The sequence below is a fragment of the Roseateles sp. P5_E8 genome, from assembly GCF_054177665.1.
In genome coordinates this window covers 57,672-172,376 of sequence record NZ_JBGCUM010000006.1, presented here as the reverse complement: position 1 = coordinate 172,376, position 114,705 = coordinate 57,672, and the positions used below count along the sequence as shown (strand labels likewise).

Sequence of the window (114,705 nt, the reverse complement as noted above, 5' to 3'; positions counted from 1 at the left end):
ACAGCAGCTGGGGCCAGATGTTCCCCGCCCTTTTCAAGCCGACCGTGGCCGTGGCCAACCATGCGCAGTCGGGGGAGACCTTCCGCGATTCGCTGGGGCGCCGCCGCATCGACAAGATCCTGTCGCAGCTGCAGCCCGGCGACACCGTGCTGCTGCAGTTCGGCCACAACGACCAGAAACAGCAGAAGGACGGCAGCGGCAACGCCGAGACCTACAAGGCCGAGCTGCGCACGCATGCCGAGCGCATCCTGGCGCGCGGCGGCGTGCCGGTGGTGCTGTCGTCGATGGAGCGGCGCAACTTCGACGAGCAGGGCCGCCTCAAGCCCAGCCTGCTGGAGTACGCCGAAGCCGCACGCGCCGTGGCCAGGGACATGAAGCTGGCCTTCATCGACCTCAACGCGATGAGCCAGCAGTTCTACGCGGCCCTGGGTGTCGAGCGCTCCAAGGCGGCGCACCCGCTGAACGCGGGCAAGATCGACAACACCCATCACAACAACTACGGCGCCGATCAGTTGGCGCGTTTGGTGGCACTGGGCCTGCGGGAAGCCCGCGTGCCCGTGGCCGCCCAGCTGCGCGATGATCTCGGCCCAATCGACCCGAGCAAGCCGCAGCCGCCCGAGCAGTACCGCGTGGCCGCCAGCCCGGGCTTCACGCAGCAACGACCGCTGGGAGATTAGGGGCCCTCGCCCAGTCTCTCCGCGCTGAACGCGGGCGAGCCTGGTCGGTCCCCCGAGGGGACGGCGATGCTTGCGGCATTGAGCCGCAAGCACATCGCCAGCCGGCCTACTTGGGGCGGCCCGGCGCTCGGCCGGCTGTTCAATGCAGGACGCGCGCGGACCACGGATTGAGTAACTGAGATCACTGCGACATGAAATCCACCGTTCTTGCTTTGGCGCTGGCCTGCGCCGCGCTGACTCACGCCCCACTCAGCTTCGCGGCGCCTCCCAAGGCCGAGACGATCACCGCGCAGGGCTTCTCGCCCGAGCGCCTCAAGCGCCTGGACGCGGCCATTGAGGAGCAGATTGGCAAGCAGCAGCTCGCCGGCGGCGTGATGGCCGTGCTGCGCGACGGCAAGCCGGTTGTCTTCAAGGCCTATGGCCAGCGCGACATAGAGAACGCCAAGGCGATGCGCACGGACACGATTTTCCGCATCGCCTCCATGAGCAAGGCGCTCACCACCGTGGCGGCCATGATCCTCTACGAGGAAGGCCGCTTTCTGCTGAAGGACCCGGTGGCGCGCTACCTGCCGGCCTTTGCCAACCAGCAGGTCGCCTTGGCCCAAGGCGGCACCGAGAAGGCACGCCGCCCACTCACCATCCACGACCTGCTGACGCACACCGCCGGCATGAGCTATGGCGGCGGCCCGGCCAAGGCAGCCTACGACGCGGCCGGCATGAAGGACTGGTATCTCGTCGGCAATGACGAGACGCTGGCGCAGTGGACCGACCGCTTCGCCGCGCTGCCGCTGCAAAGCCAGCCGGGTGAGCAGTTCATCTACGGCTATGCGACCGATGTGCTGGGCCGCCTCGTCGAGGTGGTGTCCGGCCAGCCGCTGGACCGCTTCATCAAGGAGCGCATCACCGACCCGCTGCGCATGGCGGACACCGGCTTCGCCGTGCCACCCGAAAAGGTCGAGCGCCTGGCCAATGTCTACGGCCTGGAGGGCGGCCAGCTCAAGCTGATGGAGACGTCGGCAAAGAGTGACTTCGTCAACGGTCCGCACAAGCTGATGTCCGGCGGCGCCGGCATGCTGAGCACGGCGGGCGACTACACGCGCTTCCTGCAGATGCTCTTGAACAAGGGCGAACTCGACGGCGTGCGCATCCTTTCGCCGCACACGGTGGCGCTGATGACGGCCGACCACCTTGGCCCCAAGTCCAGCGGCGACGCGGACGGCTTCGGCCTGGGCTTTTGGGTCAACGTCAGGCGCGGTGGCTTCAAGGAGCTCGGCAGCGAAGGCGCCTTCGGCTGGGGCAGTGCCTACTTCCCGCAGTACACGGTGGACCCGAAGGAGCGCCTCGTCATCCTCTTCATGACGCAGCTCAGGCCGGCAGGCAATTCGACGCTGCATCTGCGCGTGCGCGGGCTGACATATCAGGCGCTGATCAAGTGATCTGACGCTGCGAACCCGCGCGCTATGTCGCATTCGGTATCGCAAATGCATTGTCAGCGCTGTCTATACAAGGGCACAGAGGCCGCGAGTACGGCCTTGTTCAAACGCTCATCTGGTTGAGTACACGCGGAGGCAGGCGCTGCCTACATTCCGCTCCGGCTGCGGGCAAGCCCGCAAACCGTGAACTACGACACAAGACCAGGAGACTTCATGAACACGACAAGCTCGCGCCCGCATTGGGCGCGTTGGCTGGCCGCAGGCCTGCTCGCCGCAGCGGCCCCGGCCGCGATGGCCGCCTTCAGCATCACAACCGTCTGGGACAGTAACAGTTCCGCCAAGCCCAATTACGTCATCGACACCGACGCGGGCCTCGTGTTCAAGGTGCGGGGCTATGACAACGGCGTCAGCACGCAGTCGGCCGGCGACATCTCCAGCATGGTCTACAACGGCGTGGAGTACCAGGACCTGAGCCGCGGCACGCAGCTGAACTCTGGTGCCGACTTCCTCTACACCAACGTCAGCGCCGTCGGCGTGAAGGCCGAACTCGTCAATGCCGCAGGCGTCTCGACGCCCGCCGCGACGACCAACGGCGGCGTCGTCACCGGCACCGACTACATCAAGATCACGCTAACCAGCACCAGCACCAAGGGCGGCGTGCTGACGCACTACTACCTCGTCAAGAAGGGCGAGCCCAACATCCACATGGGCACGCACTTCACCGAGGAGCCCGACACGCTGGGCCTGGTGCGCTTCATCGCTCGCATCCCGGTCGCCAAGCTGCCCAACGGCGGCCCGGCCAATGCGGCCGGCGGCCTCGTCACCTACGGCGGCCAGAGCTTCTGGGCCGAGGACCTGCGTGGCACCGGCGCCGCCATCGAGGCCAGCGACGTGTTCGGCTTCCCGACCACCGACGCCCGCTACGGCCAGACGCGCTCCAAGCACTACGCCAACCGCCGGCTGAAGGACTGGGAGTTCGTCGGTGGCAGCGGCCCTGGCGTGGGCATCTGGTTCTGGCGCGACAACAACGAAGGCGGATCCGGCGGCCCGTTCTACCGCAGCCTGCTTCAACAGATCACCAGCACGACCAACGAGCTGACCTACATCGTCAACTACGGTGAGGCGCAGACGGAAGCTTTCCGCATGGGCGTGCTGAACACGTACACCATGATCTTCAACAACGGCACGCCGCCGACGGCCCGGCCCGACACCAGCTGGTACGGCCAAGTGAGCCTGATCGGCTACGTGCCGCCGGTGGGCCGTGGTTCGGTCACCGGCGCCGGCCTGACGGGCCGCATCGCCGGCCTGCCTTACACCGTCGGCTTCGCCAACGCACAGGCTCAATACTGGGCCGATGCCGACCCCGTGGACGGCCACTTCACGGCCACCGGCATGCTGCCGGGCGTCTACACCATGACCGTCTACAAGGGCGAACTCGCCGTGCAGACCGGCACCGTGACCGTCACCGCCAACGCCAGCTACGCGCTGAACCCCGTGGCCATCACGGCCGACCCGGAAACCACGCCGTCCATCTGGCGCATCGGCCACTGGGACGGCACGCCGCAGGAGTACATCAACGGCGACCGGCTGACCTTCATGCACCCGTCCGACGTGCGCATGGCCTCGTGGCTGGCCGGCCCCTACACGGTGGGCGCCTCCACACCCGCCAACTGGCCTGCCTACCAGTGGAAGGACGTTAACAACGGCCTGCAAATCCGCTTCACGCTCAAGCGCGGCCAGAACACCGCGCCGCTGCGCCTGCGTCTGGGCACCACGGCCGACAACGGCGGCGCCCGGCCGCAGGTCACGGTCAACAGCTGGACGTCGGCCATCCCCGCCGCGCCAGCCAAGGTGTCGCGCAACCTGACCGTGGGCACCTACCGCGGCGTCAACCGCACCTACACCTACGACATCCCCGCCGCGCAACTCGTCGTCGGCACCAACGTGCTGACCATCAACACCGTCAGCGGCACCGCCGGCACCAGCTTCCTGAGCCCGTCGCTGTCGTTCGACGCCATCGACCTGGTCGCCGTGCCCTGAGAACCACAAGCATCATGAAAACCAAACTGATCCCTCTCATCGCCGCCCTGCTCGCCGCCCCGGCCATCGCCGCTGTCGTGCAGACCACCGGCGCGGGCAGCGCCACGCCGGGTGCGACGCACCTGACCTACGCGGCCGACTTCGAGGCCAACACCAACCTCGACAGCCCCTGGGCCGAGGGCGGCCTGCTGTTCACGCACACCGGCTTTGCCAACGACAACGGCGGCTGCGGCTATGCCGGTGAGTTCTGCGTGGACGTGCCGGCCGGCCAGACCTACAGCGAGTCCTTCTCGGGCAACTACTTCGCGACGGCGGGCACAAACGCCTATCTGTCCATCAAGGGCAGCGGCGCCAGGCTCCAAGGCATCGAGTTCGCGGTGGACTCCGGCTATCTCAACATCTACGTGATGTGGCAGACGCTGCTGGACGGCGTGCTGACCGGCAGCGGCAAGGTGTCGCTCGGTGCTGCCGGCATCGGCGGCGTGCTGGGCCTGAGCGACGCAGTCGGCTTCAGCGAAGTGCGCGTTTACGCCTTTGACAGCGCCAGCGACAACAGCGGCTACAGCGTGCCCGCCATCGACAGCGTGAGGGCGTTCACGGTGTCGGAGCCGGGGTCGTTGATGTTGGCTTCGCTGGCCGGGCTCGGCGTTGCGGGTGTTCGCCGTCGACGCAAGGCTTGACACGGCGCTAGTTGTAATTGAGGCAAGGCCCATGCCGGGATTTCGCCCCGGCGGGCGACCTACTTTCTGGGCCGCCAGAAAGTAGGCAAAGAGCTCCCCCCGACCGCCCCGCCCTACGCTGCGCTTCGGGTGCCCTGCGGTACTCAAGCCTYGAGGCCCCGCCCGGAACTCGCGCCGCTACGCTCTGCTCAAACAACCGTGCGGAGTCAGYTCTTGAAGTGCGCTKCGCGCACGGCCTCRAGRCTTTCCGTTCCTCGGCGGGGCTAAAGGGGGCAYACGAAATACMTCCACCGCCCGGACTCCGGGTTTGGCTGTTGGCTGTTKCGGGGCCTCCCCKTCTAAACCGCCGAGAAGCGCAGAAGYCCRGGGCGCGCGCGCAGCGCGCWTCAASAACTGACTTCGCGACGCTTTGTTTGAACGGAGCGTAGCGAAGTGAGTTCGGCGCGGCCCTGGGCTTCGAGCATCGCAGGGGACCCGGCCATGCCGGGCGGTTTTGCAGGGGAGAGCTTTTTGCCTACTTTTTGGCGGCGCAAAAAGTAGGTCGGCCGCCGGGACGAAATCCCGGCTGGGCCTCACGCATCAAGCCGCTTCCGCCGCAGCCCGCCACGCGTCGCGGTAATCCCGCCACCCAACTGGCGCCCACGCCACAACCGGAACGGCCACCGACTCAGCCTCGCGCCCCCAGGCATCCAGCAACCACGCCCCGCAAGTCGTGCCACTGCTGTCATCCGACACCGTCACGTCCCGACGCTCCGCCAGCCCGGCCAGCAAGGGCCCGAACCACGGGTTCGCCGTGAAGGCGCCTTCGACGACGACACGCCCGCTCGCACCCAGGGCCGACAGGCAGTAGTCCGTCATCAGCACCACATACAAGGTCGCCAGCGCCGCGCGTTCCGCATCGGTCCCCGGCATAGCGCCATCGACCCGCCCGAGCTGGCCGGCAAACGGCCCGCCCGTCTCGGCAAAACAAGGCAGAGCCATCGTCTGCCGCGCGATCAAGCGCTCCACGTCCGCGGCATCAAACGCAGCCGGCTGCGTCCCGGCAATCGAGCCGAACTCCCGCCCGCCCATGAAACGCATGCAGGGCACCGCGTCGCCAAAGACATCGCAGTTGGCCAGCATGTCCTGCGCCTCGACCAGCGGCTTGGTCGCCGAGCCCAGCGCCGCCGCGATGACCCAGGTGCCGGTGGACAGCACCGTGCAGGGCCCGCTCTGTTGCAGCGTCAGCAAATGGCGCAGCAGCGAGGCATTGCTGTCGTGGATGCCGCAGACGATCTCGCAATCTGCGGCCAGGCCTGTGTCCGCTACCAGCTCCGGCCGCAGCGTGCCGAGCCGCGCCCAGGCATCGCGGCGCGGCGGGAAGAGGTGCTGCCAACCCTGGCTCTCGACCAGGGACGACCACGCGCCCTCGCCTGGCTGCCACAGGTCGGTGTGGCAGCCCAGTGAGGTGACCTCGCTGGCCGCCACGCCGCACAGGCGCCAGGCCCAGTACTGCGGGTACATCAGCACTTGCGTGGCACGCGCAAATTCCGCCGGGAAGCTCGCCTGGAGCCACTCGATCTGGCGGCCGAGATTGAGCCCGGCGGGCAGCCGGGGCGAGCCGCTTTCGTCGAACGCCGGCCGCAGCGCGTCATAACGAGCTACATCGGCGGCGTCGCCCGGCACATGTTCGTAGTCCAGCACCAGCAGCACCAGGCCGGCGTCGTCGATCAGCGCCGCCGTCGCGCCATGCGTCACGGGCACGATGGCGCGAATGTCGGCCAGCGCCGACATCTCGCCCAGCTGGCCCAGCATCCAGCTCCACAGCCGCTCCGTGTCATGGTGCGGGTAGGGCGCAATGCGGCGGACGGTGTTGGGCGTGCGCGCCTCGGCAAGCGTCTTCCCAGCCGCGTCGATCAGCGTGAGCTTGGCGTTGGTCTTGCCGATGTCGAGGACGACGGTGCCGGGCTGCCGGTCGCTGATGGCAAGGCTCAAGAGTTCAGCACCGTGCGGCGTCCGTAGGCCCCCGACTCCAGCACGGCGGCGTAGTCATGCGAACTCAGGGCCGAAGCTTCCACCACCCGGGGGTCCACAGCTTCGGGCTCGACGGTGATGACACGCACGCCGTAGTGCTCCAGCAGCTGCACGGCGCTGTCGGAGGCACCGGTGTCGGTGATGACGGTGGACACGCGGTTCAGGCCGCACAGCACCAGACCGGCCTTGCGCGCAAACTTGGAGCTGTCCACCAGCACAACCAGCTCCTCGGCCTGGCCGATGAGGCGCTTTTCAGCCTGGATCAGCAGCGGGTCGGCCTCCATCAGGCCCAGGATGCTCAGGCCGTAGACGCCCATGAACATCTTGGCGGCGTAGTGGTGCTGGGCGACGTCGTTCTCGAAGGGGCTGAGGATGACGTTCTGCTCGCGGTAGACCTTGCCGCCGGGCAGGATGATCTCGTTGTCGCTGGTGACAAGCAGGCGCTCGGCCATCAGGAAGGAGTTCGTGAGAATCTTCAGCTGTTTCTCGACGAGAAACTCCGCCATCATGAACGTGGTGGTGCCACCATTGATGATGATGGTTTCGCCGTTATTGCACATCGAGGTGGCATAACGGGCAATGGCACGTTTGGCGGCAGTATTCTGCTGCGCGTTGTTTTGAAAAGTCTCGCTCGACAGCGTGTATGATTTTTTACGCTGCTCCAGCCTTTGCGCACCGCCGCGGGTGCGCGTCAGCTGGTTTTTCGTGGCCAGCCAGGAAATATCCCGCCGCACCGTCGCGGCCGAAGCCGATAACCATTCCATCAATTGCTGGACGCTGGCGTGCTCGCGCTCGTCAAGGAGTTTGAGCAGACGCTTGTGACGCTTGTGATTGATCATGGGGAACACCTTTATCGGGCGACCTGCCTGAAGGGCGGCGACCGTTGTCTCGTCGTTATGTCGCCCAACCCTCTATGTGCAGTCCCGGGGCGGGCGTCGCTTGCGTTCGGCAGCCTGGCTTAAGGCCGGTCGCCTGATCACGGCCGATGTGCGTAGGCACCAGCCACCGGTGCCATCTCCACTCACGCTCACAACCGCTCAGAGCCTGGGTGAAACACCGTTTCAACTACAGATTACGTCAGCCGTCTGCCAAGGTCAATCAGCAAACGCTCACGGCCGTGAGCGTTTCGTGAGCGAAGACCCGGGGGTGCGCGCTTTCGCTCATCCTTTTGATTTCCTGCGCCGGCCCCGAGCATGGGCCGGCGTTTCGCTTCACACTGCGCTCCGCTTACCCGCTAACGACGGGTGCCGGGCCGCACGCCGCGGCCACGGTGATGAATACGGACTGATTACAGGCAAGCTGATGACTGCAAATTCCCAAACCCCTGCGCAAACTCCCATCGTCTCCAAGTGGGACGACGCCGTGGCGGCCAAATTGAGCGAACCCGAGCTGCTGCTCTATCGCTCCAATCTGCTGGGTTCCGACTTGCGCGTGACGAATTTCGGCGGCGGCAATACCTCGGCCAAGGTCAAGATGCGCGACCATCTGACCGGTGAAGACGTCGAGGTGCTGTGGGTCAAGGGTTCCGGCGGTGATCTGGGCAGCATCAAGCTGGATGGTTTCTCCACGCTCTACATGGACAAGCTGAATGCGCTGAAGAAGCGTTATCGCGGCCTGGAGCATGAAGACGAGATGGTGGATTACCTGCCGCACTGCACATTCAATCTGAATCCGCGTGCCGCAAGTATCGATACCCCCCTGCACGCCTATATTCCTAAGGCGCATGTCGACCACATGCACCCGGACGCGATCATCGCCATCGCCGCCTGCGCCGACAGCCGCCGCCTGACCGAAGTCATCTTCGGCGGCCAACTGGGCTGGCTGCCCTGGCAGCGCCCCGGCTACGACCTGGGCCTGAAGCTCGAAGCCCTGGCCACGTCGCAGCCCAACCTCAAGGGCATCATCCTGGAAGGCCACGGCCTGTTCACCTGGGGTGACACCGCCAAGAGCTGCTACGAGATCACGCTGGACATGATCCGCCTGGCCGAGCAGTGGCTGAACGAGAACATCAAGCAGCCCGTGTTCGGCGGCGTGAAGACCATCAACCTGGCCGCCGACCAGCGCGCCGCGATTGCCGCCAAGCTGATGCCCGCGCTGCGCGGCCGCATCAGCGCCGATGAGCGCAAGCTGGGCGACTTCAACGACAGCGACGTGGTGCTGGAGTTCGTCGGCAGCAACGACCTGGCCAAGCTGGCCGCACTGGGCACGTCCTGCCCCGACCACTTCCTGCGCACCAAGATCCGCCCGCTGGTGCTGGACTTCGACCCGGCCAACCCCGATGTCGACGCCGTGCTGGCCGGCTTGGACGCCGCGCTGGAAGCCTACCGCGCCGACTACCGCGCCTATCACGAGCGCTGCAAGCGCCCGACCAGCCCGGCCGTGCGTGATGCCAACCCCATCATCTACCTGATCCCTGGCGTGGGCATGCTGTCCTTTGCCAAGGACAAGGCGACCGCCCGCATCGCCGGCGAGTTCTACATCAACGCCATCAACGTGATGCGCGGCGCCAATGGCGTGGACACCTATGTCGGCCTGCCCGAGCAGGAAGCCTTCGACATCGAGTACTGGCTGCTTGAAGAAGCCAAGCTGCAGCGCATGCCCAAGCCCAAGAGCCTGGCCGGCCGCGTGGCCCTGGTCACCGGCGGCGCCGGTGGCATCGGCCAGGCCGTCGCCCGCCAGCTGCTGCAGGAAGGCGCCTGCGTCATGCTGACCGACATCGACGGCGAGGCGCTGGAAGAAGCCAGCAAGGCGCTGATCAAGGTCGGCGGCAAGGACGCCGTGGCCACCGTGCGCGGCGACATCACGTCCGAAGCCGAGGTGGAAAGCCTGATCGCAGCCACTGCCCTGCGTTTCGGCGGCCTGGACATCCTCGTGTCCAACGCCGGCATCGCCTCCGCCGCGCCGCTGGAAGACACCTCGCTGGAGATCTGGAACCGCAACCAGAACATCCTCGTCACCGGCTACTTCCTGGTCAGCCGCGCCGCCTTCCGCCTGCTCAAGGCACAGAAGATCGGCGGCAGCATGGTGTTCGTGGCCAGCAAGAACGGCCTGGTCGCCTCTGCCGGCGCCTCGGCCTACTGCACGGCCAAGGCGGCCGAGATCCACCTGGCCCGTTGCATCGCGCTGGAAGGCGCGCCCATCGGCGTGCGCGTCAACGTCGTCAACCCCGACGCCGTCATCCGCGGCTCGCGCATCTGGGACGGCAAGTGGAAGGAAGAGCGCGCCGCGTCGAACAAGATCGACAGCGACAACATCGAAGAGTTCTACCGTCAGCGCAGCATGCTCAAGCTCAGCGTGCTGCCCGAGGACATCGCCGAAGCGGTGTACTTCCTGGCCAGCGACAAGGCCGGCAAGAGCACCGGCAACATCCTCAACGTCGACGCTGGCAATGCCGCTGCGTTCACCCGCTAAGCGCACACTGGCACAGCAGTACAGGAGACATCCATGACGACGAACATCATCGACGCCGGCCAGGTCGAACAACACAACGCCAGCCAGCGCGCCACGCTGCAGGCCGACTACGACGCGCTGGGCGGCATGCTGTCCCGCCGCGGCGTGGACATCGAGGCGCTGACCGCCACCGCCCAGACCTTCGCCGTGGCCTTGCCCAGCTGGGGCGTGGGCACCGGCGGCACGCGCTTCGCGCGCTTCCCCGGCAAGGGCGAGCCGCGTGACGTGACCGAGAAGCTGGAAGATTGCGCCGTCATCAACCAGCTGACGCGCGTCACGCCTGCCGTGTCCCTGCACTTCCCGTGGGACAAGCCGAGCGACCCCAAGGCCCTGCGCCAGCAGGCCGACAGCCTGGGCTTGAGCTTTGACGCGGTGAACTCCAACACCTTCCAGGACCAGGCCGGCCAGGCCCACACCTACAAGTACGGCAGCCTGACCGCGCAAAGCCAGGCCGCCCGCGAGCAGGCCGTGGCGCACAACATCGACTGCATCGAGCTGGGCAAGACGCTGGGCTCCAAGGGCCTGACCGTGTGGGTGGGCGACGGCGCCAACTTCCCCGGCCAGAACAATCTGCGCGGCGCGCTGGAGCGCTACATCGACTCTGCCAAGGGCATCTACGCCGCGCTGCCGGACGACTGGCTGATGTACATCGAGCACAAGCTGTTCGAGCCGGCGTTCTACTGCACCGTCATCGCCGACTGGGGCACCAGCTTCGCCACCGCGCAGACGCTGGGCGAAAAGGCCAAGTGCCTGGTGGACCTGGGCCACCACGCGCCCAACACCAACATCGAGATGATCGTGGCGCGCCTGGCGCAGTTCGGCAAGCTCGGCGGCTTCCACTTCAACGACAGCAAGTACGGCGACGACGACCTGGACTCGGGCTCCATCGACCCCTTCCAGCTCTTCCTCGTCTTCAACGAGCTGGCCGATGCGGCGGACCGTGATGGCGCGGCCTTCAAGCCCTCCTACATGCTGGACCAGTCGCACAACGTGACCGACCCCATCGAGAGCCTGATGCAAAGCGCCATCGAAGTGCAGCGTGCCTTCGTGCAAGCCGCGCTGGTGGACCGCAAGGCGCTGGCCGGCTTCCAAGAAGCCAACGATGCGCTGCAATCGGCACAGGCTTTGAAGAAGGCCTTCCGCACCGACGTGAGCCCCATCCTGGCCATGGCCCGCCTGCGCAGCGGCGCCGCCATCGACCCGGTCGCGGCCTACCGTGCCAGTGGCTATCGCGAGAAGGCCGCCGTGAAGCGTCCTGCGAAGGCAGGCGCGTCGGGCAGCGGCATCGTCTGATGACGCGGGCTTGCGTGGAAGCGCAGGCCTTCGGCGCCCGCGGTGACGGGTGCACGCTCAACACCCGCGCCCTGCAGGCCGCCATCGACACGGCGGCCCTTCAGGGCGCGGAGTTGCGTGTGGGCTCCGGCGTCTACCTGACCGGCGCCCTCTTCCTGAAGAGCGGCATGACGCTGCGGCTGGACCGCGGTGCCACGCTGCTCGGTTCACGTGACCTGGCCGACTACCCACTGCTGCCCACGCGCGTGGCCGGCATCGAGATGCGCTGGCCGGCGGCCCTGGTCAACATCTACGGCGAGCATGACGTCAGCCTGGTCGGCGAAGGCTGCATCGACGGCGACGGCCAGGTCTTCTGGGATAGCTACTGGGCCCTGCGCGCCATTTACGAGCCGCGCGGCCTGCGCTGGGCGTCGGACTATGACGCGCAACGGCCGCGCCTCGTGCAAGTCTTCGAATCGGCGCGCGTGCACATCGGCGAAGGCCTGCTGCTGCGCCGCTCCGGCTTCTGGACGCTGCACCTCTGCTATTCGGAAGACGTGACGGTCGACACCGTGACGGTCCGCAACAACGACGAGGCGCGCGGCCCGTCCACCGACGGCATCGACATCGACTCCTCGCGCCGCGTGACCATCCGCAATGCCGACATCGCCGTCAACGACGATGCCCTCTGCCTGAAAGCCGGCCGCGACGCCGACGGCCTGCGCGTCGCGAGGCCGTGCGAAGACATCAGCATCAGCGACTGCATCGTCCGCGAGGGCGCTGCGGGCCTGACCTTCGGCAGCGAAACCTCGGGTGGCTTCCGTCGCATCGTGGCCCAGCGCATCGACGTCCACGCGCCGGTGCCGGTGGGCCTGCTGTTCAAGAGCGCGCCTACACGCGGCGGCTTCATCGAGGACGTGTCCATCAGCGACCTCACGCTGCACGACGTGCCGGTCGCCATGCGCGCGACGATGAACTGGAACCCCGCCTACAGCCAGGCGCAGATCCCCGACGCTGAAAGAGCCAATGCCCCGCCGCACTGGCTGGCCATGGCCCAGCCCGTGTCGAGCGAGCAGGGCCGCACGCGGGTCGAGGGCGTGCGCATCCAGCGTCTCACCGCGCGCGGTGCCGAGGTCGCCTTCGAGGTCGACGCCACGGCCGAGGTGCCGCTGCGCCGCTTCGATTTCCGCGCCGTCGACATCGAGGCGCGCCGCGGCGGCCATGTGCAGGACGCCCTGGCCTGGCACTTCGACGAGAGCTGCCGCCTGCAGCTCGGCTCGCCCATCGCTGTTGGCGAGAGCTGCCAGATCGACGGCTTGGCCCCGGCGCATTTGCGCGTGGACGCCGAGCTGCGCCGCCGCGACGTGTCGGCCCTGCCCATGGCCGAGCAAGACGTCCAATAAAGACAAGGAGACAAACGCAATGAGCGACGAGATTCGCGCCTTCAAGATGCAGCTCAAACCCGGCGTGGTGCCTGAGTACAAGAAGCGCCACGACGAGCTGTGGCCCGACCTGGCCGAGGCGCTGCGCGGTGCCGGCATCCACGACTACTCCATCTTCCTGGACGAGAGCACGCTGAGCCTGTTCGCCGTGCTGAAGCTCAAGCCCGGCTACCCCATTGACGATCTGCCGACGCTGCCCGTCATGCGCCGCTGGTGGGACTACATGGCCCCGCTGATGGAAGTCGAAGCCGACAACAAGCCGCGCCAATGGGACCTGCCTTCCGTCTTCCACTTTGCGGGTTGATCCTTGCACTGCCGCTGACCGCAGCGGCATGGTGCGAGCCACCCAAGAAGCTGGAGCAAGTCGCCACTGACGACTTCCGCGCCGGCCTCGCCCGCTGGCGGCTGGAGGCCGAGGACGAACGCGCCACCGTCACCGCCCAGGGCGGCGTGCTGGACATCGCCACGCCCGCCGGCCTGTCCCTGTGGTGGCGCCAGCCCTTGAGCGGCGACTACGCCATCCGCTTCACCGCACTCGCCCTGCCCGCACCCGCCAGCGCCGGGCCGCATGCCGGGCGCCTGTCGGACCTGAACATGTTCTGGAACGCGCTCGAAGCCGACGGCAGCGAGCCCTACCCACGCAGCGGCAAGTTCGCCGGCTACGACGGACTGCCGACCTATTACGCGGGCTTTGGCGCCAACGCCAACACGACGACACGGCTGCGGCTGTACGACGGCAGCCAGCGCCGCTTGCTAACTGGTTTTGCCGACGGTGCCATCGCCGAGGCGGGCGAGGCGCCGATGACGCCGCAAACCCGTCTGCATGCCGGCCAAGCGCTCAGCATCGAGATTGTTTCGCGTCAACCGACGGCTGCCGATCCCGTTCACCTTCGCTGGCGCGCCGGCAGCAACGAACTCTTTACGCGCGCCGATCCCAATCCACGCCTGCACGGCTACTTCGCACTGCGCACCACCGCCAGCCGCCTGCAGATCCGCGACTTCCAGATCCTCCAATGCCGATGAAACACCTGCTGCTCTCCATCAGCCTTGCGGCCTCCCTGGCCCACGCGACCGAGCCCGTGAAGATCGACATCCAGGCCGACAAGCCCGGCCCCGTCATCGCTAGGCAGATCTACGGCCAGTTCGCCGAGCATCTGGGCGCCGGCATCTACGAAGGCCTGTGGGTCGGCACGGACAGCAAGATCCCCAACGTGCGCGGCTGGCGCAGCGACGTCGTCAACGCGCTCAAGGCCATCAAGGTGCCCGTGCTGCGCTGGCCCGGCGGCTGCTTTGCCGACGAATACCACTGGCGCGACGGCATCGGCCCGCAGGCGCAGCGGCCACCGCGCGTCAACACCAGCTGGGGCGGCGTCATCGAGCCCAACGCGGTCGGCACGCACGAGTTCCTGGACCTGGCGGAGCAGCTCGGCAGCGAGGTCTACATCAACGCCAACCTCGGCTCCGGCACCGTGCAGGAGATGGCCCAGTGGCTGGAGTACCTGACCGCCGAGGGCGACACGGCCCTGGCCCGCGAGCGCCGCGCCAACGGCCGCGACAAGCCCTGGCGCATCCAGTACTGGGGCATAGGCAACGAGAGCTGGGGCTGCGGCGGCAACATGAGGCCCAGCTACTACGCGGACCAATACAAGCACTGGGCCACCTTCGCCAAGGCACCGCGCGGCAACCGGCCCAAGCTCGTCGCCAGCGGCGGCCAGGAGCTGGAGCTGCACTGGACCGAGACGCTCAGCGCCGAGATCAAGCAGATGAGCGCCATCACCCACCACCAGTACTCGCTGCCCACGCGCGACTGGAAGAAAAAGGGTGCCGCCATAGCCTTCCCCGAGGCCGAGTGGATCTCCACACTGGCCGTGCCGCAGACCATCGACGGCTACCTCGCCAAGCACCGCGAGATCCTGGACCGCAACGACCCGGCGAAGAAGTTCGCCATCTACTTCGACGAGTGGGGCAGCTGGTACGACCCCGAGCCCGGCACCGACCCCGGCTTCCTCGTGCAGCGCAACACCATGCGCGACGCAGTGCTGGCCGCCCTGCACTTCCATGTCTTCCACCGCCACGCCGAGCGCGTGAAGATGGCCAACATCGCGCAGATGGTCAACGTATTGCAGGCCGTGGTCATCACCGACAAAGAGCGCATGGTGCTGACACCCACGTACCACGCGTTCGCGATGCATCTGCCCTTCATGGATGCGACCTCGCTGCCGGTGCAACTGAGCGGTGTGCCGACCTACGCTTTAGGCAAGTACAGCATCCCGGCCGTCAGCGCGAGCGCGGCCAAGGGCGCGGACGGCAAGCTGCTGCTGAGCCTCACCAACACCAATCCCAACCAGGACCTGCCGCTGCAACTCGCCGTGGGCGGCAAGGGCGTGCGCGCCGTGACCGGCCAGTTGCTGACCGCCGCGACCATGGACGCCGAGAACCGTTTCGAGACGCCCGACCGCGTCAAACCCCAGCCGTTCAGGGCGCAAGCCAAGGACGGCACGCTGGCGCTGACGCTGCCGGCCAAATCCGTGTTGGTGATTGAGGTGCAACCATGATCCGTCGTCTCTTCTGCCTGCTGGCCTTCATCGCCGCGCCGGCCCTCGCCGCCGACGCGCTGCGCCCGCCGCTGCTGCTGACGGGCGCCCGCGCCAACGTGCAGGACCTGTCCGGCCGCTGGACCTATTCCAAGGACCTGTACCGCACCGGCTTCACCGACATCAACGGCTGGGTCGCCAAGTCGCGCATGCAGCGCCACCGCGACGTGGACGTGGCCGCCGAGGAGGGCAAGCCCGGCCCCGCCTTCTTCGAGTTCGACCTGGACCGCGGCCCGGCCATGGATATCCCCGGCGCCTGGAACTCGGCGACGCCCGAGCTGCGCTACTTCGACGGGCTGATCTGGTTCCAGCGCCGCTTTGATGCGCCGGTGAAGACCGGCCAGCGCACATTCCTGCGCTTCGAGGCCGTCAACTACCGCGCCTATGTCTACCTGAACGGCAAGGAAGTCGGCCGGCACGAGGGCGGCTTCACGCCCTTCGTCGTCGAGGTGACCGAGGCGCTGCGCGCGCAAGGCAATCGCCTCGTCGTCGGCGTGGACTCCAAGCACGACGCCAACAGCGTGCCCGGCGAGATCACCGACTGGGACCTCTACGGTGGCATCACGCGGCCGGTCAAGCTCATCCAGACACCGGCCACCTTCATCGACGACGCGACGCTGCGCCTGAACGACGCCGGCCGGTTGGTGGGCAGCCTGCAGCTCAACGGCCCGCAGGCCGCCAACCGCACGGTGAACCTGCGCATCGCCGGCCTGAACCTCGCGCTGCCCGCCCGGACCGACGCCAACGGCGAAGCCCGCTTCGACGTCGCCGCACCGGCCAGCCTCAAGCGCTGGTCGCCCGACGCGCCGACGCTGTACGACGTGGACTTCGACGCCGGTGACGACAAGGTCCGCGACCGCATCGGCTTCCGCACGATCGCCGTGCGCGGCAGCGAGATCCTGCTCAACGGCCAGCCCATCTTCCTGAAGGGCATCTGCATCCACGAGGAAGAGATCGCCGCCAACCCCGCGCGCCGCATCGACGAGGCCGCCGCGCGCCGGCTGCTCGGCGAGGTGAAGAACGGCTTGCACGGCAACTACGTGCGCCTGTCTCACTACCCGCACAACGAGACCATGCTGCGCGTGGCCGACGAGATCGGCCTGCTGGTGTGGAGCGAGATCCCCGTCTACTGGACGGTGAACTGGGACAACCCCGCCACGCTGGACCTCGCCCGCCGCATGCAGGCCGAGACCATCTACCGCGACCGCAACCGCGCCGCCGTCGTGCTGTGGAGCATCGGCAACGAGACGCCCGTGGCCGACAACCGCACGCGCTTCCACACCGCGCTGGCCGAGACCGTGCGCGCGCTGGACCCGAGCCGCCTCATCAGCGCCGCGCTGCTGGTGGAGCGCAAGGGCGACGTCATCCACATCGCCGACCCGCTGCTGAACCAGCTCGACGTCATCGCCGTGAACACCTACGCCGGCTGGTACGGCGACGACACGCTGGAGGCGGTGGGCAAGCTGCGCTGGGACGTGCCGGCGGACAAGCCGCTGCTGTTCTCCGAGTTCGGCGCCGACGCACAGGCGGGCTTCCAGGACGCCAAGCTGCGCCGCAAGTTCAGCGAGGACTTCCAGGTCGACTACTACCGCGCCACGCTCGCCATGGCTGCCAAGGTGCCGACGCTGCGCGGCCTGTCGCCCTGGGTGCTGAAGGACTTCCGCTCGCCGCGCCGCGAGCACCCGGTCTTCCAGAAGGGCTGGAACCGCAAGGGCCTGATCTCCGAGACCGGCCAGCGCAAGGCGGCCTTCGAGTTCCTGGCCGACTACTACCGCAGCCTGCCGCGCTGACTGCCCGCAACCGCTGTTCAACCGACAAGGTTTCCATGAAGTTGTCTCCCTTCTCCCGCCGCGGCTTCCTGCAGTCCACGGCCGTGGCCTCGCTGGCCTCATCCCTCCCCGCCGCGCAAGCGGCCACGGCCAACCTGCCCACCACAACGGCGCCCGTCAGCGACACCGTGCTGCGCTGGCTGGACGGCGTCCCGCCGTCGCGCTTTGAAGGCGCCACCTTCGGCGTGCCGTGGCCGCGTGGCCAGGTGCGGTCTGGCGCCAAGTCGCTGGACTTCAAGCTGGGCAACCACGCCATGCAGTCCTGGCCACTGGCCTACTGGCCCGATGGCTCGCTGAAGTGGACGGCGCACGCCATCGCCGGCGGCTCGCCGCAAGGCCCGCTGAAGCTGGAAGGCGGCACGCCCGCAGCGGGCGGCCTGACCGTCAAGCAGACCGCCACGCAGATCGTCATCAGCGCCGGCGACCTCGCCTGGACCGTGCCCACGCGCGGCGAAGCGCTGATCGCCGAAGCCTCACGCGCCGGCCGCGTCACGCTGAAGAACCTCCGCCTCATCGCGCTTCGCCAGGACGGCGCCGAGCCGGAACTGGACGGCAAGACCGCCCGCCAGTCCTTCAGCAGCAAGGTCACCACCGTGACGGTCGAGCAGCAAGGCCCCGTGCGCGCCGTGCTGAAACTCGATGGCACCCACACTGGCAATGGCCGAGACTGGCTGCGGTTCTCCGTGCGGCTGTACTTCTATGCCGGCGCGGAGAGCGTGCGCATCGTCCACACCTTCGTCTGGGACGGCGAGCCAGCCAAGGACTTCATCGCCGGCCTGGGCGTGACGGCGCAGGTGCCGATGAGCAACGCCACGCATGACCGCCATGTGCGCTTCTCGGGCGAAGGCATCGGCGTGTGGGGCGAGGCCGTGCGGCCCGTCACCGGCCTGCGCCGCGACCCCGGCAAGCCCTACAAGGACGCCCAGGTCGCCGGCCTGGCGCTGCCCGCGCTGTCGGGAATGGCCAAGGCCGTGCAGGACGGCCTGAAGTGGATTCCCGAGTGGAACGACTTCTCGCTGTCTCAGGCGAACGCGGACGGCTTCACGCTGCGCAAACGCACGCAGGGCGGCCAGGCCTGGATCGACTCCAACGGCGGCAGCCGCAGCAAGGGCCTGGTCTACGCCGGTGGCGCGTCCGGCGGCGTCGCGCTGGGGCTGAAGGACTTCTGGCAGCGCGCGCCCGTGCGGCTGGACGTGCGCGGCGCGGCCACGGACCTGGCCGACGTGACGGCGTGGCTCTACTCGCCCTCGGCGCCGGCGATGGACATGCGCTCCTACCGCGCGGTCGGCGACATGAACACGCACGAGAAGGAGATCGAAGGGCTGAACATCACCTACGAGGACTACGAAGCGGGCTGGGACAACTCCGTCGGCGTCGCGCGCACGTCGGAGCTGCAACTGTGGGTGCTGGGCGCCACGCCGTCGCACCAGGTGTTCTCGGACATGGCCGAGCAGGTCGCCAACCCGGCGCGGCCCGTGCTCACGCCGCAGCGCATCCACGCCGCCGGCGTGTTCGGCGACTGGGACCCGGTCGAGGCCGGCACGCCGGCGCGCAAGCTCATCGAGGACCGGCTCGCGCTGCAACTCAACCAGTACCTGAAGGAAGTCGAGCAGCACCGCTGGTACGGCTTCTGGAACTACGGCGACGTGATGCACACCTACGACGTCGACCGCCACATGTGGCGCTACGACATCGGCGGCTATGCCTGGGACAACTCGGAGCTGTCCACCGACCTGTGGCTGTGGATGAGCTACCTGCGCACCGGTCGCGCCGACATCTTCCGGCTGGCCGAAGCGATGACGCGCCACACCGGCGAGGTCGACGTCTACCACCTCGGAGAGTTCAAGGGCTTCGGCACGCGCCACGGCGTGCAGCATTGGTCGGACTCGTCCAAGCAGCCGCGCGTGTCCAACGCGGCCTACCGCCGCATCTACTTCTACCTGACTGCCGACGAGCGCTGCGGCGACCTGATCCGCGAGCTGCTGGACTCCGACGCCGACATCGCCAAGGTGGACATCTCGCGCAAGCTGAATCGCGCCGCCGCGCCAGCGGAAACCGCCGACCTGCCCGGCGTCGGCTTCGGCACGACATGGGGCTCGTGGATCGCGGCCTGGCTGACCGAGTGGGAGCGCACCGGCGACGCGCGCTGGCGCACGAAGCTCGTCAACGGCATGCAGACCATCGGCGACATGAAGCGCCGCTGGTTCGCCGGCGGTGCGCCCTACGACGCGAAGACGGGCAAGTTCATGGGGCCCGGCGAGAACGTCTCCATCTCGCATTTGAACGGCGTTTTCGGCGTCATCGAGATCAGCTCCGAGCTGCTGACGCTGGTCGACGTGCCCGCCTACCGCAAGGCCTGGCTGGAGTACTGCCGCTACTACAACGCGCCCAAGAATGAGATTGCCGCGCTGCTCGGCAAGGACCCCGGCGGCCGCAGCCTGACCGACACCTGCTCGCGCATGACGGCCTATGCCGCCTTCCAGGAGAAGGACCGCGCGCTTGCACTGCGCGCCTGGCGCGAGTTCTTCGCGTCGCGCGCGCTCAAGGGTGGTGGCGGGGTGAAGCGCATCGGCGGCGTGGACGTCATCCGGCCGCTGGACGAGATGAGCAGCATCAGCACCAACGATTCCGCCCAATGGGGCCTGGCGGGCATCCAGAACCTCGCGCTGATCGGCGACTCGCTGGACGAGGCCGCCAAGGCCGCCGGGCTGGTGCAGTGACGCTGACCCGGCGGGTCGTGTTGGCTGCCAGCGCCGGCCTGGCCGGCTGCGCGACTGCGGGCGCGGCGTTCCCGACGCAGACGCTGGCCGTCGAGGGCGCGCCCTTCACCATGCCGCCGCTGCGCCTGCCGGTGTTCGATGGCCAGCCGCGTTTTGCCATCACCGACTTCGGTGCGAGCGTCGACAGCCAGGCGCTGACCTCGACCGCCATCGCCAAGGCCATCACTGCGGCACATGAGTCCGGCGGCGGCATCGTCGTCGTGCCGCCCGGCAACTGGTCCACCGGCCCGGTGCACTTCAAAAGCCGCGTCAACCTGCACCTGGAAGCCGGCGCCACGCTGCGCTTCTCGCCCGACCCGGCCGACTACCTGCCCGCCGTGCTGGCGAGCTGGGAAGGGCTGGAATGCATGATCCATTCGCCGCTGGTCTACGCCCACGACTGCGAGGACATCGCCGTCACCGGCGCGGGCACGCTGGAGGCGCGCATGGACGTCTGGCAGCAGTGGTTCGCGCGGCCCAAGGCGCACATGGATGCGCTGGTGGCGCTCTACAAACTGTCGGTCGATGGTGTGCCGGCACGCGAGCGGCGAATGACCGAAGGCGAGGCCCATCTACGCCCACCCTTCCTCCACTTCAACCGCTGCCGGCGCATTCGCATCGAAGGCGTGCGCATCGTCAACAGCCCGTTCTGGACGGTGCATCCCTTCCTCTGCGTAGACGTGCTCATCCGCGGYGTCAACATCCGCGCCCACGGCCACAACAACGACGGGGTCGACCCCGAGATGAGCCAGCGCGTGCTCATCGAGGACTGCGTCTTCGACCAGGGCGACGACGCGATCTCCGTCAAGTCCGGCCGCGAGCGCGACGGCTGGCGCCTGGCCACGCCGTCGCGCCACATCGTCATGCGCCGCTGCAAGGTGCTCAACGGACACCAGTTGATGGCCATAGGCAGCGAGCTGGCGGGCGGCATCTCGGAGGTGCTGGTGGAAGACTGCGAGGTCGACAACAGCGCCAGCACGCACAAGGTGCCGCTCACCAACCTGCTGTTCGTGAAGACCAACGAGCGCCGCGGCGGCTTCGTGCGCAACATCCACCTGCGCCGCGTGAAGGCCCACAAGCTGGCCGGCAGCGTGTTGGACGTGGACACCGACGTGCTCTACCAGTGGCGCACGCTGATGCCGACGCTGGAGAAGCGGTTGACACCCGTCGACGGGCTGTTCGTGTCCGACATCGAGGCGGGTGAGGCAAAGCACGTCAGCCGGCTGCGCGGCGAGGAGGCGCTGCCGGTGCGGGGCGTCAGCGTCAAGCGCGTCAGGGTCGACAAGCTGCTCGGCGAGGCCCACGACCACCGCAACGCCATCGAGGTGTCGGTGTGAAGGCCTGGCTGGGCGCGCTGCTGCTGGCTATTGCATCGGGCGCGCAGGCGTTCGACGTGGCCATCACCGTTGACGACATCCCCGTGCACGGCAAGCTGCCGCCGGGGGTGACGCGGCTGGAGGTGGCCGAAGCGCATCTGCGCGCGTTCAAGGCGTTTGGCGTGGGCGAGGCCTGGGGCTTCGTCAACGCGCGTGGGGCCGAGACCGATGGCGACGCGGTGCTGGTGGCCTGGCGCAAGGCGGGGCATCCGCTCGGCAATCACACGTTCAGCCACATGAACCTGGGGCGGGCGGCGTCGCTGGATGCGTGGACCGCCGATGTGGTGGCGGGCGAGCCGCTGGTTGAGAAGCACATGGCCGGCGCTGATTGGCGCTGGTTTCGGTATCCCAACCTGTCGGTGGGTGATGGCGAACGGCGGGATGCGGCCTTGGCGTTTCTGCGCGGGCGGGGCTATCAGGTGGCGGACGTGAGCCTGGCGTTTTCGGACTGGGACTACACGGATGCTTATGCGCGGTGCAAGGCGGTGGGCGATGGCGCTTCTGTGGCTGCGATGACGGCGCACTATCTGCGTGGCGTCGATGCAGGCATTGCGCAGGCGTTGGCGGAGTCGAAGGTTGTGTACGGGCGGACGATTCCGCTGGTGTTGCTGACGCACATGGGGGCGTTCAGTGCGGTCACGTTGCCGGAGGTGTTGACTCGGCTGAAGGCGGCGGGCGCGAGGTTTGTGCCATTGGCGCAGGTGCAGGCGGATCCGGCGTATGGGCGGTTTGGCGGCGGCAACCTGATTGCGCGGGAGGCGCGGGCGCAGAACATCAAGTTGCCTGCTCGGGCTGCGGTTGAGCCGCTTGATCTCAAGGCGTTTTGCGCGGCGGCGCGGTGACTGGCTGCTTTGCCTTTGTGCCGAGGCCCAGCCGGGATTTCGTCCCGGCGGCCGACCTACTTTTTGCGCCGCCAAAAAGTAGGCAAAAAGCTCTCCCCTGCGAAACCGCCCGGCATAGCCGGGTGCCCTGCGATGCTCGAAACCCGGGGCCGCACCCAACTCACTTCGCTACGCTCCGTTCAAACAAAGGGGTGCGAAGTCAGAGCTTGAACCTCGCTTCGCTCGCGCCCCGGGCTTCTGCGCTTCTCGGCGGTTTAGAAGGGGAGGTTCCCGAACAGCCCCAACAGCCAACAGCCAAGCCCGAAAACCGGACGGTGGATGTATTTCTGCATGCCCCCTTTAGCCCCGCCGAGCAGCGGAAGGCCTTGAGGGCGTGCGCGAAGCGCACTTCAAGCTCTGACTCCGTGCGGTTGTCTGACCGGAGCGTAGCGAAGGGAGTTCCGCACGGGCCCTCAAGGACTGAGCAGCGCAGGGAACCCGAAGCGCAGCGTAGGGCGGGGCGGTCGGGGGGAGCTCTTTGCCTACTTTCTGGCGGCCCAGAAAGTAGGTCGCCCGCCGGGGCGAATTCCCGGCACGGCACTCGCCAACAACCAACCGGTTATCAAGCATGACGCTGCACCGCATCGCCCTTCTGTTGGCGAGCCTCGCCCTTTCGCTATCGGCCCACGCCGCCCGCGAGGTCTACAACTTCAACCCGAGTTGGCGCCTCCACGTCGGCGACGCCCCCGGCGCCGAAGCCCCCTCCTTCGACGACAAGGCCTGGAAGCCCGTCACCCTCCCCCGCGCCTGGAACGAAGACGATGCCTTCGCCAAGGACATCGTCGACCACTCCACCGGCATCGCCTGGTACCGCAAGCGCTTCGTTCTCCCAACAGACATCGCCAACCGCAAAGTCTTCATCGAATTCGAAGGCGCACGACAAGCGGCAGAAGTCTGGGTCAACGGCCAGCGCATCGGCCTGCACGAAAACGGCGTCACCGCCTTCGGCTTTGACCTCAGCAAGGCCGTCAAGCCCGGCGACAACCTCATCGCCGTGCGCACCGACAACCGCTGGGACTACCGCGAGCAGGCGACCAACCAGCGCTACCAGTGGGCCGACCGCAACTTCAACGCCAACTACGGCGGCCTGCCCAAGAACCTGCGGCTGCACGTCACCGACAAGCTCTACCAGACGCTGCCGCTGTTCTCCAACCTCGGCACGACGGGCGTCTACGTGCATGCGGGAGACTTCGACCAGAAGGCAAAGCGCGCCACCATCACCGCCGAAGCGCAGGTGCGCAACGAGCACGACAAGCCGCGCCGCTTCGGCTACGACGTGACGCTACGTGACACCAACGGCCGCGTTGTCGCCACGTTCAAGGCGCCGGCGCAGACCGTTGCCGCGGGCGCCACGACCACCGTCGCTGCCAGCGCACCGGTGACGGGCCTGCAGTTCTGGAGCTGGGGCCACGGCGCGCTCTACGACGTCGAAACGACGCTCACCGTCGACGGCAAACCCATCGACAAGGTGGTCACGCGCACCGGCTTCCGCCAGACGGCGTTCGCCAACGGCATGGTCACGCTCAACGGCCGCGTCATCCAGCTCAAGGGCTATGCACAGCGCACGTCCAACGAGTGGCCGGCCATCGGCCTGTCCGTGCCGGCCTGGCTCAGCGACTACAGCAACGGCCAGATGCTGGCCAGCAATGCCAACTTCGTGCGCTGGATGCACACGGCGCCGTGGGCGCAGGACGTCCAGTCGCTGGACCGCCTCGGACTCATGCAGGCCATGCCCACGGGCGACTCCGAGGCCGACGTGACCGGGCGGCGTTGGGAGCAGCGCATGGAGGCCATGCGCGACGCCATCATTTACTTCCGCAACAGCCCCAGCATCCTGATGTACGAGACGGGCAACCGCGGCGTCAGCGTCGAGCACATGGCGGAGGCGAAGGCCATCCGCGACCGCTACGACCCGCACGGCGGCCGTGCGTCCGGCAGCCGCGAGATGCTGTCGAAGGCGCTGCAGGACGTGGCCGAATACGGCGGCGAGATGCTCTACGTCAACAAGAGCGCGCGCCGGCCCATGTGGGCCACGGAGTACTCGCGCGACGAGGGCGCCCGCAAGTTCTGGGACGAACTGAGCCCGCCCTTCCACCGCGATGGTGACGGCCCTGAGCACAAGGGCCAGAGCGCCGCCGGCTACAACCGCAACCAGGACTCCCACGCGCTGGAAGACGTGCGCCGCTGGGTGGACTTCTGGCGCGAGCGGCCGGGCACCGGCACGCGCGTGTCGTCGGGCGGCGTCAACATCATCTTCAGCGACAGCAACACCCACCACCGCGGCGCCGAGAACTACCGCCGCAGCGGCGAGGTGGACGCGATGCGCATTGCCAAGGACGGCTTCTTCGCCCACCAGGTGGTGTGGGACGGCTGGGTGGACATCGAGCGTCCACGCGCCCATCTGCTGGGCCACTGGAACTACGCGGCCGGCACGGTGAAGACGGTCACCGTCATCTCCAGCGCACAGCGCGTGCTGCTGACACTGAACGGCAAGCCGCTGGGCGGGGCGGAGGCCAGCGAACCCTTCGTCTTCAACTTCCCCGGCGTGAAGTTCGAGCCGGGCGAATTGCGCGCCGTCGGCCTGGACAAGGACGGCAACAAGGTCTGCGAGGACGCGCGCGTCACGGCCGGTGCACCCGATGCGCTGAAGCTGACCGTGCAGACGCATCCGCAAGGCCTGCAGGCCGATGGCGCAGACCTGGCGCTGGTGCAGGTCGACGTGGTGGACGCCGCCGGCCGCCGCAATCCCATCGCGCTGGACAGCGTGAAGTTCACGCTCGACGGCCCCGCCGAATGGCGCGGCGGCATCGCGCAGGGGCCAGCGAACTTCGTGCTGGCGCGCGAGCTGCCGGCGGAGGGCGGCGTCAATCGCGTGCTGGTGCGCAGCACGACCGAGGCAGGCGTCATCAGGTTGCGCGCCGAGGCGCAAGGGCTGGAGGCGGCCACGCTGGAGCTGCGCTCGCAGCCGGTCGTCGTCAGCGGCGGCTTGAGCAAGCGTTTCCCGGCCGATGGCGTCAGCACGCAATCCACGCGCGGCCCCACGCCCACGACACCGTCGTTCACTGTCAGCCGCCTCGCCGTGGCAGTCGCATCGGTCGAGGCCGACAGCGGCACGCCTGCCAATGCCACCGACGACGATGAATCAACCTCGTGGACCAGCGAGTCCGGCAAGGGCGCCATCCGCTTCCGGCTCGCCGAGGCCACGACGCTGAGCGAGATCACGCTGAAGCTCGGCGGCTGGCGGGAACGCCAATACCCGCTGGTCATCCGCGTGGACGGCGCCGAGGTCTGGCGCGGCCTGACCGAGTGCAGCCTCGGCTACGTGACACTGCCACTCAAAGCCCAGCGCGGCCAGCTCGTCAGCGTCGAACTGACCGGCGAGGCCAAGGGCGGCAACGCCACGGCCAACACCGAGGTCGCCAACCAGAAGATCGTCGACACCGGTGCCGCCAGTCTCGGACGCGGCGTCTTGTCCATCGTCGAAGCCGAGTTCTACAAACTGCCATGACCACCTCACGCCGCAGCTGGCTGCAACAACAACTCGCGCAGGCCAGCCTGCTGCAAGCCGGCCTGCCGCTGCTGGCCCTTCCCGCCGCCCAAGCGCAGACGCCCGCGCCCAAGCCGCTGCGCCTCTGGTACCGCCGCCCCGCCGACGAGTGGACGGCGGCGCTGCCGCTGGGCAACGGGCGCCTCGGCGCCATGGTGTTCGGCGGCACGCACACAGAGCGCATCCAGCTCAACGAGAACAGCTTCTTCTCGGGCGGGCCCTACGACACGACCAACCCCAAGGCCCGCGAGGGACTGCCCAAGGTGCGCGAGCTGGTCTTCGCCGGCCGCTACGCCGAGGCCGAGAAGCTGGCCAACGAGACGCTGCTGGGCGTGCCCAACCGGCAGATGACCTACCAGCCGCTGGCCGAGCTGCTGCTCGTCTTCCCCGGCCTGGACGGCGTGCGCGGCTACGAGCGCAGCCTGGACCTGGACGAGGCCGTCGCGCAGACGCGCTTTCGCGCTGGCAGCGCGACGCTGACGCGGGAGGTCTACGCGTCCGCAGCCGACCAGCTCATCGTCGTGCGCCTGGCGGCCGACAAGCCCAAGTGGATCAGCGCCGACATCACGCTGACCGCGCCGCACCAGCAGCGCAGCGGCGGTGAAGGCGGCCACACGCTGTGGGTGGCCGGCACCAGCCCCACGGTGGCAGGCGTGGAAGGCCGGCTGCCGTTCGAGTGCCGGCTGAAGGTCGTTACGCGCGGCGGCAAGCTCGTCGCCCGCGACGGCGGGCTGCAGGTGCAGGGCGCGGACGAGGTCTTCATCCTCATCGCCGGCGCCACCGGCTACAAGCGCTTCGACGACGTCTCCGGCGACCCGGTGGCCGCCAACAAGGTGACGCTCGCCACCGCCGTCACGCGCGGCCCCGAGGCCTTGCGCGCCGCCCACCGCGAAGACCACCAACGCCTGTTCCGCCGCGTCGCGCTGGACCTTGGCGCCGGCCCCAACGGCGCCCTGCCCACCGACGAGCGCATCGCCCGTTTCGCCGAAGGCCAGGACCCCGGTCTCGCCTCGCTCTACCTGCAATACGGCCGCTACCTGCTGCTGGCCAGCTCGCGGCCGGGCTCTCGCTTCCCGGCCAACCTGCAGGGGCTGTGGAACGAGAAGACCAATCCGTCCTGGGGGTCCAAATGGACCATCAACATCAACACGGAGATGAACTACTGGCCCGCCGAGGTCTGCAACATCGGCGAGACCATAGCGCCGCTGATCGCGATGGTGGAGGACCTGTCCGTCACCGGCGCCAGGCTGGCGCGTTCCATGTACGACGCACCGGGCTGGGTCGCCTTCCACAACACCGACGGCTGGCGCGTGACCGCGCCGACCGATGGCGCCAAGTGGGGCCTGTGGCCCATGGGCGGCGTGTGGCTGGTGAACACGCTGTGGCAGAGCTGGCTGTTCCGGCGCGACGCAGCGCTGCTCAAGCGCCTGTACCCGCTGATGAAGGGCGCCGCCGAGTTCCAGCTCGCCACGCTGGTGAAAGACCCGAAGAGCGGCTTCATGGTCACCAACCCCAGCGTGTCGCCGGAGAACAGCCATCCGCACGGCTCTTCGGTCTGCGCCGGCCCGGCGATGGACAACCAGCTGCTGCGCGACCTGTTTGCCCACTGCGCCGAGGCCGCGCGCGAGCTGCGCATTGACCGCCCGTTTGAGCGCGCCTGCACGGCCATGCGCGACCGCCTGCCGCCCGACCGCATCGGCGCGGCCGGCCAGCTGCAGGAGTGGCAGGAAGACTGGGACCTGCAGGCCCCCGAGCTGCAGCACCGCCACGTGTCGCACCTGTACGCCCTCTACCCGTCGGACCAGATCACGCCCGAGGACACGCCGGCCCTGGCCGCCGCCGCGCGCAATGTGCTGGAGCGCCGCGGCGACGACACCACCGGCTGGGGCATAGGCTGGCGCATCAACCTGTTCACGCGGCTCAAAGACGGCGAGCACGCCTACTCGGTGCTGCAGCGCCTGCTGCACCCCAGCCGCAGCTACGCCAACCTGTTCGACGCCCACCCGCCCTTCCAGATCGACGGCAACTTCGGCGGCGCGGCCGGCATCGCCGAGATGCTGCTGCAAAGCCATCGCGGCCGCATCGAGCTGCTGCCGGCGCTGCCCTCGGCGTGGCCCGCCGGCAGCGTCTCGGGGTTGTGCGCGCGCGGCGGCTTTGAGCTGGCGATGAGCTGGCAAGGCAGCGAGGTGCAGGCGCTGACAATCGCCAGCACCGTCGGCGGCAGCACCGAACTGCGCTGGCGCGGTGGCAAGCTGCCGCTGCGCCTGGCTGCGGGCCAGACCGCCCGCTTCGAGCGCCGCGACGGCAAGCTACAACGCATGGAGACCTCCGCTTGACTCACCCGATCTCGCGCCGCGTGGCGCTGGCCGCCACGCTGCTGACGGCCGCCCTCCCCGCCCTTGCGCAAGCCCCCGCCGCACCGGTGCCGGCGCCCCTGCCCTGGCCCAACCCGCTGGTGGCCCAGCGCGCCGACCCACAGATCACGCGCCACGGCGAGTGGGTCTACCTGATGGCCACCGCGCCGGCCTACGACGTCATCGAACTGCGCCGCGCGCGCTCGATCGCCGGCCTGGCCACGGCCGAGCCCAAGGTCGTCTGGCGCAAGCACGACAGCGGCCCCATGAGCCGCAACATCTGGGCGCCCGAACTGCACGTCATCGACGGCCGCTGGTTCATCTACTTCAGTGCCGGCGAGGCCAAGCAGCCGTGGAACATCCGCCTGTGGACGCTGGAGAACGCCTCCGCCGACCCCATGCAGGGCGAGTGGACCGAGCGCGGCCAGATCAAGACGCAGTGGGAGACCTTCACGCTGGACGCCACCGTCTTCGAGCACCGCGGCAAGCGCTACATGGCCTGGGCGCAGACCGACCCGGGCAAGAAGAACCACAGTACCGACATCTTCATCTCGCGCATGAAGAGCCCGACCGAGCTGGAAGGCCCGCAGGTGCGGCTGAGCCAGCCCGACTACGCCTGGGAAAAGGTGCGCCACATCGTCAACGAGGCGCCGGCCGTGCTCATCCACGGCGGCCGCGTCTTCATGAGCTACTCGGCCGCCGGCACCGGCGCCGAGTACTGCCTGGGCCTGCTCTGGGCCGACGAGAACGCCGATCTGATGGACGCGAAGAGCTGGCGCAAGTCGCCCGGCCCGGTCTTCAGCACCAGCCCCGAGAACAGCCAGTTCGGCCCAGGGCACAACAGCTTCCTCGTTGAGCCGGACGGCACGGTGCTCAACGTCTTCCACGCCCGCAACTACCGCGACATCGTTGGCGACCCGCTGAAGGACACCGGCCGCGCCACCCGCGTGCAGCCGCTGCGCTTCACCGCCGACGGCATGCCGGACTTCGGCCTGCCGCTGAAAGAGACCGCCAAGCCATGACCGTGATTGCTCTCTCGGCGGGTGAGTCGAATGTCTTCGACGGCGACGCGCCCGACCGCATCTGCCGCCGCCCCACGCGCACCGAACTGCACGCCTATCTGTCACCCACGCCCGCGCGCGGCCGCGCCCTTGTCTATGCCGGCGGCGGCTATCTGCAGCTGATGCACGACAAGGAAGGCGTCGAGATCGCACAGTGGCTGAACACGCTGGGGCTGGACGCCTATGTGCTCGTGCACCGCCTGCCCGGCCAGGACGGCCACGCCTTCGACATCGCGCTGCAGGACGGCCTGCTGGCGCTGGACCACCTCGCCACGCTGCCGGCGCTGCCGCTGCTGCATGTGGGCCTGTCCTCCGGCGGCCACCTGGCCGGCGTGATGGCCTGCCAACGCGAATCGGCGGGTGCCGTCATCGCCTACGCCCCCCTCAACGCCAACCACCGCGACCACAAGTTCCCAGCCGGCAAACCCGACTTCCCGCCGCCCGAGAAGCAGGCCTTCTACGACGCCTGGCCCATAGGCATCGCCAGCGAGCCCCACGGCCTGCCGCGCTGCCCGGTGTTCCTCGCCTATGCGCTGCACGACCCCATCGTGCCCGTGCAGCATGCGCTGAATCTGATCACGGCGGCGCAGCAGCACAAGCTGGACGTCGAGGCGCATGTCTTCCCGCAGGCCGAACACGGGTTTGCGCTGCGCGGGCTGGCGGGAACGCAGGACCAGTGGCCGGCATTGGCTGCGAGATGGATGACCGAGAAGCTGCGCCGCTGAGACTTCGCTACTCTCCGCAGTTCATCGGGCTACGAATCAAGCATGCTGGAAGCAATCAACACCTGGGGCGACTACAAGGCCAAGGTCCGCGAATTCGACGCCGTGCTGGAGCATGGCCGGGCGATGTCTGGGGCGCTSGCCGGCTTTGTCGCACCGTCCGCGCAGGCGGCCTACGGCGGGCTGATCTTCGTCAAGCTGGTGGCTCACTGCGCCGCGCTGCGCAGCCTGGCGGCGGAGCCAGGCCAGAGGACGTCCAAGGACTTGCAGGACGTGCCATCCATGAGCGCCCTGGCCCGCTGCGCGGTGGAGGCCCACGATGCGTTCGAATACGTCGCCGGGCACGCCGTGACGGACTCGGAGCGCAGCTTTCGCATCCGGCTTTGGGAATTGCACGACGCGACCCGCCGCCTGAAGATGTTCGGCGACATGGGCTCGGCGGACCCGCGCGTCGACGTCATCCGCGCGGACGTCGTGCGGCGCCAGGCCGAGCTTGAGGGCCACGCCTTCTTCGCTTCGCTGCACGCTGCACTGCGAGCCGCGCTGAGCGAGCGCATGGCCAAGGGCGACCCGCCGGCATTCCATCTCGGCCAACGCCAGCGCTGCGCCCTGAGCGGCGTGAATGCCGACTGGCACAACGCCGTCACGCTGCAGCTCTCTCAGCAGGTGCACACGCTGCCGTCCTCCGCGCAGTTGCCCTTGGAGGTGCAGCCGGGAACGACCGAGGCGCTGCGCCTGATGGTGCTGCCGCTGCTCTTCGCGCTGCCCTTCCTGGCCCGCGTCACGCAGGCCACGGCTCTGCTCATTCCCGAGCGGGCACCGGAGCCGCCTAGCCGCACGGCTCGCACGATGGCGTGGTGGCGAGCGCTGGCCGAGCAGGGAATCCAGGGCGTCGAATGACACCAAGCGGCCGGAGTTCGTGCTGGGCCGCTGGAAGCCGGTGGTGGAGTGAACATGATGAGACTGTGGCGAACGCTGGCACTGCTGCTGCTGGCCCTGTGCAGTGCGGCTGCTCATGCCGTTGAGCAATGGGGCATCGAGGAGATCGAGCTCGCCGGCCCAAAGGAGGGCAACCCCTTCGTCGACGTGCGGCTCACGGCCCGCTTCAGCGACGGCGCGCAGACCATAGCGGTCGATGGCTTCTACGACGGCGACGGCGTCTACCGCGTGCGCTTCATGCCGCCGCGCGCCGGTCGCTGGACCTGGGTGACGCACAGCAACCGCTGGCCGCTGACCAACAAGCAGGGCGAGTTCACCGCCACGGCGCCCAAGCCCGGCAACCACGGTCCGGTGGGCGTGCGCCACGGCCACCACTTCGGCTACGCGGACGGCGCGCCCTTCAAACCCGTCGGCACGACGATGTACAGCTGGGCCCACCGAGGCAACGCGCTGGAGGAGCAGACCTTGAAGACGCTGGCGACAGCGCCCTTCAACAAGGTGCGCATGCTGGTGTTTCCTCAGACTGCGGGCATCGAAAAGCATCCGCCCGAGTTCTGGCCCTTCGCCGGAACACCGCCGGCCCAGTGGGATTTCGCGCGCTTCAACCCCGCCTTCTTCCGGCACCTGGAGCAGCGCGTGGGCCAGCTGCGCGAGCTGGGCATCGAGGCCGACCTGATCCTGCACCACCCCTACGACGACAAGCGCGAATGGGGCTTCAACACCATGACCCGCGAGCAGGACGACCGCTACGCCCGCTACGTCGTCGCACGGCTGGCGGCCTATCGCAACGTCTGGTGGTCACTCGCCAACGAGTTCGATTTCATCCGCACCAAGACTGACGAAGACTGGGCCCACCTGGGCCGGCTGCTGCAGCGCTGGGACCCCTATGGCCACCTGCGCTCCATCCACAACGGCAAGCGCATCTACAACCAGGCCGAGGACTGGATCACCCACGTCAGCATGCAGCACGGCATGGCGGCGGCCGAGGCCAGCCGGGCAGTGTTGTTCCGCGAGGCCTGGCGCAAGCCGGTCGTCTTCGACGAGCTGAAATACGAAGGCCGCCACGACCGCCGCTGGGCGCAGCTGACGGGCCAGCAGATGGTGCACGCCTTCTGGTCGACGACCATCGCCGGCACCTATGGCGGCCACAGCGAGTTCATCCCGGACCCGGCCGACGGCACGATCTGGCTGGCGCAAGGCAAGCAGCTGCGCGGCGAGAGCCCCGCGCGGCTGGCCTTTCTGAAGACCATCCTCGACGCCGCGCCGCTTGAGGGCATCGACCCCATCGACGCCTTCGACGACCTATTCATCGCCGGCCAGCCCGGCCGCTACTACCTCGTCTACTTCGGCCAGCAGGCGCCCGCCGAATGGGCTCCGAAGCTCTACCTGACCGGTCTGCGCGACGGCCAGCGCTTCAAGGCCGAGATCATCGACACCTGGGCGATGACGGTGACGCCGGTCAAGGAGCCGTTGCAGTTCAAGCCGCAGGGCCGCTACGACTTCGTGGCGCCCAGCGCCATCAAGCTGCCGGGCAAGCCCGGCATCGCGCTGCGCCTGACCGCACTGGACACGCCCGCCGGCCCCGGTGCCCGCTCCGCACTCGACGACTGACGCCATGCGAGCCACCACTGCCCTTGCCTCCGCCTTGCTGCTCGCCGCCTGCGCGTCGCCCACGGCGGCGCCGGTTTCACCGCCCGCTTGAGCGTCGATTCAGGTGATAGGTCAGAGCCGCCGCGATGCAAAAGCCCAGCGCATCCACCGGCACCTCTTGCTCCAGGTCCAGCACCAGCGCCCGATTGCCCTCAAAGCGGAAGTCATTCGGGAACAGCAACCGGAACGACTCGACCAGATTGGTCTGGCAGTTGAAGTACATGGCGTAATGCTCAGGCGCCTTGGGCTTCCATTCGATGCGCACCGTGCTGCCCGCCTTGTTGACGGTGACGTATGCCGGCTCGCCCCACTTCAAGGTTTCGTCAATGGCGCCGACACCGGGCGTTTGCTCGGCGGTCTTGAGCACCAGCTCTCTGAGCGCCAGCATGCGACGCTGCACGCCGGCCGGGTAGGCGTCGAACCTGGCCTGGACCTCGCGGCTGCTGAATGGCGTCATCGCGCTCAGCCGGCATCGCCCGGCGGCGCGTACTGAGCTATGACCTGCTGCTCCGTCAGCATGGGCGTCTGGTTAGCAAAGTCGTAGTAGCCAGGCTTCTTGTCGACATAGATCTGGCTGGCCAGCGTGAAGTCGCCCGACTCGAAGGCGCCGGCCGGCACGAAGTATTCACCGGTCGCGAGCAGCTTGTAGAAGAGACGCGTGCCGCAGTGCTTGCAGAAGGCGCGCTCGGCCCATTCCGACGATGCGTAGACACCGATGTGCTCCTGGCCATCGAACTGGACGTCAGTGCCGCAATGCACGGCCAGCAGCGGGCCGCCGCCCCAGCGCCGGCAGAAGCCGCAGTGGCAGGCGCCAATCTCCCGAGCGTCGGGCGACGTGAAGCGGACGGCGCCGCACAGGCAATGACCTTGCATGAAGGGTCTCCAGGAAGCCAGGACAGGTGCGTGGATTCTTGCGCCGCCGCTGCCCGTATCTGGCAGCATTACTCAGTGAGCATCCAGCCGCGCGGCCGGCCAGTCAGGCTCCGGCCGCGCCACCGGCGCTGCTGCCGAAGCGCGCCACAGCCACCATTCCAGCCACAGCGCCTGCGGCAGCCAGGAGGTCCAGGCCAGCGCCGTGTAGAAGGCCTCCACCGGCACGCCAAAGGCCGAGCCCGCGAGGATCTGCAGGCGCAGCGTGATGCCAGCGGCCGTCAGCACGAAGCTGCGCAGCATCCAGTGCCGGTGCGCCGCCACGCGGCGCGCGCGGATGTGGACGAGGGCCATGGCGGTGCTCGCCAGCCACAGCAGGCCCAGCAGCGCAAAGCCCACCTGAGCCAGCGGCCCGCCGTTGGCCTGCAGGGCCAGCGGCAGCGCCGTCAGGCCGCCGACGAGCAGGCAGCTCGCATAGCCCCAGCCAATGGCGCGGTGCAGGCGCGGGCGCCGCTCGCGCAGCCGCGTGACGAACTGCCAGGGGCCCAGCATCAAGGCCAGGCCGGCGCTCACGGCGTGCAGCACCAGCATCTGGCGCTGCGTCGCCAGGTTGGTCAGCGGCGGCGCCCACGGCTGGCCCGGCAAGGCGTAGCGCAGCGCCATGAAACCGGTGAGCGAGGCGATCACCAGCAGCAGCGCAAGGCCGAGCCGGCGGGCGAATGGGAAGGGGTGTGCGGTGTTCATGCCGCTCAATCTAGGTGGCATGAATGAGTTGGGACTTAGCCTGGGACCGGCAGGTGAACTCGTGCGACGAGACCACTGAGCCCGTCCTCCCGGCCGCGCAACTCGATGCTCAGCCCATGCCGCAAGCCAGCCTGTCGCGCGATGGCCAGGCCCAGGCCGCTGCCGCCGGCGGGCGCGTCGGGCATGCGGAAGAAGCGGTCGAAGACGCGCTCGCGCATGGACGCCGGCAGGCCCGGGCCGCGGTCCAGCACATCCACCCAACGCGCGCCGCCTTCGCCCGCGGCCAGCCTCAGCTCGACCTCGCTGCCCGGCGGCGCATGGCGCAGGGCGTTGTCGATGAGGTTGTCGAAGAGGCTGCGCAGGTCGCCCTCGACGGCGCTCAGCAGCAGCGGGCCTTCAACATGGTCGACAAAGCCGACCTCGACGCCGCGCCGGTCGGCCAGGGCCATGGCCTGACCGATGCTGGCCCGCAGCAGCGCGCGCAGGTCGAGCAACGCGCTAGCGCTGGCCGTGCGGGCCGCCTCCTGGCGCGACAGGCTCAGCATCTGCTCGACGAGGTGCTCGGCGCGGTGCATGCCCTGCTGCAACTGCTCGAACTCGGCCTGGGCGCCGGCCATGTGGGGGCGCAGGTTCTCCAGCTGCAGGTTGAGAGCCGTCAGCGGCGTGCGCAGCTCGTGGGCGGCGTCCTGCACGAAGCGGCGCTGGGCCAGCAGCCCCTCACGCAGCCGCCCGAGCAGCGCCTCGAAAGCCCCCACCAGCGGCGTGATTTCGCAAGGCACGTCCAGCGCGCCATCGCTGGTGCTGTGCTCGTCTCGCTTGGCCAGTTGCAGCGCCACGCCGCGCAGCCGCCGCGAGGTGCGGCCAATCACCTTGCCCAGCACGAGCAGCGACACCGGCAACAGCAGCAGGCCCGACAGGCTGGCCAGCACTGCGCGCCCGCCCACCTCCTGGTGCCGAAAAGCCTGGCTCTGCAGCACCTGAGCACGCAGCTCGCCCGCGTCGCTCGCTGGTGCGGTGTAGGCATACCAATCCTCGCCGCCCGCGCTGAGCGTGTGCCAGCCGGGCTCGGCCTGCAGCGGCACGTCCAACGCCGGCCAGGAGCTGGCGCGGCGCGCCGGGTCGCGGGCGCACCAGAGCTGCACGATGAAACCACCGGCCTCATAGACCTCGGGGCCCGTCGGCTGCAGCGGAACGCTCAGACCCTCGCAGGAACGCACCGCGTGCGAGTGCGCCAGCGCCTTCATCTGGCCGTCCATGAAGCCGTAGACGATGCGGCCATAGCTCCAGTAGAAGGCGCCGCCGATGGCGGCTGTCGTCAGCAGGTGCAGCGGCAGCAGCCACAACACCAGCTGCAGATGCAGCGAGATCGGCCTGCGCGCACGCGTCATGCGGATTCCACAAGCGCCACGCGCCAACCCAGCCCGCGCACGTTGCGGATGGCGTCGGCGCCGAACTTGCGGCGCATGCCGTGGATGAGCACGTCGATCATGTTGCTGCCCACCTCCTCGCCCCAGCCGTAGATGCGCTGCTCCAGCTGCTCGCGCGACAGGATGGCGCCGGGGCGCTCCAGCAGCGCGCGCAGCAGCGCGAACTCGCGCGCCGTCAGCGCCTCGCGCTGGCCGCCGCGCAAGGCCTCGCGGGTGTTGAGGTCCAGCTGCAGCGCTGCGCCCGTGCCCAGCAGCGACTGGGCCGCGCCGCTGGCCCGGCGCAGCAGCGCCCGCATGCGCGCCTGCAGCTCGCCAAACTCGAAGGGCTTGACGAGGTAATCGTCGGCGCCCAGGTCCAGGCCCTGTATGCGGTCTTCAACGCCGTCGCGCGCCGTCAGCACCAGCACCGGCGTCAGCTCGCCCTTGGCGCGCAGCTGACGCAGCAGGCTCAGGCCATCCAGCCGGGGCAGGCCCAGGTCCAGCAGCACGCAGGCATAGCCGCCGTCGGCCAGCGCTGCGCGGGCGGGCTCGCCGTCGCGCACCCAGTCCACCGACCAGCCGGCGCGGGCCAGCGCCTGGGTCAGGCTCTTGCCAATCATCTCGTCGTCTTCCACCAGCAGTGCGCGCATGCGCGGCAGCTTAAACGTGCTGACTTAAGCCATCGTGAGGATGGACGACCGGCCAGGGTCACGCGCCCTAAGCCGGCGCCAATTCGCGGCTTCTAGTCTGCGCGGCGTTTCGTTCCCACACCCGAAGGAAGTAGTCCATGCAAGCCCACGCCCTCCGCCTTGTCGCCGCGCTGCTGATCGCCACGCCGGCCCTGGCTCAGAACAGCCCGCCCGACGGCGGGCAACCCAGCTCGCTGACCATCGCGGGCATCGGCGCCGGCGCCGTGCGCGAGCCCTACCGCGGTGTGGACGCCAAGGCCCGTGTGCTGCCGCTGCTGATCTACGAGAGCAAGTGGGTGTCGGTCGCGCTGCCCACCATCGACGTGAAGCTGGGCAGTACCGGCCCGGTCAGCTGGCGGCTGCGCACGCGCTTCGGCTTCGACGGCTACAAGGCCAAGGACTCCGACTTTCTGCGCGGCATGGACCGCCGCAAGGAGGGCCTGTGGCTGGGCGGCGCAGCCATCTGGGACACCGGCATGGGCGAGCTGTCGCTGGAGGTGTTGGGCGACGCGACCAGCAACAGCAAGGGCCGCGTCTTCTCGCTGGAGTACGAGAAGCGCTTCGACTTCGGCGACCTGGCCATCACGCCCCGCATCGGCCTGCGCGGCGTGGACAAGAAGTTCGTGGACTACTACTTCGGCGTGAAGCCCAACGAGGCCATCGCCGGCCGGCCCGTCTACCTGGGCAAGTCGGCCACGCAGACCGAAGGTGGGCTGCGTTTCACCTATGCGACGGGCAGCAATGAAATGCTGTTCCTGGACGTGTCGGGCCGCCTGATCGGCAAGGAGATCGAGAAGAGCCCGCTGGTGGAGCGCCGCTACCAGGCGAGCTTGTTCGCGGGATGGCTGTATCGGTTCTGAGCGGTCAGGTCAGCGCTCAGGCGTGCAGCGGCCCTGGATATCGGCCGCCAGCCGCGCGACTTCGGCGGGGTCGGCACCGGGCGGCGGTTCGAAGCTGGCCAGCAAGCTCTCCAACGCAGCTATGTGGGCGGAGTGGCTGTCGGGCCGGCGCCGCGCCTGCTCGGTCGCCTTGCTGATCGCGGCGCGCTTCTCCTCACGCAGCGCGCCGATCTCGTTGGGTGTCAGCAGCCGCGGGTGCTGTGCAGCCAGCATGCTGAGCCAGTGCTGCGACACGCGGTCGCAGGCCCAGGCGTCGCGGCGCAACGCGGCCACGACCGTGGGCTCTGAGGCCACGTCAAAACCCTTGCCCAGCGCCAACACCAGCGCGGCCGCCGCACCTTGATCGCCTTCGGCGAGGCTGCGGCGCAGCAGCGGCACCAGTTGCGCGCGTGACGCGGCATCCACGGCCTGGCAGGACGCCAGGTCCTGCTGCATGCCGGCCAGCAGCGCGCAGCCGTCAGCCTCGCACTTGCGGTGCCATCCAGCGTCGACCTCCGCACGGAGTCTCTCGACGTTTTCGCAGGCCCTGATGTGCCACGCCGCCTCGCCGGCCTTGCCGCGCTGGTCGCTGCTGACGGCTATTTGAATCTCGCGCTGCATGCGCGAAACGTCCAGCGGGGGGCGGGGAATGGCGACCGCCGATGCCGGTGCCGCCGGCTGCCAGACGGCCTCGGCGGACGGTGCAATGGCGGATGGCGAGGCCGGCAACGCTTGTGCCACTGGCGGGGCCGACAGCGGCGGCGGTTCAGGCGGCACAGCGTCGCGCCGCCATTTCAAAGCAATCGCCAGAACGCACCAGCCGGCCAGCATGAAGAGAAGCCGCGTCGGTGTCATTGCGTTCAGCTCCGGCAACGCGCCTGCACATCCGCCAACAGCCGATTGGCCTCGGCAGGGCCGGCATCGGGCAACAGCACGGGGAGGCATGGCACAGGCTTCATCGGGAAACGCGGCTGGCAGTCATGAACGACTGCGGACTATGCCGAACCAACCTGCCGGCAAGCGAGGTAGTTTTCACGCAGGGCCGGCTGCGACGGCCGGCGCGCACGCCGCCTCACCGTCAGGAGCTCAGCACCTGCGCAAGTCGCTCGGCGAGCTGCGCGCGCTGGTCCTGCGATGAGGCATTCGCCAGCGAACGCTCGCCCGCGGCGCGAGCGTCTGCGACGCGGCCAGCGGCGAACAGCGCCTCGGCCTGGGTGAGATTCAGCAGCCAGTCGTCGGGCAAGGCCGCCAGAGACGGCGCCAGCACGTCCAGTGCGCGCTGGGGCTGGCCGTGGCGTACCAGCCGGTCCGCCAGGAAGTGACAGGCGATCTTCACGGCGGGCTCGGCATCGCTTGCCCCGGCGTGCGCCTGCTCCGCCGCCAGCGCCAGTTCCGACTGGGCAACGGCTTCGGCCAGCTGGCCCCGCGTGTCCAGCACGCCGGCGAGTTGGGCGTGCAGGTCCGCAACGGCGGGAAAGCCGCCGTCACGAACCAGCATGATGGCCGCGGTGAAGCCCGCTGAGGCCTCGGCCAGCCGCCCGGCGCCCCAGTGGGCGAAGGCCTGGCGGGCCAGCGCGTTGATCTGCGCGTAGGGATTCTGGGCTTGGCTCTCTAGCTGCCAACGCCACGAGGCCCGCCACCGGGAAGGGCGGCTTGCGCGGCCTCGCAGCGGGTCTGGATCTCGGCCGAGATCCGCGCCACTTCCGCAGGGTTGGCCTCGGGCGGCGGCTTGAAGGTGGCCAGCATGCCTTCGAAGGCGGCCTGACGCTTCGGGTCACCGTCAGCCTTGCGCAGCGCTGCCTCCAGACCCTTGCTGAGCTGGATGCGTTCCTGATCGCGCAAGGCCCCGATCTCATTGGGGGTCAACAGTTGAGGATCCCGGCGGACCAGCCTGCTCAGCACACTTTGTGAACTGCGGTCGCAGTCCCAGGCGTCACGGCGCAGCGCCGGGATGACGCCGGGCTCATCTGCCAGATTGAAGTTCTTTTCCAAGGCCTGCACCAGGCCCGCAGCCGCGCCCTTGTCGCCCTCGTCAAGGCTGCGCCGAAGCAGCGGCACCAGCTGCGCGCGAGAAGCTGCGTCCACGGCCTGGCACGAGGCGACCAACTCCTGGTGGCTGGCTCTCATGACGCTGTGCGCGGTTTCGGGCAAGCGGCGCAGCAAGTCCTCCATCCGCTGGCGCACCCGCTCTGGGTCGCGCTCTAACGCCAGGCACCTCTGGATGTGCCGCGCTGCTTCCCCAGCCTTGCCACGCTGATCGCTGCTGATGGCGAGCTGGATGTCGGGCTGCATGCGCGAGACGTTCACAGGCGGGCGGCGCAAGACGGCCGATGCAGGGATCGCAGCCGCCGGCGTCGGTGCAGGCGCTGAGGCGGGACCAGCTTCGGCAGTGCGAGCCGGCTCGGCCAGGCCGCCACCACCCGCAGCCAGCATGGAAGGCGCAGGCAAGGCAGCTTGCTGCGGCGCCGCGGCGTCATCACCACGCCAGCCGCCCAGCGCATAGACAAGGGCACCGGCACCGGCAATACCGGCGAGCCAGGCAAGACGTCTAACAACGGGCTTCATCGTGACGAGTCCTTTGCGCTCATGAAGGATGCGGGCGATGCCCGCGCATTGCGCGGGCTACTTTGTCACGCCCGGCGTGGTGCCAGGTGTTGCCCGACGGGGAAAATCACCCACGCCTTCTTGTGTCCGCTCGACCTTGCGGATCGTGCCGTCGTCGTTGAAGTGCAAGTACTCGGCCGTCACGTGGCGCTGCTTCTTGTTGCAGGCCGCGCCAGGCGTATCCAGCCAGCGGTGATAGAACAGGATCCACTGGCCCTTGAACTGCACGATGGAGTGGTGGTTGTTGGCGTTGCTCTCCTGCTCCATGATGACGCCGTGGTACTTCCAGGGCCCCTTGGGCGAGGTCGCCGTGTAGTAGGTCAGGACGCGGTTGTGCTCGGGCATCGTGAAGTAGTACAGGCCGCCCCGCTTGAACACCCACGGGCCTTCCATCGGCGGCTCGTAGCCGCCCATGTCCATCTTCTGCAGCTCGCCCTTGAGGCTGCGCATGTCGTCGGCCATCTCGGCCACCAGATAGTTGACGCCCGACGTGCGGCTGTAGAGGTAGGCGCGGCCGTCGTCGTCGACGAACAGCACCGGGTCGTTGGCGTAAGGCTTGCGCCACAGCGGCGCGCCGATCATGTCCTTGAAGGGGCCGGCGGGCGAGTCGCTCTCGGCGATGCCTATGCCCATCCACTTGGTGCTGTTCTTGGAGTTCTGGCGGTCCTTGACACCGGTGCCGGCGGGGAACACCAGGTAGTACTTGCCGTTCTTGTAGGCCGCATCGGGTGCCCAGGCGTAGTCGGTGGCCCACTTGAGGTCCTTCACCGACAGCACGGCGCCGTGGTTGGTCCAGTTGACGAGGTCGGTGGACGAGAAGGCGTACCAGTCCTTCATGTGGAAGTCGGCCTGGCATTCCTCATCGTGCGAGGTGTAGAGCCACATCTTGCCGTCCTTCCAGACGTGTCCGGAGGGGTCGGCGGTGCGCAGGTCCTTGCCGAGGTTGAGCGGGTTCTGGGCCTGGGCCAGCGGCGCGGCGAGCAGGGCGGCAGCGAGGATGAGGGATGCGAGCTTCATGGGTTGCCTTTGCAAGCGCCGGGCACAAGCTCGGCACCGTCGAACATCAGATCACGTTGAACGGCCTTGAGCTTCAGCAGCAGCGGGGGCGCCGCGCGTTCGGCCAAGGTCAGCATGGCGGGCAGGCGGTTGGCCAGCACGCCCTGCGCCCAGCCGGCGTCCTGCGTGCCACGGGCCCAGCGCAGCGGGTGCGTCTGGCCGTCGACGAACACCTCAGCCTGCCACGGCTCACCGGTGGTCAGCGGATAGGTGGGTAGCACGTGTATGCGCAGGCAACTGGCGCCGGCGGGTGCTTGGGCTTGCAGCTCCAAAGTTGAACCGGGCTGCTGCGCGCGGAGCACGCCGTCGCCACGGCCGAGGCCGGGGATGAGGCGCCAGCCTTGCGACGCCGTCACGCGCAGCGCAGGCTTTGCTTCGGCGGCAGCGGTCACGGGGGCGAGGTCGGCAGCGGCTTTCGCGAGGTCTCTCAGCGCCTCGGTCCCACTGCCACCGAGGCCGGCGGCCGGCAGCAACGGCGCCTGCTGGCGGTAGCTCGTCCACAAGCCATCGGCTGGCTCCTCGGCCAGCATGCCGGCCCAACGGCCGCCGTTGTAGCGCGCGGTCAAGGCCTTGAGGCGCTGGTCGGCGCGCACGGCCTGGGCAGCGAAGCGGCGGGCACCAGGCGGGTCGCGCTCCATCGTCACCGCGTAGCGCTCCAGCGCGAAGAAGCGCTCGTTGGCCAGGGCGGAGGCGCGCACCGGGTATTCGACCAGCTGGAAGAAGCCGTCGCGCTGCGCGGCTGCGACGTGCGGGCGCACGGCGTCCAGGCTGGCAAGGAGTCCAGTGAAGCGACCCAAGCGCTCGTCGATGGCGGCCGGCGCCAGGCCGCTTCGGCGCGCGCGCTCACCGGGCAGGTGGTATTGCAGATGCTCGGGGCGGCGCTCGAAGTTGAGACGGTAGTAGCCGTCCCAGATATCCGCGATCTCGGACAGCCCGAACAGCCGCTGCGCCAAATCACGCAGGTAAGCCTGCTGGCCCTGCGCCCGCACCGCAGCCGGGTTCCAGGCCAGGTCGAACCAGTGGCTGAGGTTGACCTCGTGCGGCTTGATGTCGCCCGCATTGGCGACCCACAGCCGCTGCACGCCGGCATCGAAGGCGCGACCCATCTCCTCAGCGACGAGGGCGGGCGGCGTCGTGCTCAGCCACAGATAGGACAGCGGCGCGCCGAGATAGCTCAGGTGGTAGTACACGCCCGAACCGCCCGAACGCTTGGCTTGAGCGGCATCCGGGAACTGGCGGATGTAGCCAAAGTTGTCGTCGGGCCAGACCAGCGTCACGTCGTCCGGAAGGGCCAGGCCAGGCAGCAGCGGCAGCACTTCCTTGTAGGGCACGAAGACCTGGGCCAGCGTGGCCGGGTCGCCGACATACTTCGCCAGCAATTCACGCTGGTCCGCCAGCAGGCCGTTCAGCAGCGCCTGCTTCTCAGCCACCGTGCCGCCGCCCTGCATGCCGGAGTCGTGGATGCCGCGCATGCCCAGTGTGAACAGGCTCTCGTAGCGGCCATTCGTCTTCAGGCGCTCGGCCCAGTAATCGCGCACCTGTTCGGCATGCGTCGCGTAGTTGTATTGCTCGGCCGGCGCCTTCCATTCGGCGACGTTGTTGCGCAGCATGGGCTCGGCGTGGGACGAGCCCATGACGATGCCGTAGCGCTGCGCCAGCTCGGCATTGCGCGGGTTGGCATTGAAGGCGCCCGACACCTGGTGCATGGCCGGCCACAACGTGTTGGCCTTCAGGCGCAGCAGCAAGCGGAAAACCTGCTCGTAGGTGCGCGGTCCGATGGTGCCGGCCTCGGGTTCGAAGGTGTTGGCGGCCCAGGGGAAGAGGCCCCAGTCCTCGTCGTTGATGAAGAGGCCGCGGTACTTGACGGCGGGGCCGTCGTGCAGCGGTTCGCTCAGGGAGACGTGCAGCGGCCCGCGCTTGAGCGGTGCCACGTCGGCCCACCAGTGCCAGGGCGACACGCCCAGCGCCTGGCTCAGCGTGTAGACGCCATAGGCCGTGCCGCGGCGGTCGGCGCCAGCGATGACGAGGGCTGCCTTCACGCCGGGCGCGGGGTTGCGTAGCAGCGCGATCTGGAAGCACTCCCAGCAGCCCTTGAGCTTGCTGAGGTCGAGGCCGGCGGCGTCGATCTGCGCATGCCGGCCGGCGGTGCCGACCCAGATCTGCACGGCGCCTTTGATGCCTGTGCGCAGGCCCAGGCGCTTGAAGTCATCGGCCAGGTCCTTCGCGACGAAGGCTTCTAGCGGATCGGCGTTGGGCGCGGTGACGATGACGGCGCCGTCGAGTGGCACGCTGCCCGGCGAGGCCGAGGTCGTCACGCTCAAGCCTGCTTGCGCTGCCCCGGCCACGCTCAACAAGAAGGCCAGCAGCAGCGCGCGCATCAACGGGCTCCGAAGGCCGCGCGCAGGTCCGGCGGCGGCGCGTTGCGGTCCACCGTCAGCCAGCCGCCCACCAGCTTCAGCTCGGCCACCTGGATGACGGTGCGCTGGTGCCAGCGGTCATCCGTCTTGGCCTCGGGCTCGCCGCTCTGGTGCGTGAAGTAAAAGAGGTAGGCGCGGCCGTCGACGACGGTGACGCCCGGGTGCTGGCCCTTGGCGCGGTCGGTGAGGTGCTGGCCGATGTCGGCAAGCATTCGCGTCGGCTGCTCTTCCCAACGCTCGGCGTCGTCGGAGCGCATGACGAGCAAGCCCTTCCACAGGTCAGCCACCAGCCACCATTTGCCGGCGAACTGGAAGACCGTGGGGCCTTCGCCGGGCAGTTGGCTGATGGGGCCGCGCACGGTCCAGGTCTTCATGTCGGGGCTGTCGGCCACCTTGAGCTTGCTGCCGCCCTGCTCATCCTTGAACCACATGCGCCAGCCGCCCTGCGGCGCACGGATGACGGACGCGTCGATGACCTTGGGCGAGCCCAGGTCCACGCGGCCAGCGCATTGCCAAGTGCGCAGGTCGGTGCTGGTCAGGTGCTCGATGCGGCGCTCGCCGGTCCAGCTCTTGTGCACGCCGGGCACGATGGTCAGCCACAGGTGGTAGGTGCCGTCAAAGTCCTGGATCTCGGGCGCCCACAACGTGACGCCCGTGCACTCGGCCGGGAACTTGGCCTCGCCCGATGCGCGCCAGTGGTTGCCGTCGTCCGTCGTCGCGATGCCGATGGGCGTGGCGTGCACCCAGCTCACGTCCTTGGGGTCGTCCAGCCGCAGTGTGGCGCGGCGGTTGGTGTAGAACATTTCCCAGCGCTTCAGGCCGCGGTTGAAGACCAGCGACACGTCGGCCGCGCCGTCCAGCACCGGATCGCGGAAGAGCGGGCGCGGTGCCGGTTCGGGCGTGGCGCAGCCGGCCAGCGCGGCCAACAACAGAAGCAGGGCAGCGAGTTTCATGGCGTCTGGATAGGCAGGTAGCGCGGCGCTTTCATGCCGTGCCCGAGGTGGAAGCTGGTGTGCGGCGGCTGGTTGTAGCCGGCGTTCTGCGCGGCCACCTGCACGCGGTACTGCGGGTCGTGCATCAGCGTCACCAACCGGTGCTCGGTCGGCAGCGGTGTCGAGAAGACCAGCAGCGCGGTGCTGTCCTCGTTGCGCCAGACGACTTCCTCGCGCCAGTCGCCGAACAGGTCGGCCGACAGCACCGGGTTGCCCTTGGTGCCATTGTTCGAGGCCGCACCAAACTTCTTGCCGTTCAGCACGTTCTCGAACTTGAACGCGCCCGGGTTCCACTTGTCGATGGCGACGTGATCCAGCGACTCGCGCAGCAGGTCGCCGTCCCACCAGATCGCGAAGTTGTAGCGGTTGGGGTGGTTCTCGCTGATGAGCTTGCCGCCCGCGCTCATCAGGCCGCCGACAGAGCCCCAGCACTCGGCGCCGGGGTAGGCGGGGTCGATGTCAAAGCACGCGCCGCGGCCCACGTCGGTGTTCTTGCCGGACATGCTCCACAGCACCTTGCCGGTGGCCGCGTCGTGCATCTCCAGGCCATGCTCGCCGTAGCAGCGCGGGCTCTCGTGGACCATGAAGATCTGCTGTTGGCCTTCGCGCGCCGGGTCGAAGGCGCTGACGTGCAGCGCGTCGCCGTGGCACAGGCCGGTGCTGTAGAGCAGCTTGCCGGTGCTGGCGATGGTGGCAGCGCCGTAGATGATGTCGTCGCGGCCGTCGCGGTCCACGTCGGCCACCGAGAACCAATGGGCGCCCTGCCCTGCGGCGGGCTTGCTTTCGGCATCGGCATTGCTGTCGAAGACCCAACGCTGGGTCAGCTTGCCGTCGCGCCAGTCCCAGGCGGTGATGACGGCGCGCGTGTAGTAGCCGCGCGAGAACACGGCGCTGGGCCGCTGCCCGTCCAGGTAGGCGACGCCGGCCAGGAAGCGGTCGACGCGGTTGCCATAGGCATCGCCCCAGGCAGCGGTGTCGCCACGGGGCGGGTTGTAGTCCACCGTCGCCATGGCCGCGCCGGTCTGGCCGTTGAAGACGGTCAGGAATTCGGGACCGGCCAGCACGTAGCCTGCCTCGTTGCGGTAGTCGGCCTTGGTGTCGCCGATCGCTTTGCCGGCGCCGTCCACCGTGCCGTCGGCCGTCTTCATCATCACTTCGGCCTTGCCGTCGCCGTCCAGGTCGTAGGCCACCATGTGTGTGTAATGGGCACCGGCGCGGATGTTGCGGCCGAGGTCGATGCGCCAAAGCCGCGTGCCGTCGAGCTTGTAGGCATCGACGAAGGTGTTGCCAGTGTGGCCCTTCTGCGAGTTGTCCTTGGCGTTGGTGGGCTGCCACTTCACGACCAGCTCGTACTGGCCATCGCCGTCCAGGTCGGCGGGTGCGCCGTCGTTCATCTGGTAGGTGTAGGCGACGCCGTCCGGCGTGGTGCCGCCCTCGGGCTTTTGCAGCGGCACGCGCAGGTAGGGCTGGCTCCAGGGCGCGGTGGCGGCAGACGCGGCCTGCTCGTGCCCGAACACCACGGCGCGCACCGTGTAGAGGCTGTCGGCGCTGCCCTTCGCATCCACCAGATTGGCCAACGCCTGCGGCTCGGCGTTGACGCGCTTGCCGTCGCGATAGACGTTGAAGCGCACGCCAGCCGGCTCGGTGCCGAGCAGCCGCCAGCTGACGAATACGCCGGACGAGGTCGACAGCGCGACGACGCCGCGGTCGAGCTTCTCCATCTGGCGCGTGTCCGCATGGGCCGTGAGAGCGCCGGCCATCAGCAGGCCGCAGGCCAGCTTGGAGATCGTGGACGAGAGAGTCATGTCAGCATTCCAATTCAAATTCGCACGGCCGTAGTGCCAGGGAATGGGCCGAGCGCCGGGCCGCTCCCAAGCCGGCCCGCATGGCGATGTGCCGGCGGCTCAACGCCGCAAGCATCGCCGTCCCCCAGGGGGACCGACCAGGCCCGCCCGCGTCCAGCGCGGCGGGACTGGGCGAGGGGTTCCATTCCAGCCAAAAAAAGAGGCCCCTCGCGGGGCCCGCACCTGAAATTCAGGCGCAACAGGATTGGCCATGCCGGCCAACGCCCGGAGATCAAAAACGCCGTCAGAGCTTGAAGCCCAGCGTCACGTAGTAACGACGGCCGGACCAGGCCAGCTCGTTGGGGCGCGACAGGTCGCCCGCGTAGGTCAGTTCGGCCTGGTCGGTCAGGTTCTTGGCTTCGAAGGCCACGGTGAAATTCTTCGTCGCCTTCCACTGGATCTTGGCGTCCAGGTAGCCGGTCTTGTCGCTGAAGTTCGGGTTGCCCGAGACGTCGTTGCCACCGGTGTAGTACTTGTCGCGGTAGGCGTAGGCCAGGCGGGCGTTGAAGTTGCCGTCGTCGTACCACAGGCCCAGGTTGTAGGAGTTCTTCGACAGGCCCGGATACGGCAGCACCGAGTTGTCCAGCGGGCTGATGAGCTCGTTGCCCTTGGCGTAGCTGAACGTCATGCGGGTGTAGTTGGCGTCGACGCCGAAGTTGCCCAGCAGGCCCGGCAGGAAGGTCAGCGCCGTGCGGCCCGCCAGCTCCAGGCCCTGCGTCTTGGCGCCCTCGCTGTTGACGGCCTGCGTCACGTCGAACAGGCGGGCGTCGCCGTAGAAGTTCACCTTCGGCTGGTAGACGCCGGTACGCACGTAGGTGCCGATTTGGGTGCGGAAGGTGGCCAGGCTGAACTGCGTGTCGCGGCTGGGGTAGTACTCCACGCTCAGGTCGTACTTGGTGCCGCGATAGGGCTTGAGGTCGGGGTTGCCGGCCGTGCAGGTGTCGGTGCCGTTACCGCCCCGCGCCGGGTCGCCGCTGCCGGTCGTGCAGGTGACGTTGGGCGCCAGCAGGTCGATCGCCGGACGCGCCATCACCTTGGCCGTGCCACCGCGCACCAGCAGCTTGCCGCCGATCAGCTGCAGCGTGGCGTTCAGGCTGGGCAGCACGTCGCTGTAGCTGTTGTCGAGCGTGACCACTTTGTTGGTGTTCACCAGGGGCGCACAGGTCGACACCGTGAGCGGGTTGCAGGTGCGGTCCGTCTGCAGGCCGGTCGTCCTCAGGTCGGTGCGGGCGTAGCGCACGCCGACATTGCCATCCAGCGGCAGGCCGAAGATCTCGGTGCCCCAGTCCAGCCGCACATAAGCCGCCTTGACCTTCTCGGTGACGTCGAAGGCCGGGATCTGCGGATAGGTCTTGCCGTCGTTGCCGGGCGACGAGTAAAGGTATTTGTGGGAGAAATCGCTGGCGTCGAAAATGCCCGACGCCGTCGTCGCCGCATAGCTCGGTGCCGTCCAGTTGGCGGGGACGCCGGTCACGTCGCCATAGCCACCCAGGAAGGTGCCGGGCGACTTCGTGCGGATCGTGTTGACGATCTCCTGCATGCGCGTGCCGGTCACATATGAGGTCTTGAAGCCGCTGTTGATGTAGGTCTGCGCGTCGTTGGGGCGTTGCGCCGTGCCGGTGTACAGCGGGTCCCAGATGAAGGTCTGGTTGACGTTGGCGGTGCGGACATTGATGTCGACCGCTTCGTCGGTAGCGGTCAGGCTGCCGTTGTTCTGCACCAGGTAGCCGCCGCCGTTGTACTGGCGCGCGCTGGACTCGCGCATCTGGCCGCCGAACCACAGGCTCTGGAAGAAGGGGTGATCGAAGTTGTACTGGAAGTCCAGCTTGCCCTGGCGCTCGGTGTTCTTCGTGGCCGACGGGCGGTACTGCAGCTGCGCCTGCACATAGGACGAGGCGTTGTCCGGGCTGTAGGCCGTCGGGAACGTGAACTGCGGCAGGTGGCTGCCGTCGAGCTTGACGACCAGGCCGGGCGCGTTCTGCGTCAGCACGATGTTGTTGCTCTCGCTCTTGTAGTCCGACTTGGAGTCACCCAGCAGGCCTTCGATGCGCCACTTGTCGTTCTTGAACTTGAAGCCGGCGCTGGTGTACTTGGACTTGATGTCCAGCGCGAAATCGCGCGCCGACGTGCTGAACGCGCCCTGGCCGCCCTGGCCGGCCACGTTCAGGCAGTTGCCCACGGTGAACTGCGTGACGTGGTGGTTCTCCACCGTCATGCCGGCCGGCGTTGCAGCAGACGGCGCTGCGACGCAGGTGCCCGCCGTGGCAACGGTGCCGTTGGCCGCGTAGACCGGCGCATTGCCCGACGATGCCAGCCGTGTGATGGCTGAAAAGTCGGTGCCGTAGTTCATGTCATTGAGCCGCTGCGCCTGCGTGTTCGCCTGGTAGCTCACGAAGGCATCCAGCTCCTTGGTGAACTGGTATTGCGCGGTCACTTCGGCGGAGCTGCGCTCGTGGTCGCGGGTCCAGATGCCGTAGCGCGAGATGCGCGGCGAGTAATCGAACCATTGCGAGTTGCAGGGCGCCTGGTCGGCGGCGGCCAGGCTGGTGCAGCCGGCCTTGGTGGTCACGCCCGCAGCGTTGGCGTTCAGGCTGGTGATGGTCTTGTCGGCGGAGAAGTCCCAGTCGCGCAGGAAGGCCCAGGACGTGTTGCGCGCAAAGTCGCCGCGCGTGTAGATCTTGTCGTAAACCAGGTTGGCCATCAGGCCGAGCTTGTTGTCCAGGAACTTGTCGGCCAGCAGCAGCGTGCCACGCGGCTGCACGCCGCCGCGCAGGCTGCCCTGCTCGGCCGCCAGCGTGCCGGCGATGGTGCGCTTGGTGAAGTCCAGCGGCTTGCGCGTCTTGATCTCCACGGTGCCGCCGATGCCGCCTTCGGTCAGGTCAGCCGTCGATCCCTTGATGACGTCGATGGAAGCGATCAGCTCCGACGCAAGCTCGCGCAGCTCAGCGCCGCGGCCGGCACCGCCGTTGGTGCTCAGCACCGACATGCCGTTGATCTGGACGCGGTTCAGGTTGGGCTCGACGCCGCGGATGGACACCTGCGAGCCTTCGCCGAACTGGCGCGACAGCTGCACGCCGGTGATGCGCGACAACGCCTCGCCGACGTTCTTGTCCGGGAACTGGTCGATGTCTTCCGCAACGATGCTGTCGCTGACGGTGGACGCGTTCTTCTTGCGGTCGATGGCGCTCTGGATGGAGCGGCGGATACCCGTCACGACGACGGTCTCAAGCTGGTTGGTGTCCTGGGCGGCCGGCGCGGACGCGGCAGCCGCCGGTGCGGCGGGCTGCTGGGCGTGGGCCTGGCTGGCCAAGGCGGCCGAAACGGCCAGCGCGAGGGGAGTCCAACCCGAAACCGGCGCGCGGCCGTGAATCTTCTTCAGCATTTTGTTTGTCTCCAAAATATCAACCCAACCAGCGCGACAAAGGCGCCTTGTCTTATTTGCCCCGCAACGAGTCTAGGCGCCTGGTTTCTGGCCGGCTCAGCGCGCAGGAAAGAATCAGGCGCGTGATTGCTTCGGCTGGCGTTAACCCTCGCAAAGCGCAGCCTGCGCTCAGATCGCTGCGCATTGCCGTTGCGGCGCGGCCACTCAACGAATATTCGAAATATTCAATCGCGAGCGCGCCAATCAATTGGCCACCTCAATAAATTCGAATATTCAATCTCGAGCTCGACGCTCGAAACATATTCAAACAATCTCAGGGGCGGCGCTCCAGCCAGGCCTGCGGCACCGGCACGATGCAGATACTCATCTCGCGCCCGTCCGCCGCCAGCAGGGCCGACTGGATCTGGATCTTCTTGCCGTCGGGGCTGAAGGTCGGGTGGACGTGATCGCGCGCGGTGGTCTTGTGGCCCGCGCTGAGCAGGATCATTTCGCGCGTGCGGCGGTCGATCAGGTAGAGGCCGCGCTCGAAGTCGTCGCCGACCGCGAAGCGGCCGTCGAATGAGCCATGCACATGCCACAGGCCGCTGCCCTTCGGCGTCTGGCCGGCAATGATCATCTCGCGCGTACGCAAGTTGATGATGGCCAGGCCCGTGGGCTTCTCGCGCGTGCCGGTGTTGCCCCAGCCGTCCTCCTGGCCGGGGTTGGCGCCTTCGACGGCGGTGCCCGCCGGCCGGTTCGGATCCATGACGCCCGGGACCGGGCGGTGGCCCATGATGGCCAGCGCCACTTCGTCCTTGCCAATGAAGGCCTCGTGCGTGACCCACTCGTAGGGCGCTTCCGGGTAGAGCGGCCGCAGGCCGGTGCCGTCGCCCTTGACCGTCCAGGTGCGCTGCGGCGACTTGCCGCCCGTCTCCCAGCTGAACACCAGTTCGCCCGGGTTCCATGAGTTGGATTGGATGTGGCCGATCTGGAAGGGCACGGAGACGACGTGCTGGATCTCACCCGTCTTCACATTGATCTTGCCGATGGCATGCGGGCCGGCGCCCATGCCACGCGGGCCGAAGGGCGCCTCGACCTTGGTGCCGGCCGACAGCTTTGCGCCGGCGTAGGCCTTGCCCTGGATGCGGAAGTAGAACCACTGGCCATCGGCGTCCAGCGCGTTGTCGCCATAGGCCTCCAGCTCCGCAGGCAGCGTGGCGAAGATGCGCTGGTAGGCGCTGGCCGGCTTCATGGCGCCGGCCTTGCTGTCGGCGAACACGCGGGTCAGGTCCACCTCGACGGCCTGCCTGACCTTGTCGCCGCCAGCGCCGGTCGGGTCCTTGCGCAGGAAGTAGAGCTTGTTGCCGCCCGACTGCGCCAGGTTGAGCATGCCCTCGTAGCCGCCCTCGGTGACCTGCACCAGGTCGCCCGTGGCCTCGTTGACGGCGATGGCCTCGCCCTTCACGCGGTTGGAGCGGAACACCAGCCACTGGCCGTCGGCCGTCCACTGCGGATGGCTGGGGTAGATCTTGGCGTCGCCGCGCGGCTGTGTCGTCAAAAAGGTCAGCGGTGTGCCGGTGACCGGGTCGGGCACGACGCGCTTCTCGGACGGGAAGCGCTGGCCGATCTGGGCCCAGGCGGAGCCGAGCGCCAGGCTGAGCAAGGCGCCGATGAACAGGGTTTTCTTGGAGCGCATGGCAGGGCCGTCAGGTCGAAGTGCGGCGACTCTAGGCCCGGCTGTGTCAAGGACTGTTGCTGGCCGCCAATCGCTCAAGAACTTGCGCTGTACCGCCCGCCCGGCGGGGCGCGACCCTCCTAGCATGCGCGCCATGACTTCCACGCCCACGCGCCGCCTCGTTGCGGCCCTGCTGCTCTCCCTGCCACTGGCTCAGGCCTATGCGCAGGAGTTCACCGCCACGACGGACCCCGCACGCGCACAGATCCAGCTGCCCGAGCCCGCGAAGCCCGAGCTGCCGTCACTGATCTTCATCGGCGACTCCACCGTGCGCAACGGCCGCGACGACGGCCAGGGCAAGGGCGCCGAGGGCCAATGGGGCTGGGGCAACCCCATCGCCGCCTACCTCGACCAGAACAAGATCAACGTCGTCAACCGCGCCGTGGGCGGCCTGAGCAGCCGCACCTACCGCACGAGCGGCCATTGGGATCGCACCAAGCCCTTCATCAAGAAGGGCGACTGGGTCGTCATGCAGTTCGGCCACAACGACGCCAGCCCCGTCAACGACAACAGCCGCGCCCGCGGCGTGCTGCGCGGCACCGGGCCCGAAAAGGAAGACATCAACAACCTGCTCACCGGCAAGCCTGAAACCGTCTACACCTACGGCGGCTACCTGCGCGGCTTCATCGCCGAGATCCGCGCGGCGGGCGCGACGCCCGTCGTCGCGTCGCCGGTGATCCGCAAGCGCTGGGAGGCCGATGGCGTCAAGGTCACGCGCGCAGGCGGCAACTTCGCCGCCTGGGCCGCCGAGGTCGCCAAGCAGGAAAACGTGGCCTTCATCGACCTCAACGAATGGGGCGCGCTGCGCTACGAGGCGCAGGGCAAGGCGAACGTCGAGAAGTTCTTCCCGGCCGACATGCCCCAGGAGACCGTGCACACCAACTGGCTCGGCGCCGCAGTGAATGCCCAGCTCGTCATCGCCGGCCTGATTCAGAACAAGGTGCTGCCGGACACGGTCTACCTGAGCCGCTTCGCGCCCGATGGCAGCGACGACCGGCCGGTGGTCGACGCCCGCAAGGTCAAGGTCGAAGCCCCGCGCGACCCCAAGCTGCCCAGCCTCGTGCTGATCGGCGACTCCACCGTGCGCAGCGGCGGCCAGGGCGGCGCCTACGGCTGGGGCGAGCGCCTGGCGCCCTTCTTCGACACGCAGCGCATCAACGTCGTCAACAACGCCATTGGCGGCCGCAGCAGCCGCACCTTCTTCACCGAAGGGCGCTGGGCCTCGGTGCTGGAGCAGCTCAAGGCCGGCGACACGCTGCTGATCCAGTTCGGCCACAACGACGGCGCCCGCATCGGCGACCCCGCCGGCAAGAACCGTGGCTCCGTGCCCGGCATCGGCCCCGAGGCCGTGGAAGACACCCGGCCCGATGGCACGAAGGAGATGGTGCAGAGCTTCGGCTGGTACCTGGCGCGCTACATCAACGATGCCAAGGCCAAGGGCGCGAGCGTCGTCGTGCTGTCGCCCATCCCGCACAAGGATCGCTGGAAGCCCGAGCAGCCGCGCGACTTCGAGAACTACGCCGCCTGGGGCGAACAGGTCGCCCGCGCCAACGGTGCCCAGTTCATCGACCTGACGATGCTCGTCACGGAGGCCTATCGCGGCATCGGCGCCGAGCGCGTCGACTCCTTCTTCTCGGACGCCCGCACCCACACGAATGATGCCGGCGCGGTGTTCAACGCCACGCAACTCGTCGAGGGTCTGAAACGCCTGCCGGGCAAGCCGCTACAAGCCTTCCTGCGCCCCGCCGCACCTTGATCTGCGGGGCCAGTTTGTGACCCACTTGCCAGCCTCAAAAAACTTCGCTTAGAATGGCGGGCTCAGGCGCTTTAGCTCAGTTGGTTAGAGCGATGGAATCATAATCCACAGGTCCGGGGTTCGAGTCCCTGAAGCGCCACCAAACAAGTCGAGAACGGCCCGAGCAACCCTCGGGCCGTTTTCGTTTCCGCAGCCGTCTTCGCTGGAGATCGCTGCTTTCGCAGCCACTGGACAAATACCATGTACCGCTGTGTCATCCCGCTGGCCCTCGCCGCCAGTTGTCTGGTCGCTCACGCCCAGCAGCACCGCTTCTTCACGCCCGCCACGCTGCGCGGCGAACTCGTCGTCACCCAGCACCCCGACGTGCTGCTGAACGGCCGGGCCGCCCGCCTCGCACCCGGCAGCCGGATCAAGGGCGACACCAATCTGCTCGTGCAGCCCGGCGCCATCACGGGCCAGAAGGTCGTCGTGCATTACACGGTGGAGAACAGCGGGCTGATCATGGACGTCTGGATCCTGAACCCCATTGAGCTGGCCAACAAACCCTGGCCGACGACCCGCGCCGAGGCGGCCACCTGGCAGTTCAACGGCGGCGACCAGACCTGGATCAAGCAATGAGCGACGCGACGACTTCCAAGAAGGTCTACATCAAGACCTTCGGCTGCCAGATGAACGAGTACGACTCGGACAAGATGGCCGACGTGCTGGGCGCCGCCCAGGGCTACGAGCCGACCAACGACCCGGAGCAGGCCGACCTCATCCTCTTCAACACCTGCTCGGTGCGCGAGAAGGCGCAGGAGAAGGTCTTCAGCGACCTCGGCCGTGTGAAGCACCTGAAGGCCAAGGGCGTCATGATCGGCGTCGGCGGCTGCGTAGCTTCTCAAGAAGGCGCCGCCATCATCGAGCGCGCGCCTTATGTGGACGTGGTCTTCGGCCCGCAGACCCTGCACCGCCTGCCCGCCATGCTCGACGCTCGCCGCGCACAGCGCCGTCCGCAGGTGGACATTTCCTTCCCCGAGATCGAGAAGTTCGATCACCTGCCGCCGGCCAAGGTCGACGGCGCCTCGGCCTTCGTGTCCATCATGGAAGGCTGCTCCAAGTACTGCTCCTACTGCGTGGTGCCCTACACCCGCGGCGAAGAGGTCTCGCGCCCCTTCGACGACGTGCTGACCGAGATCGCCGGACTGGCCGACCAGGGCGTCATGGAGATCAATCTGCTGGGCCAGAACGTCAATGCCTACCGCGGCAAGATGGGCGACACGTCTGAGTTCGCTGACCTGGCCCTGCTGCTGGAATACGCGGCCGAGATCCCCGGCATCAAGCGCCTGCGCTTCACCACCAGCCACCCCAATGAGTTCAGTCCCCGCCTCATTGAGGCCTACGGCAAGATCCCGCAGCTCGTGAACCACCTGCACCTGCCCGTGCAGCACGGCAGCGACCGCATCCTGATGGCGATGAAGCGCGGCTACACGGCGCTGGAGTTCAAGAGCACGGTGCGCAAGCTGCGCGCCATTCGCCCGGACCTGCGCCTGGCGAGCGACTTCATCGTCGGCTTCCCCGGCGAGACGGAAGAAGATCACGCCAAGCTGATGAAGCTGGTGCACGACGTCGGCTTCGACGCGAGCTTCAGCTTCATCTTCAGCCCCCGCCCCGGCACGCCGGCTGCGGCGCTGGAGGACACGACGCCCTACGAGGTCAAGGTCAAGCGCCTGCAGGAGCTGCAAGCCGCGATCGAGGCCCATGCGCTGACGATCTCGCAAGGCATGGTCGGCAAGGTCGAGAAGGTGCTCGTCACCGGCACTGCCCGCAAGGACGCCACCGAGCTGATGGGCCGCACCGAGTGCAACCGCATCGTCAACTTCCCCGGCTCACTGCGGCTGATGAATCAGCTGGTCGATGTGCGCATCACGACCGCCTTCGCGCATTCGCTGCGCGCCGAGGTCGTCACGACCGAGGACGTGCTCAGCGCCTGAAGCTGAGCACCCACCACTGCGGCAGGGCGACGCCGAGCACCAGCAACGCGTAGCCCGCCATGCGGCCATCGCGGCCCAGCAGGATCAGCGCGACGATCACTGCCGCCGTACCGCCCGCCGCACCCCAAGCCCACAACTTCCGCCAGCTCAAAGACTTCGCCTCACGCCGCCACAGACCCTTGATCGCCCCCGCCAGCAATGCCGCCAGCCCCCAGGCCGGAGCAAACAGGTTGGCGATGTGCCAAAAGGCGTCGAGTGGGCTCATTTCGAGGAAGCTTAGGCGGGCGGTGAAAAAGTCGCGAATCCTACAATCCGCCCCATGTCGGTCTTTGCTCTCGGCCTGAACCACAACACCGCCCCGCTCGATCTGCGCGGGCGGTTCGCGTTCACGCTTGAGCAACTCGCGCCGTCGCTCGCCGGCCTGCGTCAGAAGCTGCCCGGCGCGCCCGAGGCCGCCATCCTGTCGACCTGCAACCGCACCGAGGTCTACGTGGCCGCGCCGTCGGCCCAGGTGCAGCCGGCCATCGCCTGGCTGGCGCAAGCCGGCGGTGTCGAGGCCGGCGCGCTGCGCGAGCACGCCTACGTGATGCAGGGCAGCGCCGCCGCCCGCCACGCCTTCCGCGTCGCCAGCGGGCTGGATTCCATGGTGCTGGGCGAGCCGCAGATCCTCGGCCAGATGAAGCAGGCCGTGAAGGAAGCCGAGGCCGCCGGTGCACTCGGCACGACGCTGCATCAGCTGTTCCAGCGCAGCTTCTCGGTCGCCAAGGAAGTGCGCAGCTCCACCGAGATCGGCGCCCACTCCATCAGCATGGCCGCCGCCGCTGTGCGCCTGGCCGGCCAGCTGTTCGAAGACCTCGCCAAGACGCGCGTGCTGTTCGTCGGTGCTGGCGAGATGATCGAGCTGACCGCGACTCACTTCGCGGCCCGCACACCGCGCCACATGGCCGTGGCCAACCGCACGCTGGAGCGTGGCGAGAAGCTGGCCATCCGCTTCGGCGCCGAGGCCGTGCGCCTGTCCGACCTGCCCGACCGCCTGCACGAGTTCGACATCGTCGTGTCGTGCACGGCGTCCAGCCTGCCGCTGATCGGCCTGGGCGCCGTCGAGCGCGCGCTGAAGAAGCGCAAGCACCGCCCGATGTTCATGGTCGACCTCGCCGTGCCGCGCGACATCGAGCCCGAGGTCGGCCAGCTTGACGACGTCTACCTCTACACCGTCGACGAGCTCGCCGCACAGGTGCAGACCGCCGGCGAGAAGCGCCAAGCCGCCGTCGAGCAGGCCGAGGCCATCGTCGAGACCGGCGTGCAGAGCTTCATGCACTGGCTGGACCAGCGCCACACCGTGCCGCTGATCCAGGCCCTGCACGCGCAGGCCGATGACTGGCGCGCAGTAGAAATAGCCCGCGCCCGCAAGCTGCTGGCCAAGGGCGCGGACGTCGATGAAGTGATGGATGCCCTCGCCAAGGGCATCACGCAGAAGCTGCTGCACGGCACGATGGCCGAGCTGAACAGCAGTGATGGCGAACAGCGCCTGCAACTGGCGCAGACCGTGTCGCGCCTCTTCCTGCGCGGCAACAAGCAGTCTTAGCGGCGCTCACCGCCGCCGCCCGGCGCAGCCTGCGCCGCCCCTGACTGCTCTTCCGTTTGCCGCCCATGAAAGACTCCCTGCGCCAGCAGTTCGACCGCCTCGGCTTCCGCCTTGCCGAGCTGGACACCATCCTTGCCGACGGCAGCATCGCCTCGGACATGAAGCGCTACCGCGCGCTGACCAAGGAGCAGTCCGAGGTGGCCAGCCTCGTCGAGCACTACCGCCGCTACCAGGCGCACGAGGCCGACCTCGCCGCCGCGCGCGACATGCTCGCCGACCCGGAGATGGCCGAGATGGCCCGCGAGGAAATCGCGTCCAACGAAGCGGCGCTGACGGCGCTGGACGCCGAGCTGCAACTCGCGCTGATCCCCAAGGACCCGGACGACGAGCGCAACGCCTTCCTCGAAATCCGCGCCGGTGCGGGTGGCGACGAGTCGGCGCTGTTCGCGGGCGACCTGGCGCGCATGTATCTGCGCTACTGCGAAACCCAGGGCTGGCGCACCGAGATCCTGTCCGAGAACGTGTCGGACCTGGGCGGCTACAAGGAACTGGTCGTGCGCATTGAGAGCGACGGCGCAAATGGTGGGGTGTATGGCCGTCTGAAGTTCGAGAGCGGCGGCCATCGCGTGCAGCGCGTGCCGGCGACCGAGGCCCAGGGCCGCATCCACACCAGCGCCTGCACGATCGCCGTCATGCCAGAGCCTGACGAAGCCGAGGCGATCACCCTGAATCCGGCCGACCTGCGCATCGACACCTTCCGCGCCAGTGGCGCCGGCGGCCAGCACATCAACAAGACCGACTCCGCGGTGCGCGTCGTCCACCTGCCGACCGGCATCGTCGCCGAGTGCCAGGACGGCCGCAGCCAGCACAGCAACAAGGCCAAGGCGCTGCAGGTGCTGCAGGCACGCATCCAGGACAAGGAGCGCAGCGAGCGCGCTGCCAAGGAGGCAGCCACCCGCAAGGGCCTCGTCGGCACGGGCGACCGCAGCGACCGCATCCGCACCTACAACTTCCCGCAGGGCCGCCTCACCGACCACCGCATCAACCTGACGCTCTACAAGTTGGGCCAGATCATGGACGGCGACCTGAGCGACGTGATCCAGGGCCTGCTCGCGGCGCAGGCGGCCGAACAGCTCGCGCAGTTGGAAGAAGGCCGGGCATGACCGTCGATGAGGCGTTGTCCCTCGCCCGCCAGCTCGGCGTCGAGCGCGGCGATGCCCAGGCCTTGATCGGCCATCTGACCGGCCAGGGCCGCGCCTGGCTCATCACCCACGGTGACGCGCTGGCACCAGGCGCCGAAGAAGCGTTGCATCGCCTCGCGGCAGGCGAACCGCTGGCCCACCTGACCGGTTGGCAGCCCTTCCACGGCCTGATGTTGCAGGTCACGCCCGCGACGCTCATCCCCCGCCCCGACACGGAGACGCTGGTCGACTGGGCGCTGGAACTGCTCGCCGACCTACCCGGCCAACCCAGCGTCGTCGACCTCGGCACCGGCTGCGGCGCCATCGCGCTGGCCATCAAGGCCGCCTGCCCGCGTGCCCAGGTAACGGCCGTCGACGTCAGCGCCGACGCACTCGCCGTCGCCCGCGCCAATGGCGAGCGCCTGGGCCTGGCCGTCGACTGGCGCCACGGCAGCTGGTTCGAGCCGCTGGCCTGCCAGCGCTTCGACCTCGTCGTCAGCAACCCGCCCTACATCGCCGGCGACGACCCGCATCTGCCGGCGCTGCGCCACGAACCCATCACCGCATTGACGCCGGGCGGCGATGGTCTGAGCGACCTGAAATCGCTGGTAGCCACCGCGCCGCAGCATCTGAACCCCGGCGGTTGGCTGCTGCTAGAGCACGGCTGGGACCAGGCCGATGCGGTGGCGCAACACCTGGCCGTCCGCAATTTCGGGGACATCAGCCTTCGCCGCGACCTCGGCGGCCGGGCCCGAGCCAGTGGTGGCCGCTGGTGCAACCAAGCCTGACTTGCCGCTCGGCGAACGCATCACGCAAATACGTGATCTTTTGCCAGCAGTTCTTCGCTCACAAGCGGTAACAGCGGGCGTAGTATCAAATCCCGGTGCCTCCCGCTGCACCGCGCAGGAGTCGATCATGGCCCGCTTTGCAAGCGCTGCAGTACTGAGCCTCTCTGCCCTCTTCACGCTGCCGGCCTGGGCCGATAGCGACGCGCAGCCTCGCTGGCAGGCCCGATTGCAGCTGAACAGCGCCGACGGCAGCTCCGACACCCTGCCCCACCTCGGCGGCTCCCGCATCCTCAGCGCCAACCTGCTGGGCGACTACTACCTCACCAGTTCCGGCTTCTCCAGCCTGCACGGCGGCCTGCGCGCCACCGGCGGCCTGCTGCTGGGCCCCTTGTCCATGGCGCAGAGCAGCGGCGGCCTGGCCTTGGGCAGCGGCCCGCTGTCGGCCGGCCGGCGCAGCCTCGTGGTCAGCGGTCTGGACGCCTATTCGCTGGAACCCAGCGCCAACCTCTCCTACGTCGGCATCGGCTACACCGGCCGCCTGCACCGCAGCGGCTTCGCCTTCAGTGCCGATCTGGGCCTGATGTCCGGCAGCGTCGGCGCCATGCGCCTGGGCCGCAGCAGCGCGCAGGGTTTCGAGGACGCGATGCGCGATCTGCGCTTCAAGCCCCTGCTTCAGTTGGGCCTGGCGTACAGCTACTGAGTCCGGGCCGGGGTCGTCCCGGATAATTGCGGTTTTGCCTTACCGAGAACTGCAATGAGCGACGTTCAGCAACGCATCGACGATCTGGTCAAGTCCAACCGTGTCGTGCTCTTCATGAAGGGCACGGCCCAGTTCCCCATGTGCGGCTTCTCCGGCCGCGCCATCCAGATCCTGAAGGCCTCCGGCGTCACCGACCTGAAGACCTTCAACGTGCTCGAAGACGAGGAAGTGCGCCAGGGCATCAAGGACTACGCCAACTGGCCCACCATCCCCCAGCTCTACATCAACGGCGAGTTCCTCGGCGGCTCGGACATCATGATGGAGATGTACGAGTCGGGTGAGTTGCAGCAAGCGCTCGCCACGGCCTGATGGCTCAAAGGCTTGTCGTCGGGCTGACGGGCGCGACCGGCGCGGCCTACGCGCTGCGGCTGCTGCGCCGCTCGCGTGAACTGGGCGTCGAAACCCACCTCATCGCCACGCCCGCCGGCATCCTGAACGCCCACCACGAGCTGGGGCTGGACCGCTCCACGCTCGAAGTCGAAGCCGACCACGCTTACGCCCCGGGCGACATCGGCGCCTGCATCGCCAGCGGCAGTTTCGCCACTGCGGCAATGGTCGTCGCGCCCTGCTCCATGAAATCGCTCGCCGCGATTGCCCACGGCCTGGGCGACAACCTGCTGACGCGCGCCGCCGACGTGACGCTGAAGGAGCGCCGCCGCCTCATCCTGATGGTGCGCGAGACGCCGTTCAACCTCGCCCACCTGCGCAACATGGTGGCCGTGACCGAGATGGGTGGCATCTGCTTCCCGCCGCTGCCGGCCTTCTATCACCACCCCAAGACCATCGAAGAGATGGTCAACGAGACGGTGGAGCGCGTGCTGGAGCTGGCCGGCGTGGCCCAGGCCCAGCCCAAGGCGTGGACGGGCCTCTAGCCTCGGTAACCTCGATCAGGCCGGCGAATCCTGCCCAGCAGCGCCCTTCGCCTGGGCACCAGCCATTGCAAGATGCACGCACCAATTCTGCGGGTGCGCGATGTTCTCCGGTCTCAATGGCTCTCTGCTCAGCTATCTGTCCACACAGGGCCAGGGCAGCGCGTCGACCAAGGCCGGCGCGACCCCTCAGGCCACGGCTTCAGGCAGCAAGGCGAGCACGCCCGCCATCTCACCGGCGGCGCTGCAGCGAGCGGCCGGCACCACGAAGGCAGCAAGCGCCGCCCAGGCACTGGAGACCGGCCAGAAGACCCTGTCCAACGAGCTGCGCGCGGCTTTGGACAAGGCCGGCGTCAAGCTGACGGGCGCGGTCGAGTTCACCATCAAGAGCGACGGCAGCGTCGACCTCAAGGGCAGCGACGCCGACAAGGCCGCCACCAAGGCTTTCCTGAGCGCCGACGCCAGCCAGCCCAGCTTCGCGACCCGCATCGCCGGCCAGGCTCGCGAGGCGCTGAAGCTGTCGGCGACCATCCAGCAGAGCGCCGCCATCTCGCAGGCGGCCAAGCTCGCCAAGAGCAGCAGCGGCGTCATGTCGCTCTACACCTCGCTGATGCAGCAGGCGGGCACGGCCAGCGTCGTGTTCTCGGTCTCGGCGGCGTCAAGCGCCCTGACCTATCCGGGCTCGCTCACGACCAAGGCCTGAAGAGACCTACGTCTCGCCCGGCAACAGCCACTGCCGGCGCGACGCGAACACCGCATTCGGATACTCCGGCCGCCCGCGGCTGCCGTTGTAGCGGCCCAGCGCGAGGTACATGTCACCCTTCTCGATGTCGAGGTAGTGGCGCAGGATCACGCAGCCAAAGCGCAGGTTGGTCTGCATGTGGAAAAGGCCCGACGCATTGCCGTCGCCAATGGCGCGCGTCCAGAACGGCATGACCTGCATATAGCCGCGCGCGCCGGCCGTGCTGATGGCGTACTTGCGAAAGCCGCTCTCCACCTGCACCAGGCCCAGCACCAGGCTTGGCTCCAGGCCCGCGCGCCGGGCTTCGTACCAGACCGTCTCCAGGAACTCGATGCGGATCTGCGTCTCGGTCTTGCGCTTCTTCAGCCGCTCGCTCATGGCGCCCAGCCAGCGCAGATAGGCCATACGGGCTTCGGTGTCGTCGAACTTCGGCCGCGGCGGCGCGGCCTGGGCGATGGACGCGCTCAAGGCCGAGCGGATCGAATCCATCAACGGCTCCTCGCGCTGCGCACCCGCCCAGGCCTGGCGAGACGGCAGCAACAGGCCAGACGCCCCGCCCAGCAGCAGGCTGCGGCGCGAAAGGGACACCGTCGAAGAGGGGATCACTGTCTTCCCGGCCATCATCTGGACAACCACGCCTCCAGCGGCAAACGCCCTTGCCAACGCGGCGCCAACGCCACCCACAGCCCCCAGTAGAGCATCGCCAGCATGCCCAAGGCCGCCGTGCCCAGTGGCAGTGCCAGGCCCACGCCACTGAGCAGCGCGAGGCTCAACAGCGAGCTGCCGATGTACAGGCTGAGCGTCTGGCGCCCGGCCAGTGCCAGACGCTCTGCGGCAGGCGCGCGGCGCTGCGCCGCCAACACCAGCCACGGCACCACCGCAAACAGCAGCGGCATCGTCACATACATGCTGTTGATGGCATAGACGACGACGTCGGCCCAGTCGTGCTCGGCGGTCCGCAACGCCCGCCACAGCGTCAGGCCCCAGGCCAGGTTGAGAACCAGGCCGGGCCACAACCAACGCCGCGCGCAACGCCGCAGCACGGGTCGCCAGCGCGGATGGCTGAACAGTCGCAGACGGGCGGCCATCAGGCCCGCCGTCATCAAGCCCAACGGCATCAGGAAACCCAGCAGCAGCATGCTCATCTGGTTGACCAGGAAACCCCAGCTGTTGAGCGCCAGCCAGTCGAGCCAGCCGCTGGGCGTGGCGAGTGACGACAGCGCTTGCGCAGCTTTGCTTCGGGCCAGATCGCTGATCCAGGGCGAGGCCAGCGCGGTCAGCGCCAGCTCCACCGCCAGCAGCACCATGAAACGCCGCCGAAGCTGCAGCAAGCGCAGGCGCGACCAGCTCAGCATCAACAGCCCGCAGGCAGCATAGAGGGTGAGGATGTCGCCTGCGTAGACGAGCAGCCCATGCACCAGGCCAAGCAGCAGCAGCCGGCCCATGCGCCGCCGGCGCACGATGCCGGCCTGCTCGCCCCGCGCCCGCCGCGACAGGCCTTGGCTGTAGCCGAACAGGAAGGTCAGCAGCGTGATGCCCTTGCCGGCCAGCAAGGTCGCGATGGCGATCAGCCAGCCCTGCGCCAGCCAGGATTCCGCAGGTGTCGCGGCGGCGAGCGGGCCGGCATCGGGCAGCGCGGCATAGCCCACCCAGTTCACTGCAATCACGGGCAGCAGCGCCAGCGCGCGCAGCGCATCCACCGCCACCTCGCGAGGCGGCTGGCGCCCCGCGTCGGTCACGCCAGCTTTTGCTTCAGGTGGGCCAGCACATCGGCAACAGCCAGCTTGGTCGCGGCCTCGTCACGACGGCCTTGGTACTCGACCTGGCCTTCCTTGAGGCCGCGGTCTCCCAGCACGACACGATGCGGGATGCCGATCAGTTCCCAGTCCGCGAACATCGCGCCCGGGCGCTCGCCGCGGTCGTCCAGCAGCACGTCCACGCCCAGCGCCTTCAGCTCGTCATAGAGCTTGTCGGCGGCGGCCTTCACGTCCGCGCTGCGGTCCGCGCCGATGGGGCAAATGACCACCGTGAACGGCGCAATCGCGTCCGGCCAGATGATGCCGCGCGCGTCGTGGTTCTGCTCGATGGCCGCGCCCAGGATGCGCGTCACGCCGATGCCGTAGCAGCCCATCTCCATCAGCTTGGGCTTGCCGTTCTCGTCGAGAAAAGTAGCGTTCATCGCCGCCGAATACTTGGTGCCGAGGTAGAACACATGGCCCACCTCGATGCCGCGCTGGATGGCCAGTACCCCCTTGCCGTCCGGCGACGGGTCGCCAACGACGACGTTGCGCAGGTCGGCAACGACGTCGGGCTCGGGCAGATCACGGCCCCAGTTCGCACCGGTGAAGTGGAAGTCCACCTCGTTGGCGCCGCAGACGAAGTCGGCCATGTTGGCGACGGTGCGGTCGGCGACGATCTTCAGCGGTGCCTTCAGGCCCTCCTTTGAAAAGATCGGGCCCAGGTAGCCGGGCTTGCAGCCAAAGTGGGCGTCGATCTCGCCGCCGGTCGCAAAGCGGAAGCCGCCCTTGAGACCTTCGACCTTGCCGGCCTTCACTTCATTCAGCTCATGGTCGCCGCGCACCAGCAACAGCCAGACTTGCGTCTTGGTGATGTTGCCGTCCTTGTCCAGCTCATCAGTGGCCAGCACCAGCGACTTGACCGTCTGCGCCAGCGGCAGGCCCAGCAACCCGGCGACGTCCGCGCAGGTGGCCTTGCCAGGCGTGGGCGTCTTGGCCAGCGCCTGCGTGGCCGCGCCGCGCGAGGCCGTCAGCGCCACGCCTTCGGCCAGCTCCATGTTGGCGGCGTAGTCGCTGGTCGGGCAATAGACGATGGCGTCCTCGCCCGTCTCGGCAATGACCTGGAACTCGTGCGAGCGGTCGCCACCGATGGCGCCCGTGTCCGCCGCCACGGCGCGGTATTGCAGGCCGAAGCGATCGAAGATCTTGCCGTAGGCCGCGTACATGTTGTCGTAGCTGCGTCCGGCGGCTTCCACGTCACGATCGRAGGAATAAGCATCCTTCATCGTGAACTCGCGGCCGCGCATCAGGCCGAAGCGCGGGCGGCGCTCGTCGCGGAACTTGGTCTGGATGTGATAGAAATTTTTCGGCAGCTGGCGGTAGCTGCGCAGCTCCTGGCGGGCGATGTCGGTGATGACTTCCTCGCTGGTCGGCTGCACGATGTAGTCGCGGCCATGGCGGTCCTTCACGCGCAGCAGCTCGGGGCCCATCTTGTCGAAGCGGCCCGTTTCCTGCCACAGCTCRGCGGGCTGGATGACGGGCATCAGGCACTCGACGGCGCCGGCCGCGTCCATCTCCTCGCGGATGATCTTCTCGACCTTGCGGATGACGCGAAGCCCCATCGGCATGTAGTTGTAAATGCCCGCACCCAGGCGCTTGATCATGCCGGCGCGCATCATCAGCCTGTGGCTGACGACCTCGGCATCCGCGGGGGCTTCTTTGAGCGTAGAGACGAAGAACTGGGAGGCTTTCATGGGCAGACCAAATGCAAAGGCCGGGTGCAAACCCGGCCGAAGTCACAACAAAACAGGGACAAATCTCCGGGTTAGCGAGGGCCGTACCGCAATCGCGGCCCGATGCAATAATCGAACCAACTAGAGATTTGAGGTTGATTATGCTCGACCGTGAAGGCTTCCGCCCCAACGTCGGCATCATCCTGCTCAACCACCGCAACGAGGTCTTCTGGGGCAAACGCATCCGGACGCACTCGTGGCAGTTCCCGCAAGGGGGCATCAAACACGGCGAGACGCCTGAGCAGGCGATGTTCCGAGAGCTCCACGAGGAAGTGGGGCTCATTCCCGAGCATGTGCGCATCATCGCGAGAACGCGAGATTGGCTGCGCTATGAGGTGCCCGAGCACTTCATCCGCCGCGATGCGCGCGGGCACTACAAGGGCCAGAAGCAGATCTGGTTCCTGCTGCAGATGGTCGGCCGCGACTGCGACATGAACCTGCGCGCTACCGACCACCCGGAGTTCGACGCCTGGCGTTGGAACGAGTACTGGGTGCCGCTGGAGGCCGTCATCGAGTTCAAGCGCGGCGTCTACGAGATGGCGCTGACCGAACTCGCGCGCTTCCTGCCGCGCATCAACCACCACAACCGCTATCTGCGCGCCGGCATGCGGCCGGCGCATCGTGGCGAAGGGCGGATCAGTGGACCGATGCCGCTGGATGGCCCTGAGACGCCGCCGGACGGTGAATCGCCGGGCGACCCGGCACAGGACCAGGTGGTGTCTGCACCGCAGTTTGGTCGCCCCTAGCAGGACTCCAAAATTTGGCTGCTCCTAGCGGAGCACCAAATTGTCACGGTGGATCAGCTCGGGCTCGGCCGCATAGCCAAGCACGTTCTCGAACTCCGACGACGGCTTGCGCGCGATGAGGCGTGACTCCGTGCCCGAGTAATTGGCCAGTCCACGCGCCAGCTCGGTGCCATCAGGCGCCAGCACGGCGATGACATCGCCCCGATGGAAATCACCCTGCACCTCCGTGACGCCGATGGGCAGCAGGCTCTTGCCCTCGCCGCGCAGTTTGGTCACGGCACCCGCGTCAATGCGCACGGCGCCGCGCATCTGCAGGTGGTCGACCATCCACTGCTTGCGCGCCGCCAGCTTTGGCGTGGCGGCGTGCAGGGCCGTGCCTATGGCCTCGCCGCGCGCCAGGCGCAGCAGCACATCGGGCTCACGCCCCCAGGCGATGACGGTGCCTGCGCCGCTGCCAGCCGCGCGCTTGGCGGCGAGGATCTTGGTGATCATGCCGCCGCGGCCGATGCTGGAGCCGGCGCCACCGGCCATGCGCTCCAGCTCCGGGTCGCCGGCTTGCGCGTTATCGATGAAGCGCGCATTCGGGTCCTTGCGCGGATCGGCCGAGTACAGGCCGCGCTGGTCCGTCAGGATGACGAGGGCATCGGCCTCGACGAGGTTGGCCACCAGCGCACCCAGCGTGTCGTTGTCGCCAAACTTGATCTCGTCGTTGACGACCGTGTCGTTCTCGTTGATGACCGGCAGCACGCGGTGGGCCATCAGCGTCAGCAGCGTCGAGCGGGCATTGAGATAACGCTCGCGGTCGGCCAGGTCGGCGTGGGTCAGCAGCACCTGGGCGCTGTGCATGCCGTGCGCGCTGAGCTGGCTCTCGTACATCTGCGCCAGGCCCATCTGGCCGACAGCAGCCGCGGCCTGCAACTCGTGCAACTCCTTGGGCCGCGTCGTCCAGCCCAGGCGCTTCATGCCCTCGGCGATGGCGCCGCTGGACACCATGATCAGCTCGCGCCCCTCGCTCGCCAACGCTGCGAGTTGGCGGCTCCAGTTCGCGATCGCCTCGGCATCAATGCCCCGGCCCTCGTTGGTGACGAGGCTGGAACCGACCTTGACAACGATGCGGCGCGCGCCGGACAGCAAGCTCATTCAGCAGGAGATTCGAAACGGATATCGGGCTCTTCGAGCACGCGCTGCTCGGCGGCGACGTGGTCGTAGATCGCGTGGATCAGCGGCTGGCAGCCCTCGCGGGTCAGTGCCGAGATCTCGAAGACCGGGCCCTTCCAGCGGTAGCGCTTGACGAAGTCCTTCACGCGCGCGGCGCGTTCGTCCTCGGGCACCATGTCCAGCTTGTTCAGCACCAGCCAGCGCGGCTTGGCGTGCAGCGCCGGGTCGTATTTCTTCAGCTCGGCGACGATGGCCTTGGCTTCCTTGACCGGATCGACTTCCGGATCGAAGGGCGCCAGGTCGACAACGTGCAGCAACAGCCGCGTGCGTTGCAGATGGCGCAGGAACTGGTGCCCCAGACCTGCGCCTTCAGCGGCGCCTTCGATGAGGCCGGGGATGTCGGCGACGACGAAGCTCTTCTCCGGCGCGACGCGCACGACACCCAGGTTGGGGTGCAGCGTCGTGAACGGGTAGTCGGCGATCTTGGGCTTGGCGTTGGACACCGCCGTGATCAGCGTCGACTTGCCTGCGTTGGGCTGGCCCAGCAGGCCGACGTCGGCCAGCACGCGCAGCTCCATGCGCAGCTTCTTGACCTCGCCCGGCCAGCCCGGCGTCTTCTGACGCGGCGCGCGGTTCGTCGAGGTCTTGAAATGCAGGTTGCCGAAGCCGCCGTCACCACCCTTGGCGAGCAGGATGCGCTCGCCAGGCTCGAGCAACTCGCCGATGACGGACTCGGTTTCGAGGTCCGTGATGATGGTGCCGACCGGCACGCGCAGTACGACGTCATCGGACGCCGCACCGAAGCAATCCGAGCCCCGCCCGGCCTCGCCGTTGCGCGCCTCGTGGCGGCGCGCGTAGCGGTAGTCGATCAGCGTGTTGAGGTTGCGGTCCGCTTCGGCCCAGACGCTGCCGCCCTTGCCGCCGTCGCCGCCGTCCGGCCCGCCGAAGGGGATGAACTTCTCGCGGCGAAAGCTCGCGCAGCCCGCCCCGCCATTGCCAGCGGCAACATCAATGGTGGCTTCGTCAACGAATTTCATGGCGGGCGGCCATCGTAATGGCTGGGTTGCAGCCGGCCCGCCGTCGTGCGGCGCGCCAGGCTTCAGAAATGACAAAGCCCCGGGAGGGCCGGGGCTTGGGGCGTCGGGCGACAGGCTCGCCCGCGTCAGCTGGCCTTAGGCGGCCAGCGGCGTGATGACGACCGTCGAACGGTTCTTCGCGCCCTTGACGGTGAAGCTGACATGGCCGTCGACCAACGCGAACAGCGTGTGGTCCTTGCCAATGCCGACGTTCACGCCGGGGTGAAACTTGGTACCGCGCTGACGCACGATGATCGAACCAGCGGAGATCAGTTCGCCGCCGAAAGCCTTGACGCCCAGCATCTTGGGCTTGGAGTCGCGGCCGTTCCGTGTGGAACCGCCGCCTTTTTTCTGTGCCATGAGTTAGCTCCTCAAAATTAGCGAAAGCGGCTGGATCAGCCGTTGACCGCGCTGATTTCCAGCTCGGTGTAGTTCTGGCGATGGCCTTGGCTCTTCTTGTAGTGCTTGCGACGGCGCATCTTGAAGATGCGGACCTTGTCATGCTTGCCGTGGCTGACGACCGTGGCGCTGACCGTGGCGCCAGCGACCAGCGGAGCACCGACCGTCAGGCCGTCACCGCTGCCAACTGCCAGCACCTGGTCGATGGTGACCACAGCGCCGACTTCCGCGTCGAGCAACTCGACTTTGAGCTTATCGCCGGCAGCAACCTTGTATTGCTTGCCGCCAGTCTTGATGACTGCGTACATGTTTTTCCTTTCACACCTGTCGGTGCGTTCACCTGGCTCACAGCGACCACCTGAGTGGTCCCCGCATGCGCCTGGCCTTTTTGTCGGTTTTGTTTTCTCTTCGATCCCGCACGCCATGACGACGCACGAATTGCAAAGAGCCCGCGAGTATACCCGTAGCTCTAGCCAGATGGCAACCGCCGCCCAGCACAGCTCAGCGCAAGCCTCGTCCAGCCACTCGCCAGGCGATCCGCAGGGGCCGTGCGAGGCCCTTCCTATAATCCTTTGATTCCTAGCCTGAGAGTCCAGAGTGCGCGTCGAGTCAGCCTCGCCTTCACCCCAAGTTGCCGAGGCCCTGAGCCTGCTGGCCGCCGAGATGGCCCAGGTCGACACCGTCATCGCCCAGCGCCTGAGTTCGGACGTGGCGCTGATCGACCAGATCGCCCACTACATCGTGCATGCCGGCGGCAAGCGCATGCGCCCCAAGCTCGTGCTGCTGTTCGCGAATGCGCTGGGCTTCGAGGGGCACGCGCGCTTTGAGCTTGCGGCCGTCGTCGAATTCATCCACACGGCCACACTGCTGCACGACGACGTCGTCGACGAGTCCTCGCTGCGCCGCGGCAAGCCGACGGCCAACGCGCTGTTCGGCAACGCGGCCAGCGTGCTGGTCGGCGACTTCCTCTACTCGCGCGCCTTCCAGATGATGGTGTCGGTAGACCGCATGCGTGTGCTGGACGTGCTGGCCGAGGCGACGAACGTCATCGCCGAGGGCGAGGTCCTGCAGTTGATGAACATGCACGACCCCGACATCAYGGTCGAAAGCTATCTGCGCGTCATCCGCTTCAAAACTGCCAAGCTCTTCGAGGCCAGCGCCCGCTTGGGCGCCGTGCTCGCGAACGCGTCGACCGAAGTCGAGGAAGCCTGTGCCGCCTACGGCCGCGCGCTCGGCACCTCCTTCCAGCTCATCGACGATGTGCTGGACTACGAAGGCGACGCCCACGAACTGGGCAAGAACATTGGCGACGACTTGCGCGAAGGCAAGACAACGCTGCCGCTGCTGATCGCCATGGAGCGCGCCACGCCCGAACAGCGCGCGCTGCTGCGTCACGCAATCGAGGAAGGCGAACTGCAAAAGCTCCAGGAGATCGTTGCCATCGTCCGCTCGACCGGCGCGCTGGAATCGACCCGCGAGGCCGCTCGGGCCGAGGCGAGGCATGCGAGCGAAAGTCTGCAGCTGCTACCTCGAAATCGGTGGACGGAATCTCTGCTAGAATTCGCGATTCAGTCGGTTGAGCGGCATTCATGAATGCCCAATCAGCCAAATACACTGAGTAGAAGACATCGGGGTGTAGCTTAGCCTGGTAGAGCGCTACGTTCGGGACGTAGAGGCCGGAGGTTCGAATCCTCTCACCCCGACCAAGTCTTCTCCCTCGGGACGAGGGTCATCTCGCCGCAGTGCGGCATTGCTGAATCCGTCACGGAACTTCGGCGAATTCGCTCGCTGGGTAATAGTTCCGCCGCTGGCACAATCGTCGGACTTCGTGTCTTCGCGTCGCTGACGCCATCGCAGTGGAAACCACGCTCGTCGAGCCGCTCCAGTCCGCCCTGTCCGGGGTTGCGCGCATGCTCGTGCACGCCGGCAAGCTGCAGGCCAAGGCCGCCGAGGATCTCGTCAAGCAGGCGCGCGACAAGAAGGTCAGTTTCGTCACCGCCGTGATTACCAGCGGCCAAGTGTCGCCGTCGGATCTGGCGCACACCCTGTCCAGCGCGCTGGCCCTGCCGCTGCTGGATCTGGCGGCGATGGACCCGCAGCGCATGCCGAAGGACATCATCGAAGGCAAGCTGGCCCAGCAATATCAAGTCGTCGCACTGTCCCGGCGCGGCAATCGCCTGTTCGTCGGCGGCGCGGACCCGACCGATCTCGAGGTCATCGAGCGCATCAAGTTCGCGACGCAGCTGCAGCCCGAATGGGTCATCGTCGAGCACGACAAGCTGGCCAAGATGTTGACCAATGTCGGGGTCAGTGCAACCGAGTCGTTGGAATCCATCGCCGGTGGCGACTTCGACTTCGACATTGCCGAAGATGATGCGGCTCCGCAGCAGGAGGCAGCCGAACTGGCCGATGTCGAGGACGCGCCCGTGGTGCGCTTCCTGCAGAAGATGCTGGTGGACGCCATCAATCTGCGCGCTTCGGACCTGCACTTCGAGCCCTACGAATACCACTACCGCGTGCGCTTCCGCGTCGACGGCGAACTGCGCGAGATCACGCAGCCGCCCATCGCCATCAAGGACAAGCTGGCCTCGCGCATCAAAGTGATCTCGCGCCTGGACATCGCCGAAAAGCGCGTGCCCCAGGACGGGCGCATGAAGCTGAAGTTCGGCGCCAAGTCCATCGACTTTCGCGTCAGCACGCTGCCCACGCTGTTCGGCGAGAAGATCGTCATCCGTATCCTGGACTCTTCTTCGGCCAAGCTGGGCATCGAGGCTCTCGGCTACGAGAAGATCGAGAAGGAGCGCCTGCTCGCCTGCATCTACCGCCCCTACGGCATGGTGCTGGTGACCGGGCCGACGGGCTCCGGCAAGACGGTGTCTCTCTACACCTGCCTGAACATCCTCAACCAGCCCGGCGTCAATATCTCGACGGTTGAAGACCCAGCCGAAATCAACCTGCCCGGCATCAACCAGGTCAATGTCAACRACAAGGCGGGCCTGAACTTCTCGGCGGCCCTGAAGTCCTTCCTGCGCCAGGATCCGGACATCATCATGGTCGGCGAGATCCGCGACCTGGAGACGGCCGACATCGCCATCAAGGCGGCGCAGACGGGCCACATGGTCATGTCGACGCTGCACACCAACGACGCACCCAAGACGCTGACCCGCCTGCTGAACATGGGCGTCGCGCCATTCAACATCGCGTCCAGCGTGCTGCTGATCACGGCGCAGCGGCTTGTGCGGCGGCTGTGCGAGAACTGCAAACAGCCGGCCGACTATCCTCGCGACGCGATGCTCAAGGCCGGGTTCACCGAGGAAGAGTTTGATGGCAGTTGGAAGCCGTTTCGCGCCGTGGGTTGCAGTAATTGCACGAATGGTTACAGGGGCCGACTCGGCCTTTACCAAGTGATGCCCATCACCGAGCCAATCCAACGCATCATCCTCGCCCAGGGAACGGCGATGGACATCGCCGAACAGGCCAAGAAAGAAGGCGTGCGTGACCTGCGTCAATCGGGCCTGGTCAAGGTCCGCGCCGGCGTCACGACGCTTGAAGAAGTCCTGTCCGCCACCAACGAATAAGTCGAAAAGGGAGAGCGCATGGCCACTGCAACCGCTGCAGCGAAAGGCGTCAAGGACTTCGTCTTTGAGTGGGAGGGCAAGGACCGCAATGGCAAGATCGTCAAGGGCGAGTTGCGCGCGGGTGGCGAGGCCATGGTCAGCGCGACGCTGCGCCGCCAGGGCATCCTCGTCAACAAGGTCAAGAAGCGTCGCGTCAGTGGCGGTTCGTCCATCAAGCAGAAGGACATCGCCGTCTTCACGCGCCAGCTCGCCACCATGATGCGCGCCGGTGTGCCGCTGCTGCAGGCCTTCGACATCGTCGCCCGCGGCGCGACCAATCCGCGCTTGGCCCGGCTGCTCAACGACATACGCCAGGACGTGGAGACCGGCACAAGCCTGTCGTCGGCCTTCCGCAAGCATCCGATGTATTTCGACGCGCTCTACTGCAACCTCGTCGAGGCCGGTGAAACGGGCGGCATCCTGGAAGCCTTGCTGGACCGGCTCGCCATCTACCAGGAGAAGACGGTCGCGCTCAAGAACAAGATCAAGTCGGCGCTGACCTACCCGATCGCCGTGCTGGTTGTCGCCTTCGTCGTCGTCGCGGTCATCATGATCTTCGTCATCCCGGCCTTCAAAGATGTGTTCACGTCTTTCGGTGCCGACCTGCCGGCGCCGACGCTGATCGTCATTGCGATGTCGGAGTTCTTCGTCAGCTACTGGTGGGCCATCTTCGGCAGCATCGGCGGCGGCTTGTACTTCTTCATCCAGAGCTGGAAGCGCTCGGTGAAGATGCAAAAGCGCATGGACCGCATCCTGCTGAAGATCCCCGTCTTCGGCGATCTGCTGTTCAAGTCTGCCGTCGCGCGCTGGACGCGCACGCTGTCGACGATGTTCGCCGCTGGCGTGCCGCTGGTCGAGGCGCTGGACTCCGTCGGCGGCGCTTCAGGCAATGCCGTGTTCCAGGAAGCCACCGAGCAGATCCAGCGCGACGTGTCCACGGGCTCGGCGCTGACCACGTCGATGCAGACGACCGGCATCTTCCCGACCATGGTGCTGCAGATGGCCTCCATCGGCGAGGAATCTGGCTCGCTGGACCACATGCTGGCCAAGGCCGCCGAGTTCTACGAGGACGAAGTGGACGAGGCCGTGAAGGCCCTGTCCAGCCTGATGGAGCCTTTCATCATCGTCATCCTCGGCACCATCATCGGCGGCATCGTCGTGTCGATGTACCTGCCCATCTTCAAGATCGGCACGGTGGTCTGAGCAAGGCGCAAGTTCGCTGAATGCGGGTAGATTCCTGCCCGCCTCCCCATTCACCCGCTGCCTACCATGCCCCTCGCCTCCATCGACTGGTCCATCTGGCTTTCGCCCTGGGCGCTGGGCATCCTGGGCCTGTGCATAGGCAGCTTCCTGAACGTCGTCATCCATAGACTGCCGCTGATGCTGGAGCGCGACTGGCTGCATGAGTCGGCCGCGCAGCTGACCGAGGCTGCCGCGATGGCGCGAGTGGCCCGCATCCCGCAGCCCGAGGCCGACAAGCTGGCCAAGGCGGTCGATGACTTCGGCACCCGGATAGAAGCACTGCCGCCCTTCAGCATCGCCGCGCCACGCTCGCGCTGCCCACATTGCGGCCACCAACTGCGCTGGCACGAGAACCTGCCCGTCATCGGCTGGCTGCGGCTGGGCGGCAAGTGCGCGGCCTGCAAGGCGCCGATTTCCAAGCGCTACCCCATCGTCGAGCTGATCACAGGTCTGACGTTTGCCACCCTGTCATGGCGCTTCGGCGCGCAGCCGACGACTCTGCTGTGGTGCGGCTTCGTCGCCGCGCTGATCGCGCTGGCGATGATCGACTGGGATACGACGTTGTTGCCCGATGTCATCAACCAGCCGCTGCTGTGGACCGGCCTGCTTGCCGCGCTGCTGGGCTGGACGCCCGTGCCGCTGGAGAACTCCGTCATCGGCGCCGTGGCGGGCTATATGTCGCTGTGGACCATTGCCTGGCTCTACGAGAAGCTGCGCGGCCAGATCGGCATGGCGCCGGGCGACTTCAAGCTGCTGGCGGCCCTGGGCGCCTGGCTGGGCTGGCAGATGCTGCTGCCGGTCGTGCTGGGTGCGTCGGCGGTGGGCGCCGTCATCGGCCTGCTGATGAAGCTGACAGCAAGCCTGCGCGAGGGCCGCTACGTGCCCTTCGGCCCCTTCCTGGCCGGTGGCGGCCTGGTGGTGCTGTTCGCGGGTCAGAAAACAGTGCTGGGCTGGCTCGGCTGGGCATGAGTTGATGAAGACATGAGAGTTGGCCTGACCGGCGGCATCGGCTCAGGCAAGAGTACGGTGGCCGGTTTCCTGCGCGAGGCGGGTGCTGCCATCGTCGACACCGACGCGATCTCACGCGGGCTGACGCTCGCCGGCGGCGCGGCCATGCCGGCCATCGCGCAGGCCTTCGGCGCCGGCTTCGTGACTGCCGAAGGTGCGCTGGACCGCGATCGCATGCGCGCCCTCGCCTTCTCGGACGCCACCGCCAAGCGCCGGCTCGAAGCCATCTTGCACCCGCTGATCACCACCGAGGCGCTGGCCCAGGCAGACGCGGCCTCGTCCGCCCTCGTCGTCTTCGACGTGCCACTGCTCGTGGAGTCCGGGCGCTGGCGTGCACGGGTTGCCCGCGTGCTCGTCGTCGACTGCTCGACAGAGACGCAGATGGAGCGCGTGCTGCAGCGCCCGGGCTGGACGCGCGAGCGCGTCGAAGGTGCGTTCGCTGCGCAGACCACACGCCAGGCCCGCCGCGCTGCGGCCGATGCGGTGTTGCTGAACGACGGCATTGCACTTGTCACGCTCAGAAACGAGGCCATCAGCCTGGCCACGCGTTGGGGCTGTGAAACAATCGCCACGCCCTGACTGAAGCCCCCCGCCGTGGTCCTGTACGAGTACCCGTTCAACGAGAGCATCCGCACGATGCTCCGCCTGGAACACCTGTTCGACCGTCTCGGCACCTTGATGGCCCGTGACCCTGCGCTCGACCATCATTTCGCGCTGGTGACGTTGTTCGAGATCCTCGACGTCGCCTCGCGCGCCGACCTGAAGAGCGACCTGCTGAAGGAGCTCGAAAAGCACAAGGCCCAGTTCAATGGCTTTCGGGGCAGCGCGGGCCTTGATGAAGCCCGGCTGGACGAGGTGGTCGCCCGTATCGACGGCGCCTACCAGCGCTTGAACGCTCTCAGCGGCAAGACTGGCGCGACGCTGAACAGCAACGACTGGCTGATGAGCATCCGCAGCCGCATCAGCATCCCGGGCGGCACCTGCGAGTTCGACCTGCCGGCCTACTACAACTGGCAGCAACTGCTGCCGGTGCGCCGCCGCAAGGACTTGATGGGCTGGGCCCAGACACTGATGCCCATGGCCGAAGCCCTGCAGGTGCTGCTGAGCCTGCTGCGCGACTCCGGCGCGCCGCACAAGGTGGCCGCCACGGCCGGCCAGTTCCAGCAGAGCCTGCCGGCCGGCCGCGTCTACCAGTTGCTGCGCATGCGCCTCGACCCCAGCCTCGGACTCATCCCCGAGATCTCGGGCCACCGGCTGATGATCTCCATCCGCCTGATGCGCCAGGACGAGGAAGGCCGGCTCAAGCTGGCCGCAGAAGACAGCGGCTTCGAGCTCGCGCTTTGCCAGTGAATAGCCAATGAAGACGAACGACCAAGGTGAGCGCATCGTGCGCTGCCCGCAGTGCGGCGGCGACAGCGTGTTCGCGCCCAGCAACAAGTGGCGGCCGTTCTGCAGCGAGCGCTGCCGGCAGATCGACCTCGGCGCCTGGGCCAGCGAGTCCTTCCGCGTGCCGGCCACGCCGCCCCAGAACCCCGATGAATACGGGCCGGACGGCGAACCACTGGTGCACTGACTGGCGCTGATCAGGCGTTCAGCAGTCGCCTGGAGATCAGCTCGCGCCGCGCGCTGGCCGCATCGGTGAACAGGAAGGCCTGCCAGTCGCGCGACAGCGCCGCGTCGACGTTGACCGGGTGGTCGTCGATGAAGAGCAGGTCCTGCGGCGGCGCGTTGAAGTGCCGCTCGGCCAGGCTGAAGATCTCGGCATGCGGCTTGATCTGCTTGACCCGGCCCGAGAACAGGCCCGACTCGAACCACTCGGTGAGCGGATAGGTCGCGGTCAGGTGGTCCGCATAGGGCTCGGGCATGTTGGATAGGAAGTGCAGCGTGTGACCCGCCGCGCGCAGATCGCGGATCAACACCACGGTGCCGGGGATGGGCATCAGCTCATCGGGCACCGCGCGCACGACGGCCTCGACCTCGCCGCGCGGCCAGCCGGTGCGGGCGGAGATGCGGCGCACCACCTCATCGGCGCCGATCAGGCCCTGGTCGAACAGGCCCCAGTCGCCGCCGTAGTTCTGGAAGAACTGCGCCGCCGCCTGGGCGCCCTGCTCCAGCGTCTCGATGCGCTGCGGCCAGATGCGCGCCAGGAAGCTGGCCGGGTGCCAGCGGAAGACGACGCCGCCGAAGTCAAAGACGATCTTCATACGGCCACCAACCGGATCAGCAGGCCAGCGGTCGAGCCATCAAGGCCGGCGGTGTCGCCGCTGTCCAGCCGCGGCAGCAACTGGTTGCACAGCGCCTTGCCGAGTTCGACCCCCCATTGGTCGAAGCTGTTGATGCCCCACAGCGCACCGGTGACGAAGACGCGGTGCTCGTAGAGGGCGATCAGCGCGCCGAGTGAGCGCGGCGTCAGCGCATCCAGCACGAGGGTCGTGCTCGGGCGGTTACCTGGAAAACTGCGGTGGCGCGACAAAACCGCGCGGTCCAGCGTCGCGGAAGCGGTGGGCGCTGTTTCGGTCAGCGCCTCGGCAGCGGTCTTGCCCTGCATCAGCGCCTGGCTCTGAGCAAGGCAGTTGGCGAGCAGCTTGCGGTGCTGGTCGGCCAGCTTCGCTGCCAACTCGCCGGTCACGCCGTGGTTGGGGCGCTTGACGGCGATGAACTCGACCGGGATCACGTCCGTGCCCTGGTGCAGCATCTGGAAATAGGCATGCTGGCCGTTCGTGCCAGCCTCGCCCCAGACGACCGGCGAGGTAGCCAGCGGCAGCGCGTTGCCGTCCAGGTCGACGCCCTTGCCGTTGCTCTCCATCTCCAACTGTTGCAGATACGCCGGCAGCCGGCGCAGGCCCTGGTGGTAGGGCGCGACGCTGCGGCTGGTGAAGCCGTGGAAGTTGCGATACCAGATGTCGACCAGACCCAGCAGCACCGGCAGGTTCTGCGCCAGCGGCGCGGTCGCGAAGTGCTGGTCCATTGCATGCGCGCCGGCCAGCAGCGCACGGAAGTTGTCGGCACCGACGGCAATGGCGATGGGCAGGCCGATGACCGACCACAGCGAGTAGCGGCCGCCGACCCAGTCCCAGAAGCCGAAGGCCGTGTCGATACCAAAGGCGGCTGCGGCTGCGGTGTTGCTGCTGGTGGCGACGAAGTGGCGGGCGATGTCCGTGCCACCGGCGGCCAGGAACCACGCCTTGGCGGCCTGCGCGTTGGCCAGCGTTTCCTGCGTCGTGAAGGTCTTGGAGGCGACGACGAACAAGGTGTGCTGCGCGTCCAGGCCGGCCAGTACGGGAGCCAGATCGTGGCCGTCGACGTTGGAGACGAAATGCAGCTTCAGGCCACGTCGGCCGAAAGCCTGCAGCGCCTGAACAACCATGGCCGGGCCGAGGTCGCTGCCGCCGATGCCGATATGCACGACATCGGTGATCTCGCCGCGCTCGCCGCGACGCACGCTCTCGGCAAAGGCCAGCATCGCGTCCAGCGACGCCTGCACCTCGGCGTTGAAGGGCGCATCACTGCCAGCCGGCGCGCGCAGCGCCGTGTGCAGCACCGCACGGCCCTCGGTGTGGTTGACCGGGTCGCCGCGCAGCAGAGCGTCGCGCCGCGCTTCCAGGCCGCAGTCGCCGGCGAGCTTCAGCAGCAGGGCCAGCGTGGGCGCATCGACGCGGTTCTTGGACAGGTCGGCAAAGACTTCAGGCGCTTCAAACGACAGCGCCTGGAAGCGCCCCGCGTCGGCCGCAAAGGCCTGACGGATGTCGAAGCCGCGACCACTCGCGGCGTAATGGGCTTGGAGTTCAGCCCAGACGGGAGAGAGGTCGCAGCGTGTCGCCATGGTCAGGCCTCCTGGATCAGCTTGTCGAGTTTGCCGGCGTCGACGGCGAACTGCCGGATGCCTTCGGCCAGTTTCTCGGTGGCCATCGCGTCCTCGTTCAGCGCGAAGCGGAAAGCGGCTTCATCGAGGTGGAGGGCGGGCGTCGCGGCCGACTGGGCCGGGTCAAGGGCACGCTCCAGCTTGGTGTCCGTCGCCTGCAATTGCGCCAGCAGGTCGGGGCTGATGGTCAGCAGGTCACAGCCGGCCAGCGCCTGGATCTGGCCGATGTTGCGGAAGCTCGCTCCCATGACCTCGGTCTTGATGCCGTGCTGCTTGAAGTAAGCGTAGATCTGCGCCACGGACTTCACGCCCGGGTCGTTGGCGCCGGCCTGCGCGGCCTCGTTCCAGCTCGCGCCGGCGGACTTCTTGTACCAGTCGTAGATGCGGCCCACAAAGGGCGAGATCAGCTGCACCTTGGCCTCACCGCAAGCCACGGCCTGGGCGAAGGCGAACAGCAGCGTCAAGTTGCAGCGTATGCCTTCGCGCTCCAGCTCGGCGGCGGCCTGGATGCCTTCCCAGGTCGATGCCAGTTTGATCAACACTCGCTCGCGCGCGATGCCGGCGGCCTCGTACAGGCCAATGATGCGGCGGGCACGGGCCAGGCTGGCGGCCTTGTCGAAGCTCAGGCGCGCATCGACTTCGGTGGACACGCGGCCCGGCACGACCTTGAGTATCTCCAGGCCGAAGCGCACGAGGACGTGATCGACGATCTCGTCCAGCGGCTGGCCGCGGTGGGCGGCGACCGTTTCCTTCAGCAGCGGCGCGTAGTCGGGCGACTGCACAGCCTTCAGGATCAATGAGGGATTGGTCGTCGCGTCGCGCGGCGCAAACTGCGCAAGCTGCAGGAAGTTACCGGTGTCGGCAACGACGGTGGTGAGGGCTTTGAGCTGGTCGAGCTGGTTCATGGCATTCGTTCCGGATTGACCCAGGGAAGAAACTGCTGCATAGTATTTCACGAAACTTAGTTACACAACGGTTAGCGCCGCCCCTCGCTACAGAGGGAGACGCTGGCTTGGAGACTCCGCAGATGTCCTTCGATCTCGTGTTCTTTGGCGGTACCGGCGACCTGACGTGGCGCAAGCTGATGCCCGCGCTGTTCCAGGCCTTCCGGCACGGCAAGCTGCCCGAGGGCGGTCGAATTCTCGCCGTCGCGCGTGACGAACAGACGGACGAACGCTACCGCGAATGGCTGAAGGAGCGCTTCCGCGAGGTGGACGGCRCCAAGCGCCCGACCGACGAGGAGTTCGAGAAGTTCGGCGCGCTGATCCACTACCGCCGCATGGACCTGTCCCAGCCCGAGCATTACCAGGGCCTCAAGGACTGGCTGGACGCGCGCAATGCCGACACGGTCGTGCTGTACCTGGCGACCAGCCCGCATCTGTTCACCGGCATCTGCCAGCAGCTCGGCGCCGTCGGCCTGAACCACAGCAAGGTGCGCGTGGTGCTGGAGAAGCCGCTGGGCCACGACCTGGCCAGCGCGCAGGAGATCAACCGCGCGGTGCGCAGCGTCTTTGCCGAAAGCCAGGCCTTCCGCATCGACCACTACCTGGGCAAGCCCTCGGTGCAGAACCTGATGGCACTGCGCTTCGGCAATGCGCTGTTCGAGCCGCTGTGGCGCCGCGAGAGCATCGCCAACATCCAGATCACGCTGGCCGAGCGCCTGGGCGTGGGCACGCGTGGCGCCTTCTACGACGGCACGGGCGCGCTGCGCGACATGATCCAGAACCATGCGCTGCAGCTGCTGACGATGATCGCGATGGAGCCGCCGTCCAGCAACGACGCCGACGCCATCCGCGACGAGAAGCTCAAGGTGCTGCGCTCGCTCAAGCCCTTCACGGCCGAGAGCGTGGCCCGCGACGTCGTGCGCGGCCAGTACCGCGCCGGCAGCATCGAGGGCAAGGCCGTGCCGGGCTATCTGGAAGAGGTCAAGGTGCCGGCGGACAGCCAGTGCGAGACCTTCGTGGCCCTGCGCACCGAGGTCAACAACTGGCGCTGGGCCGGCGTGCCCTTCTACCTTCGCACCGGCAAGCGCCTGGCCGAGCGCGACGCGCAGATCGTCGTCAACTTCCGCCAGGTGCCGCACAAGATCTTCCCCGGCGGCAGCCAGCCGAATCGCCTCGTCATCAAGCTCCAGCCCGAGGACGGCCTGGAGCTGCAACTGCTGGCGCAGAAGGGCGCCAGTCACGGCGAGCAGCTGACACCGGTGTCGCTGGACCTGGACTTCGACAAGGCCTTTGCGACGCAGCGAGTCGGCGCCTACGAGCGCCTGCTGCTGGACGCCATCGCCGGCCGCCTGAACCTGTTCGTGCGCAGCGATGAGCAGGAGCAGGCCTGGCGCTGGGTCGAGCCCATTCTGGACGCATGGGAGGCTGACACGAGCGGCCCGCGTCCTTATTCCTGCGGTTCCTGGGGCCCGGCGGCGGCCAGCGCGCTGGTTGCGCGTGACGGTTTCCACTGGGCGGAAGAGCAATGAGCATCCTTGAACGAGTAAAGGCCGCCCTGCCGGCCCTGCCGCCGGCCGAACAGCGTGTCGCCAAGCTGCTTCTGCTGGACGCACGCAGCTTTGCCAGCCTGCCGGTCAGCGAACTGGCCGACCGCTCCCATGTGTCCAAGCCGACGGTGGTGCGCTTCTGCCGCAGCGTCGGCTACGACGGCCTGGCCGACTTCAAGCTGAAGTTGGCCGGCAGCGTCAACGAGGGCGTGCCCTTCGTCCACCGTGCCGTGGACGAGGACGACAAGCCGCAGGACATCATCGTCAAGGTGGTGGACAACGCCGTCGCCGCCCTGCTGCACTACCGCAACGACGCCGCCAGCCACGCCTTCGAGCGCGCCATCGAGGCGCTGGCCGACTCGGCCCGCCACAACAGGCGCATCGAGTTCTACGGCGTCGGCAATTCGGGCATCGTGGCCCAGGACGCGCAGCACAAGTTCTTCCGCCTTGGCGTGAACACGGTCGCCACCAGCGATGGCCATGTGCAGCTGATGAGCGCGACGATGCTGAGCGCGGGTGACTGCGCCGTCATCATCAGCAACTCCGGCCGCAGCCGCGATCTGCTGGACGCGGCCGACATCGCGCGCAAGAAGGGCGCGACCATCATCATCATCACGGCCAGCGCCTCGCCGCTGGCGCAGCTGGCCCTAGGCCCCAGCCAGATCCTGCTGGCGGTGGACCACCCCGAGGACTTCGACCGCTACAGCCCGATGGTGTCGCGGCTGCTGCACCTCATTGCGGTGGACATCCTGACGACGGGTGTGGCGCTGAAGCTGGGCCAGCAACTGCGGCCCATGCTGCAGGAGATCAAGAAGAACCTGCGCGCGAAACGTTACGCAGGTTGATCAGAGGGCTGTCGCAGAAGGCCAGAGCAGCTCGGCCACGCCGTAGACACGGGCCAGTTCGCGCAGCTTGTCGGGCGCGTTGTCGAGCTTCAGCGTCGCGCCCTGCTCGGTGCATTGGCGCCCAGCGGACAGCAGCAGGCTGAGGGCCGAGGAGTCGAAATCCGTCAGTTCGGCCGCTGACAGCCGCACCTCGCGGCCGGCCGCAGCGAGCACCTGGGCGGCCTCGGCGCGCAGCGCCGGCGACATCTGCGCCCAGGCGGCGCGGGCACCGTCAGTGCGCAGCCGCGAGGGCAGCTTCAATCCGCTCAAGATCAGCTCTTGGCGGCCGATGCGCCAGCCTTGGCGTTCTTGTCGGCCAGGCTCTTGATCAGGCCGTCGATGCCATTGGCGCCGATTTCCTGGGCAAAGCTGTTGCGGTACTGGTCGGCCAGCCAGATGCCGAGCACATTGACGTCGTAGATCTTCCAGACGGCGCCGCTCTTCTCCAGGCGGTAGTCGAGCTGGATGGCGTCGCCCTTGCCGCGGATCTCGGTGCGCACGACGACCTCGGTGTCGGTCGGCTGGGCGCGCAGCGGCTTCAGGCCGATGGTCTGGTCCTTCACCTGGGTCAGCGCACCGGCATAGGTGCGCACCAGCAGGGTCTTGAACTCGGCCTGCAGCTTGGCCTGCTGGTCAGGCGTGGCCTGGCGCCAGAAGCGGCCGACGGCAGAAGCCGTCATGCGCTGGAAGTTGACGTGGGGCATCACCTTGGCATCGACCAGGGCGATGATCTTGTTGACGTTGCCCGCCTGGATGTCCTTGTCGGCCTTGACGGCTTCGATGGTTTCCAGGGAGAGCTGGCGGATCAGCTGGTCGGGTGCGTTGGCGTCGGCGGCATGCGCGGCATGCACGAGGCCGAGGCCAAGGGTGGCCACGGTGAGCAGGCGGCGCAGGGAGGTCAACAAAGTCATGATGTCGCTTTCTCTGAACAGGACTGCCGCTTAACGCGCCAGCCCGGGTTTTGGTTGGCCTAGCGCGACGCGGCGGATGCCGGTTCAGCAGGCTTTTTCACTGTCGGCGCAGAGGCCGCAGCCTCCGGCGCAGAGGCCGCGTCAGCAGGTGCCGAAGCGCCGTTGCCCGGCACCAGCACCTCGACCTCGTCGTCATCGTCGAAGCTGCCACGGCGCTGCAGATAGGCGTCGCGATAGAAGGTGTACTTGTCCAGCGCGATGCCTTCCAGCATCTGGCCGGCGCGCAGGAAGTTGGCGCGGGTGTTGACACCGTTCAGCACCGTGATGGCGACCTTCTTGCTGCCATCATCGAACACGACACCCGGCGAGGCCTGCCAGTCCACCGGCAGCGCGAGGGAGTCGCGCACCGACGAGGGCCCGAACACGGGCCAGACGATGTAGGCGCCCGTGCCCATGCCCCAGTGGCCCAGCGTCTTGCCGAAGTCCTGGCTGTTCTTCTCCAGGCCCGCTTCGGTGGCAATGTCGAGCACACCGGCCAGGCCGAGCGTGGAGTTGACAGCAAAGCGCATGCCCTGCTCGACACCGGCCTTGAAGCGCCCCTGCAGCATCAGGTTGACCGCCGACCAGGCGTCGCCGATGTTGCCGAAGAAGTTGTCGATGCCGGTGCGGATGGGCGCAGGCACGATCTCGGAGTAGGCCGTCGCCACGGGCTTCAGCACGTTGGCGTCCAGCTTCTCGTTGAAGGCGAAGACCTTGCGGTTCCACTCCTCCCAGGGGTCCAGGCGCTGACCCTTGGAGCCCATCACCTTGTCTAAAGCTTTGTCGATGCGCGTGCCGACGCCCTTGACGGTCTGGCAGCCCACCAGGCCCGTCACCATCACGAGCAGCGCGAACCAGCGGATCAGTCGGCTCACGGCTTGCCTCCCGAGGCTGCGGCCGGCGTGGCGGCACTGCCCATGTCTGAGGCCTTGCTGTTGATGAACTGGCCGATCAGGTTCTCCAGCACGACGGCGCTCTGCGTCTGCATGATGAGGTCGCCGCTGGCGAGGTTCTTCTCGTCAGCGCCCGGTTCCAGGCCGATGTACTGCTCGCCGAGCAGGCCGGAGGTCAGGATCTTGGCCGAGCTGTCCTTGGGGAAGGCGGTGTTCTTGTTCAAGTTGATGACGACCTTGGCCTGGAAGGTCTTGTCGTCGAAGCTGATCGCGTCCACCCGGCCGACGACGACGCCGGCGCTCTTCACCGCTGCGTTGGGCTTGAGGCCGCCGATGTTGTCGAAGCGCGCCGACACCTGGTAGGTGGCGTCGAAATTGAGGCTGAGCAGATTGCCGGCCTTCAGCGCGAGGAAGAGCAGCGCCGCGCCGCCGAGCAGCACGAAGAAGCCCACCCAGGCGTCATGTCGAGAGGCTTGCATGTGTGTCCCTGACTCCAATCAAATCGAAAACATCATCGCGGTCAGCATGAAGTCCAGCGCCAGTACGGCGAGGGACGACAGCACAACGGTGCGCGTGGTGGCGGCCGACACGCCTTCGGGCGTGGGCCGGCAGGTATAGCCCTGCAGCAGTGCAACGAAAGTGACCGTCACGCCAAAAACCAGGCTCTTGACGACACCGTTGCCGATGTCCTTGAACACATCCACGCCGCCTTGCATCTGCGACCAGAAGGCGCCGGCGTCGATGCCGATCAGCGGCACCGCCACCAGCCAGCCGCCGATGATGCCGAGCGCCGAGAAGACTGCCGCAAGTAAGGGCATGGCAATAAAACCACCCCAGAAGCGCGGTGCCAGCACGCGCTGCACGGGGTCGACGGCCATCATCTCCATGGCGGTCAGCTGCTCACCGGCCTTCATCAGGCCGATCTCGGCCGTCAGCGACGTACCGGCCCGGCCGGCGAACAACAGCGCCGTGACGACGGGGCCCAGCTCGCGCACAAGGCTGAGCGCAACCAGCAGGCCGACCGCCTCCGCCGAGCCGTAGCGCTGCAGCGTGTAGTAACCCTGCAGCGCCAGCACGAAGCCGACGAAGAGGCCGGACACGCCAATGATGGACAGCGACTTGTTGCCCAGGTGGAAGACCTGCTCGCGAACCAGGACGAAGCGCGCCAGCGCATTGGGCGAGCGGCCCATCAGGCTGAAGAACAGCCGTGCGGCCGCGCCGACATCGGCCAGCGTCAGGCGCACGCCGGCACCGATACGGGCGGCGAAAGCCATCATGACGTCATTCCGAAGTCTTTGGCCACCGACACGGCCGGTTGGTGGAAGCGCACCGGCCCATCGGCCTCGGCCCCGACGAACTGACGCACGAGCGGGTCGTCGCTGTGGCGCAGTTCGTCCGGCGTGCCCTGGGCGACGACGCGGCCGTTGGCCACCATGGCCACCTCGTCGGCGATCTGGAAGGTCTCGTGCAGGTCGTGCGAGACGATGATGCTGGTCAGGCCCAGCGCGTCGTTCAGATCACGGATCAGGCGCGCGGCGACACCCAGGGAAATCGGGTCGAGGCCGGCGAAGGGCTCGTCATAGAGCACCAGATCGGGGTCCAGCGCGATGGCCCTGGCCAGCGCCACGCGACGCGCCATGCCGCCGGAAATCTCGCTGGGCAGCAGGTCGCGCGCACCGCGCAGGCCGACGGCGTTGAGCTTCATCAGCACGAGGTCGCGGATCATGGCCTCGGGCAGGTCGGTGTGCTCGCGCAGCGGGAAGGCCACATTCTCGAAGACGCTGAGGTCGGTGAACAGCGCGCCGAACTGGAACAGCATGCCCATGCGCCGGCGCACAGCGTAGAGGCCGTCCAGGTCCAGCGGCGCCAGGTCCTGGCCATCGAACAGCACCTCCCCCGAGATCGGGCGCAGCTGCCGGCCCAGCAGGCGCAGCACGGTGGTCTTGCCGCCACCCGAGGTGCCGATCAGCGCCAGGATCTTGCCGCGGGTGAGCTTGAGATTGACGCCATCCAGGATCACGCGGTCGCCATAGCCGACGCTGACGTTGCGCAGTTCGATCAGGGGAGCGGTGGTCAAGGGGTTCACGCGGGCGGGCCGAAACCTGCGGACAGAAAGGGCGCCATGATAGGGGAAACACCGAGTGCCCCCGGGCAAGCCTTGAATGCGTCCGAAAAGACGCCGACAAGCCGCCCAGGTGCCGCCCGATGTGGCTGTTACGTCTGCTTGCTCGCGTCAACCCCGTGGACGACTGCTGCGGGCGGCCAAAGCGTGCGCCAGTTCACAGATCGCGAACCTCCTGCGACCAGCGTTGATCGCGCCGCGACGAGCGGTAGGCTGCAATCAGGGGTCGACACCAAAATAGCTGCAACCGCCATGAACGCCGCCGCCATGCCCCGCCAACAACTATCCACTCCCGCCAGGGGCTTCACGCTCGTCGAGCTGATGATCACCGTGGCGATCATCTCCATCCTGGCCGCGGTGGCGGTGCCGCAGTACACAAGCTACATCACGCGCGGCCGCATCCCCGATGCAACGAACATGCTGGCCACCCGGGCGGTGCAGGCCGAGCAGTACTTTCAGGACAACCGCACCTACGCCAACGTCGGCGCGGCAAACAACCCGGCGTGCGTCAGCGACAGCTCGGGCAAGAGCTTCAACTTCAGCTGCTCCTCGGCCACCGCGACGGGCTTTGTCATCCAGGCCGTCGGCAAGGGCACGATGGCCGGCTTCACGTACACGATCAATCAAGCGAACGTCAAGACGTCCACAGTGCCGACCGGCTGGACCGGCTCGTCCACCTGCTGGGTCATCAAGAAGGACGGCTCGTGCTGAGCTTGCAGCGTCAACGGGGCGTGAGCCTGATCGAGGGGCTGGTGGCCCTGGTCATTGGCGGCATTCTGCTTGCCATGGCCCTGCCCAGCTTCTCCGCCTGGATCACCGGCACGCGCATCCGCGCGACGGCCGAGGGCCTGCTGTCCGGGCTTCAACTCGCCAAGAGCGAGGCGACGACGCGCAACACGCAGGTGCGCTTCCAGCTCACGACATCGCTGGATGCCAACTGCCGTCGCACCACGACCAGCGCCAACTGGGTCGTCGATGTCGTTGACGCCAATGCCGCAGCGGACTCGGTCGAAGGCCAGTGCAACGCGGCACCGAGCGACACCGTGGCGCCCAGCATCCTGCAGCTGCGTGCGGCGACAGAGACCGGCAGCGGCGCACTCGTCAACGCCGGCGCCGACCAGATCATCTTCAACGGCCTGGGCCGCCAGGCTCCGGTCGTGGTGGGCGGGGCGACGAATGCCGTCACGGTCGACATCACGCCGATCTCCGCCAACGGACGCTGTCTGAGCGATGGCGGCAAGATCACCTGCCTGCGCATCGTCATCTCGCCGGCGGGCCAGGTGCGCATGTGCAACCCCAGCGCCGCTTCTGCCGACCCGCAATCATGCTGAGCCGCTCCCGCCCTCACCGCGCGCAGGCCGGCGTCATGCTGCTGGAAGTGCTGATCGCGCTGCTGATCTTCTCGCTCGGCGTGCTCGGTCTCGTCGGCCTGCAGGCCAGCGCGGTGAAGCAGTCCGGCCAGGCCAAGTACCGCGCCGACGCGACGCTGCTGGCCAATGAGTTGATCGGGCAGATGTGGCTCAGCGGCCGCACCTTTGACGCCATCAACCTCGGCTTCAGTAGCGCCGGCGCCGGCGGCGCGCAGTACAACGCCTGGAAGGCGCGCGTGACGGCGGCGCTGCCGGGCGCCAGCGCCGCGCCGCCCATCGTCGCCGTGGCCCAGATCCAGCCGCTGCCCGCCCTCGTCGCTGGCACCCCGACGCCCTCTGCCCTCTTGCCCAGCACCCGCGTGACCATCACGATGCGCTGGAAGGCTCCGGGCGAACCGGCAGGTGACCCCCCCCACAGCTTCGTGCTGATCAACGAGATCAAGTGATGTCGCGCCTCGTTTCGCTCCCGTCGCGCCGCGCCGCCGGCTTCAGCCTGGTGGAGTTGATGGTGGGCATCGTCGTCGCCATGGCGGCGGTGGTCGTCGTCATGCAGGTCTTCAAAGTCACGGAGGGCCAGCGCCGCAACACCACGGGCGGTGACGACGCCGCGACCACCGGTGCCATCGCGGTGAGTCTGCTGCAGCGCGACCTGCGTCAGGCGGGACAGGGCTTCCTGAACCCGCAGATGCTGGGCTGCCGGCTCAACCTGGGCAACAACCGCAATGTGGGTGAACTCGTGCCGGTGCAGATCAACCCCGCCGGCATCCCGGCAGGGGACGAGAACACGGACGTGCTGCTGATCAGCTATGGCTCGGGCTGGGGTGCGCCGGAAGGCTCACGCATCGTCTCGCAGACCGGGCCGAGCACCTACAACGTCGGCGCGCCGCAGGCCTATCAGGTCGGCGACCGCGTCGTCGCCACGCCCGGCATCCCCGCCGGCGCCTGCATCCTCGAACTCACCAGCCTGGCCGCTGCACCGGCGGGCAACGCGGTGACGGTGAGCCTGGGCATCGCCGGTGCATCCAACGGCACGCTGCTCAACATGGGGCGCGCGCCGCGTTTCGTGGCCTACGCCGTGCGCTCGAGCCGGCTGACCGCCTGCGAGCTGCTCGTGCAGAACTGCAACGACGCTGCGCCGGACAACTGGACCGAGGTCGCCGACAACATCGTCAGCCTGCGGGCCGAGTACGCCATCGACAACTCCGCCACCAGCGACCTCATCGTGGACACCTACGGACAGGCCGCGCCCATGCTGTTCGGCGCCACCTGCGCCTGGGCGCGGGTCATCGGAGTGCGCTTCGCGCTGGTGGCGCGCAGCCGCCAGGCCGAAACCGCCGACATCCCCACCGCCGCCCCAACCTGGAGCGCCGGTGCGTCCACGCCCATCACGCTGGAAGACGGCTGGCAGCGCTTCCGCTACAAGACCTTCGAAACCACCGTGCCGCTGCGCAACATGCCGGCCAGCTTTGCGGGATGCCGCCCATGACACCCTCCAACCGTCATCAACGTGGCCTCGTGCTGGTGCTGGCCCTGGTCGTGCTGGCGGCTATGTCGCTGGCCGCCGTCGGCCTCATGCGCGGCGTGTTCGGCAGCAACCGCGTCGCCGGCAACCTGGCCTATCAGCAGGCGGCGGTGCAGGCGGCCGACGTCGGGGCCGAGACCGCCATCGCCTGGCTGGAGCAGCTGTCATCCGAAACAGTGCCGGGTGCCGCAGCCAGTTCGCCAGCCGTCGATGCCAACCGGCTCTATGGCCACCTGAAGACCAGTCAGGGTGCCACCTACAACTACGTGGCCACGCGCGCCGACCCGGGCGTCGGACAGAGCTGGGAGGGCTTCTGGCAGACCCTGGTGGGTGCCGGCCAGGTGAACGCCCTGCCTGTCGACGCCACCGGCAACAACGTGTCCTTCGTCATCCACCGCCTGTGCGCCCTGCCGGGCGCACCCAAGGATGCCGCCTGCGAAACCGCCCCTGTGCCGACGACGGCAACCAATGGCGGCAAGCAGGACATCAAGCAACCCGATGCCCTGGGCCAGGTCTATTACCGCATCACCGTGCGCGTCCAAGGCCCACGCAACGCCACCAGTTTCATCCAGGTTATGGCCGCCATCTGAGCGGCTCCCCTCCTGACGAGGTCATCATGAAGTGCAGCTACCGCCAAGTCGTCGCCCGGGTCCTGGGCCTGTGGGCCATCTGTCTAAGTCAATTCAGCGCTGCTGCGGTGACAGACATTGCTCAGTCGCCACTGATCGTCGCCTCGCCCGACGCCGTCAAGACCAACCTGCTGTTCATCATCGACGACTCGGGCTCGATGAACTTCGACTTCCTGCCCGACCACATCAACGGCGACGGCAGCCCTGACCCCGCACTGTGCCGCAGCACCGGTGCCACGCCGGTGAGCAGCGGCAACTTCGGCAACCCCTGCTGCATCGGCGGGAACAGCTCGGCCGCCTGCTGGACGGGTGCGGCGCCCTTCGGCACCATGCGCGGCCAACCGCCCTTCCTGGCGGCAAGCTTCAATGGCCTGGCCTACGACCCCAATATCCGCTACCTGCCGCCGGTCAAGGCCGACGGCTCCTCCTGGGCCAGCCAGACCCGTGCGGCCACGACCAGCTGGACCCTGGTCAAGAACGATGCCTACAACATCCAGAACACCAACAGCATCGATCTGATCACGCAGTACCCCGACACCGCCTGGTGCGTCGACGCCACCAACACCGACTGCCTGCGCAACGACAACTACGTGCTGCCGGGCACGGTGGCCGGCAAGGCTTACACGACCTATTTCGCGACCGTCGCGAGCGGCACGGGCTCCGTCGCGACCGGCGCGCCGGACAACGCGACGGTCACGGCGGGCCGGGCATTCGGGCCGCACTTCTACACCATCGTTGCTGCCGAGTACTGCAACAACGTCAACCTGCGTGACTGCCAAGCCTCGTCGAGCGGCGCCTACACCATCCCGGCGCCGCTGCGATGGTGCAAGACGGACGCAGACTCCCGGGCCTCAAGCCCGGCCGTCGCCGCCTGCCAGGCCACGCGCAACGGCACGTTCTCCTTTGCCCGCTTCCCGACCAAGTTCTTCTCTGCCGGTTCCGCAGGCGCCCCGTCCACCCGCGCCAAGGTCACGTTCACGATCACGGGCACCCCGAGCTGCAACATCCAGGTCACCGCAGTGACGGTGGGCGGCCTGAACCTGCTCAACGCCAGCACGACCTCCAGCAACAACCGCAACACCATCGGCACGAATATCAAGGACCAGATCAACGCCAAGACGGCGACGGGCTACACGGCCGTCATCACCAACAGCGGCCGCACCGTCACCATCACCGCCCCGGCCGATCTCAACACCACGGCCACGATCTCGCTCACGCGCACACCGGGCAACTGCACCTTCCCGCTGGACAACAACACGCCGGCCTTCAGCGGCTATGCACCCGCCGTAGCTGCCGTCCCGGGCAGCTATACCGGTCGCTTCCAGCGCATTGACATCGTGTCAACTGCTGCCCCGTTCTCGCGGCCCGTCGCCCGCAGCGACTGTGCGGACATCTACACCAGGAAGACTGCCGGCATCTGCACCTACGACGAGGAGATGACCAATTTCGCGAACTGGTGGACCTACTACCACTCGCGGATGCAGTCGATGAAGTCCTCGGCGGCCCTGGCCTTCGGCGGCATCGGCAACAACCGCCGCGTCGGCTACCTCAGCATCAACAACAGCACGAGCAGGGACTACCTGAACCTGAACACCTTCGAAGACGTGAGCGCCACCGGCTATGTCCAGAAGACGAACTGGTTCTCCAAGCTCGTGGCGGCCAAACCCAACAACTCGACGCCGCTGCGCGCCGCGCTGTCGACCGCCGGCAAGCTCTTTGCCGGCAAGCTGAACAACACCACGCTGAACGGGTCGACCGTCAAGGACCCGATCCAGTACTCCTGTCAGCGCAATTTCACCATCCTGTCCACCGACGGGTTCTGGAACGAAACCACGACGCCCACCAACCTGGACGGCACCGAAATCGGCGACCAGGACGGCACGCTGGATCGACCCAGGCTTGACGGCAACGCCACGCCCAACACGCTGGCCGACGTGTCGGCCTACTACGCCAACACCGACCTGCGCACCGGCACCACCGGCAGCGCCGCCTGCCTCAGCGGCAGCGGCACGGGGGCCGACGTCTGCGGCAACAGCACCAACACGGCCATCAAGCCGCACGAAGTGCAGAACATGAAGACCTTCACCCTGGGCCTGGGCGCCTCGGGCTACATGCAGTTCTCGCCGAACTACCTGACGGATGTCAGCGGCGACTTCTACTCGGTCAAAGCCGGTGTGACACCCAATACCGACGCCGGGATCTGCTCCTGGCAGACCAGTGGCGACTGCAACTGGCCCACGCCGGCGAGCAACACGTTGACCACCATCGACGACCTCTGGCACGCGGCAGTCAACGGCGGCGGCACCTACTTCAGCGCCTCCAACCCGACGTCGCTCTACACCGGCCTGGCCAGCGCCATCAAGGCGCTGGACGGCCAGACCGGCGCCGCAGCGGCCGCCTCGGTCAGCAACCCCAACATCTCGACGGGGGACAACAAGATCTTCGTCTCCAACTTCATCTCTTCGGAATGGTCCGGCGAAGTGCGCAGCCTGGAGATGAGCATAGAGACGGGCTCGGTGAATACAGATACGCCCAACTGGTCGGCGCGCACCCTGCTGGACGCCAACACCTCGCGCACTGTCTACATGTTCGCGGCCGCTGAAACCAGCAAGCTCAAGCCGTTCGCGTGGGCGTCGATGAGCGCCACCGAGAAAGCCAATTTCGGCCTGGCCAACCTGACGACCAGCGGCCGCTCCCTGAGTCAGTTCTGCGCTTTTGGCCCCTACTGCCTGAGCGCCATCGACCAGCTCGCCGCTGCCGGCGAACCGCTGGTGAACTACCTGCGCGGTCAGCGCAACAACGAAGGCGAACTGGGCGACCCCGCCAAGTACTTCCGCCAGCGCGCCCATGTGCTGGGCGACATCATCAACTCCGAGGCAGCCTACGTCTCCAAGTCCTTGGTCAACTACGTTGAGGAGGGCTACAACGGCTACAAGGCCACGGCGGCCGCCCGCACCGGCATGGTCTATGTCGCGGCCAATGACGGCATGCTGCACGCCTTCCGCGCAGACACCGGCGCGGAGGTGTGGGCCTATGTGCCGACGGCCGTGCTGCCCAACCTCTACAAGCTGGCCGACAAGCAGTACGCCACCCAGCATCAGTACTTCGTCGATGGCTCGCCCATCGCCCGCGATGTCCGCATCAACGGCGAATGGCGCACCATCCTCATCGGCGGTCAGGGCGCCGGCGGCCGCAGCTATTACGCGCTGGACGTGACCAACCCGGCGGAGCCCAAGGCGCTGTGGGAATTCACCGACAACAACCTCGGCCTGACCGCAGGCAAGCCGGAGATCGGCAAGCTCAGGGACGGCACCTGGGTGGTCATGTTCGGCTCGGGCTACAACAACGTGTCGCCGGGCGATGGCGTCGGCCGTCTGTACGTCCTCAACGCCGCTACAGGCGCGCTGATCCGCAGCATCTCCACCGGCGCCGGCGATGTCACCACGCCTTCGGGCCTGGCCCACATCACGGCCTGGGTGGACGATGGCGACGCCGACAACACCAAGCAGCGTGTCTATGCCGGCGACAACCTCGGCAATCTCTGGCGCTTCGACGTCAACAACATCCTCGGTCCAGCGGGCTACGAGGCCCAGCGCCTCGCCACGCTCAGGTCCAAGACCGGCGTGCCCCAACCCGTCACCTCGCGCCCCGAGCTGGGCCTGGTCGGCACCTATGTGATGGTCTTCGTCGGCACAGGCCGCTACCTCGGCGCTGCCGACTTGAACGACACCAGCTCGCAGAGCATCTACGGCATCCGGGACAAGCTCAACACCACCGACATTGGCGACCCGCGCAACACGGGGAACAAGTTTGTCGAGCAGACGCTGACGGCTGGCATCTGCCCTGCCGGCACGACCACCTGCAAGGTCGGTCAGGTCGTGCGCACGAACAACGCACCCAGGGCGGTCAACCTGGCCACGGACGGCGGATGGTTCGTCGACTTGCCGCAGAGCCGCGAACGGGTCAACACCGACCCGCAACTCATCCTTGGCACATTGATCGTGACGTCCAACGTCGTCGAGGCCGGCAACGTCTGCAGTGCGGACGGCAGCAGTTGGCTCAATTACTTCGACTACCGGACCGGCGCCCCGGTCGACGCCAAGAACGTGTCCAGCGTGTCGCAAGGCAACGCGACGTCCTCACGCATGACCGTCACGGCGCTGCCGAATGGCGACTACGGCGGCATCGTCATCTGTTCCACGGGTTGCATCCGGGAAGAGAAGCCGCCGGTGCAGACACAGAGCACGGGCACCCGCCGAATCTCCTGGCGCGACCTGCTGCAGCAGTGAGCGCGTGAAGACCGCCAAAGCCATGGCGGCCTGCGTCGCCCTGGCGATGGGCGCGCATGCCGCCTTGCTGCTGCACCAGACGCCGGGCACGGAGCGCCCGGCGCATCCGGCTGGGGCGGCGCTGTCGGTACGGCTGCAGCAAGCTGAAGCCCCCACCGTTGCGGCGGCTCTGCCCGAGACAGAAGTGACCGAGGCGCCGCCGCTTCCCCAGGGACCGGCAACAACAGCGGCCGCTACGACGACAGGATCGAGCGACGAGGCGGCGCCTTCGTTCGAAGGCGGGCCACCGTGCATCGACTTCCCCGATGCGCCCCTGCCCGCAGGCGGCGCCGAAGTACGCGCCCATCTCGTGCTGGACGATCAAGGCATGGCCCGGACCGTCATCACGGCGGCGACGCCTGGCGTGCCGCTTGGCTTTCAGAAGGTGACTGAGCTCGGGCTGAAGCAGGCCCGCCTTCATGCCCCGCAGGGCACGGGGTATTGCCTGCTCGTCCGCTTCGATCCGGAGGCCGCCGCCGCCAAGCTGGCCTGGCTGCCCGGCGCCGCACAGGACGCGGCGCGCTGCCTCGCCGGCGCCCTCCCGGCGCCGCGCGAGATCGCGCCCAACCCTTCGCCTTAGCGCGGCAGGCTGCTCACGCCCATCAGGTACTCGTCCACCGCCTTCGCGGCCTGGCGGCCTTCGCGGATGGCCCAGACGACCAGGCTCTGGCCACGGCGGATGTCGCCGGCGGCGAAGACCTTGTCGACGTTGGTCTTGTAGGCGTTCACACCTTCGGTCGACGCCTTGCCGTTGCCGCGCGCATCCTTGTCGACGCCGAAGGCTTCCAGCACGGTCGCGACCGGGGCCGTGAAGCCCATGGCCAGCAACGCCAGGTCGGCCTTCAGGATCTGCTCGCTGCCTTCGACCTCGGTCATCTTGCCGCCCTGCCATTGCAGGCGCACGGTCTTGACGCCGGTGAGCTTGCCCTTCTCACCCAGGAATTCCTTGGTGGCGATGGCGAACTCGCGCTCACAGCCCTCTTCGTGACTGGACGAGGTGCGCAGCTTGATCGGCCAGTAGGGCCAGGTCATCGGGCGGTCTTCCACTTCGGGCGGCTGGGGCAGCAGCTCGAACTGGGTGACGCTCTTGGCGCCGTGGCGGTTGCTGGTGCCGACACAGTCGCTGCCGGTGTCGCCGCCGCCGATGACGATGACGTGCTTGCCGTCGGCGCGCAGCTGGTTCTTCAACTTGTCGCCGGCGTTGATCTTGTTCTGCTGCGGCAGGAACTCCATCGCGAAGTGCACGCCGGAGAGCTCACGGCCGGGCACAGGCAGGTCACGCGACTGCTCGGCACCGCCGGTCAGCACGACGGCGTCGAACTGCGCCTTCAGGTCATCGGCGCTGATCGTCTCTGTCGCCCAGTTAGTGACCTTGGAGCCTTCAGGCAGCGAAGCGACCATCACGCCGGTGCGGAACTCGACGCCCTCGGCCTTCATCTGCTCGACGCGGCGGTCGATGTGGGACTTCTCCATCTTGAAGTCCGGGATGCCGTAGCGCAGCAGGCCGCCGACGCGATCGTTCTTCTCGAACACGGTGACGCTGTGGCCGACGCGGGCCAGCTGCTGGGCTGCCGCCAGGCCGGCGGGGCCGGCGCCGACGACGGCCACCTTCTTGCCGGTCTTGACCTTCGGCGGTTGCGCCGTGACCCAGCCTTCGGCCCAGGCGCGGTCAATGATGGCGTGCTCGATGGACTTGATGCCGACGGCGTCGTCATTGACGTTCAGCGTGCAGGCGGCCTCGCAGGGTGCGGGGCAGATGCGGCCGGTGAACTCGGGGAAGTTGTTGGTGCTGTGCAGAACGGTGATGGCGTTCTTCCAGTCCTCCGGCCGGCCCTTGTAGACCAGGTCGTTGAAGTCCGGAATGACGTTGTTGACCGGGCAGCCGCTGTTGCAGAACGGCGTGCCGCAGTCCATGCAGCGCGCGCCTTGCTGCTTGGCCTGATCGACGTTCAGGCCGATGACGAATTCCTTGTAGTTCTTCAGACGAACCGGCGCGGGCTCGTAGCCCTCTTCCAGACGTTCGTACTCCATGAAGCCGGTGACTTTTCCCACGCTTCTTCTCCTTAGACCTTGGCCGCAGCAGGCGCCTTGGCCTGAGCGATGGTGGTGGCGGCTTGCTTGGCGGCGTTCAGTTCGCCCAAAGCGCGGCGGTATTCGTTCGGGAACACCTTGATGAACTTGGTACGCGCCTCGGCCCAGTGGTCGAGGATGTCGCGCGCACGCTGGCTGCCGGTCCAGCGGTGATGGTCTTCCAGCAGCTTGCGCAGGATGGCCTCGTCGGTCTGGGCCTCGCGGTCCACCCCGTCGACACCCTTGGTGCGGTGCCAGATGGCCTTGTCGACGCCCGCTTCCTGTTCCCGCGCGGTCATCAGCCTCTCCAGCGAGACCATGCTGGTGTTGCAGCGCTTGGCGAAGTGGCCGTCCTCGTCGTAGACGTAGGCGATGCCGCCGCTCATGCCGGCAGCGAAGTTGCGTCCGGTCTTGCCCAGCACGGCAACCGTGCCGCCGGTCATGTACTCGCAGCCGTGGTCGCCCGTGCCTTCAACGACCGCCGTGGCGCCCGACAGGCGCACCGCGAAGCGCTCGCCCGCCACGCCGCGGAAGAAGGCCTCGCCGCGCGTCGCGCCGTACAGCACGGTGTTGCCGACGATGATGTTCTTCGTCGCGTCGCCACGGAAGTCGATGCTGGGGCGCACGACGACGCGGCCGCCGGACAGGCCCTTGCCGGTGTAGTCGTTGGCGTCACCGATCAGATAGAAAGTGATGCCGTGCGCCAGGAAGGCGCCGAAGCTCTGGCCGCCGGTGCCTTCCATCTGGATGTGCACGGTCTGGTCGGGCAGGCCCTCGGGGCGGCGGCGGATCAGCTCGCCAGACAGCATCGCGCCCACCGTGCGGCGCACGTTGGTCACTTCCTGCATGAACTGCACCTTCTCGCCCTTCTCGAAGGCGGGCAGGCACTTCTCGATGAGCTTGACGTCCAGCGCGCGGCCCAGGCCGTGGTCCTGCACGTCGTTGTGGATGCGGGCCACGTCGGCTGGCACGACCGGGCGATGGAAGATGCGGCCGAACTCCAGGCCCTTGGCCTTCCAGTGCGAGATGGCCTTCTTGGTGTCCAGCCAGTCAGAGCGACCGATCAGTTCGTCGAACTTGCGCACGCCGAGCTGGGCCATGATCTGGCGCGCTTCCTCCGCGACGAAGAAGAAGAAGTTGACGACGTGCTCGGGGCGGCCGGAGAACTTCTTGCGCAGCACCGGGTCCTGCGTGGCCACGCCCACCGGGCAGGTGTTGAGGTGGCACTTGCGCATCATGATGCAGCCCTCGGCCACCAGCGGCGCGGTGGCGAAGCCGAACTCGTCGGCGCCCAGCAGCGCGCCGATGACGACGTCGCGACCGGTCTTCATCTGGCCGTCGGCCTGCACGCGCACGCGGCCGCGCAGGCGGTTGACGACGAGGGTCTGCTGCGTCTCGGCCAGGCCCAGCTCCCACGGCGTGCCGCAGTGCTTGATGGACGACCAGGGCGAGGCGCCCGTGCCGCCGTCGTGGCCGGCGATGACGATGTGGTCGGCCTTGGCCTTGGCCACGCCGGTGGCGATGGTGCCGACACCGACTTCCGAGACCAGCTTGACCGACACGTCAGCACGCGGGTTGACGTTCTTCAGGTCGTGGATGAGCTGGGCCAGGTCCTCGATGGAGTAGATGTCGTGGTGGGGCGGCGGGCTGATGAGGCCGACGCCGGGCACCGAGTGGCGCAGCATGCCGATGTACTCGGACACCTTGCCGCCGGGCAGTTGGCCGCCCTCACCTGGCTTGGCGCCCTGGGCCATCTTGATCTGGATCTGGTCGGCGCTGACGAGGTATTCGGTGGTGACACCGAAGCGGCCCGACGCGACCTGCTTGATCTTGGAGCGCAGGCTGTCGCCCTCTTGCAGCTCGTAGTCGGCCTCCATGATCTTGTGGCCCAGCACGTCGCCGATCTTGGCACCCTGGACGATCTTGATGCCCTTGAGCTCGTTGCGGTAGCGGGCCGGGTCTTCGCCGCCCTCGCCCGTGTTGCTCTTGCCGCCGATGCGGTTCATGGCGACGGCCAGCGTGGCGTGCGCCTCGGTGGAGATGGAGCCCAGCGACATGGCGCCGGTGGCGAAGCGCTTGACGATGTCGGCGGCCGACTCGACCTCCTCCAGCGGCACGGCCTTGGAGGAATCGAACTTGAACTCGAACAGACCGCGCAGCGTCATGTGGCGCTTGCTCTGGTCGTTGATGATCTGCGCGTATTCCTTGTACGTCTCGAACTTGCCGGCGCGCGAAGCGTGCTGGAGCTTGGCAATGGCGTCGGGCGTCCACATGTGGTCTTCACCGCGGGTGCGCCAGGCGTACTCGCCGCCGGCGTCCAGCATGCTGTCCAGCAGCGGGTCGTCGCCGAAGGCGCCCTCGTGCATGCGGATGGCTTCCTCGGCCACCTCGAACACACCGATGCCGCCGACCTGCGTGGGCGTGCCGCGGAAGTACTTCTCGACGAAGTCCGCCCTCAGGCCGATGGCCTCGAAGATCTGCGCGCCGCAGTAGGACATGTAGGTCGAGATGCCCATCTTGGACATGATCTTGGACAGACCCTTGCCCACGGCCTTGATGTAGTTGTAGCGGGCCTGCTCGGCGGTCAGCTTGGCCGGCAGTTCGTCCTTCATGGACTCGAGCGTTTCCAGCGCGAGGTAGGGGTGGACGGCTTCAGCGCCATAACCGGCCAACACGGCGAAGTGGTGCACCTCGCGCGCGGTGCCGGTCTCGACGACCAGGCCGGCCGTCGTGCGCAGGCCTTCACGCACGAGGTGGTGGTGGACGGCGGACAGGGCCAGCAGCGCGGGGATGGCGATGCGGTCAGCGCTGAGGTGGCGGTCCGTGATGATGAGGATGTTGTGGCCGCTTTTGATCGCGTCCACGGCCGAGGCGCACAGCGAGGCCAGTTGCGCTTCGACGCCGGCACGTCCCCACGGGGCCGGGTAGGTGATGTCGAGCTCGCTGGACTTGAACTTGCCGTTGGTCGGCCCAGCGATGCCGCGCAGGCGCGCCATGTCGTCGAAGTCCAGGATGGGCTGGCTGACTTCCAGACGCATCGGCGGGTTGACGGCGTTGATGTCCAGCAGGTTCGGCTTGGGGCCGATGAAGCTGTTCAACGACATCACGATGTTTTCGCGGATCGGGTCGATCGGCGGGTTCGTGACCTGGGCGAACAGCTGCTTGAAGTAGTTGTAGAGCGGCTTGTTCTTGTTCGACAGCACCGCCAGCGGCGAGTCGTTGCCCATCGAGCCGATGCCTTCTTCGCCGTTGGCGGCCATCGGGGCGAGCAGGAACTTGATGTCTTCCTGCGTCGTGCCGAAGGCCTGCTGACGGTTCAGCAGCGAGGTCGTGAAGCCGGGGCGCGCGGCCTCGGGTGCGACGGCGATGTCGTCCAGCTTGACGCGGACGTTCTCGATCCACTGACGGTAGGGGCGGGCGTTGGCGAACTGGTTCTTCAGCTCTTCGTCGTCGACGATGCGGCCTTGCTCCAGGTCGATGAGGAACATCTTGCCGGGCTGCAGGCGCCACTTCTTGACGATCTTGTTCTCGGGGATGGGCAGCACGCCACTTTCCGAGGCCATGACGACGAGGTCGTCATCGGTGATGCAGTAGCGGGCCGGGCGAAGGCCGTTGCGGTCCAGCGCGGCGCAGACCTGACGGCCGTCCGTGAAGGCCATCGCGGCGGGGCCGTCCCAGGGCTCCATCATGGCGGCGTGGTACTCGTAGAAGGCGCGGCGGCGCTCGTCCATGCCTTCGTGCTGCTCCCAGGCCTCCGGGATCATCATCATGGCGGCGTGGGCCAGCGGGTAGCCGGACATCGTCAACAGTTCGAGCGCGTTGTCGAAGGTGGCCGTGTCGGACTGGTGCTCGAAGCTGATCGGGTAGAGCTTCTGCAGGTCGTCGCCCAGCACGGGAGACTTCATGACGCCTTCGCGCGCCCGCATCCAGTTGAAGTTGCCCTTGACCGTGTTGATCTCGCCGTTGTGGCAGACCATGCGATAGGGGTGGGCCAGCGGCCACTCGGGGAAGGTGTTGGTGGAGAAGCGCTGGTGGACGAGGGCGATGGCCGAGACGACGCGCGGATCGGCAAGGTCCTTGTAGTACTTGCCGACCTGATCCGCCAGCAGCAGGCCCTTGTAGATGATGGTGCGGCAGCTCATGCTGGGCACGTAGTACTCGCGGCTGTGCGTGAGCTTGAGTGCCTGGATGGCGCTGGAGGCCGTCTTGCGGATGACGTAGAGCTTCCGCTCGAGCGCGTCGGGGACGATGATGTCCTGACCGCGACCGATGAAGATCTGGCGGATCACCGGCTCCTTCTCGCGCACGGTGGGCGACATGGGCATGTCGCGGTCCACCGGCACGTCGCGCCAGCCGATCAAGACCTGGCCCTCGGCCTTGATGGCACGGGCGAGTTCCTGTTCGCAGGCCAGGCGGGAAGCGGCTTCCTTGGGCAGGAAGATCATGCCGACGCCGTATTCGCCGGGGGGCGGCAGGTTGATGCCCTGCTTGGCCATCTCCTCGCGGTAGAACTCGTCAGGCACCTGGATCAGGATGCCGGCGCCGTCGCCCATGAGCTTGTCGGCACCGACCGCGCCGCGGTGGTCCAGGTTCTCGAGGATCTTCAGGCCCTGCTGGACGATGTTGTGCGCCTTGTGACCTTTGATATGAGCCACGAAGCCGAGGCCGCAAGCGTCCTTCTCATTGGCCGGCCGGTAGAGCCCGTTTTCGGCAAGGTCTTGGATCTCGGACTGAATCTGCGCGGCGTGGCTCATGGCGCCCTCCTGGAACACAACAGCGGCGAGCGTACCGCAGCAGAATCAAGGCATCAACCCTCATAAAATGGGGTCAGAGTCTATTTATTAAGCTGATAGATTAGCCATCAAAATAAATAGGGCCACAGTCAAGACAAAGGTTTTCGAGGCCGGCCCCGCGGACGGCGATTGACGACGGCTGCGTGATCTGCAGCGAGCGGCCTCAGGAAAGCATCGCTGCCGACGGGGCGCCCACGCAGCACCGCATCGGTGAATTCCGCCTGCTCGGCCGTCGCGACGCCCTGTTCCATGAACTCGCGATAGGCGTGTTCGCGCTCAAACGGCGTGTTACCGAGCAGCCAGTACATCTCGTGCTCGGTGATTAGCACATTGCGGGCCAAGCCCAGGTGATGGGTCGCGCTGGACCAAGGCCATTGCGCCGGTTCAGTGCACAGGCCGGCGCGTACAGGATTGAGTTCGATGTAGCGCATGCAAGCCAGCAGATGGCGCTCACCCTCGATCAGCCCGGCGCGAAAGCGCCCTTCCCACAGCGTGCCGCTGCGCTGATGGCGCGCGTTGAACCAGCCCACATAGCGCCGCCCGAGGGACTGCATCATGCGGCTGAGGGCGTCCGCCGTGGGGGGCGTCAGCAACAAGTGGAGGTGGTTGTCCATCAGCACGTAGGCGTGGACGGCGACGCGGTACTGCAAGGCCGCCTCCGCCAACGTGGCGAGCAGATGCTCGCGATCGAGGTCGCTGAAGAAGATGGCCTGGCGGTTATTGCCGCGCAGGATGACGTGATGAGGCTGATCCGGCAGGATCAATCTGGGGAGTCGAGCCATGCGTGTCCTTGTCGTCCCGGTCAGGCGCGGCGACCAGCATAATCGACTCTGACCCCATTTTTAGAAGAGGCTCTTGCCCGTCATCCTTTGATGCTCGCGGATGGCGAAGCGGTCGGTCATGCCGGCGATGTAGTCGGTGCAGGCCCGCTCGCGGTCTGTGCGCTCGGCAAAGTCCGGCGGCATCTGTGTCGCGTCGCCGGCGTACAGCGCGAAGAGATCGCGCAACACTTCTTCGGCGCGTGCCCGCGTCGACTGGACCTGCGGGTGGCGGTACAGGTTGGCGAACAGGAAGCGCTTCAGCGCCGTGCTCTTGGCGCGCATGTCGGGGCTGAAGCGCAGCAGCGGCTTCTCGCAGCGCCGCACCGCGTCGGCATCCCCAGGCGCTGCTTCGGCCAGGGCCGAGCGGGTCGCGTCGATGATGTCGTAGACCTGCGCCGACAGCATGCGGCGGATGGTCTCGAACAGCAGGCGCTTGCCGGCCAATTGCGGGTGAGCGTCCAACGCCGCGCGCCAGTGCTCGCGCACCAGCTCAACTTCCAGCAACTGCTCCAGCTCGATGAGACCCGAGCGCACGCCGTCATCCACGTCATGGGCGTTGTAGGCGACCTCGTCGGCGAGATTGCACAGCTGCGCCTCAAGGCTGGGCTGGCCGCCGTGCAGGAAACGCGTCGCAATGCCCCCCGGCTCCGCAGCCTCGATGAGTTCGGCGTTGCGGCGCGAACAGTGCTTGAGGATGCCCTCGCGGGTCTCGAAGCAGAGGTTGAGGCCGTCGAACTCCGGGTAGCGCTGCTCCAGTTGGTCGACGACGCGCAGCGACTGCAGGTTGTGCTCGAAACCGCCGTGCCCGCGCATGCAGTCGTCCAGCACGTCCTGGCCGGCGTGGCCGAAGGGCGTGTGCCCCAGGTCGTGCGCCAGCGCCACAGCCTCGACGAGGTCTTCGTCCAGACCCAGGCTGCGCGCGATGGAGCGGCCCAACTGCGCAACCTCCAGCGAGTGCGTCAGCCGCGTGCGAAACAGATCGCCCTCGTGGTTGAGGAAGACCTGGGTCTTGTAGACGAGGCGGCGGAAGGCCGTGCTGTGGATGATGCGGTCGCGGTCGCGCTGGAACTCGCTGCGCGTCGGCGCGGCCGGCTCCGGCAGGCGGCGGCCGTGGCTGCGCGCCGGGTCGGCGGCATAGGGCGGGCGCGGCTGCGCCATCAGGCCGCTCCGTGGGCGACGAGCGTTTCGGCGATCAACGTGTCGGGCACGGCATGCAGGCCGGCCTGGCCCAGTTGTTCGATGAGCACGAAACGGATCGCCCCGGCCTCGGCCTTCTTGTCGACCCGCATCAGCTGCAGGTAGCGCTCGGCGCCCAGCTTCGGCGGCTGCACCGGCAGGCCGGCGCGCACTGTAAGAGTACGCAGCCGCTCGACGAAGTCGACTGGCACCAGCCCCATGCGTTGGGACAGGTCAGCCGCCAGCACCATGCCGCAGGCGACGGCCTCGCCATGCAGCCAGGCGCCGTAGCCCAGGCCAGACTCGATGGCATGGCCGATGGTGTGGCCGAAATTGAGGATGGCGCGCAGGCCCTGTTCCTTCTCGTCCTGGCCAACGACATCGGCCTTGATCTCGCAGCTGCGGCGCACCGCGTAGCCCAGCACGGCCTTGTCGCGGGCCAGCAGCGCATCGAGGTTGTCCTCGATCCAGCACAGGAAGCCTGCGTCGGCGATGGGGCCGTACTTGATGACCTCAGCGAGGCCGGCGCGAAGCTCGCGATCAGGCAAGGTGTCCAGCGTGTCGAGATCGGCGATGACGCGCTCGGGCTGGTAGAAAGCGCCCAGCATGTTCTTGCCGAGCGGATGGTTGATGGCCGTCTTGCCGCCCACCGAGGAATCGACCTGGGCCAGCAGCGTGGTGGGCACCTGCACGAAGGGCACGCCGCGCATGTAGATGGCGGCCGCGAAGCCGGTCATGTCGCCGATGACTCCGCCGCCCAGTGCGAACAGCACCGTCTTGCGGTCCAGCGCCTGGCCCAGCAGGTGGTCGCAGATGCGGTTCAGGCTCTCCCAACCCTTGTGCTGCTCGCCATCGGGCAGCACGACCAGGTCGACGCGGGCATAGACGGCCCGCAGGCGTTCACGAAGGCGCTCGCCATACTGCGGCGCCACGGTCTCGTTGCTGACGATGACGGCCGCAGCTGCCTTGGGCAGCCCCTGCCAGCTGGCCGGCTCGTTCAAGAGGCCGGTGCCGATGCGGATCTCGTAGTTGCGGTCGCCGGGGAGATGAATGTGGACAGTATCGGGAGCAGGCATCGGCCAAGTGTAAGAGCCGCCCTCTCCTCGACTGCGCTACTGGGGTTCCGCGCCGACGGTGGCGGGTACCCGATTCGGGTCCAGCAAACCGGCCAGCTCCAACTGCGTCAAGGCCATGTTGACCAGCGAATGGACCGACGGCCGGGCGCTCTCCAGCACATAGTGGGCGCAGCGGCGGTAGAGAGGGTCGCGCTGTTGATGCAGCTCGCGCAGCTTGGCCAGCGGGTCTTTCACCTGCAGCAATGGCCGGGTCGTGTCATGGCGAAGGCGGCGGAACAGGTCCTCGGGCGTGGAGCGCAGATAGAGCACCGTCGAGCCGCCATGCAGCAGCTCGCGGTTGCGCTCGCGCAGCACCGCGCCGCCACCCGTGGCCAGCACGCAGTCGCCCGGCCGCGCCAGCAGATCGGCTATCGCTTCCGTCTCGATGTCCCGAAAGGCCTCCTCGCCGTGGTGCTCGAAGAACTGCTTGATGCTGCCGCCGATGCGCAGCTCGATTTCCTGGTCCGAGTCGACAAAAGGCACGCCAATTTGGCGTGCCAGTTGTTTGCCGACGGTGGACTTGCCACCGCCGGGCATGCCGACGAGGGCGATGACCGCTGGATTCAGATGCCCTCCGGCGACGACATCAGTCTCTGTCGGTGCAGGATCCGACCTTGCCGTAGGGGCTGGTCACGAACGGCGGCTCTCCTTCGCTCTTCACCGCGGCGACCGGGACAGCCGTGATCTGCTGGTTGCCACGCAGGTCGCTCAGCAACCGGGTCTGAGCCGTCGCGAGACGACCATACCAGGCCGGCGGGCTGACCACGCCCGAAGCCGTCACCTTGATGGAGTACTCGGTCCAGCTGCCGTAGCTCTTGGGGTACTCGATGCGCAGCACAGCCGAGCCATTGCTGTCGGTCTTGGTCGCCCCGACCATCGTGATGGACACATCGGACTTGCGCGGGTCCAGCTGGCCACTACCGTTGACGTCTTCGCTGGTGGGAGAGGTTTCAATCGTGCCATTGCGGAAGCCGTTGAGCGACCCGTCCTCATTGATGCAGGCCGCCGTGACCACCTGAACCCATTGCTTCGCAACGGTGTCAAAGATCCAGACGCCCTTCTGATAGCTCGGCAGATCGAGCACCGGGGTCAACTGAACGTCGGACTTGGGGTTGCCTGCCGCATCCACCACCAGCACCGTGAACTTCTGGGTGTAGGTCAAGGTGTTGGCGCCTTCGCCGATGAGGTTGTCGGTGCCGATGGAGATGGAAAGCGGCTGTTCGACCACCGTCAGGGACACCGACAGCAGGTTCGCGGCGGGGCAGGCCGCGATGGTCGCGACGGTGTCGTCCTTGCCGTAGCAGGCATAGACCGTCACCTGGTCCGTGGCACTGGAGCGCTGGCCCGGCACGAAACTGGAGACCGCCACGCCGCCTGCATCGGACGTGATGACCACATCCTTGCCAGAGCTGATGTCGCCATCCGTACCCGATGCGTTGGTGCCCAGACCCAGGCGCACGCGCACATTGGGCACCGGCTGGCTGTTGTTGGTCAGGAACAGCAACCGCAACTCGGCTCGGTTGTCCTTGGACCCGACGGCATTCACGCTGACGACGGAGGGTGCCACCGTGAAGGTCGCCGACGCAATGTTGGTGGCGGCGGGCACATCGGCGAGCTTGGCGTCTATCTGTACCGTGCTCGTCAGATTGGCGCCGCCGGCAGCAGCCGTGATCAGCGTCGGGCCCGAGCCGGCAGCAACATAGCAGTAGAGGTAGCGGCCGCCGCCGTCGGTGACGCTCGCGGCGCCTGGCGCGACACCCGGGCACGTAGTCGCGACCGAAGCACCCGGACCGCTCACCGTGATCGCCGAGCCGACCATGGCGTTGCCGTTGACGTCGGTAAGCGTGTACTGGATCTGGCCGGGATCACCCACCTTCAACGTGGCCGGTTGCAGCGTCGCCTGCAGCTTGGCGCCCRTCACGCGGAAGGAGGCCTGGCGCGTGAAGGTGCCGCTCTTGGCAGTCACGGTGACCTGCCGGTTGGAGCGGTCCGCGCCTATCGTCACCGAGGCCTTGGCGGTGCCGTCGGCAGCCGTTTTGGCATTGCCCACGACCAGCACGGCGTTACTGTCCACGCTGAAGGTGACGTCGATGCCAGCGACGGCGTTGCGGTCCTTGTCCACGGCCGTGACAACAACGTCGACGACGTCGCTGCCCGAGTTGCCGATGGTTGCCTTGTTCAGGCTGATGGTCAGGTCGTTCGCCTTCGGCACGACGGCCGTGGAGTCGACGACATCGACGCTGACCGAACGGGTCACGGTGCCACTGACGGCGTTGACCTTGATCGTGCGGTTGGTCAGGTTGCTGCCCAGCGACAAGGTCGCTCTGAGCTGGCCGGTACCGCTGTTGGTCGTCGTGGCCAAGCCGTCCGCAGTCACGAAGGCGCCGCCGCTGGTCACGGGGTCCTCGACCGAGAACACCAGCGGTGCCCCACCCGCGGCACCGCGCGTCGCATCCAGCGTCGTCGCCGTGATGGTGACCGTCTGCGTGCCGTTGTTCGGCAGCGCCGTCTTGTCAGCGACCAGCGAAATGTCGGCCACCTTGCCGCCGGTCACGCTGTCCACCACATTGAACTTGAAGGTCTGCGTGATGCTGCCGCTGGTGGCCGTCACGGTGACTTCCCGGCTCGTCTTGTCGACGAGGCTGACGGCGGCGGTCACCTTGCCGTCCGCCGTATTGGTGGTCTTGGCCGAAGGCGTCACAACTGCACCGGCGGTGACCGAGAAGTCCACGGGCGTGGCAACGCCTATGAGCGCGGCATTACCGGTGGTCAGCGCCGTCACGGTCAGCGTCAGCGTGTCCGTGCCCGTGTTGACCAAGGTCGAATTGCCAGTGACGGACAGCGCCGTCAGGGCGCTGGGCGTGGTGCCCGAGCCAGGCGGGAACACCGACTCGCCGGCACTGCCGCCACCGCCGCCGCAGGCCGACAGAAAGGCCGCCATTCCCAGTCCCAGCGCAGCCTGGGCAAGGCGGCGCCAGCCCTGCGTGACGATGGTTTGCAACATGCTCGAACTCCTGAATATCTCTGAATGTCTTGGCGCTTCAGCGCACTGCGGCCCGTTCGCTGACAACCTTGGGCGTCAGGAAGATCAAGAGCTCGGTCTTGGAGGTCGTGCGCGTCTTGTTCTTGAACAGGTTGCCAAGGAAGGGCACGTCACCCAGCAGCGGCACCTTGTTGATGGTCTCACCTTCGTCCTGGGTGTAGATGCCGCCGATGACGACCGTGCCGCCGTTCTCCACCAGCACTTGCGTCTGCGCGTGCTTGGTGTTGATGGCATAGCCCTGGGGCGTCAGCGTGCCGCGGCTGTCCTTGTTGACGTCCACGTTCAGGATGACGCTGCCCTCGGGCGTGATCTGCGGCGTGACCTCGAGCTTGAGGTTGGCCTTGCGGAAGGCGATGGACGTCGCACCGCTGGCCGTGGCGACCTGGTAGGGCAGTTCCTCGCCCTGCTCGATGATGGCCTTGACCTGGTCGGCCGTGATGATGCGCGGGCTGGATACCACCTTGCCCTTGCCGTCGGACTCCAGAGCCGAGAGCTCCAGATTCAGGAAGCGGTTGGCGGTTGCGCTGAAGAGCGACACGGCCACCGTCTGAGCCACCGCACCGGCAAAGCTGTCCGACGAGGTGTTGGCCGGCAGGTTGACGACGTTGGTGTTGTTGTAGCCCGGGTCGACCGAGGTCTGGCGGGTCTGCCAACCGACGAGGTTGTAGTTGCTGCCGACCGTTAGGTAGTTGTCGCCACCGACGTTGTAGCCCGGGATGCCACCCGCTCGACCGCGTGCGTCGTAGCCACCGAGCTTGACGCCCAGCGCCCGGCCGAAGCGATCGTTGGCTTCGACGATGCGCGCCTCGATCAGCACCTGGCGCACCGGGATGTCGATCTTGGCGATCATGGCCTGGATCTCCTCGAGCTTGCTCGGGATGTCCGACACGAAGAGCTGGTTGGTACGCGACTCGGAGATGACACTGCCGCGCGGCGACAGGATCTTGGTGCCTGAACCGGAACCCCCACTGCCGCCGCCGGAACTGGAGCCGATGCTCTGCCCGGTCAGCCCCTTGGCGATTTCCTCGGCCTTGACGTAATTGAGCTGGAAGGACTGCGTGCGCACCGGCTCCAACTGGGCGATGGCCGCCTTGGACTCGAGGTCGAGCTTTTCCTTGGCGGCCAGTTCGTCCTTGGGCGCGATCCACAGCACATTGCCGGACTTCCTCAGGCCCAGGCCCTTGGCCTGCATGATGATGTCCAGGGCCTGGTCCCAGGGCACGTCCTTCAGGCGCAGCGTGACGTTGCCCGTCACGGTGTCGCTGGTGACGACGTTGAAGTTGGTGAAGTCGGCAATGACCTGCAGCAGCGCGCGAACTTCGATGTTCTGGAAGTTCAGCGACAACTTGTCGCCCGAGTAGCCCGGCCCCTGCGTGAGCTTGTTGGGGTCGACCTTCTGCTGCCTGACTTCGAGCACGAACTGGTTGTCGCTCTGGTAGGCGCTGTGCTCCCAGTTGCCCTTGGGTTCGACAACCATGCGCACGCGGTCACCCGCCTGTGTCGTCGTGATCAGTTGCACCGGCGTGCCGAAGTCGGTCACGTCGATCTTGCGGCGCAGGTTCTCGGGCAGGCTGGAACGCAGGAACTCGACGACGAGGCCTTGGCCCTGCTGCTGGATGTCCACCCCCACCTGGTTGCTCGGGAGATTGACGACGACGCGGCCGGCACCGTCGGCGCCACGACGGAAGTCGATGTCGCGCAAGGGCTGCGGCGCGCTGTTCATGCTCTGCGCAAAGTGCATGGGCTCGCCGGGCGCCTGCGCCGCCGGAGCCGAGGCATTCAGCACGAGCACGAGGGCGCTGCCCTCCAGCTTGGCGCTGTAGGTGGACGCCTGGCGCAGGTTCAGCACGATGCGCGAGCGGTCCCCCGCCTGGGCCACATTGGCCGAACGCAGATTGCCCTGGTTGATGTCGACGACATTGCGACCGATGGCGTTGACAACGCCCGGCAGGTCGATGGCGATGCGCGGCGGCGTCTGCACCGTGAAGCCCGTCGGCACGGCCGACAGCGGCTCACTCAGTTCGATGCGCACGACGTCGACACCGGCTTGCTGGCTGGTGTTGATCGCCTTGATCTGGGTCTGCGCCCACGCTGCCGGCGCGCTCAACAGCGCGACGGCAACCCCCAGCAACCAGCTACGGCCCATTGCCTTGTTCTCCTGCAGTGTCTTCATCGTCCCTTCTCCTGTAGCTGGAGGGTACTGGTGCGTTCAATCCACTCGCCCGCAGCGTCCTGGACGACTTCTCGCAACGTGATTTCGGTCTCGCTGATCTTGGTGACGCGACCGAAGTTCTGGCCGAGGTAGTCCCCGGCCTTGACCTGGTAGAGCAGGTTGTCGACGCGCAGCAGCGCATAGCGCCGGTTGTCGCGCGTCAGGCTGCCCACCATGTTCATGCTGTCCAGCGGATAGGCTTCCAGCGGCTCTTTGCGCCGGTTGATCTCGGCGGTCAGCAGCGAATTGGGCTGGGCGGCTTCCTGCTTGATGGCGACGCTGAGCTTCTGCGTGCTGAAGGGCTCGACGCCAGCGCTCGATTCATAAGGCTGGGGCAGGAATTTCTTGGGCGGCAGCAGCGGCGTGACCGACGGCTTGGCCTCCTTGCGCTGCTGATCCATCCACTGGCGCAATTCTTCCCGGTCGCCACCGCAGCCGGCCAGGGCCGTCAGCGCGGCCATGCAAATCAGCTGGCGCCTCATTTCTTGCCTCCCGCTGCCTTGGCCGCGGCCTTCCTCTGTTCGGCCACTTCCGTCGGATCCAGATAACGGTAGGTGCGCGCGGTCGCTTCCATGCTCAGCGGGCTGTTCGGGGCGGCCGGCGCAACCACGACGAGGTTGTGCAGCGTGACGATGCGCGACAGGTTGGACACGTCGGCCGCAAAGGCGCCAATGTCGTGATAGCGGCCCGACACGCGCACCGCGATGGGCAGCTCGGCGTAGTAGTCCTTGACGAGGATCTGGCCGGGCCGGAACAGCTCGAACTGCAGCCCGCGGCCGACGCCGGCACTGCTGATGTCTGACAGCAGGGAGTCGATCTCTGCCTTGCCGGGCAACTGCTTTTCAAGCTGGGTCACGTACTCCTCGACCTGGCTTTTTTGCTTGCGCAGTTCGGGCAGGTTGACGGCCTGGCCGAGCTTGTTGCGGAAGTCCTCGCGCAGTTGTGGCTCGCGAGCATGCTCGGCTTCCAGGCGAGCCTGTTCGTCCTGCAGTAGGACGATATAGCCGGCACCGACGACGGTCAGCACCACGGCCAACGCAGTCGCGAGCTTGGGCGCCCAGGGCCATTGGCCGGGCTCCTTGAAATTGAGATCCTTGAACTGGTTGGCGAATTCCGCAAACCAGGCATTCACATCGAACTTGGGCAGGGAAGCAGCCATGGCCATCAGCCCTTCTTGGGTGCAGACGCGCCCGATGCAGGGTCACGCGGCGGCGCCTTGATCGAGACCTTCATGGAGAAGTCGAGCAGCCGACGCTGGTCGCGCGTGTTGGCGGTGACATTGGCCAGTTTCACCTCGATGAGGTCCGGCTTTTCCAGCCATTCCGAACCGCGCGACACATTGCGCAGGAACTCGGAGACCCGCTCGTTGGTCTGCGCAATGCCGCTGACCGTGACCACCTTGTCGGCCTGACGGATGGCGGTCAGGTAGACGCCTTCAGGCGCCAGGCGCGCCAAGTCGTTGAGCAGTTGCACGGGCGTGTTGCGATCCGTCTGCAGGTCTTCCACCGCGCGCTGGCGCGACTTCAACGACTCGATCTCGGCCTTGAGGTTGGCGATGTCCTTGATCTGCGCCTCCAGCCGCGTGATCTCGCTCTGGATGTACTGGTTGTGCGATTGCTGCTCCTGCGTCAGGAACTGCAGCAGCAGATAGGCAGCCACGACGATGCCCGCACCGATGATGGCCGCCAGGCCCATACCGGCAAAAAAGGCAGCCTTGCGCCGCTTGCGCCTTTCCTCGCGGTAAGGCAGCAGGTTGATCAGGATCACTGGAAGAACCTCCGCATCGCGAGGCCGCAGGCGGTGAGATAGGACGGCGCCTCACGCTGCAACTTGGATTCGCGCACCGTCGAGGCTAGGCCCATGCTGTCGAATGGATTGACCACCATGCAGGCAAAGCCGGTCAGATCGGTCACGCGCTCCTTGAGGCCCGGCAGCGTCGCCGTGCCACCCGCCAGCATCACGTAATGCACCTTGTGGTGGGGCGTGCTGGTGAAGAAGTACTGCAGCGCGCGGCCGATCTCCTGCGACAGGCTATCGACGAAGGGCGTCAGCACGCTGGTCTCGTAGTCCTCCGGCAGATCGCTGGACAACTTCTTCTGCTCGGCCTCCTCGAAGGAGAAACCGTATTGGCGCGAGATGAGTTGCGTCAGCTGGGAGCCACCAAAGGATTGGTCGCGGTCGTAGAGCAGTTCGTCGTCGCGCAGCACCTTGAGGCTGGTGGTGTCGGCGCCGATCTCGAAGAGGGCGACGAGCGCGTCCCGGCCCTCATTGGGCAGTGCGGCGATGAGCCGGCCCATGGCCATGCGCGAGGCGTGGGACTCGATGTCCAGCACGACGGGGCGCAGGCCCGCTGCTTCAGCCAGGCCCTGGCGATCCTGAACCCGATCCTTGCGGGATGCAGCGATCAGCACTTCGACGTCACCCACCGACGTCGGGCTGGGGCCGATGACGCAGAAGTCCAGGCTGACCTCGTCGAGCGAGAAGGGGATGTATTGATTGGCTTCGGCCTCAACCTGAAGCTCGAGTTCTTCCTCGCGCAGGCCGGCCGGCAACATGATCTTCTTGGTGATGACGGCCGACTGGGGCATGGCAAGGGCGGCATCACGGGTCTTGCTGCCGCTGCGGGCCACGACGCGGCGCACGGCATCGGCCACTTCGTCGAATTTCTCGATCTGACCGTCGACGATCCAGCCTTTCTCGAAAGGCTCGCTCGCAAAACGCTCCAGCACGAATTCGCCGCTCTTGGTCTGGTTCAACTCCACCAGCTTGACGCTGGAGGAACTGATATCCAGGCCAATCAGCGCAGGGTGCTTGCGACCCAAAAGTGCGTCAAGTATTCCCATGCCCTTTGTCCCCGATGCGTGGAGTTACGTATCGGACTATTAATAAGTTACTTGAATGCTAGCAGCAAAGCCATTGACACCGAACGGGATTTCCCTGCGAGCTGGTAACGCCACGTTGCTAAACATACACGATCAAACAGGATTGCAAGCTCCTGAAAAACACAGGGGAAGCGTTCGTTTGGCACGGCATTTGTAGCCAGGTTTGGTATACAAGAGGCCCCACATGGCGCTTCCTATAATCGGTCGACTCTCTTCAAAGCGCCCGCAGGCGCGACTTGCCGGCACATGAAAGACAAGCCTCGCTCCGCTGCGCCCAGCTCCCCCAGTGCAGCCCCCGCAACTGCCGGCTCTACCTCCGCCTCCCGCTCGACTGTTTCGCTCAGATCCCGCCTGGGTCATCTGGCGTTGTGGGGCCTGGGCCTGCTTGCGGGTGGCGTTGCCGCAGTCGCCTTGCTGCTGGCCTTGGGCCTGGCTCTGGCCTATCCCAACCTGCCCGACATCGGCGGCCTGACCGACTACCGCCCCAAGCTGCCGATGCGCGTGCTGTCCAGCGACGGCGTGCTGATGGGCGAGTTCGGCGAGGAGCGGCGCAGCTACCGGCCGATCGAGCAGATCCCCAAGCTGATGCAGGAGGCCGTGCTGGCCATCGAGGATGCGCGCTTCTATCAGCATGGCGGCGTCGACTACCTCGGCATCATCCGCGCGGGCCTGGCCAATGTCGGCGAGTCGCGCAGCCAGGGCGCGTCGACGATCACGATGCAGTTGGCCCGCAACTTCTATCTGTCGACCGAGAAGACCTTCACCCGCAAGATCTACGAGATCCTGCTGGCGCTCAAGATTGAAGCGGCCCTGCCCAAGGAAAAGATCCTCGAGATCTACATGAACCAGATCTTCCTGGGCCACCGCGCGCATGGCTTCGCGGCGGCCAGCGAGGTTTATTTCGGCAAGACGCTGGACAAGCTCAGCATTGCCGAGGCCGCCATGCTGGCCGGCCTGCCAAAGGCGCCGTCGGCCTACAACCCCATCAACAACCCCAAGCGCGCCACCATCCGCCAGCAATACATCATCGAGCGGATGTATGAGACGGGTTACATCACAGAGGAGCAGCGCGACGAGGCCAAGGCCGAGAAGCTGCGCATCCGGCCGGTGCAGGAGTCGGTCACGCACGCCGAATTCGTCGCCGAGGCGGCGCGCCAGCTGATCTTCGGCCAGTACGGCGACGAGGCCTACTCGCGCGGCCTCAACGTGTATCTGACGCTGAACAGCGCCGAGCAGAACACCGCCTACCGTGCGCTGCGCCGCGGCATCCTCGACTACGAGAAGCGCCAGGTCTACCGCGGCCCCGAGGCCTACGCCGACCTGCCGGGCGACGCCAAGGCGCTGGACGCACGCATCGCCGAGGCACTGACCGATCACCCGGCCAACGATGAGCTGCTGGCCGCCGTCGTGCTGGAGGCCGACCCCAAGAAGGTCACCGCCGTGCTGCAGAGCGGCGACACCATCGCCATCGTCGGCGAGGGCCTGAAGCCCGCCACCTCCGGCCTGTCCGACAAGGGCAACCCCAAGACCCGCATCCGCCGCGGCGCGGTCATCCGCGTCGTCAAGGGGCCGAAGCAGAAGGACGGCGGCGAGTGGACCGTCACGCAACTGCCAGAGGTGGAAGGCGCCTTCGTCTCGCTGGACCCGCACAACGGCCAGGTGCGCGCCATGGTGGGCGGCTTCGACTACGCCAAGAACAAGTTCAACCATGTGACGCAGGCCTGGCGCCAGCCGGGCTCCAGCTTCAAGCCCTTTATCTACTCGGCAGCGCTGGAAAAGGGCTTCACGCCGGCCACCGTCGTCAATGACGCGCCGTTGTTCTTCGACGCCGGCACCACTGGCAGCCAGCCCTGGGAGCCCAAGAACTACGACGGCAAGTTCGAAGGCCCGATGCCGCTGCGCACGGCCCTGGCCAAGTCCAAGAACATGGTGTCCATCCGCGTGCTGCACTCCATCGGCGTGCGCTACGCGCAGGAATGGCTGACGCGCTTCGGCTTCGAGGCCGAGAAGCACCCGGCCTATCTGACGATGGCGCTCGGCGCCGGCTCCGTCACGCCGATGCAGATGGCCCAGGGCTATGCGGTGTTTGCAAACGGCGGCTTTCGCGTCAACCCGCAGCTCATCAGCCGCATCACCGACAACAAGGGCCGCCTGCTCTACGAGGCCCTGCCCGTCACGCTGAGCGACGACGCCCGTGCCATCGAGCCGCGCAACGCCTTCCTGATGAGCAGCCTGCTGCAGGAGGTCACGCGTAGCGGTACGGCGGCGCGTGCGCAGGCCACGCTGAAGCGCCCCGACATCTACGGCAAGACCGGCACGACCAACGACTCCATGGACGCCTGGTTCGCCGGCTACCAGAAAGACCTGGTCGCCATCGTCTGGATAGGCTACGACCAGCCGCGCAAGCTCGGCGACCGCGAAACCGGCGGCGGCCTGAGCCTGCCGGTTTGGATCGAGTACATGCAGTACGCGCTGCGCAACAAGGCCGTCGACGAGATCACGCCGCCCGAGGGCGTCATCAACGTCAATGGCGAGTGGTTCTACGAGGAGTACACGGCCGGCAGCGGCGTGCGCGAACTCGCCAACGAGCCGAATGCGCCGGCGGCGGCGACGGAAGACGAGAAAAAGTCGATCCTCGACCTGTTCAAGCGCTAGTGCGGATCAGGCGCTGAACGTCAGCGCCTGGCCGGCCTGCTCGCTCGCGCAGCGCGACAGCCGCGCGAGGAACTCCTGGCCTTCGCGGTCGATCCACTGCGCGCCGTCCCACTTGAAGTGGTAGCCGCCCGAGCGCGCGGCCAGCCAGAGTTCCTGCAGCGGCGGCTGCGTATTCAGCACGATCTTGCTGCCGCCAGGCATGCTCAGCTCCAGCAGGCCCCCGGTGCGATGGGTGTCGATGTCGACCACGTCGCCATCCAGCCAGGCGTCGATCTGCTCCTCGATACGGGCAAGCAGCGCGTGGGCCTTGGTGAGGTAATCGGCGTCGGACAGGGACATAAACTGGGCAGATGAACAAGACTGCCGTCAGTGTAGGTGGGCGCCTTGCGGCGCTGCTGATCACCCTTACCGCCCTTGCGGGATGTGGACAGAAGGGGCCGCTGACGCTGCCCAAGCCGACCGATTCGGCTTCAGCACCGGCCTCGGCATCCGCGCGCTAGGCCCTGCCCTCTTCCACCGCGTGGCAGGCCACGCGCACGCCACGCAGTTCCAGCAACGCCGGCCGCTCGGCCTTGCAGCGGGCGTTTGCCAGCGGGCAGCGCGGATGGAAGCTGCAGCCACTGGGCGGGTTGAGCGGGTTGGGCACCTCGCCCTGCACCGGCGTGCGSGCGCGGCCGCTCATGTGGATGTCGGGGATCGCATCCAGCAGCATGCGCGTGTACGGGTGCAGCGGCCGCGCGAACAACTCCGCCTTGCCCGCCACCTCGACAAGGCGGCCGAGGTACATGACGCCGACCCGGTCCGCCACATGGCGCACGACGGCCAGGTTGTGCGAGATGAACAGGTAGGTCAGGCCCTTGTCGCGCTGCAAGTCCTTCATGATGTTGAGGACCTGGGCCTGCACGGAGACGTCCAGCGCCGAGGTCGGTTCGTCGCAGACCAGGAACTCCGGATTCGTCGCCAGCGCCCGTGCAATCGAGATGCGCTGGCGCTGGCCGCCGGAGAACTGGTGCGGGAACTTCTCGGCGTCGGCGGGGTTGAGGCCGACCGAGCTCAGCAACTCGCCGACGCGCTGGCGGGCCTCGGCGTCGCGCGTCACCAGGCCGTGTTCGCGCAGCGGCTCGGCAACGATGTCCAGCACCT

The 114,705-nt window shown here is 67.3% G+C and carries 97 protein-coding genes and 2 tRNA genes (2 of these 99 running past the window's edge); 52 read left to right on the top strand and 47 right to left on the bottom strand.

The features are described 5' to 3' along the window. The 4 genes from ACXRVZ_RS05605 to ACXRVZ_RS05590 form a co-directional block, all read left to right on the top strand. Positions 1–677, top strand: partial view of a rhamnogalacturonan acetylesterase gene (locus ACXRVZ_RS05605; RefSeq protein ID WP_457420992.1) — the 3' portion only. 574 nt of this gene lie to the left of the window's left edge; the window shows 677 of its 1,251 coding nt (coding positions 575–1,251); the start codon falls outside the window, past its left edge; its stop codon occupies positions 675–677. A 191-nt stretch (positions 678–868) separates the two neighbouring features. Beyond that, positions 869–2,113, top strand: a complete 1,245-nt coding sequence (locus ACXRVZ_RS05600; RefSeq protein ID WP_457420990.1) for a serine hydrolase domain-containing protein — start codon at positions 869–871, stop codon at positions 2,111–2,113. A 210-nt stretch (positions 2,114–2,323) separates the two neighbouring features. Continuing rightward, positions 2,324–4,150, top strand: a complete 1,827-nt coding sequence (locus tag ACXRVZ_RS05595; RefSeq protein WP_457420988.1) for a rhamnogalacturonan lyase B N-terminal domain-containing protein — start codon at positions 2,324–2,326, stop codon at positions 4,148–4,150. A gap of 14 nt (positions 4,151–4,164) precedes the next feature. Continuing rightward, entirely contained in the window at positions 4,165–4,830 is a 666-nt protein-coding gene (locus ACXRVZ_RS05590; protein WP_457420986.1) for a PEP-CTERM sorting domain-containing protein, read from the top strand. Between the two features lie 579 nt (positions 4,831–5,409). Here ACXRVZ_RS05590 and ACXRVZ_RS05585 read toward each other — a convergent pair. Continuing rightward, positions 5,410–6,804, bottom strand: coding sequence for an FGGY-family carbohydrate kinase (locus ACXRVZ_RS05585; RefSeq protein ID WP_457420984.1), 1,395 nt, complete (start codon positions 6,802–6,804; stop codon positions 5,410–5,412). Next, positions 6,801–7,682 carry a DeoR/GlpR family DNA-binding transcription regulator gene (locus ACXRVZ_RS05580; protein ID WP_457420982.1) on the bottom strand — a complete coding sequence of 294 codons (882 nt, stop codon included), beginning with the start codon at positions 7,680–7,682 and terminating at the stop codon, positions 6,801–6,803. The genes ACXRVZ_RS05585 and ACXRVZ_RS05580 overlap by 4 nt, the downstream gene beginning before the upstream one ends. Positions 7,683–8,145: 463 nt before the next feature. Here ACXRVZ_RS05580 and ACXRVZ_RS05575 point away from each other — a divergent pair, with 463 nt between their 5' ends. The 16 genes from ACXRVZ_RS05575 to ACXRVZ_RS05500 all read left to right on the top strand — a co-directional run bounded on the left by ACXRVZ_RS05575 (position 8,146) and on the right by ACXRVZ_RS05500 (position 32,680). Then, positions 8,146–10,254, top strand: a complete 2,109-nt coding sequence (locus ACXRVZ_RS05575) for a bifunctional rhamnulose-1-phosphate aldolase/short-chain dehydrogenase (protein ID WP_457420980.1) — start codon at positions 8,146–8,148, stop codon at positions 10,252–10,254. Between the two features lie 33 nt (positions 10,255–10,287). Next, positions 10,288–11,586, top strand: a complete 1,299-nt coding sequence (gene rhaI / locus ACXRVZ_RS05570) for an L-rhamnose catabolism isomerase (protein ID WP_457420978.1) — start codon at positions 10,288–10,290, stop codon at positions 11,584–11,586. Next, the gene (locus tag ACXRVZ_RS05565; protein WP_457420976.1) at positions 11,586–12,968 is read left to right on the top strand and encodes a glycoside hydrolase family 28 protein; all 1,383 of its coding nucleotides are present in this window, start codon (positions 11,586–11,588) and stop codon (positions 12,966–12,968) included. Before rhaI ends, ACXRVZ_RS05565 begins: the two co-directional genes overlap by 1 nt. A 19-nt stretch (positions 12,969–12,987) precedes the next feature. Next, positions 12,988–13,311 (top strand): L-rhamnose mutarotase, encoded by a 324-nt coding sequence (locus ACXRVZ_RS05560; protein WP_457420974.1) that lies wholly within the window; start codon positions 12,988–12,990, stop codon positions 13,309–13,311. Continuing rightward, a complete protein-coding gene (locus ACXRVZ_RS05555) occupies positions 13,308–14,030 on the top strand; it encodes a DUF6250 domain-containing protein (RefSeq protein ID WP_457420972.1) in 723 nt (240 codons plus the stop codon). Before ACXRVZ_RS05560 ends, ACXRVZ_RS05555 begins: the two co-directional genes overlap by 4 nt. After that, a complete protein-coding gene (locus ACXRVZ_RS05550; protein WP_457420970.1) occupies positions 14,027–15,562 on the top strand; it encodes an alpha-N-arabinofuranosidase in 1,536 nt (511 codons plus the stop codon). The genes ACXRVZ_RS05555 and ACXRVZ_RS05550 overlap by 4 nt, the downstream gene beginning before the upstream one ends. Next, positions 15,559–17,391, top strand: coding sequence for a glycoside hydrolase family 2 protein (locus ACXRVZ_RS05545; protein WP_457420968.1), 1,833 nt, complete (start codon positions 15,559–15,561; stop codon positions 17,389–17,391). Before ACXRVZ_RS05550 ends, ACXRVZ_RS05545 begins: the two co-directional genes overlap by 4 nt. Before the next feature lie 35 nt (positions 17,392–17,426). After that, the gene (locus ACXRVZ_RS05540; RefSeq protein ID WP_457420966.1) at positions 17,427–20,150 is read left to right on the top strand and encodes an exo-rhamnogalacturonan lyase family protein; all 2,724 of its coding nucleotides are present in this window, start codon (positions 17,427–17,429) and stop codon (positions 20,148–20,150) included. After that, on the top strand, positions 20,147–21,526 hold the full coding sequence (locus ACXRVZ_RS05535) for a glycoside hydrolase family 28 protein (protein ID WP_457420965.1): 1,380 nt from the start codon (positions 20,147–20,149) through the stop codon (positions 21,524–21,526). Before ACXRVZ_RS05540 ends, ACXRVZ_RS05535 begins: the two co-directional genes overlap by 4 nt. Further along, entirely contained in the window at positions 21,523–22,407 is an 885-nt protein-coding gene (locus tag ACXRVZ_RS05530) for a polysaccharide deacetylase family protein (protein WP_457420963.1), read from the top strand. The genes ACXRVZ_RS05535 and ACXRVZ_RS05530 overlap by 4 nt, the downstream gene beginning before the upstream one ends. Before the next feature lie 607 nt (positions 22,408–23,014). After that, positions 23,015–25,954, top strand: a complete 2,940-nt coding sequence (locus ACXRVZ_RS05525; protein ID WP_458232232.1) for a glycoside hydrolase family 2 protein — start codon at positions 23,015–23,017, stop codon at positions 25,952–25,954. Next, positions 25,951–28,329 carry a glycoside hydrolase family 95 protein gene (locus ACXRVZ_RS05520; RefSeq protein WP_457420959.1) on the top strand — a complete coding sequence of 793 codons (2,379 nt, stop codon included), beginning with the start codon at positions 25,951–25,953 and terminating at the stop codon, positions 28,327–28,329. The genes ACXRVZ_RS05525 and ACXRVZ_RS05520 overlap by 4 nt, the downstream gene beginning before the upstream one ends. Further along, positions 28,326–29,369 (top strand): glycoside hydrolase family 43 protein, encoded by a 1,044-nt coding sequence (locus tag ACXRVZ_RS05515; RefSeq protein WP_457420957.1) that lies wholly within the window; start codon positions 28,326–28,328, stop codon positions 29,367–29,369. Before ACXRVZ_RS05520 ends, ACXRVZ_RS05515 begins: the two co-directional genes overlap by 4 nt. After that, positions 29,366–30,133: an alpha/beta hydrolase gene (locus ACXRVZ_RS05510; protein ID WP_457420956.1), complete on the top strand. Its 768-nt coding sequence runs from the start codon at positions 29,366–29,368 to the stop codon at positions 30,131–30,133. Before ACXRVZ_RS05515 ends, ACXRVZ_RS05510 begins: the two co-directional genes overlap by 4 nt. A gap of 42 nt (positions 30,134–30,175) precedes the next feature. Then, entirely contained in the window at positions 30,176–31,030 is an 855-nt protein-coding gene (locus tag ACXRVZ_RS05505; protein WP_457420954.1) for a hypothetical protein, read from the top strand. Between the two features lie 57 nt (positions 31,031–31,087). Then, the gene (locus ACXRVZ_RS05500) at positions 31,088–32,680 is read left to right on the top strand and encodes a DUF5060 domain-containing protein (RefSeq protein ID WP_457420952.1); all 1,593 of its coding nucleotides are present in this window, start codon (positions 31,088–31,090) and stop codon (positions 32,678–32,680) included. A gap of 76 nt (positions 32,681–32,756) precedes the next feature. On the opposite strand, the gene ACXRVZ_RS05495 is transcribed toward ACXRVZ_RS05500, so the two are convergent. The 5 genes from ACXRVZ_RS05495 to ACXRVZ_RS05475 all read right to left on the bottom strand — a co-directional run bounded on the left by ACXRVZ_RS05495 (position 32,757) and on the right by ACXRVZ_RS05475 (position 36,389). Further along, entirely contained in the window at positions 32,757–33,176 is a 420-nt protein-coding gene (locus tag ACXRVZ_RS05495; protein ID WP_457420950.1) for a DUF1801 domain-containing protein, read from the bottom strand. A 5-nt stretch (positions 33,177–33,181) separates the two neighbouring features. Continuing rightward, positions 33,182–33,592, bottom strand: coding sequence for a GFA family protein (locus ACXRVZ_RS05490; protein ID WP_457420948.1), 411 nt, complete (start codon positions 33,590–33,592; stop codon positions 33,182–33,184). A gap of 72 nt (positions 33,593–33,664) precedes the next feature. Then, positions 33,665–34,333, bottom strand: a complete 669-nt coding sequence (locus ACXRVZ_RS05485) for a DUF2306 domain-containing protein (RefSeq protein ID WP_457420946.1) — start codon at positions 34,331–34,333, stop codon at positions 33,665–33,667. Between the two features lie 35 nt (positions 34,334–34,368). Continuing rightward, positions 34,369–35,721, bottom strand: coding sequence for a sensor histidine kinase (locus ACXRVZ_RS05480; RefSeq protein ID WP_457420944.1), 1,353 nt, complete (start codon positions 35,719–35,721; stop codon positions 34,369–34,371). After that, positions 35,718–36,389 carry a response regulator gene (locus ACXRVZ_RS05475; protein WP_457420942.1) on the bottom strand — a complete coding sequence of 224 codons (672 nt, stop codon included), beginning with the start codon at positions 36,387–36,389 and terminating at the stop codon, positions 35,718–35,720. The genes ACXRVZ_RS05480 and ACXRVZ_RS05475 overlap by 4 nt, the downstream gene beginning before the upstream one ends. A gap of 137 nt (positions 36,390–36,526) precedes the next feature. Here ACXRVZ_RS05475 and ACXRVZ_RS05470 point away from each other — a divergent pair, with 137 nt between their 5' ends. Continuing rightward, positions 36,527–37,288, top strand: a complete 762-nt coding sequence (locus tag ACXRVZ_RS05470; protein WP_457420939.1) for a MipA/OmpV family protein — start codon at positions 36,527–36,529, stop codon at positions 37,286–37,288. Between the two features lie 9 nt (positions 37,289–37,297). Here ACXRVZ_RS05470 and ACXRVZ_RS05465 read toward each other — a convergent pair whose 3' ends face one another. The 9 genes from ACXRVZ_RS05465 to ACXRVZ_RS05425 form a co-directional block, all read right to left on the bottom strand. Continuing rightward, positions 37,298–37,927 carry a hypothetical protein gene (locus tag ACXRVZ_RS05465; RefSeq protein WP_458232231.1) on the bottom strand — a complete coding sequence of 210 codons (630 nt, stop codon included), beginning with the start codon at positions 37,925–37,927 and terminating at the stop codon, positions 37,298–37,300. A 457-nt stretch (positions 37,928–38,384) separates the two neighbouring features. After that, a complete protein-coding gene (locus ACXRVZ_RS05460; protein ID WP_457420935.1) occupies positions 38,385–38,804 on the bottom strand; it encodes a hypothetical protein in 420 nt (139 codons plus the stop codon). 113 nt (positions 38,805–38,917) lie between these two features. Next, positions 38,918–39,871: a hypothetical protein gene (locus ACXRVZ_RS05455; protein ID WP_457420933.1), complete on the bottom strand. Its 954-nt coding sequence runs from the start codon at positions 39,869–39,871 to the stop codon at positions 38,918–38,920. A 57-nt stretch (positions 39,872–39,928) separates the two neighbouring features. Continuing rightward, entirely contained in the window at positions 39,929–40,927 is a 999-nt protein-coding gene (locus tag ACXRVZ_RS05450; RefSeq protein WP_457420931.1) for a family 43 glycosylhydrolase, read from the bottom strand. Continuing rightward, a complete protein-coding gene (locus tag ACXRVZ_RS05445; RefSeq protein ID WP_457420929.1) occupies positions 40,924–43,344 on the bottom strand; it encodes a glycosyl hydrolase 115 family protein in 2,421 nt (806 codons plus the stop codon). Before ACXRVZ_RS05445 ends, ACXRVZ_RS05450 begins: the two co-directional genes overlap by 4 nt. Continuing rightward, positions 43,344–44,336: a hypothetical protein gene (locus ACXRVZ_RS05440; RefSeq protein WP_457420927.1), complete on the bottom strand. Its 993-nt coding sequence runs from the start codon at positions 44,334–44,336 to the stop codon at positions 43,344–43,346. The genes ACXRVZ_RS05445 and ACXRVZ_RS05440 overlap by 1 nt, the downstream gene beginning before the upstream one ends. Next, positions 44,333–46,180 (bottom strand): rhamnogalacturonan lyase, encoded by a 1,848-nt coding sequence (locus ACXRVZ_RS05435; protein WP_457420925.1) that lies wholly within the window; start codon positions 46,178–46,180, stop codon positions 44,333–44,335. The genes ACXRVZ_RS05440 and ACXRVZ_RS05435 overlap by 4 nt, the downstream gene beginning before the upstream one ends. 283 nt (positions 46,181–46,463) lie before the next feature. Continuing rightward, positions 46,464–49,601: a TonB-dependent receptor gene (locus tag ACXRVZ_RS05430; RefSeq protein ID WP_457420923.1), complete on the bottom strand. Its 3,138-nt coding sequence runs from the start codon at positions 49,599–49,601 to the stop codon at positions 46,464–46,466. Between the two features lie 313 nt (positions 49,602–49,914). Next, entirely contained in the window at positions 49,915–51,276 is a 1,362-nt protein-coding gene (locus ACXRVZ_RS05425; RefSeq protein ID WP_457420921.1) for a TolB family protein, read from the bottom strand. A gap of 133 nt (positions 51,277–51,409) precedes the next feature. On the opposite strand from ACXRVZ_RS05425, the gene ACXRVZ_RS05420 reads away from it, so the two are divergent. The 4 genes from ACXRVZ_RS05420 (at position 51,410) to miaB (ending at position 55,044) form a co-directional block, all read left to right on the top strand. Continuing rightward, positions 51,410–53,071 carry a GDSL-type esterase/lipase family protein gene (locus ACXRVZ_RS05420; protein WP_457420919.1) on the top strand — a complete coding sequence of 554 codons (1,662 nt, stop codon included), beginning with the start codon at positions 51,410–51,412 and terminating at the stop codon, positions 53,069–53,071. A 65-nt stretch (positions 53,072–53,136) separates the two neighbouring features. After that, positions 53,137–53,213, top strand: a tRNA-Met gene (locus ACXRVZ_RS05415). Positions 53,214–53,311: 98 nt separating this feature from the next. Beyond that, the gene (locus ACXRVZ_RS05410; protein ID WP_457420917.1) at positions 53,312–53,689 is read left to right on the top strand and encodes a hypothetical protein; all 378 of its coding nucleotides are present in this window, start codon (positions 53,312–53,314) and stop codon (positions 53,687–53,689) included. Further along, positions 53,686–55,044: a tRNA (N6-isopentenyl adenosine(37)-C2)-methylthiotransferase MiaB gene (gene miaB, locus ACXRVZ_RS05405; RefSeq protein ID WP_457420915.1), complete on the top strand. Its 1,359-nt coding sequence runs from the start codon at positions 53,686–53,688 to the stop codon at positions 55,042–55,044. Before ACXRVZ_RS05410 ends, miaB begins: the two co-directional genes overlap by 4 nt. On the opposite strand, the gene ACXRVZ_RS05400 is transcribed toward miaB, so the two are convergent. Further along, positions 55,034–55,309 carry a hypothetical protein gene (locus ACXRVZ_RS05400; RefSeq protein ID WP_457420913.1) on the bottom strand — a complete coding sequence of 92 codons (276 nt, stop codon included), beginning with the start codon at positions 55,307–55,309 and terminating at the stop codon, positions 55,034–55,036. The two genes, miaB and ACXRVZ_RS05400, sit on opposite strands and share 11 nt — an antisense overlap. Before the next feature lie 54 nt (positions 55,310–55,363). Here ACXRVZ_RS05400 and hemA point away from each other — a divergent pair, with 54 nt between their 5' ends. From hemA to ACXRVZ_RS05365, 7 genes are all read left to right on the top strand, one after another. After that, positions 55,364–56,629 carry a glutamyl-tRNA reductase gene (hemA, locus tag ACXRVZ_RS05395; protein WP_457420911.1) on the top strand — a complete coding sequence of 422 codons (1,266 nt, stop codon included), beginning with the start codon at positions 55,364–55,366 and terminating at the stop codon, positions 56,627–56,629. A gap of 65 nt (positions 56,630–56,694) precedes the next feature. Continuing rightward, complete coding sequence (prfA, locus tag ACXRVZ_RS05390) at positions 56,695–57,792, top strand: peptide chain release factor 1 (RefSeq protein ID WP_457420909.1); 1,098 nt, start codon at positions 56,695–56,697, stop codon at positions 57,790–57,792. After that, on the top strand, positions 57,789–58,598 hold the full coding sequence (gene prmC, locus ACXRVZ_RS05385) for a peptide chain release factor N(5)-glutamine methyltransferase (protein WP_457420907.1): 810 nt from the start codon (positions 57,789–57,791) through the stop codon (positions 58,596–58,598). The genes prfA and prmC overlap by 4 nt, the downstream gene beginning before the upstream one ends. 127 nt (positions 58,599–58,725) lie before the next feature. Continuing rightward, the gene (locus tag ACXRVZ_RS05380) at positions 58,726–59,298 is read left to right on the top strand and encodes a hypothetical protein (RefSeq protein WP_457420905.1); all 573 of its coding nucleotides are present in this window, start codon (positions 58,726–58,728) and stop codon (positions 59,296–59,298) included. 54 nt (positions 59,299–59,352) lie between these two features. Further along, the gene (grxD, locus tag ACXRVZ_RS05375; protein ID WP_457420903.1) at positions 59,353–59,667 is read left to right on the top strand and encodes a Grx4 family monothiol glutaredoxin; all 315 of its coding nucleotides are present in this window, start codon (positions 59,353–59,355) and stop codon (positions 59,665–59,667) included. Further along, the gene (locus ACXRVZ_RS05370; protein ID WP_457420901.1) at positions 59,667–60,230 is read left to right on the top strand and encodes a UbiX family flavin prenyltransferase; all 564 of its coding nucleotides are present in this window, start codon (positions 59,667–59,669) and stop codon (positions 60,228–60,230) included. Before grxD ends, ACXRVZ_RS05370 begins: the two co-directional genes overlap by 1 nt. Before the next feature lie 100 nt (positions 60,231–60,330). Further along, the gene (locus ACXRVZ_RS05365) at positions 60,331–60,930 is read left to right on the top strand and encodes a hypothetical protein (protein WP_457420899.1); all 600 of its coding nucleotides are present in this window, start codon (positions 60,331–60,333) and stop codon (positions 60,928–60,930) included. Positions 60,931–60,936: 6 nt separating this feature from the next. Here ACXRVZ_RS05365 and ACXRVZ_RS05360 read toward each other — a convergent pair whose 3' ends face one another. From ACXRVZ_RS05360 to ACXRVZ_RS05350, 3 genes are read right to left on the bottom strand one after another with little or no spacing between them, the layout of a single operon-like run. Next, positions 60,937–61,590 (bottom strand): lytic transglycosylase domain-containing protein, encoded by a 654-nt coding sequence (locus tag ACXRVZ_RS05360; RefSeq protein WP_457420897.1) that lies wholly within the window; start codon positions 61,588–61,590, stop codon positions 60,937–60,939. Then, a complete protein-coding gene (locus ACXRVZ_RS05355; protein ID WP_457420895.1) occupies positions 61,590–62,708 on the bottom strand; it encodes a DUF418 domain-containing protein in 1,119 nt (372 codons plus the stop codon). The genes ACXRVZ_RS05360 and ACXRVZ_RS05355 overlap by 1 nt, the downstream gene beginning before the upstream one ends. Further along, positions 62,705–64,459 carry a proline--tRNA ligase gene (locus tag ACXRVZ_RS05350; protein ID WP_458232230.1) on the bottom strand — a complete coding sequence of 585 codons (1,755 nt, stop codon included), beginning with the start codon at positions 64,457–64,459 and terminating at the stop codon, positions 62,705–62,707. The genes ACXRVZ_RS05355 and ACXRVZ_RS05350 overlap by 4 nt, the downstream gene beginning before the upstream one ends. Before the next feature lie 140 nt (positions 64,460–64,599). On the opposite strand from ACXRVZ_RS05350, the gene ACXRVZ_RS05345 reads away from it, so the two are divergent. Continuing rightward, entirely contained in the window at positions 64,600–65,244 is a 645-nt protein-coding gene (locus ACXRVZ_RS05345; protein WP_457420891.1) for an RNA pyrophosphohydrolase, read from the top strand. 24 nt (positions 65,245–65,268) lie between these two features. Here the strand turns inward: ACXRVZ_RS05345 and proB are convergent, their stop codons facing one another. The 4 genes from proB to rplU form a co-directional block, all read right to left on the bottom strand. Next, positions 65,269–66,384 (bottom strand): glutamate 5-kinase, encoded by a 1,116-nt coding sequence (proB, locus tag ACXRVZ_RS05340; protein WP_457420889.1) that lies wholly within the window; start codon positions 66,382–66,384, stop codon positions 65,269–65,271. After that, complete coding sequence (gene obgE, locus ACXRVZ_RS05335; protein ID WP_457420887.1) at positions 66,381–67,439, bottom strand: GTPase ObgE; 1,059 nt, start codon at positions 67,437–67,439, stop codon at positions 66,381–66,383. The genes proB and obgE overlap by 4 nt, the downstream gene beginning before the upstream one ends. 135 nt (positions 67,440–67,574) lie before the next feature. Beyond that, a complete protein-coding gene (gene rpmA, locus ACXRVZ_RS05330) occupies positions 67,575–67,838 on the bottom strand; it encodes a 50S ribosomal protein L27 (protein ID WP_457420885.1) in 264 nt (87 codons plus the stop codon). A gap of 35 nt (positions 67,839–67,873) precedes the next feature. Next, complete coding sequence (gene rplU, locus ACXRVZ_RS05325) at positions 67,874–68,185, bottom strand: 50S ribosomal protein L21 (protein ID WP_394482033.1); 312 nt, start codon at positions 68,183–68,185, stop codon at positions 67,874–67,876. A 289-nt stretch (positions 68,186–68,474) separates the two neighbouring features. Between rplU and ispB the strand changes: the two genes are divergently transcribed. The 8 genes from ispB (at position 68,475) to ACXRVZ_RS05285 (ending at position 75,317) form a co-directional block, all read left to right on the top strand. Beyond that, positions 68,475–69,470 (top strand): octaprenyl diphosphate synthase, encoded by a 996-nt coding sequence (gene ispB, locus ACXRVZ_RS05320; protein ID WP_458232229.1) that lies wholly within the window; start codon positions 68,475–68,477, stop codon positions 69,468–69,470. A gap of 36 nt (positions 69,471–69,506) precedes the next feature. Next, positions 69,507–69,583, top strand: a tRNA-Pro gene (locus ACXRVZ_RS05315). Positions 69,584–69,787: 204 nt separating this feature from the next. Next, complete coding sequence (gene pilB, locus ACXRVZ_RS05310; protein ID WP_458232234.1) at positions 69,788–71,455, top strand: type IV-A pilus assembly ATPase PilB; 1,668 nt, start codon at positions 69,788–69,790, stop codon at positions 71,453–71,455. A gap of 18 nt (positions 71,456–71,473) precedes the next feature. Then, on the top strand, positions 71,474–72,697 hold the full coding sequence (locus ACXRVZ_RS05305; RefSeq protein WP_458232228.1) for a type II secretion system F family protein: 1,224 nt from the start codon (positions 71,474–71,476) through the stop codon (positions 72,695–72,697). A 66-nt stretch (positions 72,698–72,763) separates the two neighbouring features. Then, positions 72,764–73,705 (top strand): prepilin peptidase, encoded by a 942-nt coding sequence (locus ACXRVZ_RS05300; RefSeq protein WP_457420879.1) that lies wholly within the window; start codon positions 72,764–72,766, stop codon positions 73,703–73,705. Between the two features lie 12 nt (positions 73,706–73,717). Continuing rightward, a complete protein-coding gene (gene coaE, locus ACXRVZ_RS05295; RefSeq protein WP_457420877.1) occupies positions 73,718–74,323 on the top strand; it encodes a dephospho-CoA kinase in 606 nt (201 codons plus the stop codon). A 15-nt stretch (positions 74,324–74,338) separates the two neighbouring features. Then, complete coding sequence (zapD, locus tag ACXRVZ_RS05290; RefSeq protein WP_457420875.1) at positions 74,339–75,094, top strand: cell division protein ZapD; 756 nt, start codon at positions 74,339–74,341, stop codon at positions 75,092–75,094. Positions 75,095–75,101: 7 nt separating this feature from the next. Further along, entirely contained in the window at positions 75,102–75,317 is a 216-nt protein-coding gene (locus tag ACXRVZ_RS05285; protein WP_457420873.1) for a DNA gyrase inhibitor YacG, read from the top strand. A 10-nt stretch (positions 75,318–75,327) separates the two neighbouring features. Here ACXRVZ_RS05285 and ACXRVZ_RS05280 read toward each other — a convergent pair whose 3' ends face one another. Genes ACXRVZ_RS05280 through tal form a run of 3 tightly spaced genes read right to left on the bottom strand, consistent with a single transcriptional unit; the run spans position 75,328 to position 78,511 of the window. Next, complete coding sequence (locus ACXRVZ_RS05280; protein WP_457420871.1) at positions 75,328–75,948, bottom strand: HAD family hydrolase; 621 nt, start codon at positions 75,946–75,948, stop codon at positions 75,328–75,330. Further along, positions 75,945–77,567 (bottom strand): glucose-6-phosphate isomerase, encoded by a 1,623-nt coding sequence (gene pgi, locus ACXRVZ_RS05275; protein WP_457420870.1) that lies wholly within the window; start codon positions 77,565–77,567, stop codon positions 75,945–75,947. Before pgi ends, ACXRVZ_RS05280 begins: the two co-directional genes overlap by 4 nt. A 2-nt stretch (positions 77,568–77,569) precedes the next feature. Then, positions 77,570–78,511, bottom strand: a complete 942-nt coding sequence (tal, locus tag ACXRVZ_RS05270; protein ID WP_457420868.1) for a transaldolase — start codon at positions 78,509–78,511, stop codon at positions 77,570–77,572. 122 nt (positions 78,512–78,633) lie between these two features. Between tal and zwf the strand changes: the two genes are divergently transcribed. After that, a complete protein-coding gene (zwf, locus tag ACXRVZ_RS05265) occupies positions 78,634–80,079 on the top strand; it encodes a glucose-6-phosphate dehydrogenase (RefSeq protein WP_458232227.1) in 1,446 nt (481 codons plus the stop codon). 2 nt (positions 80,080–80,081) lie between these two features. After that, a complete protein-coding gene (locus ACXRVZ_RS05260; protein WP_457421018.1) occupies positions 80,082–80,942 on the top strand; it encodes a MurR/RpiR family transcriptional regulator in 861 nt (286 codons plus the stop codon). On the opposite strand, the gene ACXRVZ_RS05255 is transcribed toward ACXRVZ_RS05260, so the two are convergent. From ACXRVZ_RS05255 to ACXRVZ_RS05230, 6 genes are read right to left on the bottom strand one after another with little or no spacing between them, the layout of a single operon-like run. Next, positions 80,943–81,251 carry an STAS domain-containing protein gene (locus ACXRVZ_RS05255; protein WP_457420864.1) on the bottom strand — a complete coding sequence of 103 codons (309 nt, stop codon included), beginning with the start codon at positions 81,249–81,251 and terminating at the stop codon, positions 80,943–80,945. It lies immediately after the preceding gene. A 2-nt stretch (positions 81,252–81,253) separates the two neighbouring features. Beyond that, complete coding sequence (locus tag ACXRVZ_RS05250) at positions 81,254–81,892, bottom strand: MlaC/ttg2D family ABC transporter substrate-binding protein (RefSeq protein ID WP_457420862.1); 639 nt, start codon at positions 81,890–81,892, stop codon at positions 81,254–81,256. Positions 81,893–81,951: 59 nt separating this feature from the next. After that, on the bottom strand, positions 81,952–82,806 hold the full coding sequence (locus tag ACXRVZ_RS05245; RefSeq protein WP_457420860.1) for an MlaA family lipoprotein: 855 nt from the start codon (positions 82,804–82,806) through the stop codon (positions 81,952–81,954). Beyond that, positions 82,803–83,303: an outer membrane lipid asymmetry maintenance protein MlaD gene (mlaD, locus tag ACXRVZ_RS05240; protein ID WP_457420858.1), complete on the bottom strand. Its 501-nt coding sequence runs from the start codon at positions 83,301–83,303 to the stop codon at positions 82,803–82,805. The genes ACXRVZ_RS05245 and mlaD overlap by 4 nt, the downstream gene beginning before the upstream one ends. Before the next feature lie 18 nt (positions 83,304–83,321). Next, positions 83,322–84,101, bottom strand: a complete 780-nt coding sequence (gene mlaE, locus ACXRVZ_RS05235) for a lipid asymmetry maintenance ABC transporter permease subunit MlaE (protein WP_457420856.1) — start codon at positions 84,099–84,101, stop codon at positions 83,322–83,324. Then, positions 84,098–84,910: an ABC transporter ATP-binding protein gene (locus ACXRVZ_RS05230; RefSeq protein ID WP_457420854.1), complete on the bottom strand. Its 813-nt coding sequence runs from the start codon at positions 84,908–84,910 to the stop codon at positions 84,098–84,100. The genes mlaE and ACXRVZ_RS05230 overlap by 4 nt, the downstream gene beginning before the upstream one ends. A gap of 303 nt (positions 84,911–85,213) precedes the next feature. Between ACXRVZ_RS05230 and ACXRVZ_RS05225 the strand changes: the two genes are divergently transcribed. From ACXRVZ_RS05225 to ACXRVZ_RS05195, 7 genes are all read left to right on the top strand, one after another. Beyond that, positions 85,214–85,657 carry a type IV pilin protein gene (locus ACXRVZ_RS05225; protein ID WP_458232226.1) on the top strand — a complete coding sequence of 148 codons (444 nt, stop codon included), beginning with the start codon at positions 85,214–85,216 and terminating at the stop codon, positions 85,655–85,657. Beyond that, a complete protein-coding gene (locus ACXRVZ_RS05220; RefSeq protein ID WP_457420850.1) occupies positions 85,651–86,277 on the top strand; it encodes a pilus assembly FimT family protein in 627 nt (208 codons plus the stop codon). Before ACXRVZ_RS05225 ends, ACXRVZ_RS05220 begins: the two co-directional genes overlap by 7 nt. Next, the gene (locus tag ACXRVZ_RS05215) at positions 86,271–86,762 is read left to right on the top strand and encodes a type IV pilus modification PilV family protein (RefSeq protein WP_457420848.1); all 492 of its coding nucleotides are present in this window, start codon (positions 86,271–86,273) and stop codon (positions 86,760–86,762) included. The genes ACXRVZ_RS05220 and ACXRVZ_RS05215 overlap by 7 nt, the downstream gene beginning before the upstream one ends. After that, on the top strand, positions 86,762–87,802 hold the full coding sequence (locus ACXRVZ_RS05210; RefSeq protein ID WP_457420846.1) for a PilW family protein: 1,041 nt from the start codon (positions 86,762–86,764) through the stop codon (positions 87,800–87,802). Before ACXRVZ_RS05215 ends, ACXRVZ_RS05210 begins: the two co-directional genes overlap by 1 nt. Continuing rightward, positions 87,799–88,428: a PilX N-terminal domain-containing pilus assembly protein gene (locus ACXRVZ_RS05205; protein WP_457420844.1), complete on the top strand. Its 630-nt coding sequence runs from the start codon at positions 87,799–87,801 to the stop codon at positions 88,426–88,428. Before ACXRVZ_RS05210 ends, ACXRVZ_RS05205 begins: the two co-directional genes overlap by 4 nt. Before the next feature lie 107 nt (positions 88,429–88,535). Then, positions 88,536–92,756, top strand: a complete 4,221-nt coding sequence (locus tag ACXRVZ_RS05200; protein WP_457420842.1) for a PilC/PilY family type IV pilus protein — start codon at positions 88,536–88,538, stop codon at positions 92,754–92,756. A gap of 4 nt (positions 92,757–92,760) precedes the next feature. After that, positions 92,761–93,375: a hypothetical protein gene (locus ACXRVZ_RS05195; RefSeq protein WP_457420840.1), complete on the top strand. Its 615-nt coding sequence runs from the start codon at positions 92,761–92,763 to the stop codon at positions 93,373–93,375. Here ACXRVZ_RS05195 and ACXRVZ_RS05190 read toward each other — a convergent pair. From ACXRVZ_RS05190 to ACXRVZ_RS05135, 12 genes are all read right to left on the bottom strand, one after another. Further along, positions 93,372–94,847, bottom strand: a complete 1,476-nt coding sequence (locus ACXRVZ_RS05190) for a glutamate synthase subunit beta (RefSeq protein ID WP_457420838.1) — start codon at positions 94,845–94,847, stop codon at positions 93,372–93,374. The two genes, ACXRVZ_RS05195 and ACXRVZ_RS05190, sit on opposite strands and share 4 nt — an antisense overlap. An 11-nt stretch (positions 94,848–94,858) precedes the next feature. After that, positions 94,859–99,619: a glutamate synthase-related protein gene (locus ACXRVZ_RS05185; RefSeq protein WP_457420836.1), complete on the bottom strand. Its 4,761-nt coding sequence runs from the start codon at positions 99,617–99,619 to the stop codon at positions 94,859–94,861. 128 nt (positions 99,620–99,747) lie between these two features. After that, positions 99,748–100,440, bottom strand: a complete 693-nt coding sequence (locus tag ACXRVZ_RS05180; protein ID WP_458232225.1) for an REP-associated tyrosine transposase — start codon at positions 100,438–100,440, stop codon at positions 99,748–99,750. A gap of 60 nt (positions 100,441–100,500) precedes the next feature. Next, the gene (locus ACXRVZ_RS05175) at positions 100,501–101,637 is read right to left on the bottom strand and encodes a deoxyguanosinetriphosphate triphosphohydrolase (protein WP_457420832.1); all 1,137 of its coding nucleotides are present in this window, start codon (positions 101,635–101,637) and stop codon (positions 100,501–100,503) included. Beyond that, complete coding sequence (gene aroB, locus ACXRVZ_RS05170; protein WP_457420830.1) at positions 101,637–102,731, bottom strand: 3-dehydroquinate synthase; 1,095 nt, start codon at positions 102,729–102,731, stop codon at positions 101,637–101,639. Before aroB ends, ACXRVZ_RS05175 begins: the two co-directional genes overlap by 1 nt. A 36-nt stretch (positions 102,732–102,767) precedes the next feature. Beyond that, the gene (locus ACXRVZ_RS05165) at positions 102,768–103,337 is read right to left on the bottom strand and encodes a shikimate kinase (RefSeq protein ID WP_457421016.1); all 570 of its coding nucleotides are present in this window, start codon (positions 103,335–103,337) and stop codon (positions 102,768–102,770) included. 19 nt (positions 103,338–103,356) lie between these two features. After that, entirely contained in the window at positions 103,357–105,774 is a 2,418-nt protein-coding gene (locus tag ACXRVZ_RS05160) for a hypothetical protein (RefSeq protein WP_458232224.1), read from the bottom strand. Positions 105,775–105,811: 37 nt separating this feature from the next. Beyond that, complete coding sequence (gene pilQ / locus ACXRVZ_RS05155) at positions 105,812–107,986, bottom strand: type IV pilus secretin PilQ (protein ID WP_457420826.1); 2,175 nt, start codon at positions 107,984–107,986, stop codon at positions 105,812–105,814. Continuing rightward, entirely contained in the window at positions 107,983–108,507 is a 525-nt protein-coding gene (locus ACXRVZ_RS05150; RefSeq protein WP_457420824.1) for a pilus assembly protein PilP, read from the bottom strand. The genes pilQ and ACXRVZ_RS05150 overlap by 4 nt, the downstream gene beginning before the upstream one ends. Further along, positions 108,504–109,184 (bottom strand): type 4a pilus biogenesis protein PilO, encoded by a 681-nt coding sequence (locus tag ACXRVZ_RS05145; RefSeq protein ID WP_457420822.1) that lies wholly within the window; start codon positions 109,182–109,184, stop codon positions 108,504–108,506. The genes ACXRVZ_RS05150 and ACXRVZ_RS05145 overlap by 4 nt, the downstream gene beginning before the upstream one ends. Before the next feature lie 5 nt (positions 109,185–109,189). After that, complete coding sequence (locus ACXRVZ_RS05140) at positions 109,190–109,792, bottom strand: PilN domain-containing protein (protein WP_457420820.1); 603 nt, start codon at positions 109,790–109,792, stop codon at positions 109,190–109,192. After that, positions 109,789–110,868 (bottom strand): pilus assembly protein PilM, encoded by a 1,080-nt coding sequence (locus tag ACXRVZ_RS05135; protein WP_458232223.1) that lies wholly within the window; start codon positions 110,866–110,868, stop codon positions 109,789–109,791. Before ACXRVZ_RS05135 ends, ACXRVZ_RS05140 begins: the two co-directional genes overlap by 4 nt. 285 nt (positions 110,869–111,153) lie before the next feature. On the opposite strand from ACXRVZ_RS05135, the gene ACXRVZ_RS05130 reads away from it, so the two are divergent. After that, on the top strand, positions 111,154–113,562 hold the full coding sequence (locus ACXRVZ_RS05130) for a penicillin-binding protein 1A (RefSeq protein WP_457420816.1): 2,409 nt from the start codon (positions 111,154–111,156) through the stop codon (positions 113,560–113,562). Positions 113,563–113,568: 6 nt separating this feature from the next. Here ACXRVZ_RS05130 and cyaY read toward each other — a convergent pair whose 3' ends face one another. Beyond that, positions 113,569–113,901, bottom strand: a complete 333-nt coding sequence (gene cyaY / locus ACXRVZ_RS05125; protein WP_457420814.1) for an iron donor protein CyaY — start codon at positions 113,899–113,901, stop codon at positions 113,569–113,571. A gap of 11 nt (positions 113,902–113,912) precedes the next feature. Here cyaY and lptM point away from each other — a divergent pair, with 11 nt between their 5' ends. Continuing rightward, on the top strand, positions 113,913–114,062 hold the full coding sequence (gene lptM / locus ACXRVZ_RS05120; protein ID WP_457420812.1) for an LPS translocon maturation chaperone LptM: 150 nt from the start codon (positions 113,913–113,915) through the stop codon (positions 114,060–114,062). Here lptM and ACXRVZ_RS05115 read toward each other — a convergent pair. Continuing rightward, positions 114,059–114,705: the 3' portion of an ABC transporter ATP-binding protein gene (locus ACXRVZ_RS05115; protein WP_457420810.1), read on the bottom strand. Its footprint extends 349 nt past the window's final position; the window shows 647 of its 996 coding nt (coding positions 350–996); the start codon falls outside the window, past its right edge; it ends in the stop codon at positions 114,059–114,061. The two genes, lptM and ACXRVZ_RS05115, sit on opposite strands and share 4 nt — an antisense overlap.

What these genes read in the sequence shown, in the direction of transcription:
- mlaD (WP_457420858.1), bottom strand. Translation starts at nt 83,303, where the DNA reads ATGCAAGCCTCTCGACATGACGCCTGGGTGGGCTTCTTCGTGCTGCTC.
- ACXRVZ_RS05600 (WP_457420990.1), top strand. Translation starts at nt 869, where the DNA reads ATGAAATCCACCGTTCTTGCTTTGGCGCTGGCCTGCGCCGCGCTGACT.
- ACXRVZ_RS05370 (WP_457420901.1), top strand. Translation starts at nt 59,667, where the DNA reads ATGGCTCAAAGGCTTGTCGTCGGGCTGACGGGCGCGACCGGCGCGGCC.
- ACXRVZ_RS05300 (WP_457420879.1), top strand. Translation starts at nt 72,764, where the DNA reads ATGCCCCTCGCCTCCATCGACTGGTCCATCTGGCTTTCGCCCTGGGCG.
- ACXRVZ_RS05400 (WP_457420913.1), bottom strand. Translation starts at nt 55,309, where the DNA reads ATGAGCCCACTCGACGCCTTTTGGCACATCGCCAACCTGTTTGCTCCG.
- lptM (WP_457420812.1), top strand. Translation starts at nt 113,913, where the DNA reads ATGAACAAGACTGCCGTCAGTGTAGGTGGGCGCCTTGCGGCGCTGCTG.
- rpmA (WP_457420885.1), bottom strand. Translation starts at nt 67,838, where the DNA reads ATGGCACAGAAAAAAGGCGGCGGTTCCACACGGAACGGCCGCGACTCC.
- ACXRVZ_RS05450 (WP_457420931.1), bottom strand. Translation starts at nt 40,927, where the DNA reads ATGAAGCTCGCATCCCTCATCCTCGCTGCCGCCCTGCTCGCCGCGCCG.
- ACXRVZ_RS05500 (WP_457420952.1), top strand. Translation starts at nt 31,088, where the DNA reads ATGAGACTGTGGCGAACGCTGGCACTGCTGCTGCTGGCCCTGTGCAGT.
- ACXRVZ_RS05210 (WP_457420846.1), top strand. Translation starts at nt 86,762, where the DNA reads ATGTCGCGCCTCGTTTCGCTCCCGTCGCGCCGCGCCGCCGGCTTCAGC.
- ACXRVZ_RS05435 (WP_457420925.1), bottom strand. Translation starts at nt 46,180, where the DNA reads ATGACTCTCTCGTCCACGATCTCCAAGCTGGCCTGCGGCCTGCTGATG.
- ACXRVZ_RS05540 (WP_457420966.1), top strand. Translation starts at nt 17,427, where the DNA reads ATGAAGTTGTCTCCCTTCTCCCGCCGCGGCTTCCTGCAGTCCACGGCC.
- ACXRVZ_RS05150 (WP_457420824.1), bottom strand. Translation starts at nt 108,507, where the DNA reads ATGAGGCGCCAGCTGATTTGCATGGCCGCGCTGACGGCCCTGGCCGGC.
- ACXRVZ_RS05460 (WP_457420935.1), bottom strand. Translation starts at nt 38,804, where the DNA reads ATGCTGGTTCGTGACGGCGGCTTTCCCGCCGTTGCGGACCTGCACGCC.
- ACXRVZ_RS05420 (WP_457420919.1), top strand. Translation starts at nt 51,410, where the DNA reads ATGACTTCCACGCCCACGCGCCGCCTCGTTGCGGCCCTGCTGCTCTCC.
- ACXRVZ_RS05440 (WP_457420927.1), bottom strand. Translation starts at nt 44,336, where the DNA reads ATGAAACTCGCTGCCCTGCTTCTGTTGTTGGCCGCGCTGGCCGGCTGC.
- ACXRVZ_RS05305 (WP_458232228.1), top strand. Translation starts at nt 71,474, where the DNA reads ATGGCCACTGCAACCGCTGCAGCGAAAGGCGTCAAGGACTTCGTCTTT.
- ACXRVZ_RS05550 (WP_457420970.1), top strand. Translation starts at nt 14,027, where the DNA reads ATGAAACACCTGCTGCTCTCCATCAGCCTTGCGGCCTCCCTGGCCCAC.
- ACXRVZ_RS05580 (WP_457420982.1), bottom strand. Translation starts at nt 7,682, where the DNA reads ATGATCAATCACAAGCGTCACAAGCGTCTGCTCAAACTCCTTGACGAG.
- ACXRVZ_RS05280 (WP_457420871.1), bottom strand. Translation starts at nt 75,948, where the DNA reads ATGAAGATCGTCTTTGACTTCGGCGGCGTCGTCTTCCGCTGGCACCCG.
- obgE (WP_457420887.1), bottom strand. Translation starts at nt 67,439, where the DNA reads ATGAAATTCGTTGACGAAGCCACCATTGATGTTGCCGCTGGCAATGGC.
- tal (WP_457420868.1), bottom strand. Translation starts at nt 78,511, where the DNA reads ATGAACCAGCTCGACCAGCTCAAAGCCCTCACCACCGTCGTTGCCGAC.
- prmC (WP_457420907.1), top strand. Translation starts at nt 57,789, where the DNA reads ATGACCGTCGATGAGGCGTTGTCCCTCGCCCGCCAGCTCGGCGTCGAG.
- ACXRVZ_RS05225 (WP_458232226.1), top strand. Translation starts at nt 85,214, where the DNA reads ATGCCCCGCCAACAACTATCCACTCCCGCCAGGGGCTTCACGCTCGTC.
- ACXRVZ_RS05480 (WP_457420944.1), bottom strand. Translation starts at nt 35,721, where the DNA reads ATGACGCGTGCGCGCAGGCCGATCTCGCTGCATCTGCAGCTGGTGTTG.
- ACXRVZ_RS05560 (WP_457420974.1), top strand. Translation starts at nt 12,988, where the DNA reads ATGAGCGACGAGATTCGCGCCTTCAAGATGCAGCTCAAACCCGGCGTG.
- ACXRVZ_RS05180 (WP_458232225.1), bottom strand. Translation starts at nt 100,440, where the DNA reads ATGGCTCGACTCCCCAGATTGATCCTGCCGGATCAGCCTCATCACGTC.
- ACXRVZ_RS05465 (WP_458232231.1), bottom strand. Translation starts at nt 37,927, where the DNA reads ATGCAGCGCGAGATTCAAATAGCCGTCAGCAGCGACCAGCGCGGCAAG.
- aroB (WP_457420830.1), bottom strand. Translation starts at nt 102,731, where the DNA reads ATGCCTGCTCCCGATACTGTCCACATTCATCTCCCCGGCGACCGCAAC.
- ACXRVZ_RS05345 (WP_457420891.1), top strand. Translation starts at nt 64,600, where the DNA reads ATGCTCGACCGTGAAGGCTTCCGCCCCAACGTCGGCATCATCCTGCTC.
- mlaE (WP_457420856.1), bottom strand. Translation starts at nt 84,101, where the DNA reads ATGATGGCTTTCGCCGCCCGTATCGGTGCCGGCGTGCGCCTGACGCTG.
- ACXRVZ_RS05475 (WP_457420942.1), bottom strand. Translation starts at nt 36,389, where the DNA reads ATGCGCGCACTGCTGGTGGAAGACGACGAGATGATTGGCAAGAGCCTG.
- ACXRVZ_RS05495 (WP_457420950.1), bottom strand. Translation starts at nt 33,176, where the DNA reads ATGACGCCATTCAGCAGCCGCGAGGTCCAGGCCAGGTTCGACGCCTAC.
- ACXRVZ_RS05410 (WP_457420917.1), top strand. Translation starts at nt 53,312, where the DNA reads ATGTACCGCTGTGTCATCCCGCTGGCCCTCGCCGCCAGTTGTCTGGTC.
- hemA (WP_457420911.1), top strand. Translation starts at nt 55,364, where the DNA reads ATGTCGGTCTTTGCTCTCGGCCTGAACCACAACACCGCCCCGCTCGAT.
- ACXRVZ_RS05565 (WP_457420976.1), top strand. Translation starts at nt 11,586, where the DNA reads ATGACGCGGGCTTGCGTGGAAGCGCAGGCCTTCGGCGCCCGCGGTGAC.
- ACXRVZ_RS05380 (WP_457420905.1), top strand. Translation starts at nt 58,726, where the DNA reads ATGGCCCGCTTTGCAAGCGCTGCAGTACTGAGCCTCTCTGCCCTCTTC.
- cyaY (WP_457420814.1), bottom strand. Translation starts at nt 113,901, where the DNA reads ATGTCCCTGTCCGACGCCGATTACCTCACCAAGGCCCACGCGCTGCTT.
- rhaI (WP_457420978.1), top strand. Translation starts at nt 10,288, where the DNA reads ATGACGACGAACATCATCGACGCCGGCCAGGTCGAACAACACAACGCC.
- ACXRVZ_RS05575 (WP_457420980.1), top strand. Translation starts at nt 8,146, where the DNA reads ATGACTGCAAATTCCCAAACCCCTGCGCAAACTCCCATCGTCTCCAAG.
- rplU (WP_394482033.1), bottom strand. Translation starts at nt 68,185, where the DNA reads ATGTACGCAGTCATCAAGACTGGCGGCAAGCAATACAAGGTTGCTGCC.
- ACXRVZ_RS05130 (WP_457420816.1), top strand. Translation starts at nt 111,154, where the DNA reads ATGAAAGACAAGCCTCGCTCCGCTGCGCCCAGCTCCCCCAGTGCAGCC.
- prfA (WP_457420909.1), top strand. Translation starts at nt 56,695, where the DNA reads ATGAAAGACTCCCTGCGCCAGCAGTTCGACCGCCTCGGCTTCCGCCTT.
- ACXRVZ_RS05425 (WP_457420921.1), bottom strand. Translation starts at nt 51,276, where the DNA reads ATGCGCTCCAAGAAAACCCTGTTCATCGGCGCCTTGCTCAGCCTGGCG.
- ACXRVZ_RS05445 (WP_457420929.1), bottom strand. Translation starts at nt 43,344, where the DNA reads ATGCGCGCGCTGCTGCTGGCCTTCTTGTTGAGCGTGGCCGGGGCAGCG.
- pgi (WP_457420870.1), bottom strand. Translation starts at nt 77,567, where the DNA reads ATGGCGACACGCTGCGACCTCTCTCCCGTCTGGGCTGAACTCCAAGCC.
- ACXRVZ_RS05215 (WP_457420848.1), top strand. Translation starts at nt 86,271, where the DNA reads ATGCTGAGCCGCTCCCGCCCTCACCGCGCGCAGGCCGGCGTCATGCTG.
- ACXRVZ_RS05520 (WP_457420959.1), top strand. Translation starts at nt 25,951, where the DNA reads ATGACCACCTCACGCCGCAGCTGGCTGCAACAACAACTCGCGCAGGCC.
- pilQ (WP_457420826.1), bottom strand. Translation starts at nt 107,986, where the DNA reads ATGAAGACACTGCAGGAGAACAAGGCAATGGGCCGTAGCTGGTTGCTG.
- ACXRVZ_RS05175 (WP_457420832.1), bottom strand. Translation starts at nt 101,637, where the DNA reads ATGGCGCAGCCGCGCCCGCCCTATGCCGCCGACCCGGCGCGCAGCCAC.
- ACXRVZ_RS05145 (WP_457420822.1), bottom strand. Translation starts at nt 109,184, where the DNA reads ATGGCTGCTTCCCTGCCCAAGTTCGATGTGAATGCCTGGTTTGCGGAA.
- ACXRVZ_RS05510 (WP_457420956.1), top strand. Translation starts at nt 29,366, where the DNA reads ATGACCGTGATTGCTCTCTCGGCGGGTGAGTCGAATGTCTTCGACGGC.
- ACXRVZ_RS05525 (WP_458232232.1), top strand. Translation starts at nt 23,015, where the DNA reads ATGACGCTGCACCGCATCGCCCTTCTGTTGGCGAGCCTCGCCCTTTCG.
- coaE (WP_457420877.1), top strand. Translation starts at nt 73,718, where the DNA reads ATGAGAGTTGGCCTGACCGGCGGCATCGGCTCAGGCAAGAGTACGGTG.
- ACXRVZ_RS05185 (WP_457420836.1), bottom strand. Translation starts at nt 99,619, where the DNA reads ATGAGCCACGCCGCGCAGATTCAGTCCGAGATCCAAGACCTTGCCGAA.
- ACXRVZ_RS05490 (WP_457420948.1), bottom strand. Translation starts at nt 33,592, where the DNA reads ATGCAAGGTCATTGCCTGTGCGGCGCCGTCCGCTTCACGTCGCCCGAC.
- ACXRVZ_RS05285 (WP_457420873.1), top strand. Translation starts at nt 75,102, where the DNA reads ATGAAGACGAACGACCAAGGTGAGCGCATCGTGCGCTGCCCGCAGTGC.
- ACXRVZ_RS05360 (WP_457420897.1), bottom strand. Translation starts at nt 61,590, where the DNA reads ATGGCCGGGAAGACAGTGATCCCCTCTTCGACGGTGTCCCTTTCGCGC.
- grxD (WP_457420903.1), top strand. Translation starts at nt 59,353, where the DNA reads ATGAGCGACGTTCAGCAACGCATCGACGATCTGGTCAAGTCCAACCGT.
- ACXRVZ_RS05590 (WP_457420986.1), top strand. Translation starts at nt 4,165, where the DNA reads ATGAAAACCAAACTGATCCCTCTCATCGCCGCCCTGCTCGCCGCCCCG.
- miaB (WP_457420915.1), top strand. Translation starts at nt 53,686, where the DNA reads ATGAGCGACGCGACGACTTCCAAGAAGGTCTACATCAAGACCTTCGGC.
- ACXRVZ_RS05470 (WP_457420939.1), top strand. Translation starts at nt 36,527, where the DNA reads ATGCAAGCCCACGCCCTCCGCCTTGTCGCCGCGCTGCTGATCGCCACG.
- ACXRVZ_RS05595 (WP_457420988.1), top strand. Translation starts at nt 2,324, where the DNA reads ATGAACACGACAAGCTCGCGCCCGCATTGGGCGCGTTGGCTGGCCGCA.
- ACXRVZ_RS05135 (WP_458232223.1), bottom strand. Translation starts at nt 110,868, where the DNA reads ATGGGAATACTTGACGCACTTTTGGGTCGCAAGCACCCTGCGCTGATT.
- ACXRVZ_RS05205 (WP_457420844.1), top strand. Translation starts at nt 87,799, where the DNA reads ATGACACCCTCCAACCGTCATCAACGTGGCCTCGTGCTGGTGCTGGCC.
- ACXRVZ_RS05365 (WP_457420899.1), top strand. Translation starts at nt 60,331, where the DNA reads ATGTTCTCCGGTCTCAATGGCTCTCTGCTCAGCTATCTGTCCACACAG.
- ACXRVZ_RS05455 (WP_457420933.1), bottom strand. Translation starts at nt 39,871, where the DNA reads ATGAAGCCCGTTGTTAGACGTCTTGCCTGGCTCGCCGGTATTGCCGGT.
- proB (WP_457420889.1), bottom strand. Translation starts at nt 66,384, where the DNA reads ATGAGCTTGCTGTCCGGCGCGCGCCGCATCGTTGTCAAGGTCGGTTCC.
- ACXRVZ_RS05545 (WP_457420968.1), top strand. Translation starts at nt 15,559, where the DNA reads ATGATCCGTCGTCTCTTCTGCCTGCTGGCCTTCATCGCCGCGCCGGCC.
- ACXRVZ_RS05485 (WP_457420946.1), bottom strand. Translation starts at nt 34,333, where the DNA reads ATGAACACCGCACACCCCTTCCCATTCGCCCGCCGGCTCGGCCTTGCG.
- ACXRVZ_RS05250 (WP_457420862.1), bottom strand. Translation starts at nt 81,892, where the DNA reads ATGACTTTGTTGACCTCCCTGCGCCGCCTGCTCACCGTGGCCACCCTT.
- ACXRVZ_RS05430 (WP_457420923.1), bottom strand. Translation starts at nt 49,601, where the DNA reads ATGCTGAAGAAGATTCACGGCCGCGCGCCGGTTTCGGGTTGGACTCCC.